Raw genomic sequence first — 115,343 nt, 5'->3', positions numbered from 1 at the left:
CCCCTACCTGGCCGACCACCGGGTCGGCGGCGGCGCCGTCCTGCCCGCCGCGTTGGTGCTGGAGGCGGCGCTGGCCGCGGCCCGCCTCCACCTCGGTGGCGGCGCCGCGCTCACCGACGTGGACCTCACCCGGCTGACCGTCGTACCGGAGGAGGCCGACGACGCCACGCTGCAACTGGTGCTCGTCCCCGAGACCGAGGGCACCGGCTCGGTACGGGTCCACACCCGGGCCGGCGCCGACGGCGAATGGACCGAGGCCGCCCGGGGCGCCTTCCGCCGCGCCCCGCGCGCCCCCGACGTCGAGCCGCTGTCCGTGGCACGCGACCGGTGCACGACCGCCGTCGCGGCCGACGACCACTACGCCGGGCTGCACCGGGCCGGGCTGGAGTACGGGCCCGCGTTCCAGGGTGTCGAAGAGCTGTGGCGCGGGCACGGCGAGGCGGTCGGCCGGCTTCGCGACCTGGCCGCCCTGACCGCCGACCGCGGCGAACACCTGGTCCACCCGGCCGTGCTCGACAGCGCCGTGCAGGTGCTCTCCGCCGCGCTCGGCACCCCGGAGGAGCCGCCGGCGACCTATCTGCCGGTGCGGGTGGGCGGCTTCACCCTCTTCACCGATCGGGCCGAACCCCGCTGGGCACGTGCCGCGGCCACCGCACCCGAGCCGGGCGCCGCGGAGATCGCCGGCGCCTCGGTCGTGCTGTACGCCGAGGACGGCACTGCCGTCGGCGAGATGACCGGGATCGCGTTGCGGCGCCTGGAGCGCGGCCAGGACGCCGACCCGGTCACCGGGTCCCTGTACGAGATCACCTGGCTGCCCGCCCCCGCCGAGCAGCCCGCGGCCGAACCGCCGGGCAGTTGGCTGCTGTTCGCCGACGCGGGCGGGACCGGGGCCGCGCTCGGCGCCGTACTGGGCGACGCCGGCGGCAGCTGCGTGACCGTCACCGCCGGCGCCGCCTACCGGCAACTGGACGGCGGCCGTTACGAGCTGGACCCGGCGCGGCGCGAGGACGTCGCCGCCCTGCTGGCTGACCTGGCCGCGGCCGGCACCCGGCTCGCCGGGATCGTGCACGCCTGGGCGCTGGACGTCGAACTCACCGACGGCGGCGGCCCGCAGCAGTTACCAGCCGTGCAGGATGCCGTCACCGGCCCCGTGCTGCACCTGGTGCAGGAGCTCGCCCGGGCCGGGCAGGATCCCGCGCCGCGGCTGGTGCTGCTCACCCGCGGCGCCCAGCGGGCCGCGGCCGGCGACACGTTGGCGGCCGGCCAGTCGCCGCTGTGGGGGCTGGCCCGGGTGATCGGCCTGGAGCACACGGAACTGCGGCCCACCGTCGTGGACCTGGACCCTGTCCGGCCGGCGGGCGAGGCCGAGCTGCTACTGGCCGAACTGCTGCGCCCCGGCGACGACGACCAGGTCGCCCTGCGCGGCACCGAGCGGCTCACCCCGGCGCTCCAGCGCTGGACGCCGCCCGCCGCCGACCCCGAAGCGCGGCCTGTCTGGACCTTCGACGCCGGCCGCGACGGCAACCACCGGCTGCTGGCGGCCCGGCCCGGCAGCCTGGCGAGCCTGACCGCCACCTGGTGGCAGCGCACCCCGCCCGGCCCCGGCCAGGTCGAGATCGAAGTCGCCGCCGCCGGACTCAACTTCAGCGACGTCCTCAAGGCACTGGACAGCTACCCGGGCGCGCAGGGCGTCGTCCCGCTCGGCGCCGAATGCGCGGGCCGGGTCACCGCCGTGGGCGAGGGCGTCACCCGCCACGCGGTCGGCGACCGGGTGATCGCGGTCGGCGGCAGCAGCATGGCAGCCTTCACCACGGTCAGCGAACACCTGGTCGCCCCTGCGCCGGCATCCCTCGGTGACAACGAGGCCGCCGCCGTGCCCGTCGCCTTCCTCACCGCTGTCCACGCCCTGGAACGGCTGGCCCGGCTACGCAAAGGCGAGAGCGTTCTCGTCCACTCCGCGACCGGCGGCGTGGGCCTCGCCGCCCTCCAGATCGCCCGCCGCCGCGGCGCCCGCGTCTACGCCACCGCCGGCACCGAGGAAAAGCGCGAACTGCTGCGCGGCCTCGGCGTGGAAGCCGCCATGGACTCGCGCACCCTCGCCTTCGCGGACGAGATCACCGAACGTACCGGCGGCCGCGGTGTCGACGTCGTCCTCAACTCCACCTCAGGCGAGGCAATGGTCCGCAGCCTGCGGCTGGTGGCGCCCGGCGGCCGCTTCGTGGAGATCGGCAAGCGGGACATCTACGGCGACAGCCACATCGGCCTGGACTTCTTCAAGGACAACCGTGCCTTTCTCGCGGTGGACCTGGAACGCACCATCCGGGAGGCGCCGGCGGACGTCGCGGACCTCTTCGTCGATGTCGTCGCGGGCTTCGAGCGCGGCGACTTCACCGCCCTGCCCGTCACGGTCCACCCCTTCGGCGACGCCCCCGCCGTCTTCGCCGCCATGGCGCAGGCCCGGCACACCGGCAAGCTGGTGCTGCGCCCCGAGGCTGGCGAGCGGATCACCACCGCCCCGGGCGCCCCTCCCGTACGGCCGGGCGCCACGTATCTGATCACCGGCGGCCTCGGCGCCCTCGGCCTTGAGACTGCCCGCTACCTGGCGGACCAGGGTGCCCGGCACCTGGTCCTGGCCGGCCGCAGTGCGCCCTCGGCGGCAGCGGAAGCGGCCCTCGCCGAACTGCGCGGCCGCGCCGAGGTCGCGGTGGTCGCCGCCGACGTGTCCGCACGCGAGGGCGTCGACGCCATCCTGGACCGGATCGATGCGGGCATGCCACCGCTGGCCGGGGTCGTGCACGCCGCAGGCGTCCTGGACGACGGCCTGCTGACCGGCCTGGACCGGGAGCGGTTCCGTACGGTCGCCGGCCCCAAGTCCGCCGCCGCCTGGCACCTGCACCAGGCCACTGCCGAGCGCCCGCTGGACTTCTTCGTCCTGTACTCCTCGGCCGCCGCCGTACTCGGCTCGGCCAGCCAGGGCAGCTACGCCGCCGCCAGCGCCTTCCTCGACACGCTCGCCCACCACCGCCGCTCGCGCGGACTGCCCGCGCTGAGCGTCGGCTGGGGCCCGTGGGCGCAGATCGGTCTGGCCGCCCGTCCCGACCGCGGCGGCGCCCTGGCCGCCCGCGGCATCGGGAGTATCAGCCCGGGCGACGGTATGGCGACCCTCGACCTGCTGCTACGCGCCCCCTCCGCCCATGTGTGCGTGCTGCCGCTGGACCGGGACAAGCTGCGCGGCCACCTCGGCGCCGGCCTGCTGCGCACCCTGCTGGCGGACGCGGACGCGGACGCGGACCGCCGGCCGCTGGACGAGGTACGACGCCGGATGCTCGCGGTCGAGCCGGGCCGCCGCCGCCGGGCGGTCCTGACCGAGCACTGCCGTGCTGCCGCCGCCCGGGTGGTCGGCATCGAGCCGGAGCGGATCGACACCAGTGCCCCCATCACCGGCTTGGGCTTCGACTCGCTGCTGTCCCTCGAACTGCGCAAGTCGCTGGAGTCGTCGCTGCGGGTGCAGCTCCCGTCGACCGTCACCTGGCGCTTCCCGACCATCGACGTCATGGTGCCGTACCTGGCCGAGCGGATGGAGATCGAGCTGGAGCCCGGTCGGGCCGATGGCGCGAAGCCCGCCGAGGAGCCCGTCCACGCACCGGCCGCCGCGGCCCGGGCTGCCCAGGGGCCGGCAGACCCCCCGGACCTGGACTCGATGTCCGCCGCGGAACTCGAAGCGCTGCTACTGGCCAGGACCCAGCAGATCAACGGAGGGGACCAGCGATGACGCCGCCCGGAGCCGGCACGGTATCGGCCGACACGCTCAAGCGCGCCTATCTGACGATGGAACGGCTGCAACGCCAGGTGGAGGAGTACGAGCGGGCCAGGACCGAGCCCGTCGCCGTCGTCGGCGTCGGATGCCGCTTCCCCGGCGGGGTCACCGATGCGGCCTCGTACTGGTCGATGCTGCTCGGCGGCACCGACGGGGTCGGCGAGATCCCCGCCGACCGCTGGGACCACAGGAGGTTCTACGACGAGGAGGCCGGCAGGCCCGGCAAGGTCTACACCCGCTCCGGCGGGTTCATCGACGGCCTGGACCGCTTCGACCACGACTTCTTCGGGATCTCCCGCCGCGAGGCGATGGCCATGGACCCGCACCAGTGGCTCACCCTCCAGGTGGCCTGGGAGGCCCTGGAGGACGCCGGGCAGGCCCCCTCCGGTCTGGCCGGCAGCCGCACCGGCGTGTTCATGGGCGCGGCCAGCTCCGACTACGTCACCTCGCGCATCCGCCGCCCCGAGGAGATCACCGCCTACACCAGCTCCGGGGCCGCCGCCAGCTTCGTGCCGGCCCGCATCGCGTATCTGCTGGACCTTCGCGGCCCCAACATCACCGTCGACACCGCGTGCTCCTCCTCACTGGTGGCCGTCCACCAGGCGTGCCAGAGCCTGCGGTCGGGGGAGAGCGACCTGGCGCTGGCCGGTGGCGTCAACGCGGTGCTGTCACCCGTCCTGATGATCTCCCAGTCGCAGTTCGGCTCGGTGTCCCGGCAGGGCCGCGCGATGACCTTCTCCGACACCGCCGACGGCTACGTACGTGGCGAGGGCTGCGGCGTCGTGGTGCTCAAACGGCTGTCGGACGCGGTACGCGACCGGGACCGCGTGCTGGCCGTCGTCCGCGGCGGCGCCGTCAACCAGGACGGACGCAGCGCCGGCATCACCGCGCCCAACGGCGCCGCGCAGGCGGACGTCTTCCGCCGGGCGCTGGCCGCCGCCGGGGTCCGTCCGGAGCAGGTCGGCTACATCGAGACGCACGGCACCGGCACCCGCCTCGGGGACCCTATCGAGGCCGAGGCGCTGGCCGACGTGTACGGACGCAGCCACGGCTCCGCCGTCTACCTCGGCGCGGTCAAGACCAACATCGGCCACCTGGAGGCCGCGGCCGGCATCGCCGGATTCATCAAGGCCGCGCTGTGCCTGTCGCACGCCGTCATCCCGCCGAACCTGCACTTCACCCGGCTGAACTCCAACATCTCCTTCGACGGCACCACCTTCGCGGTTCCCACCGAGGTCACCCCCTGGCCGCGGACCGACGGCCCCCGGGCGGCCGGGGTGAGCAGCTTCGGGCTCAGCGGCACCAACGCGCACCTGATCCTGGAGCAGGCACCGCCGGTGCCGCCGACGCCGGAACCGGACGAGCGCAGGCCCGCCTGCGTGCTGGCCCTGTCCGCCCGCACCGAGAGCGCGCTGACAGCCCTCGCCGGCCGCTACGCCGACCGGCTCACCGACGGCGACGCCACCCCGCTGGCCGACCTGTGCTACTCGGCCGGCACCGGCCGCTCCCACTTCCGCCACCGCCTCGCCGCGGTCGGCGCCACCCGCAAGGACGTCGCCGGCCTGCTCAACGGCTTTGTGAGGGGCGAGAGCGCGCCCGGCCTGGTCCAGGGCGAGGCCGGCAGCTCCGACGTGGTGTTCCTCTTCACCGGGCAGGGCGCCCAGCGCCCCGGCATGGCCCACGGCCTGTACGACACCCAGCCCACCTTCCGCCGCGCGGTGGACGAGTGCGCCCGCATCCTACGGCCGCTGCTCGACCGGCCCCTGCTGGAGGTGCTGTTCCCGGACGACCCCGCGGACACCCTGATCAACGAGACCGCATACGCCCAGCCCGCCACCTTCGCCGTCGAGTACGCGACGGCCCAGATGTGGCAGTCCTGGGGTATCACCCCCGCGGCCGTCCTCGGCCACAGCTTCGGGGAGTGCGTCGCCGCCTGCGTCGCCGGCGCGATGTCCCTGGAGGACGGGCTGGCCTTCGCGGTGGAACGCGCCCGCGTCATCCAGGAGCACGCGCTGCCCGGCACCATGGCCGCGGTCTTCGCCCCCGAGGCCGAGGTCGCCGCGGAGATCACCGCCCACCGCGACCGGGTGAGCATCGCCGCCGTCAACGGCCCGGCCGCCACTACTATTTCGGGAGACCGGGAGCTGGTGGAAACCGTCTGCGCCGCCTTCGCAGCCCGCGGCGTCAGGGCCAGACCGCTGCGCATCGCCTCCGCCGGGCACTCGCCGCTGATGGAACCGGCCGTCGAACCGCTGCGCCGCGCCGCGGAGAAGATCACCTTCACCGCTCCGCGCATCCCGCTGGTGTCCAACGTCAGCGGCGAACTGTGGCCCTGGGACCAGGCCCCCGGCCCCGACTACTGGGCCCGGCACGTCCGTGCGACCGTGCGGTTCTCCGACGGCGTGCGCACCCTGCGCGGCATGGGTTACCACACCTTCCTGGAAGTGGGCCCGGCGCCGACCCTGCTGGGCGCCATCAGCGACGCCCTGCCGCCCGGCCACGACGACCTGCTGCTGCCCAGCTTGCGGCCAAGGCAGGACGACTGGGACGTGCTGCTGCCGACCGTCGCCGAGCTGTACGCGGCCGGCGCCGGTGTGGACTGGGCCGGCTTCGACGCCGACTACGCCCGCGCCAAGGCGCCGCTGCCCACGTACGCCTTCGACCCGGTCCACTGCTGGCCGGAGCCGCAGCCGGGGGAGGGCTGGATGGGCGCGTCGGCCACCGAAAGCACCGTGTCCGACGGCGCCTCGACGCAGGACGAGGACGCCCCCGTCCGTCAGACGCGCGCCTCGCGCCGCGCCCGCCGCCGGGCGGGCCGTATCCCCTCCGCCCCCGAACTGCTCGCGCTGGCCGAGGCCGAGCGGCTGGACACCCTCGCTCAGCGGCTCCTGCTCGCCGTCAAGGACGTCCTCGGCTCCACCTCGACCGACGTGGGCCTGGACGAGCCGCTGACCGGCTTCGGCCTGGACTCGCTGATGGCCGTCGAACTGCGCAACGAGATCGGGAACACGCTGGGCATCACCCTGCAGATCACCGACTTCCTCGGCGGCGCGACCATCCGCAGCGTCGCCGGGCGCATCGTCGAGGGGCTCGCCGCGACGGGTTCCGCACCGCGCGACGACGCCGGCGCACCCACCGCGATCCGGCGGTTACCCCGCGCCGCGGACGTCAGCGCCGACGTGGCCGCGGGACTCCTCGCCGAACTCACCGGTTCCGCCGCCCACGAGCCCGGCACGGAGGTGCGTCCGTGACCGGCGCCACCGACGACGACTTCGCCGTTCGGCTGGCTGCCCTCACCCCCGAGCAGCGCGCCCGCTTCGAGGCGCTGCTCGCCGAGCGCGCCCCCGCCGAGGACACCTTCCCGCTGGCGGTCCTGCAGCGCGGCACCTGGTTCCTGGAACAGCTCCGCCCCCGCAACCCCGGCTACGTCGTGCCCGGTGCCGTCCGCGTCGAGGGTCCCCTCGACAGCGGCCTGCTGCGCGTAGCGGTCGCCGAGGTCGTCCGGCGCCACGAAGCCCTGCGGACCACGTTCGAGCTGCGCGACGGCGCCCCCGTCCAGGTCGTCCACCGCCATGTGGCCGTCGACGTCCCCGAGACCGACCTCACCGGCCCCGGCCACACCGAGGCCGACCGGCAGAAGTGGATCGACGACGCCCTCGCCGAGCCCTTCGACATCGACACCGCGCCCCTGGTGCGGGTCCGGCTGCTGCGCACCGGCCCCGAGCAGTCGGTGATCGTGATGGGGATGCACCATCTGATCTCCGACCGCTGGTCCTCCGAGGTCTTCCTGGCCGAACTGTCCGAGCTGTACGAGGCGTCCATCGCGGGCCGGCCCGCGGTGCTGCCCGAACTGACCGTCCAGTACGGGGACTTCGCCTCCTGGCAGCACCAGCAGCTGGAAGACGGCGGCTGGCAGCGGGACCTGGCCTACTGGCGCGACCACCTGGCGGGCGCGCCACCCGTCCTCGAACTGCCCGCCGACCGCCCCCGCCCGGCTGTCCAGGGCTTCAACGGCGGCTCCGTGCCCATCGACCTGCCGCCCGCCCTGGTCCGCGAGCTGGCCGCCCTCGCCGCCCGGCACGGCGCCACCCCGTACATGGCGCTGCTGGCCGTCTTCCACATCCTGCTGCACCGCCTCACCGGCCAGGACGACATCGTCGTCGGCGTGCCCACAGCGCTGCGCGGGCGTGCCGAAGTCGAGCCGCTCATCGGCTACTTCGTCAACACCCTGCCGATCAGGGGCGACCTGAGCGGCAATCCCACCGCCGAGACGGTCCTCACCCGGGTGCGCGACGCGTGCCTGGGCGCGTACGAACACCAGGACGTCCCCTTCGAGCTGATCGTCGCCGACCTCAACACCCCCCGCGACCTCAGCCGTCCGCCGGTCTACCAGGTCAGTTTCAGTTACGGCCGCGAGCCCGTGCCCACCCTCGCCATGGCCGGCGCCCACCTGACCCGGCTGCAGGTGCGGAGCGAGGGTGCCCGATTCGAACTGGAACTCCAGGCGTTCGACACCGACGGCGGTCTCACCGGCTGGTTCGAGTTCGACCGCGACCTCTTCGACCGGGCCACGATCGTCCGCCTCGCCACCCGTTTCCGCCGACTGGTCGAGCAGGTCACCGCCGCGCCCCGCACAGCCATCGGCGATCTGGACCTCCTCGACGCCGCCGAGCACCACCGTGTGGTCACCGAATGGAACGCCACTGAGCGGGAATTCACCGGCGGCCTGGTCCATGAGTGCATCGAGGCGCAGGCCCGCCGCACGCCCGGGGCCGAAGCCGTCCGCCTTGAGGGGGCCTGCCTCGGCTACGCGGAGCTGAACGAGCGCGCCAACCGGCTCGCGCACCTGCTGCGCGGTCGCGGTGTCGGCCGGGACGTCCTGGTCGGCGTCGCCATGGAGCGCTCCCTCGACCTGGTCGTCGCGCTGCTCGCCGTCCTCAAGGCCGGCGGCGCGTACGTACCGCTCGACCCGGACCTGCCGCCCGCCCGGCTCGCCGCCATCGCCGAGGACGCCCGGCCGCCCGTGGTGCTCACCCACGGTCCGGCGGCCGGGCGACTGCCCGCGCTGGACTGCCCGGTGCTGCGGACGGAAGACCTCGCCGCCGAACTGGCCGAGCAGTCGCCGCAGAACCCCGGGGTCGCGGTGGACGGCGAGGACCTGGCGTACGTCATCTTCACCTCCGGCTCCACCGGCCGGCCCAAGGGCGTGCTGAACGTCCACGCCGCGCTGCGCAACCGGCTGCTGTGGATGCAGGACGCCCACGGCCTGGACGCGAGCGACCGGGTGCTGCAGAAGACGCCCTTCTCCTTCGACGTGTCGGTGTGGGAGTTCTTCTGGCCGCTGATGGCCGGCGCCACCCTCGTCATGGCCAGGCCCGGCGGCCACCGCGACAGCGGCTACCTCGCGGACACCATCGCCGCCGAGCGGATCACCACCGTCCACTTCGTACCGTCGATGCTGCGGCTCTTCCTCACCGAACCCCCCGAGCGGTCGGCCGGCCTGCGCCGCGTGTTCTGCAGCGGCGAGGAACTGCCCCGCGACCTGCACGACGGATTCCTCGCCCTGCACCGGGCCGAACTGCACAACCTGTACGGCCCCACCGAGGCCGCCATCGACGTCACCGCCTGGCACTGCAGCCCCGGCGGCGAACCCGGCCCGGTTCCCATCGGCCGGCCCATCGCCAACCTCCGGACGTACGTCCTGGACCGCCACGACCGGCCCGTGCCGGTCGGCGTGGCCGGTGAACTGTGCATCGGCGGGCGCGGGTTGGCCCGCGGCTACCTCCGCCGCCCGGATCTGACCGCCGAGTGCTTCGCCGCCGACCCCTTCCTGCCCGGCGCCCGCATCTACCGCACCGGCGACCTCGCCCGCCACCGCGCCGACGGCGCCCTGGAGTTCCTCGGCCGCCTCGACCACCAGGTCAAGCTGCGCGGCCAGCGCCTCGAACTCGGCGAGATCGAGGCCGTCCTGTGCCGGCACGGCACCGTGCGCGAAGCCATCGTGACCGCCCGCGAGCACGCCCCCGGTGACGTCCGCCTTGCCGCGTACGTCACCGCCGCCGGGCCGGACGCGCCCGCTGCCGCGGAGCTGGCCGCGCACCTGCGCGAATACCTGCCCGACTACATGGTCCCTGCGTCCCTGACCGTGCTGGAGGCGCTGCCGCTGACCCCCAGCGGCAAGGCGGACCGCAAGGCACTGCCCGAGCCGGCGTCCGAGCGGCCTGAGTCCGGGACCCGGTTCGTCGCCCCCGAGGACGGCCTGGAGCACATGCTCGCCGACATGTGGCGCGGCCTGCTCGGTGTCGAACGGGTCGGGACGCAGGACAACTTCTTCGACCTCGGCGGTCACTCCCTTCTCATGGCCGAACTGCGGGCCGGACTGGCTTCGCTCGGTCACGAGCTGACCATGGTGGAGCTGTTCCAGCACCCCACCGTCGGGTCGCTGGCCTCGTACCTCGGCGGTGCCCGCACCGGGCGCGAGACCGCCGCGCACGGCGCGAGGCAGCGCGCCGAGAACCGTCGTCAGTCCCGCAACCGGCGGCAGCAGGCAGCCGAACGCCGGGCGTCCTCCCGCGGAGACAGGTGATCGAAGTGCCACAGCCACAGCCGCAGCTCGACGCGCAGCAGGACGGGGACCGGGAGGTGGACCAGGAAGGAGACCGGGACCTCGACCGCATCGCCATCGTCGGCATGGCCGGGCGCTTCCCCGGCGCCGGCGACGTGGACACCTTCTGGACCAACCTCGAACAGGGCAAGGACGGCATCACCTCCTTCACCGACGAGGAACTGGCCGCCGCCGGCACCGACCCGGAACTGCTGGCCCGCGACGGCTACGTCAAGGCCAAGGGCGTACTGGAGGGCGCGGATCTCTTCGACGGAAGCTTCTTCGGCTACAGCCACCGTGAGGCCGAACTCCTCGACCCCCAGCACCGGGTCTTCCTCGAATGCGCCTGGCACGCACTGGAGTCGGCCGGCGTCGACCCGGCCGGCTTCGAAGGCCGGATCGGCGTCTTCGCCGGAGCCGGGCTCAACACGTACCTGCTGTTCAACCTGATGAACAACCAGCGGGTCGTCGAGTCGGCCGGGATGTACCAGGTCGCGCTCGCCTCCGACAAGGACTTCCTCGCCACCCGCGCCGCCTACAAGCTCGGCCTCACCGGCCCGGCCGTCACGGTGCAGAGCGCCTGCTCCACCTCCCTGACCGCCGTGCACCTGGCCTGCCAGAGCCTGGCCAACGGCGAGTGCGACATCGCACTGGCCGGCGGCGTCGCCGTGACGTCCCCGCTGCGCGGCGGCTACCAGTACGAGCCCGGCGGCATCCTCTCCCCGGACGGCACCTGCCGAGCCTTCGACGCCGACGCCGCCGGTACGGTCGCGGGCAACGGCGTCGGCGTGGTCGTGCTGCGCCGCCTGGCCGACGCGCGGGCCGACGGTGACGGCGTCGACGCGGTCATCCTCGCCACCGCCGTCAACAACGACGGCTCCCTGAAAGCCGGTTACACCGCGCCCAGCGTGGACGGGCAGGCCGACGTGATCGCGGAGGCGCTAGCGCTGGCCGACATCGCCCCGGCCACCGTCGGCTACGTCGAGACGCACGGTACCGGTACCCCGCTCGGAGATCCCATCGAGATCGCCGCCCTCACCCGGGCCTTCCGCTCCGGCACCGACGACCAGGGCTTCTGCGCCATCGGGTCGGTCAAGAGCAACGTCGGCCACCTGGACGCCGCTGCCGGCGTCACCGGGCTGATCAAGGCCGCCCTCGCCCTCAAGCACGAGGCCATCCCGCCGACCCTGCACTGCGACCGGCCCAACCCCGGCCTGGAGCTCGACACCAGCCCCTTCTACGTCAACACCGAACTGCGCGCCTGGCCGCGCAAGGACGAACCGCGCCGGGCCGGCGTCAGCTCCTTCGGTATCGGCGGCACCAACGTCCACGTCGTGCTGGAGGAGGCCCCCGCGCAATCCCCGGTGGGCTCCGCGGAAGACCCCGCCGCCGGCCCTGCGGCCCTGCTGCTGCCGCTCTCCGCGAAGTCCGCGCCGGCGCTCGCCGAGGCCGCCGCCCGCCTGGCCGACCATCTGGAGGCCGACCCCGGCACCCCGCTGGAGGCCGTCGCCCACACCCTGGCCCGGCGCCGCGCCCGCTTCCCGCACCGCGGCATCGCGGTCGCCCGTACCGCCGAGGAAGCCGTCACTGCGCTGCGGCGGCTCGCCACCGACGTCCCGGCGGCTCCGGCACCCGACAGCGCCCCGGTGGCCTTCCTCTTCCCCGGCCAGGGCGCGCAGTACCCCGGCATGGCCCGCGGCCTGTACGAGAGCGAGCCCGTCTTCGCCGCCGAATTCGACCGCTGCGCCGGCCTGTTCGCCCCGCACCTGGGCGAGGACCTGCGCCCGCTGGTGCTCGGCCCGCCAGACACCCAGGACACCGAGTCGTCCGCCGACCGGCTGCGGCAGACCCGGATCGCCCAGCCCGCGCTGTTCGCCGTCGAGTACGCACTGGCCAAGCTGTGGCAGTCCTGGGGCGTGCGGCCGCGCGCGATGGCCGGGCACAGCGTGGGGGAGTACACCGCGGCCTGCCTGGCGGGCGTGTTCTCGCTGGAGGACGCGATACGCCTGGTCGCGGTCCGCGGCCGCCTGGTCCAGCAGATGCCGGCCGGCGCGATGCTGAGCGTCTTCCTGCCCGAGCAGGAGACCGCGGCCCTGCTCGGTGACGGCTTGGCCCTGGCCGCCGTGAACTCCACCTCGCTCACCGTGGTCGCGGGCACCGCGGCGGCCGTAGACGCCCTCGAGCAGCGGCTGAAGGGCGACGGCGTAGGGTGCCGACGGCTGCACACCTCGCACGGCTTCCACTCGCCCGCCATGGACGCCGCCGTGGCGCCCTTCACCGACGAGGTCCGCAGCACCGCCCTCAACCCCCCGTCCGTACCGTTCCTTTCCAACGTCACCGGCACCTGGATCACCGCCGAGCAGGCCACCAGCCCCGACTACTGGGGCACCCACCTGCGACAGCCGGTACGGTTCCGCGACGCCCTCGGTGTGCTGCTGGCCGACCCCGGGCTCGTCCCGCTGGAGGTCGGCCCCGGTCGCAACCTCACCGACTTCGCCCGCGCCCACGGCGCGTGGACCCCGGGCCGCGCTGCCGCCGCGTCCCTGCGGCACCCCGGCGACCACACTCCCGACGACGCGCTGCTGCAGGCGGCCCTCGGCACGGTGTGGAGTGCCGGTGCATTCGTCGACTGGGCCGCCGTCCAGGGCACGGACCGGCACCGCGCGGTGCAGCTGCCCGGCTACCCCTTCCAGCGCCGCCGCTACTGGGTGGAACCCGCCGAGGCCCCCCGTACCGCCGCGCGCACCACCGGCCCGGACGGCTGGTTCTACGCCCCCGGCTGGCAGCGGCTCACCCTGCCCGCCCGCCGCGCCGCCGAGGCCACCGGCGACGTGTGGGTCGTCCTCGGCGCCGGACTCGCCCTGGGCGACACCCTCGCCGACCGCCTCGCGGCGACCGGCGACCGCGTCGTACGGGTCACCGCAGGCGCGGAGCCGGCCCGTACCGGTGACGACATATGGACGCTCGACCCGGCTGCCCGGGACGATCTGAGCGCACTGGTCTCCGCGCTGGCCGCGCCGCCCGCCGAGGCGGTGGACGGGTGGCGCCTGCGCTTCGTCCACCTGTGGAGCACCGCCGAGGAGCCTTCGGACGGCCCGCTCACCGGCGAGCGCCTGGACGCCGCCCGCCGCACCGGCTTCGACAGCCTGCTCGCCCTCGCCCAGGCGCTCGGCACCGCCCGGCCGCCCGTCCCGGTCACCCTCGACGTGCTCTGCCGCGGTGTGTACGACGTCACCGGCGATGAACCGCTCGCTCCCGAGCACGCCCTCCTGCTCGGCGCCGCCGCCGTCATCCCGCAGGAGACCGCCGACACTGCCTGCCGGGTGCTGGACATCGCCGGCACCGACCCCCGCGCGCCGCACGACACCGCCGTACACGCCCTGCTGACCGCCCTGACCGGCGCGGGCGACGAGCCCGAACTGGCGTTGCGCGGCCGCCACTGGTGGCGCCGCACCTTCGAGCCCACCCCGCTCGCGGACGGCGGCACCGGTCTGCGCGACGGCGGCGTCTACCTGATCACCGGCGGCCTCGGCGGCCTCGGCCTGGCTATGGCCGAGCACATCGCGGCCGCGGTGGCGCAGCCGGTGCTCGGCCTGCTCGGCCGCTCCGCCTTCCCGCCGCCCGACGAGTGGGATGGATGGCTGGCCGCATACGGCGCCGACGACGCCACGAGTGTCCGCATCCGGCGGCTGCGGCAGATGGCCGACCTCGGCGCACGTGTCGTCCTGCTGCAGGCCGACGTCACCGACGTGCAGCAGATGAGGCAGGCCGTGGGCGACCTGCGCGCCGCGGCGGACGGCCCGGTCAACGGCGTCGTCCACGCCGCCGGTCTGCCCTCCCAGGGCATGATCGTCACCAGGTCCCCGGCCGGCACCGGGACGGTGCTGGCCGCCAAGACGCGCGGTCTGCTCGTCCTTGACCAGGTCTGCGCCGAGGACGACCTGGAGTTCCTGCTGCTGTGCTCCTCGGTCACCGCCGTCCTCGGCGGCCCCGGCCAGAGCGACTACGCCGCCGCCAACGCCTTCCTCGACGCGTGGGCCCAGGCCAAGCGCCGTGAGAGCGGACTGCCCGTCACCGCTGTCGGCTGGGACACATGGCAGGAGACAGGCATGGCCGCCGGCCTCGGCGCCCGCCTCGGAATCGGCACGGGCACCCCGCTGACCGGCCACCCCCTCCTGCAGCGCCTGGTCCGCAGTACACCGGTCTCCCGTACGTACGCCAGCGTCTTCAGCACGGACACCAGCTGGATCGTCGGCGACCACCGCATCCAGGGGCACGGACTCGTCCCCGGCACCGCCTATCTGGAGCTGGTGCGGGCCGCGGTGGCCGAACAGGCCGCCGGGCGCGACATCGAGATCGGCGAGGTGCAGTACACCGTCCCGGTCGTCGTGCCGGACGGGCAGACCCGGGAGGTCTTCACCACCGTCGAGGAGCGCGACGGCCGCTGGCACTTCGCCGTGCAGAGCCGTACCGGGACGCCCGGGGCCGCGGTGTGGACCGATCACGCGCGGGGCACCGTCGCCTTCCCGGAACCTGAGCCCGACACCGTACGCGACCTGGACGCGCTGCTGGCCGGCGTCGGTGTCACGGAGGTCCTGGACACCGGCGAGGCGATCCGTCGTGGGCTGCGCCTCGACCGCTTCGAGAAGGGCGGCCCGATCGAGTTCTCCTTCGGGCCGCGCTGGAAGTGCATGCGCGAGATCCAGGTCGGACCGCGGCGGGTGCTGGCCACCCTGCGGCTCGACGAGGAGTACCACGGCGACCTCGACCACTACCTGCTGCACCCGTCGCTGCTGGACGCGGCCGGCGGCACCGCCCGCGTCCACGTCACCGACACCTACTACCTGCCGTTCAGCTACCGCAGCCTGCGCTTCCGGCATGGCCTGACCAGCACCGTCCACGCCTATGTCGAGCTGAAGGCCCCGGAGGACTCCGCGGGCGAGACCAGCACCTGCGACATCGAGATCCTCGACCCCGGCGGCCGGGTCCTGGTACAGATCGCGGATTTCACCATCAAGCGCATCAACGACACGGAGGGGCTGCGCGACCGGATCGCCCGCGCCGCTGAGCAGCCTGCGCCCGGTCCGGGCGAAGACGGCGGCGCCGGGGCCGTGGCGCTGCGCACCCTCGCGGAGGGGATCACCGAGCAGCAGGGCAAGGACGTCTTCGCCCAGCTGCTGGCCGCCGCGGACCTGCCAGGCCATGTCGTCGTCTCGCACCGGGACTTCGGCGGCGTACGCGCCCTGGCCCGCTCCCTGAACCCGGCGCTGCTCGCCCAGGAGATGGACCAGCTCGCCCCGCCGGGTGCCACCCACCCCCGCCCCGACCTGCCGACCCCCTTCGTGGCGCCGCGCACACCGGGCGAGGAGGCCGTCGCGGAGATCTGGCGGGACATCCTGGGCGTGGACAGGGTCGGCGTCGACGACGACTTCTTCGCCCTGGGCGGCCACTCGCTGGCCGCCGTGCAGATCGGCACCCGCCTCAAGGCATCGCTGGGCGCCGAACTCGACCTGCGGGCCTTCTTCGACCACCCGACCGTCGCCCGCACCGCGGAACTCCTGGATTCCGCGGGCACCGGCGTCCCGCGAGCCGCTTCGGGCGACGCGATCGAGGTGCTGTCCCGCGAAGCGGGTGAGGAGTCCGAGTTCGGCGCCGGTGACTTCGCGGCTGCCGCCGGCGACCCGCTGGCCGAACTGAGCGACGAGGAAGTCGAGGCCCAACTGCTGGAACTGCTGGCCGCCGAGGCCGCGGACGCCGCCGAAGGGGAGAACAAGGCGTGAGCGAGCTGACGAACGGCGGCGCCGCCCCCGTCGCCCTGGTGGCCGGCGGCTCCCGCGGCATCGGCCGGGCGGTCGCCGTACGGCTGGCCCAGGACGGCTACGACGTCGCCGTGTGCTATGCCGCCGACGACTCCGCGGCCCGTTCGGTGGAGAAGGAGGTCGGCGCGCTCGGCCGCCGCGCCCTCGTCCGACGCGCCGACGTCGCGGATCCGGACGCCGTGGACGACCTGGTCGACGCCGTCGAGGACGCGCTGGGCCCGGTTTCCGCCGTCGTCACCTCCGCGGCGGTGCTGCGCGACCAACCGCTGACGCTGATGGAGGACGAGGACTGGACGAAGGTGCTGCGCACCAACCTCGACGGCGTCTTCCACGTCTGCCGGGCCGTCGTCGGCGACATGATCGAACGGCGCCGCGGCGCGATCGTCACCCTGTCCTCGGTGGCCGGCCTGCACGGTAACGCCGGGCAGACCAACTACGCCGCGTCCAAGGCCGGGATCGTCGGCTTCACCAAATCCCTGGCCCGCGAGGTCGGCCGCTACGGCATCCGCGCCAACACCGTAGCGCCGGGCTTCGTCGAGACCGACCCCGTACTCGCCCTGCCGCAGGACATACGGGACCGGTTCGCGCAAGCGATCGCGCTCGGCCGCTTCGGCCGCCCGGAGGAGGTCGCCGACCTCGTGTCGTTCCTGGTGTCGGACCGGGCCCGCTACATCACCGGAGCCACCTTCCAGATCGACGGGGGCATGGCCACCTGATCCCGCCGCCATCCGCCGCAGAGCAACCCGCACACCCACAGAAAGGCACCCGATGAACGACATGGTCTGCCCGATCACCAACGGTCTGCCGAAAGTCCGCGAACGCCCCCTCGACCCGCCGGCGATCTTCGGACAACTGCGGGACGACCGGCCCATCGCGCCGATGACGTTCCCCGATGGCGCCCGCGGCTGGGTGGTGACCAGCTTCGCGCACGCCCGTACGATCCTCACCGACTCCCGGTTCAGCTCCCAGGGCTCGCTCAAGCACCTGGCCTTCGCCTCGGAACTGGCTACCGAGCTGGACATCGAGAAGGACCTGCCGCCCGGGCAGTTCGAGCACATGGACCCGCCGGAGCACACCCGCTTCCGCAAGCTGCTCACCGGCGAGTTCACGCTGCGCCGGATGAAGGCGATGGTGCCGCAGATCGAGCGGATCGCCGCGGGACGGGTGGCGGCGATGCGCGCCAAGGGCCAGTCCGCGGACCTGGTACGTGATTTCTCGGTGCCCATGTCGGCGCAGGTCATCTGCGAACTGCTGGGTGTGCCAGAGGACGCCCGCGGGCGCTTCGAGGAGCTCTCCTTCCGGGCGCTGAGCCTGGACGTGAAGGCGGAGGAGAGCAAGGCCGTCCTTGACGCCATCGTCAACCTCCTGATCGAGGTCGCCATGGGCAAGGTCGCCGAGCCCGGCGACGACCTGCTCACCGGCCTGGTCACCGGAGGCCAGCTGGAGCCGGCCGAACTCATCGGCGTCACCCTGCTGCTGCTCGTGGCCGGCCACGAGACCAGCGCCAACATGCTGTCCCTCGGTACCTACGCGTTGCTGCGTGAACCCGAGCAACTCGCCAAGCTGCGCGCCGACGAGTCCCTCATCGACAACGCGGTCGAGGAACTGCTGCGCTACCTGACCATCGTCCACATCGGCGTGCAGCGCACCCCCACCGAGGACGTCGAACTCGCCGGGGTGACCCTCAGGGCCGGCGAAACCGCGCTGATCCACCTGCCCAGCGTCAACCGCGACCCCGAGCGGTTCCCCGACCCGGACCGGCTCGACATCACCCGCGGCGCCATCGGCCACCTCACCTTCAGCCACGGCATCCACCAGTGCCTGGGCCAGCAGCTCGCCCGGCAGGAGCTGAAGGTCGGCTTCACCACGCTGCTGCGGGAGTTCCCCGACCTGCGGCTGGCCGTTGACCCCGACGAGATCCCGATGCGGGAGAACATGACGATCTACGGCGTGCACGAGCTGCCGGTGGCCTGGTGACGGCCGTGATCCGTCCCTGCCCCCCCGACGCCCGCCGGTGGAAAGGACGGTGCCGCTGATGGTCATCGAGGCCGACCCCGAGCTCTGTGTGGGCTCGGGCATGTGCGCCCTGACCGTGCCCGACCTGTTCGACCAGTCGCAGGACGACGGAACGGTCGTGGTGCTGCGGCCCGTTCCGGCGGACCCGGAGCTCGACGACGTACGCGACGCGGTGCGGCGCTGTCCGTCGGGCGCCCTGAAACTGACGGACTGACCAGCGGCACGCGCCGGAGCACGCGGCGGCCGCGAGGCGAAGGAGGACCGAAGTGCGCAACCCGTGGTTCGGCCGTGGTGAGCCCGAACAGGCAGCCGCGGTGAGGCTGTTCTGCCTGCCCTATGCCGGCGGCAGCGCGTCCGCCTATCGCGGCTGGCACGCCCTGGCGCCGGCCCGGCTGGCGGTCTGCCCGCTGGAACTGCCCGGTCGCGGCGGCCGCATCGGCGAGCCGCCGCTGACCCGGCTGCGGCCGATGGCTGACGCGGTTGCCGGCGCACTCGCGCCGTATGCCGACCGGCCCTACGCGGTGTTCGGCCACAGCATGGGCGGCCTGCTCGCCTTCGAGGTCACCCGGACGCTGCGCCGCCGCGGACTGCCGCTGCCCGTCCACCTGTTCGTCTCGGCTGCCGCCGCCCCGGACGTCCAGCGCACCCGGCCGCCGGTGCACTGGGCGCCCGACGCCGACGTCCTGGAAGAACTGCGGGTGCTCGGCGGCACACCGGAGGAACTCCTGGACGACGAGGAGCTGATGGAGCTCATGCTGCCCACCGTCCGGGCCGACTTCTCGGTCCTGGAGACGTACGAGTACCGCCCTGAGCGGCCGCTGCCGGTGCCGCTGACCGTCTTCGGAGGCACGGACGACCCGCTGGTACCGGTGCGGGACCTGGACGGCTGGCGCGACCAGTCCTCCGCCGGGGCACGGCTGCGCATCGTGTCCGGCGGCCACTTCTACCTCCACCCCGCCGCCGCCGAGCTCATGACCGTGATCGCCGGCGCCGCCGCTGTGCAGCTCGCCGCCGCGAACGACGATCAGGAGATCGGCGCATGACCCACATCGACCTGGCCGGCCTGACCCCGGAGCAGAAGCGCGCGCTGCTGGCGGAGCGGCTGCGGCGCAAGGGCGACCCCCGGCCGCCGGCGCGCAGACGCCGCTTCGCCGCGTCCTTCCCGCAGCAGCGCATGTGGTTCCTCGACCAGCTCAACCCGGGCAGCGCCGCGTACAACATCCCGGCCGCGGTACGCCTGCGGGGTCCCCTCGACGTGGAGCTGTGGCGCCGCAGCCTGGCCGAGATCGTCCGCCGGCACGAGTCGCTGCGCACCACCTTCGACGAGTCGGACGGCGAGCCCGTCCAGGTCGTACACGACTCCGGCGAGCTGGAACTGACCGTCGAGGAGTGCGCCCACCTGCGCGGCCCCGACGGCGAGCCGGCCCTCCAGGAACTGGCCCGCCAGGAGTTCGCCCGGCCCTTCGACCTGCGCACCGGGCCGCTGATGCGGATGAAGTTCCTCCGCCTGGCCGCCGACGAGCACGTGCTGCTGGTCACGATGCACCACATCGTCGCCGACCTGTGGTCCACCTCCGTGCTGTTCGGCGAACTGGTCGCCCTCTACCGGGGCTTCCTCACCGGCACCAAGGCCGACCTGCCCGAACTGCCCGTCCAGTACGCCGACTACGCCGCCTGGCAGCGCAAGAAGCTGGCCGGCCCGGGCTTCGCCGCCGAACTCGGGCACTGGAAGAGGACCCTGCAGGGAGCGGCGCCGATCCTGGAGCTGCCCACCGACCGGCCGCGGCCCGCGGTGCTCGGCACGGCCGGCGGCTCGCGGCCCTTTCACCTGTCCGCCGACGTGATGAACGGGGTCCGCGCGCTGAGCCGGCGCGCCGGCGTCACCCCGTTCATGACCATGCTCGCCGCATATGTCGTCCTGCTGCACCGTTACAGCCGGCAGGAGGACATCGTCGTCGGCGTGCCGGTGGCCAACCGCGGGCAGTCCGAGGTCGAGCGGCTCATCGGCTACTTCGTCAACACCCTCGCGATCCGCAACGACGTGTCCGGCAACCCCGCCTTCACCGAGCTGCTGGGCCGGGTGCGCCGCGCCGCGCTGGACGCCTTCGCGTACCAGGAAGTGCCGTTCGAGCGGCTGGTGGAGGAACTGCACCCGGAGCGCGACCTTTCCAGGTCGCCGGTCTTCCAGGTGTCGTTCGTGTTCCAGAACATCGCCATGCCGGCGTTCGAGGTCGGCGGGCTGCGCCTGGAGATGATGGAAGTGGCCGGCTCCACGGCGCGGTTCGACCTCGAACTGCAGGTGTTCGAGCAGGGCGACGAGCTGGGCGGCTGGTTCGAGTACAACGCCGAGCTGTTCGACGCGGCGACCATCGACCGCATGGGCGGCCATCTGAAGGTGCTGCTGGACAACCTGCTGGCCGACCCGGAGCAGCCGATCCTCGATGTGGCGCTGCTCACCGAGGCCGAGTCCCGCGAGCAGCGCCAGGAGCGGGAGGACACCCGCAGTCAGTGGCCCGACGACCTCCTCACCCACCAGCGCTTCGAGCAGCAGGCCCGGCAGCGGCCCGACGCGGAAGCGGTCCACTGCCAGGGGCGGACCCTCACCTACGCCGAACTCGACGCCGCCGCAAATCGGTTGGCCCGCCGGCTCAGGAGCCTCGGCGTCGGGCGCGACGTCATGGTCGGGGTCTGTCTCGAACGGTCCCTGGACATGGTCACTGCGGTGCTCGCGGTGCTGAAGGCGGGCGGCGCGTACGTACCGATCGACCCCGGACTGCCCGAGGACCGCATGGCGTTCATGATCGAGGACGCCGGGCTGCCGGTGCTGGTCACCCAGCGCTCCGTGGCGCCCGGGCTGCCGAAGTCCGCTGCCGTGACGCTGTGCGTGGACGAGCTGCGCGAGGAGCTCGCCGCCGAGTCCGCCGAAGTCCTCGGCGAGCCGGTCGAGGGCGGCGACCTCGCCTACGTCATCTACACCTCGGGCTCGACCGGCCGTCCCAAGGGTGTCCAACTCCCGCACCGCGCGCTGCGCAACCTCTTCTGGGCGATGAAGCAGTGGCCGGGCATCGACGCCGGCGACAGCCTGCTCGCGGTCACCACGCTGTCGTTCGACATCGCCACGCTGGAGCTGCTGCTGCCGCTGGCCGAGGGCGCCCGCGTGGTGCTCGCCACCCGCGAGACCGCCACCGACGGCCGGTTGCTGGCCGAGGAGATGGCGGCCACCGGTGCGACCGTGATGCAGGCGACCCCCTCCACCTGGCGGATGCTGCTGGACGCCGGTTGGCCGGGCCGCCCCGGGCTGCGCGGCCTGATCTGCGGCGAGGCGCTGCCCCCGGACCTGGCGAGGCGGCTGCTGGCCAAGGGCGTGGAGCTGTGGAACATGTACGGCCCCAGCGAGACCACCATCTACTCGCTGGGCACCCGCATCGTGGACGGCTCCGTCACCATCGGCCGCCCGATCGCCAACACCGAGGTGCACATCCTCGATTCCGAGGGCCGCCCGGTGCCGCCCGGCGTGCCCGGTGAACTGTGCATCGGCGGTACCGGACTGGCCCGCGGCTACCACAACCGGCCGGAGCTGACCGCGGAGCGGTTCATCCCCAACCCTTTCCCGTCCGACCTCGCCGACCGCCTCTACCGCACCGGCGACCTCGTACGCCGCCGGGTCGACGGCGCCGTCGACTATCTCGGCCGGATCGACCACCAGGTCAAGCTCCGCGGCTACCGCATCGAACTGGGCGAGATCGAGTCCGTGCTGATGTGGCAGGATCAGGTCAAGGAGGCGGTCGTCGTGGTCCGCGAGGACCGTCCCGGTGACCGTCGGCTCGTCGCCTACGTCGTCCCGGACCCGCAGGCCGGGCCCGCCGAGGACCTGCTCCGCCGCCTGCGGGCCGCGTTGACCGACAAACTCCCCGGCTACATGGTCCCGTCGGCCTTCGCGTTCCTCGACACGCTGCCGCGCACCCCCAGCGGCAAGACCGACCGCAACGCGCTGCCCGTGCCCGAGCTCGGCCAGGACAGCCGCGCGGCGACCGCGTACACAGGGCCCCGCGACGCCGAGGAGAAAGCCCTGTGCGAGCTGTTCGCCCAAGTCCTCGGCGTGCCCCAGGTCGGCATCGACGACAGCTTCTTCGCCCTCGGCGGGCACTCCCTGCTCGCTACCCGGCTGGTGGCCAGGATCCGCGCCACGCTCGGCGTCGAACTGCCCGTGCGCGGCCTGTTCGAGAAGCCGACCGTCGCCGAACTGGCCGCACTGCTGCGGCAGGGCGGCGGCGCAACGCGGCCCGCGCTGAGCCGGGAGCCCCGCCCGGACCCGCTGCCGATGTCCTTCGCCCAGCGCAGGCTGTGGTTCCTGCACCGGATCGAGGGCCGCTCGGCCACCTACAACCTGCCGGTGGTGCTGCGCCTCACCGGTCCGCTGGACGCCGACAGCCTGCGCGCCGCCCTCGCCGACCTCGTCGCCCGCCACGAGTCGCTGCGGACCGTCTTCCCCGACACCGGTGCCACGGTCGCGTACCAGCACGTCCTCGCCCCCGAGCAGGCGCGGCCCGTGCTGCCGGTGACCCGGGTCGACGCGGGGGGACTGGACGCCGCGGTGGCCGCCGCCGTGCGGCACCCGTTCGACCTGGCCACCGAGATCCCGCTGCACGCCGAGCTGTTCGAGACCGGCCAGGACGTGCACGTGCTGGCCGTCGTCGTCCACCACATCGCCGCCGACGGATGGTCGCTCGCGCCGCTGCGGCACGATCTGACGACGGCCTACCGCGCGCGGCTGGCCGGCCACGCCCCCCGGTGGGCGCCGCTGCCCGTGCAGTACGCGGACTACACCCTCTGGCAGCGCCGCCACCTCGGCGGCCCCGACGACCCCGCGAGTACCTGGTCCCGCCAGCTCGACCACTGGCGCGGTGCGCTGGACGGCCTGCCCGAGCGGATCGCCCTGCCCACCGACCGGCCCTACCCCGCCGAGGCGACCCACGACGGCGACACGGTCACCTTCCGCTGGGACGCCGACCTGCACGAGGGGCTGGCCCGCCTGGCCCGCGCCTGCGACGCCAGCATGTTCATGGTGCTCCACGCGGCCCTGGCAGTGCTGCTCAGCCGCCTCGGCGCCGGCAGCGACATCCCGATCGGCGTGGCGACCGCGGGACGCGACGACCAGGCCACCGAGAACCTGATCGGGTTCTTCACCAACACCCTCGTACTGCGCGCCGAGGTCCGGGACCGGCAGACCTTCCGCGACCTGCTCGCGGCGGTCCGCGAACGCACCCTCGACGCCCTCGCCCACGGCGACATCCCCTTCGAGGCCCTGGTGGAGAGCCTGCGGCCGGCCCGGACGATGTCCCACCACCCGCTGGTCCAGGTCATGCTGTCCTTGCAGACCCTGACCGGCGAGTCTCTTGACCTGCCCGGCATCGAGGTCGCCCCGATGGTCATGGCCACCGGCACGGCCCGCATGGACCTTGTCTTCCTGCTGCACGAGAACCTGTCAGGCGACGGCGCCCCGGGCGGCATCGACGGCGGCATCGAGTACAACGCCGATGTCTTCGACCCCGACACCATCCGCGCGATGTCCCGCCGGCTGCGCCAGGTGCTGCTGGCCGCGATCACCGACCCCGACCGGCCGATCGGCGACACCGACCTCCTCACCCCGGCCGAACGGTACCGCGTCCTGGAGGAGTGGAACGGCACCGGCGGCCGGGCGCCCGCGGCCGGCCTGGCCGGGCTGCTCGACGCGCAGGCGGTCCGCACCCCGGACGCCGTCGCGGTGAGCTGCGGCGACGAGCGCCTGACGTACCGCCAACTCGTCGTCCGGGCCGATCGGTTGGCTGCACGGCTGCGCTCCCTGGGGATCGGCGCCGAGGACGCGGTGTGCCTGCTCATGGAGCGTTCGGTACGGCTGCCGGTCGCGATAGCGGCCGTGGTCAAGGCGGGCGGGGTGTACGTACCGCTGGACCCGCGCTACCCCGAGTCACGAATGCGGCTGATCATGGCAGACACCGCGGCGAGCGTGCTGCTCGTGGACCGGGCGGGGCCGGCGCACCCGGTGGCGGACGGGATGCGGGTGCTGGACGTGTCCGCCGAACTCGCCGCCGCGGACGGGACGTCGGAGGATCCGGGCGATGCGCCCGCCGGTGACCCGGACCGGACCGCCTACATCATGTACACGTCCGGCTCCACCGGGCGGCCGAAGGGCGTCGCCGTCACCCACCGCAACGTGGTGAGCCTGGCCGCCGACCCCGGGTGGCGCGGCGGCAACCACACCCGCGTCCTGATGCACGCGCCGACCGCGTTCGACGCCTCCACCTACGAGCTGTGGGTGCCGCTGCTGTCCGGTGGCGAGGTCGTCGTCGCCCCACCCGGCGAACTCGACCCCGACACGCTGCTGGCCACCGTCCGCGAACGCGGCGTCACCTCGGCGTTCTTCACGGCGGCGCTGTTCAACCTGCTGGTCGAGCGCGATGTGTCCGCGCTGGCCGGGATGAGGGAAGTGCTGGCCGGCGGTGAGGCGCTGTCCCCGCCGGTGGTCGCCAAGGCGCTCGCCGCCTGGCCGGAGACCGTGCTCACCAACGGCTACGGTCCCACCGAGACCACGACCTTCGCCGTACTCCACCGCACCCGCCAGACCCCCGGCGGCACCGTACCCATCGGCACCCCGATGGACGACACCCGCGCGTACGTCCTCGACGAGCGGCTGCGGCCGGTACCGGTCGGCGTCCCCGGCGAGCTCTACCTCGCCGGAGACGGTGTGGCCCGCGGCTACCTCGGCCAGCCCGGCCTGACCGCACAGCGATTCGTCGCCTGCCCGTACGGGCCGCCCGGAGAGCGGATGTACCGCACCGGTGACCTGGCCCGCTGGCGCGCCGACGGCCTCCTGGAGTACCTCGGCCGGACCGACGCGCAGGTCAAGATCCGCGGCTTCCGCATCGAACCCGGTGAGATCGAGACCGCGTTCGGCAGCCACCCGGCGGTGGCGGACGCGGCGGTGGTCGTACGGAACAAGCCCGGCGGCGGCAAGGACCTCGTCGGCTACGCCGTGCTCGCGGACGGCGCGCACGCCGAGCCCGCGGACCTGCGGTCCTTCCTGGCCGAGCGGCTGCCGCAGTACATGGTGCCGGCCGCCGTGGTGGTCATGGACGCGTTTCCGACGACCGGCAACGGCAAGCTCGACCGCCGCGCACTGCCCGCCCCCGACCTGGACGCGACCGCAGGGTCCCGCGCGCCGGCCACCCCCGTCGAGCTGACCCTCGGCGCCGTGTTCGCGGATGTGCTCGGGGTGCCCGCAGTCGGCGCCGAGGTCGGGTTCTTCGACGTGGGCGGCGACAGTATCCAGGCCACCCAGCTCGTCGCCCAGGCCCGTACCGCGGGGCTGGTGTTCACCGTCCGGGACGTGTTCACCCACCAGACGGTGGCAGCACTCGCCCGGGTCGCCCGGCCGGCAGCTGAGAGCACCACGGCGGCCGTCACCGAGCCCGGCACCGGCGAGATCCCGCTGCTGCCCGTCGTGGAACGCCAGCGGCGGATTGGCGGCCCGGTGACCGGCTTCGACCTGTCCGCGACCGTCGGCCTGCCGGCCGGCGCGGACGAGGGCCGGCTGACCGCGGCCCTCCAGGCGCTGGCCGACCACCACGACGCGCTGCGCATGCGGCTGGTGACCGTGCCCGACGGCCGGTGGTCGCTGCACGCCGACGAGCCGGGCGCGCTGCGGATCGCGGACGTCCTGCGCCGCGTCGACACCTCCGGGCTGTCGGCCACGCACGCCCGGGGACTGATCGCTGCGGAGACCGCCGCCGCGAAGGAGCGGCTCGACCCGGCCCGGGGCATGCTCCAGCCGGTGTGGTTCGACGCCGGGCCCGAACGAGCGGGCCGGCTGCTGCTGGCCGTGCACCACTTCGCGGTGGACGGCGTGTCGTGGCGGATCCTGCTGTCCGACCTCGCCGTCGCCTGGGACGCGGTCGCAGCGGGCCGCGAACCCGTCCTCACGCCGGTGGCGACCTCGTTGCGCGGCTGGGCTACCCGGGTGGCCGCCGGCGACGCCGTCGCCCGGCACCGCGCCGAGCTCCCGGTCTGGCAGGACGTGCTGCGAGACGCCGTGCCGCTGGTCGCCGGCCGCTGCGAGGCCACCGGCGGCGAGGGACGGGTGACCGTGACCCTGCCCGCCGAGGACACCGCGCCGCTGGTCGGCCGGGTGCCCGCGGCCTTCCGCAGCGGCATCCAGGACGTGCTGCTGACCGCCTTCGGGCTGGCAGCCGGCCGCTGGCGCGCCCGCCGGTCCGCGGCGGAAGGCCCGGTGGTGCTGGACGTCGAGAGCCACGGCCGGCACGAGCACCTGGTGGACGGCGCCGAACTGTCCCGCACGGTCGGCTGGTTCACCAGCGTCCACCCGGTCAGGCTGGACTGCGCCAGGCTCCCGTGGGAGACGGTCACCGAGGCCGGCGGCGATCTGGCGGCGGCCGTCGTACGCACCGGCCGGCAGCTCCGGGCGATCCCCGAGCGCGGCCTCGGCTACGGCGTGCTGCGCTATCTCGACCCGGAGTCCGGGCCGCGGCTCGCCGAACTGGCGACGCCGCAGGTGCTCTTCAACTACCTCGGCCGTGTCCCCGTCACCGACGCGGAGACGCCGTGGCTGCCGCTGCGGGACGACACCGCGCCCGGCCCCACCGTCGGCCGCCCGCTGCCTTACCCGATCGAGGTCAACGCCGTCACCCAGGACGGCCCGGACGGCCCGCAGCTGGTGGCCAACTGGAGCTGGTCGGGAGTGCTGACCGAGAACGACGTCCGCGACCTCGCCGACGCCTGGTTCGAGGCACTGCGGGCCGTCGCGCGGTGTGCCCGCGCGGTCGAGGACGGTACGGTCCTGCTCGCCGCGGAAGAGGACGGCGCCGAGCGCGCCGCCGCCGCAAGCGCCACCGACCTGCTGCACGCCCCGATCCCGCGGGCCGACCGCGGCGACGGCGCCGGACTGTCCTTCGGACAGCTGGAGTTCCTGCTCCAGCCAGTCGGCCCGGACCACCCGCACCACGGCGTCGTCACCGCATGGCGCCTCCGCGGCGAAGTCGACACAGCAGCCCTGCGCCGCGCCCTGGACGACCTGGTGCAGCGGCACGACATCCTGCGCACCCGCTACGTCCACCGCGGCTCGGCCACCGTGCAGTTCGCCGACGGCAAGCCCGTATGGCCGCTGGCGACCGTCGACCTGAGCGCGTACGAGGGGGAGGCCCAGCACGAGCAGCTGCGCGTGCTGCTGACCGCACAGGCCTCCACGCCGTACCGCATCGAGGACGGAAACCTGGTCCGCGGCCTGCTCGTACGGCTGTCCGACCGGGAGCACGCGCTGGTCCTCGTCGCCCACCACATTCTGGTGGACCACTGGGGCTTCATCGTGCTCGCCCGCGAGCTGTCGGAACTGTACGCGGCCCACAGGGCGGGGCGACGGCCCCGGCTGCCCGAGGTGATGGTCCAGCACCTGGACTACGCGGCATGGGAGCAGGGGCTGCTGGCCGCGGGCGCCCTCGACGAGCACGTCGAGCACTGGCGCCAGGAGCTCGACGGCGCCGCCCGTGAGCTGGACTTCGACGCGCCCGAGCACCAACTGGACGGCTTCGTCGAGGGCTTCACCCACAGCTTCACCGTCGGCGCGGAGGTCATGGCGGCCGTGCGGGAGGCCGCCCGCCGCGAGGGCGTCACGCTGTTCATGATGCTGATGGCCGCCTTCCACGTCCTGCTGCACGCCTACTCGGGTGCCACGGACATCGCGGTGAGCCACCCGCTGGCCGGCCGGGAGCGGCCGGAGACCAAGTGGATGGTCGGCCCGTTCATCAACATCATCCTCAACCGGTCCCGGATGGCGGACGACCCGACCTTCCACGAACTGTCCCAGCGCGTCCTGCGCGGCGAACTGGACGCGTACTCGCACCAGAACGTGCCGTTGCGGGCGCTGATGCACGACGGCGTCGTCGGCGACGGCAACCAGCTGCCGCTACGGGTGATGTTCAACCTGCTCGGCGTGCCCAGCGACGCGATGACCCTGGACGGGCTCGACGTGGCACCGCTGGACGTACGGATCGGCGACGAGACCCCGCTGCCCGAGCTGGTCGCCGCGATCGAGCCGCACAATCTCGACCTCTACCTGGTGGCCCGCGAGATCGAGGGCGAACTGCGCGGCCTGTGGGTTTACCAGCCGGCTTCCGTCGCGCCGCCGGTCATGGGCGCGCTCGTACGCCGCTGGCCGCTGGTGCTGGAGCTGGTGGCGTCCCGGCCGCAGCTCACGGTGTCGCAACTGCGTGACCTCCTGCGGGCCGACGGGGACGACGGCGGCCGTGGAGGCAACCGATGAACCCCGCCCCGGCCGCACCGGACACCGGCGGCAGCGCGAACCGCCGCAACGAGGAGAGCACGATGGCGCATCCGTTCGACGACCCCGAGGCCGCGTACCGCGTGCTGGTCAACGGGCGGCAGCAGCACAGCATGTGGCCGCACGACATCGCCGTGCCGGCCGGCTGGACACCGGTGTTCGGCCCGGACACCCGGGACGCCTGCACCGGCTATGTCGAGGCGGCGTGGACGGACATGCGCCCGCCGTCGGTGCGGGCGGCCCGGTGAAGGGCTCCGTGCAGGGTCCGGCGGACAGTGCGGACAGTCCCGCGCAGGATTGCGTCGCGGACCCCGTTCAGGACCCGGAGACGGTCGCGGTGCAGCCTTCGCCGCTGCGGGGCCCGCAGTTCCGCCGGGTCATCGCCGCGGAGTTCATCTCCTCGGTCGGCACCCAGATGACCACGCTGGCGCTGCCCTGGTTCGTGCTGATGACCAGCGGGTCGACGGCGCGCATGGGGCTGGTGTTCGTCGTCCAGATCCTGCCGGTGCCGCTGCTCGGCATGCCCGCCGGGCTGCTGGTGGCCCGGTGGGGCGCGCGCCGCATCACCATCGTCGGCGACCTGATCGACGCGGTGCTGATGGCGGCCGTGCCCACGCTGTATCTGGCGGGCATGCTGCCGTTCTGGCTGCTGCTGGTGTTCGTCGCACTCATCGGCTGCGTAGCGTCGGGCTACCTTTCCGCGCAGCGCATGCTGCTGACCGACACCATCGGTACAGACGAAGGGGCCGTCACCGCGGGCAACGCCCTGTTCGAGACGGCGACGTCGTCGGCGCGACTGGTCGGCCCGGCGATCGCCGGGTTCCTGATCGCCTGGTTCGGGGCGCTCGACGTGCTGTGGTTCGACGCGGCCACGTTCGCGGTGTCGGCCGCGCTGCTGATCGGGCTGCCGCGGCGCGAGGTCGACCCTGAGCCGCTGTCGGCCGGCAAGATGGCGGAGGGCGCGTCGTATCTCTTCCGTGACAGGGTGCTGCGCACGATGGCGCTCGCCGCCCTCGGCTACGGCACCCTCATGCCCGTGGTGCTGCTCGCACTGCCGGTCCTGGCCAGAGCCCGGTACGACTCCAACCCCCATGTGGCCGGCTGGCTGCTGGCCGCGTGGGGCGGCGGCACCGCCATCGGCACCGTCGTCGTCGCACGGCTCGCGCGCCGCATCCCGCCGACCCGGTTCGCGGCCTGCGGAGGGGTTGGCGCGGCCGTCGTGCTGTGGCTGCTGCCCTGGCACCAACCGGCCGTGCTGGCGGGCCTGACGGTCGCGGCGAGCTGCATGTTCCTGCCCGCGGTGACCGCCCCCGCGGTCGCCCTGCTGATGCTGCGCCCACCGGAGCACCTGCGCCCGCACGTCGTCCCGGTCTTCGGCGCCGCCGTCTTCGTGGCCAGCCCGATCGCCTACGCGGTCGCGGGCATCCTCTTCGAGCACCTCTCCTTGACCACGGTCCTGTCCGCGGTCGCCATGGGAGCCACCCTGTGCGCCCTGGTCCTGCTGAACCTCGCCCGCCACCCGGAATAGCCCGCCGGACGCGATGGCGTCGTCGGGCATCAGCACCGCATCGCCGAGCGGCACCAAGGCAGGACCGCCGGCCTTGTCGCCGGCCTCACCGTCGCGCTTGGCCGGATACGCGACGGGAGGTGTCCTCTGCCGGGATCCGTCGCCGCCGCATGGATACTGGCTGGCATGCGAATCGACTTCGATCCTGCCCAGCTGGACCGCACCACCTTCTACCGGCTGCTCACCGCGACGGTCGTGCCGCCGACGCCGCCCACTGCAACGTCTCGAAGGCTACGGACATAGCGGCCGTGGACCCGACCAGACCACTGCCCGCACCGGCACCAGCCGCCCTCCACAGCCACCCGTGCCCTCAACACCACGGCAGACGGGCCTCGTTCGACCTCGTCGATGACAACCGCGGACAGGTGCGGGAACAACTGCTGCAAGAGATCACGAGAACACGCAGTGCATGATCGCGAACCACCACGGCCTGGCGCTTCGCCGTCCGCATCGCAAGATCGTCGACAGAACCCGGATCTTCACGTGGATCGCGTCGATGAAGACCATCGGGTAGATGCCGTCCAGCGGCCGGCTCTGCCATTCGGCCATGCTGTCCCATGACCTTGTCAGTGATTGTGGAGATCGTCTGACGGGGAGACCTCGGCGCCATAGACCTCCGCCAGATGGGCGGAGATGTCGCCGGTGGTCAAGCCCTTCGCGGACAGGGACAGCGCCATCTCGTCCACGCCCGTCAGACGTCGCTGACGCTTCTTGACGATCTGCGGCTCGAAGCTGCCTTCCCGATCCCGCGGGACGGCTATCTCGACCGGACCGACGTCGGTCAGCACCGTTTTGGAGCGGATACCGTTGCGGCTGTTGCCGCTTCCGGCGCCCGCCGGTCGTGCTTGTCATAGCCCAGGTGGTCGGTGATCTCGCCTTCAAGGGCGGACTCCGGCAGCCGCTTCGTCAGCTGCTGCAGCAGCCCGCCCTCACCGGTCAGTTGCAGGCCTTCGGCTTGGGCACGACCCACCCGTCCTGCTGGGCAGGGAAGCCGGTCTCGACGTGGTCGGCGACGCGGCTGACGCGGCAGGCGTCCTGTCGAGCATGGCAAGGCCTTCACCGGATGTCGTGATCATCGACGGCCAGGACCTCGAGCCGTCTTCTTCCGCGGAGTTACGGCTGCTTGTCGGCGGCGTCGCGGACGTCAATCCGAAAGTGCCCGCCATGGTGCCGCAGATGGACCAGGTCGCGCGGAGTTGGCAGTCGGCGGGTTCGTGGGGCGTGCTCGACAACAGGGCCAGCCCGCAGCGCATTGTCGCGGCGGTCCGTAGGATCAGTGCCGGTTACCGGCTGGTCGTTCCGGATTGCAAGGGCGAGACCGGGGAACCGAGGGCCGAAGAGCCCGTCGACGTCGAGCCGGCCGCTCTATCGGAACTGGACCTGGAGGCCATCGGAATGACCCAGAGGGAGCGCGACGTCCTCGAACTCATCATCCGCGGCTATTCGAACGCGGAGATCTCCGAAGCCCTCTTCCTGAGTGAGAGCACGGTGAAATCCCATGTCCAGCGCATGCTGGACAAGCTCGCGCTGCGCAACCTGGTGCACGCCGTCATCTACGCGTACGAGAAGGGCATCGTGCGGGCCGGCGGCAACGTCGTCCCGGCTCTGTGACCGTCCGTCCGACATCCTCCCGTCCCCCCTCGATGCGGTCTCCCGCTCGGTGAAGCGAGCGTGTGTGTGCCGACGAGGGAGGGGGAGTCGAGCGTCGGCACACACCCGGGAAGGCCCGCCGGGCACACCCGCCCCGGCTCAGGGAGTGAAGTCGACGCGTTCCAGGCGCTGGTAGCCGTTGCCCGGCTGGTAGTGGCTGATGTACTGGGTGAGTCCGTTGCCCTGGGCGAGTTCGGACGTACGGGGCGGTCAGCGTGCGGGCGGCGCACCGGCGGCGGGGCGGGACCGCGGCGAACGTCCGGCGGGGCCGGTCGGCCTGGCCGCCGCGCACAGCGGGTGCGGCTGTCAGGCCCACAACCGTAGGTCAACGCCTGTTGACACGCTACGCCCGGTCCGGCCCCGCGGTGCCGGCGCTGCCTGACAGGGAGGGGGCGTCGGCGAGTTCGGCCGGCGACTCGGGGATGCCGGGCGCCTGGATGCCGATCAGCCGGAGTAGCGGTCCTGCCATCGCCGTGGTGACCAGGGCCATGATGACCATGATCGAGAAGAGCCGGTCGTCGATGACGCCGAGGTCGTGGCCGACGCCCAGGACGACGAGCTCGGTCAGGCCCCGGGTGTTCATCAGGATGCCCAGCGCGCCGGACTCCTGCCAGGAGATGCCGAACGAGCGGGCCGGGACCACCGCGCCGACGAACTTTCCGGCCACCGCAACCAGCACGATCACGCACAGTTCGCCGACGCCCGCCCAGCCGACCGTCTTGAGGTCGACCGACAGGCCCGTGACGATGAAGTACACCGGCAGCAGCAGGGTGCTGGCGCGCGCGAGCGGCACCTCCACTGCCTCGCGGATCCGCGGGCCGACGGTGCGCGGCATCACCACTCCTGCGGCGAACGCGCCCAGGATCGGGTGAATGCCGATCCACGCGGTGGCGCAACCGCACAGCAGCGCGAAGGAGCCGGCGAGCAGGAACGCGCGGTTGCCGGCCGTGTCGACCGCCATGTCCGGCCGCCGCTCGCCCGGTTCTGCCCCCTGCGCCCCCTCCTGCTCGGTCCCGGCCGCCCAGCGCGCCAGCAGCGGTCGCACCAGGCCGAAGAGCAGCGAGCCCAGGACCGCGGCCAGCAGCATGGTGTGCCACACCTGGCCGGCGCCGTCCGACCCGGCCACCGCGACGACCACGATCAGCAGGCACCAGGCGATGCCGTCGCCGAACGCCGCGCAGGTCATCGACAGCACACCCACCGGGGTGCGGTCCAGGCCGGTGTCGCGCAGGATGCGGGCCAGCACAGGGAAGGCGGTGATCGCCATCGTGGTGCCGAAGTAGAGCACGAACGCGGACGTCGACGTGTGGCCGCGGTGGTCGGAGGCGAGGGCGAAGGCCAGCCCGGCGCCCATCAGGAACGGCACCGCCATCGCCGAGACCGCCGTGACGGCCACCGCCGACCGGCCGCTGCGCAGCAGCCGGGGGTTCATCTCCCAGCCGGCCAGGAACATGAAGAAGACCAGCCCCAGCTCGGACATCGCGGTGAGCGTGGGGCGTTGGGCCACCGGGAAGAGGCGGGTGTCCAGATGGCCGGGGAACACCCCCAGCACGCTGGGGCCGAGGACGATCCCGGTGGCGATCTCCCAGATCACCGCGGGCTGGCGGAGCCTGCGGGTGGCCCGGATGAGCGCCGCGCCGGCGATGACCGCGACCGCGACGTCGGCCAGCGCCACGCAGTCGGGCGGGAGGTCTCGGAACCACGTGGACATACGGGACTCCTGCCTTGAGGGGAAGCGGAGGACTGCCGCGGCGACGCAGGTCCGCAGTCCCGCGGCCCGTCGGGGTCGAGTGGGCGGCCGGCGCGGCGTGCCTGCGCGCGCAGACTGAGACTCTGCTTGCTCCGGTGCCCCGCGCGTAACGGCAGTTGGGATGAAATCCAGGCGCGGTGCGCGCGGTGCGCGCGGTGCGCGCGGCGCGTGTGGTCTGTCGGGACGAGTACCGGGCCGAAAGAATGAGCAGGGGGTCCCGCGGCCATTCCTCCTTTTGGGGGTTGTGCCGACCGGGACCGCCACTCCTGGCAACTCATCAGCGTGTCGCCCGCCGTGCGGCATTGCGCCGAAAAGTTTGACAAACCGGCGGTAGCAATTCGAAAAACTCTGGTTGTAGGGCCGGAGTGCCCATGCTAGGGTCGGGTTCCGCTTGTAGGCAGCTGAAGTTCGGGGGCAAGCGATGCAAGAGGAAGCCGCCAAGGTTTTTCTGGTGGATTCGCGGGCTGTTTCGAGGGTAGGGCTGAGTGTGCTGCTTGGCCGGGAGGCCGATCTGGACGTGGTCGGCAGCGCCGCCGATCTGACAAGCGCCCTGCCGAATCTGACGAGACTCTCACCGGACGTCGTGATCATCGACGGGCAGGACCTCGAAACGGCTTCATCCGCGGAGTTACGGCTGCTCATCGGCAGTGTTGCCGATGAGCAGCCGAAAGTGCTGGCCATCGTGTCGCGACTGGACCAGGTCGCGCACGACTGGCAGGCGGCGGGGTTGTGGGGCGTGCTGGACAACCGGGCCAGCCCCCAGCGCATCGCCGCCGCCGTCCGCATGATCAGCGCCGGCTACCGGCTGGTCGTGCCGCACTGCGAGACCGAGGAGCAGAATGCCGCAGAGCCCGCAGAGCCCGCAAAGCCCGCAAAAACCATGCCGGCAGGCTTATCGGAACCGGATCTGGAAGCCGTCGGAATAACCCGGAGAGAGCGCGACGTGCTTGAGCTAATTATCCGTGGGTATTCCAATGCGGAGATTTCGGAAGCGTTATTTCTGAGTGAGAGCACGGTGAAATCCCATGTCCAGCGCATGCTGGACAAGCTTGCCCTGCGAAACCGGGTCCACGCGGTGATCTACGCGTACGAGAAGGGAATCGTCAGAGCCGGCGGCAATGTCCGTTCAGCCTTGTGAGCCGTCCGCCTGCAGCGATTCCATGAGCAGGCGGCGGTTCGTCTTCCCGTTGTCGGTGCGCGGGAGTTCGCTCACCACGCTCATGGAATCCAGCATCATGTAGGACGGAAGCCGCTCCGAGCTCCACCTCTTGAGATCCAGGAGGCCGGGCTCGGAGCCCGCTCCCGGAACCACCACCGCGTGCACCCGGGCGGACAGTCCCTCGCCGACCACCAGCACGGCCACCTCGCGTACTTTCGGATGAAGTCCCAACGCGGCCTCGATCTCGCCGAGTTCGACCCGGTTCCCACGGATCTTCACCATGTGGTCGCGCCGGCCCAGATACTCCAGCAGCCCCTCGCCGTCCGGCTCCACCAGGTCGCCGGTGGCGTACGGGCCCTGCTGCCGCGGCCGGCCCCAGTAGCCGAGCATCACCGTCGGCCCGGACACCAGCAGTTCGCGCCCGCGCCGGTCCGGCTCCGGCTCCGCCTCGCTGAAGTGCAGCGTGTCCCCGGAGCACGCGGTGCCGATGGGCAGCGCGCGCCCGGTCTCCAGGTCCGCGTCGCGGACCTCGTGGGAGGTGCAGACGTTCGTCTCCGTGGGTCCGTACCAGTTGAACAGCCGCACCTTGGGCCAGGCGCCGCGCAGTTGGCGGAGCTGCGGGATCGGGAACGGCTCGCCGGCGAAGACGCAGACCCTGAGTGACGGCGGAACCGGCCGCTCCAGCAGCCCGCCGCGGGTCATCATCAAGATGAGCGCGGACGGCACCGAGTACCAGACCGTCAGCTCGTGGTCCGCGATGAACCGCAGCAACTGCGGCGGCGCATAGGCGAGATGCTCCGGCACCAGATGGACGCTCGCCCCGGTCAGGAAGGCCGCGTACAGATCGAACACCGACAGGTCGAAGTTGAACGGCGCGTGGTTGGACAGCCTGTCCTGCGGGCCGATGCCCAACTCGTCGACCGCCCAGCGCACGAAGGCCAGCGCATTGCGGTGGCTCAGGCACACCCCCTTCGGATCGCCGGTGGAGCCGGAGGTGAACAGGATGTACGCCGCGTCGTCCGGCGACCCCGCCACCGGCGCGGGCACCGGCGCGCCCTCGGCGCCGGCGAGCAGTTCCTCGAAGGTCGTGCACGCCGGGGCCTCGCCGCCGCAGTCCGCCGCCGTCTCGGCACCGTCCTTGTCGGTGACCACCAGCGCGGCCGTGCAGGCCGCCGCGATCCGGGCCAGCCGAGAGGGCGGGTTGGTGGCCGACACCGGCACGTATAGCGCGCCGGCCCGCAGGCAGCCCTGCATCAGCGCCACCAGGTGCAGGCTCTTGGCGGACCACAGCACCACCCGGTCACCGGAACGTACCCCCCGGGCGGTGAGCGCGGCGGCGTAGCGGCCGGCGAGCGCGTCCAGGGCCGCGTAGTCCAGCCGCCCGTCGGGCGCGTCCACGGCCAGGGCGTGCGGCGTCCTGCGGGCCGCCTCGACGACGGGTTCGTACAGCCTCACAGCCCCAGCTCCTTCGCCGCGATCTCCTTCTGCATCTCCGAGGTGCCCGAAAACAGCACCGCGGGCACCGAGTCGCGCAGCGCCGCCTCGATGCCGTGGTCGGCGAGGTAGCCGCGACCGCCGAACACCCGCACCGCGTCCACCGCGCTCGCCACGGCCGCCTCGGAGACGGCCAGCTTCGCCAGCGCCACCGGCAGCACCGCGCGGCTGCCGGAGTCCATCTCGGCGCAGGCCCGGTACAGCAGCAGCCGGGCGCTCTCCAGCCGCAGTTTCATGTCCACGATGCGGTGCGAGACCGCCTGGAACGAGCCGATCGGACGGCCCGACTGGCGGCGCTCGCGGGCGAACGCGGTGCACCGGTCGACGAGCCGGTCCAGCAGCCCGACGTATCCGGCGAACAGGCAGGCCCGCTCCCAGCCCATGGACGCCTGGAAGATCGCCGCGCCCGCTCCGGGCTGCCCCAGCACATGGTCGTCGGGCACGAAGCAGTTCTCGAAGTCGACCGTGCCGGCCCGGCAGGACCACAGGCCCATCTTGTCGAAGGGTTCGCTCCTGCGGACGCCGGGCGCCTGCGCGTCCACCACGAACGCGGTCTGGCCGAGGTGGCCCATGTCCGGGTCGGTGGTGGCGTAGGTAACCAGGGCGTCGCAGACCGGGCCGTTGCTCACGAAGCTCTTCGTGCCGTCGAGCCGCCAGCCCCCGTCGACCTGACGTGCCGTCACCTTGAGCCGGGAGACGTCGGACCCGGACTCCGGCTCGGTCATGGCGTTGCCCGCGATGGCCGCCCCCGAGGCCAGGTCCGGCAGCCAGCGCAGGCGGACCGCCTTGGAGCCGAACTCGGCGATCGGCACCGCGCAGGCGAACTGGTGCGCGCTGGCGGCGAAGACCAGGCCGGTGTCGGTGCACGCGCGCCCGAACGCCTCGATCACCAGCGCGGTGTCCAGCGCGCCGAGCCCGCCGCCGCCGAACTCCGCAGGCAGGCAGGTGCCCAGCAGGCCGAGCGCGCCCATGGTGTGCCAGTCCTCGCGGTCGAAGGCGCCCGGCTGCCGCCCGGGCGGGAACGCCTCGGCGGCCTGCCGCAGGGTGTTCTGACGGCGCGCCGACTGCGCCGCGCTCAAGTGGAAGTCCACGATGCCTCCTGGGAGTTCGGGGATGGCGGTCGGGTCCGGTGCCGTCTCAGCGGGCGACGAGCGCGAACAGGTCGTCCAGGCAGAGGTGCAGGGCGGGGGAGTCGAGCATCATGTGGCCGCCGCGGACCCGCTCCACCCGGCACGGCCCCACCGTCTCCTGCTGCCAGCCGGCCAGCCCGGCGTCGTCCACCAGGGGGTCCAGGTCGCCGGCCACCACCTGCACGGGGCAGGACAGCGGCGGCAGTTCCGGCCGCCGGTAGGTCTCGGCCATCCGCAGGTCGGCGCGCAGCGGCGGCAGGAAGATATCCAGCAGCTCCGGGCTGCGGTCCACCGCGGGCAGGGTGCCCTGAAGGGTTCGCAGGCCGCGCAGCAGCTCGTCGGTGGGCGCGTCGTGCAGCGCCGCCCGCGGGTGCGGGATCGAGGGGGCGTTGCGGCCGGAGACCACCAGCGCCAGCGGCGCGCCGGCCGCCGACCCGGCCAGCCGGTGGGCCAGCTCGAAGGCGACCAGCGCGCCGAAGCTGTGCCCGTACAGCACGTAGGGGCCGTCCGCGGTGGCGGTCAGCTCGTCGGCCAGCCGTGCGACGAGCTCGCCGGTGTCCCGGACCAGGGGTTCGGTACGGCGGCCGCCGTGTCCCGGCAGCTCGACCGGTATCACCGTGGCGCGGTCGGCGAAGCGGCTCCGCCACGGGGAGAACATCACCGCGCTGCCGCCCGCGTGCGGCAGGCACAGCAGCCGGGGAAGGGACCGGGCGCTCAGCACTGCGTCGACCTCCAGGAATCGCCGGGGTAACTCGGGTAACTCGGGTAACTCGGGGGAGACATGCGGGGTGCATGAGCGGGAGCCAGGCGCCGCACCGGCCGTCCCGCCGCCGTCCGGCCACCACCCGGCGCCGTCCGCCGCCACGCGCGGCGCCGGCCGCGGGCGAGCGGACAGCCGCGTCGATCCTGACCGCTCGGGAGGGTCCGCGGCGACGGCCGCGGGTACTCATCCTTTCGGCCCGCTCGCACCTGCGGCCGTGCCCCGCCCTCCCCCTTTGGGACGGAAACCGGCCGGCACGGCCCCGTTGGTAATTCATCACGTCTGCTGAAGCCGGGGCCGCGGCCCTCTGCATACGGTGGCGCACAGCCGGTCGCCGGAACCCGCGGCCGGCCCGCCATGAACGGCCTGCGGGGAAACCGTCGAGCGCCAGCAGCCGACGGGCCCCGGCCCCAGCGTCCGCGGCGGGCACCCCGCACAGCTGGGGACCCGCCACGGCGCATCCGGCCGTCACGCCGTTACCCGCCCGGACCCCGGAGGCCGCAGGCATGCCAGAAGAGACCGTCGCGCAGGACGAGATCCTCGCTGAACTCACCTCGTTCGTCGAAAGGCGCTTCCTTCCGGAAGGGACCGCGAGCCTCAAGTCCGACGCCCCGCTGCTCCAGCTCGGCATCCTCACCTCGCTGAACACCACCGAGCTGATCGCCCACATACAGGAGCAGTACCGGCTCTACATCCCGCCTGAGCACATCGTCGGCCGCAACTTCAAGACGCTGGACGCGATCAGCTCCTTCGTCTTCCGGCTGCAGGGCGACCCCGCGGCGATGGCCTGATCCACCCACACCGATCGTTTGAGGAGCAGCCTTGTCCGCAGTCGACTACGACATTGGCATCATCGGCGGGGGCCCCGCGGGCTCGACCGCAGCCAGCTACCTGGCCCGCGCCGGTCTGTCCGTGGCGGTCTTCGAGGGTGAAACCTTTCCGCGGCCGCACGTCGGGGAGTCCCTGGTGCCCGCCACCACTCCGGTACTGCGCGACATCGGCGCCCTGGACCTGGTCGAGAAGGCCGGCTTCCCCAAGAAGTTCGGTGCGGCCTGGACCTCGGCCGCACCCAAGGGCATCCCCACGCTCGGGTTCTCCGGCCTGTCCCACGGACTGGGCGCCGCCGAGATCGAGTTCGACGAGCGCGACCAGCCGGGCGTCGAGCAGGCCCACACCTACCACGTGGACCGCGGCAAGTTCGACCAGCTCCTCCTCCAGCACGCCAACTCCTGCGGCGCGAAGGTCCTCGAGGACACCCGCATCGGCAGCGTCGACTTCTCCGGCGAGAACCCGGTGCTGCGCCCGGTGCGCGGCAAGGACTCCGGCTACACCGTGCGGATGGTGGTCGACGCCAGCGGACGCGGCACCATGCTGGGCCGCCAGATGAAGCTGAAGGTGCCCGACCCGGTCTTCAACCAGTACGCCGTGCACGCCTGGTTCGAGGGCCTGGACCGCACCGCGCTGTCGCACGACAAGAAGAAGGCCGACTACATCTTCATCCACTTCCTGCCGATCACCGACACCTGGGTGTGGCAGATCCCGATCACCGACACGATCACCAGCATCGGCGTCGTGACGCAGAAGAAGCACTTCACCGCCTCCAAGGACGACCTGGAGGGCTTCTTCTGGGACTGCGTCGGCAGCCGGCCGGAGCTGCGCAGCGCGCTGGAGGCGTCCGAGCGGGTCCGCCCGTTCAAGGCCGAGGGCGACTACAGCTACGGCATGAAGGAGATCACCGGCGACAAGTGGGTGCTGATCGGCGACGCCGCCCGCTTCGTCGACCCGATCTTCTCCAGCGGCGTGAGCGTCGCGCTCAACAGCGCCCGCATCGCCACCAAGGACATCATCGCCGCCGCCGAGGCCGGCGACTTCAGCAAGCCGCGGTTCGCCGAGTACGAGCGCACGCTGCGCCGCGGGGTCGGCAACTGGTACGAGTTCATCAGCATCTACTACCGCCTCAACATCCTGTTCACGGCCTTCGTGCAGGACCCGCGGTACCGGCTCGACGTGCTGAAGATGCTCCAGGGCGACGTCTACGACGACGACGAGCCGCGGGCGCTGGAGGCGATGCGCAAGATCGTCGCCGCGGTCGAGAGCGACCCCGACCATCTGTGGCACCAGCACCTCGGCAGCCTGACCACCCCCTCAGGGGCGGCACTGCTGAAATGACCGGGACAGCAGCCGATGCGGTGGCGATCGTCGGGGCGGGCTGCCGCTTCCCCGGCGGGGTGACGGGCCCGGACTCCTTCTGGCGCCTGCTGCGGGACGGGACCGACGTCATCACCGAGGTCCCCCCCTCCCGCTGGGACCTGGCCCGCGTCTACGACCCCGACCCGGACGCACCCGGGCGGACGTACGCGCGCTGGGGCGGCTTCCTGCCGGACGCGGACCGTTTCGACGCGGCCTTCTTCGGCATCGCGCCGCGCGAGGCCCGGCAGATCGACCCACAGCAGCGGCTGCTGATCGAGGTTGCCTGGGAGGCGCTCGAGGACGCCGGCATCGTGCCCGGCACCCTGGCCGGGACGCGCACCTCGGTGTGGTCCGGCGGACTCGGCGCCGACTACTTCCTGCGCCACGCGCAGGAGGCCGGCCGCGCCGGCATCGACCCCTGGTATGCGTCGGGCAAGGAGGCGAGCTTCGGGCCCGGCCGGCTGTCGTACCTGCTGGGCCTGAACGGGCCGAGTGTCGCCCTGACCACGGCCTGCTCCTCCTCCCTGGTGGCCGCCCACCTCGCCCGGCGCAGCCTGCTCGCCGGCGAGTCGGACACCGCGCTGGTCGCCGGGGTGAACGTGCTGCTCGCCCCGGAGCTGACCATCTTCATGTCCAAGGTCGGCGCCATGGCCAAGGACGGCCGGTGCAAGGTGTTCGACGCCGCGGCCGACGGCATCGTCCGCGGCGACGGGTGCGTGGTGCTCGTACTCAAGCGGCTGGGTGACGCGCTCGCCGACGGTGACCGGGTGCTCGCAGTGATCCGCGGTTCCGCGGTCAACCACGACGGGCGCAGCGCCGGCCTGACCGTGCCCAGCGCCGCCGCGCAGCAACGCCTGCTGAACGACGTGCTGGCCGACGCCGGCGCCGCGGCCGGCGAGGTCGGCTTCGTGGAGGCCCACGGCACCGGCACGCCGCTCGGAGATCCGCTGGAGATGAGCGCCCTGGCCCAGGTGCTGGGCGCAGGACGCGACCCGGCGGCCCCGCTGCTGGTCGGCTCGCTCAAGACCAACTTCGGCCACACCGACGGCGCGGCCGGCGTCGCCGGGCTGCTCAAGGCCGCCCTCGCGGTCCGCCACGGCCAGATCCCGCCGCACCTGCACCTGCACCGCCCGAACCCGGCGATCCGCTGGGACCGCTGGCCGGTGCGCGTGCCCGTGGAACTGACCGACTGGCCGCAGGACACGCCCCGCCTCGCCGGCGTGAGCGCCTTCGGCCTGAGCGGCACCAACGCCCATGTGCTCGTCGAGGCGCCCCCGCGGCAGGCGCTTGCTGCCGGCGCGGGCGTCCCCTCCGGCGCGGCCACCCGGGTGCTCGCCCTGTCCGCGCGCTCCGGCGAGGCGCTGCGCGAACTCGCCCGCGCCCACCGCGACCGCCTGCTGGCCGGACCCGCCGGCGGCCTCGCCGCCTGGACCGCGGGAGCCGCGAGGCTCCGCACCCACCACGGCGAGCACCGGCTCGCCGTCACCGGTGCCACCACCGCCGAACTCGTCGCGGAGATCGACGAGTTCCTCGCCGCCCCGGCGCCCGCCGACGACGCCGGGGCGGCGCTGCCCGACGACGACGGCGAACGCCTGCCGGTCTGCTTCGTCTTCTCGGGGCAGGGCGGCCAGTGGGCCGGCATGGGCCGCGAACTGCTGGACACCGAGCCCGTGTTCGCCGCGGCGCTGGCCGAGGTCGACACGCTCGTGCGGGAGGCCGCGGGATGGTCGCCCGCCGACGAGCTGCGGGCCGGCGCCGCGGAGTCCAGGCTCGCCGACACCGAGATCGCCCAGCCCGTCGTCTTCGCCCTGCAGGTCGCCACCGCCGCGCTGTGGCGGTCCTGGGGCGTCGAGCCGGCCGCCGTCATCGGCCACAGCATGGGCGAGATCGCCGCCGCCCACGTGGCGGGGGCGCTGACCCTGCCCGACGCGGTCCGGGTCGCAGTCCACCGCGGACGGCTCCTGCAACGCTCCGCCGGCCAGGGCCGGATGGCCACCGTTGCACTGCCCGAAGCCGAACTGCTGCCGCTGCTGGTTCCGTTCGGCGACGACCTCGCTCTCGCTGCCGTCAACAGCCCGTCCTCGTGCGTGGTGTCCGGCACCGAGGCCGCCGTGTCCGCACTCACCGGCGAGCTGTCCGCGCGTGGCGTCACCTGCCGCGACGTGCCCGGCGGATACGCCTTCCACAGTCCCCAGATGGCCCCGCACCAGGCGGAGTTGACCAGCCTGCTGACCGACCTGGAACCCGCGGCGCCCGGTGTGCCGCTGCTGCGGACCAGCGGCACCCTCGGCGCTGCGGACGACCCGGAGCCCGCCCTCGACGGCGCATGGTGGGGGCGCAACGTCCGCGAGCCGGTGCGGTTCGCCGACGCGATGGGCCGCGCGCTGGACGCCGGCCACCGTGTCTTCCTGGAGATCGGGCCGCACCCGGTGCTGGCCCAGCCCATCGTGCAGGCCATGGCCGCCGCGGGCGCCGACGGCGCGGTGGTGGCGACGCTGCGCCGCGACACCGACGCCGTGCGCACCTCCCGTGCCGCGCTCGCCGAGCTGTACGCCGCGGGCACCGGCATCCGCTGGCAGCACGTCGAGCCGGACCCGGCTCCGGCACGCGACCTGCCCCGCTACCCCTGGCAGGGCGAGCCGCTGTGGTTCGAGGTGCCCGAGGGCGCCAGAGGCGAGGGCATGGCGGCCGTCGACGCGGATCCCGCAGGCGCGGCGCTGCCGGCTGAACTCCGCGGTGAGCTGCGGCTGTTCGACGCCGAAGGGCGGCTTGTCGCCGAGACGGACGGGCTGCGGTTGCGGACCGGGGCACACCCCGGCAAAGGCGCGGCAGCCGGGCATGCGGCAGCCGGGCTCGCGCCGTACGGGCACGCGACGGAAGGGGACGCGCAGGGCGTTCCGGCCGTGCGAGTGACCGCGGACGCCGGCGCGCAGCCGGCCCCCGCGCGCCCCGACCAGGCCGCGCTGGCCGACCTCGTCGCCTCGGCCGCGGCCCGGGTGCTGGGCCTCGCCTCCGCGGCGGCAGTCGGTCGTGCCCGTGGTTTCACCGACCTCGGTATGGACAGCCTCGGGGCCGTCGAGCTGTGCAAGGCGCTGGAGCGTTCGCTGGGGGTGCGGCTGCCCAAGACGGCGGCCTTCGACTACCCCACCGTCCAGCGCCTGGCCGCCCACCTCGGCGACCTGCTCGACCGGCAGGCGCCGGCTGTGCCTGCCGGTCGTCCCGCCGCCGTGGCCGCCGCCCCCGAGCCGATCGCCGTGGTCGGCGTCGGCTGCCGCTTCCCGGGCGGTGCCGACGGCCCCGACGCCTACTGGCGGCTGCTCACCGACGGCGTGGACGCCGTACGGCGGGCACCCGAGGGCCGCTTCGACGACGCCCGGCTGTGGTGGGGCGGCTTCCTCGACGAAGCCGCCGGCTTCGACGCCCCCTTCTTCCGGATCCCGCCGCGTGAGGCCAAGGTCATGGACCCGCAGCAGCGGATGTTCCTCGAGGTCGCCTGGGAGGCGCTGGAGCACGCAGGTATCCCGCCCGCCGGGCTCGACGGCTCCCGCACCGGGGTGTTCGTCGGCATGAACTCCACCGACTACGCCCAGCGCGTGGCCGCCCGCAGCGTCGACGCCTTCTACGGCACCGGCACCTCGTTCAGCGCCGCCGCCGGCCGCCTGTCGTACCTGCTCGGCCTGCGCGGCCCGAGCCTCGCCGTGGACACGGCCTGCTCCTCGTCCCTCGTCGCGATCCACCTGGCCGCGGCCAGCCTGCGCGTGGGGGAGAGCGACCTGGCCGTGGCCGCCGGCGTCAATCTCATCCTCGACACCACCATCCACCGCGCGAGCGGCGCCGCCGGGGCACTGGCCGCCGACGGCCGCTGCAAGACCTTCGACGCCGCGGCCGACGGCTACACCCGCGGGGAGGGCTGCGGCGTCGTCGTCCTCAAGCCGCTGTCCGCCGCCCGGCGCGACGGCGACCGGGTGCTGGCGCTCGTACTGGGCTCCGCGGTGAACCAGGACGGGGCCAGCAGCGGATTCACCGCGCCCAACGGCCCCGCCCAGGAGGACCTGCTGCGCACGGCCTTCGCCGACGCCCGAGTGACCCCCGCGGACCTGGACTACGTCGAGGCCCACGGCACCGGCACGCCGCTCGGCGACCCGATCGAACTGAACGCCCTCGGTGCCGCGCTGCGCGAGCGGCCCGCCGACCTGGACCCGTGCCTGGTCGGCTCGGTGAAGACCAACATCGGCCACCTGGAAGCCGCTTCGGGCATCGCCGGGTTGATCAAGACCGTCCTGGCACTGCACCACGAGACGCTTCCCGCGCACCTGCACTTCCACGAGCCGAGCGCCGCAGTGCCCTGGGACGAACTGCCGCTGCGGGTGCCCACCGCGGCGCGGCCCTGGCCGCGGGGTGGCCGCCGCCGGGTCGCGGGCGTCAGCGCTTTCGGGTTCAGCGGCACCAACGCCCATATCGTGCTCGCCGAGGCACCGGCCGCCGACCTGGCCGCAGTCGGGGCGCCCGGGGGCGTGACGGCCGGGCCGGGAGCGCCTTCCGCCGGGATGCGCGCCGCCGAAGAGCCTTCCCGGGCCAGGCAGTCCGCCGTGGCGGGGCTGCCCGCCGTCGGTGTGCGGGAAACGTCCGCCACCGCCGGGACGCCCGTCGAGGCGTCGCGCCCGGCAGCCGGAGCGGCGACCGGCGACGACCGCGCACCGCAGGTCCTCGCCCTCTCCGCCGCGTCCGTGCGCGCCCTGCGGGTGCGGGCCGCCACCCACCGCGACCTGCTGTCCGGCCCCGGCGCACCGGACGTCGCGGACCTCGCGTCCACCCTCGCGCTGCGCCGCTCCCACCTGGAGCACCGCCTGGTCGTCGTCGGCCGTGACCGCGCCGAACTCGCCGAGCGGCTCGACGCGTTCACCGAGGGCCGCGACGCTCCCGGCACCGCCTTCGCCCGTGCCGCCGACCGCGACCGCGGGCCGGTGTTCGTCTTCTCCGGGCACGGCTCGTACTGGCCCGGCATGGCGCGGCCGCTCGCCCTCCGCAACCCGGTGTTCCGCGCCGCCCTCGACGACGCCGACGGCGCGCTGTCGGCGTTCCTCACCTGGTCGCCGGCCGGGGTGATCGCCGCCGGCGCCGAGCCCGCCGACGAACTCGACCGCCAGATCCTGCTGTTCGCCGTGCAGCACGCCCTCGTCGCCGCCTGGCGCGACCTCGGCGTGGAGCCCGCGGCCGTCGTCGGGCACAGCATGGGCGAGGTCTCCGCTGCGATGTGCGCCGGCGCCCTGCAACTGCCCCAGGCCGCCGAGGTGATGGTCCGCCGCACCCGGCTGCTGCGCGCCCTGGTCGGCCAGGGCGGCATGGCTGTGGTCGGCCTCGACGCCGACGACACCGCACGCGAGATCGCCCGCTACGGCGAGCGGCTGTGCGTCGCCATCGTCAACAGCCGCCGCTCGACGGTCGTCTCCGGCGAGAGCGCCGCCCTCGCGGAACTGGGCGGCCGGCTCAAGGAGCGCAACGTCTTCTTCCGCGCGGTGGACGCCGGAGGTCCCGCGCACAGCCCGTGGGTCGAGCCACTGCGCGCCGAGCTCGTCGAGGCGCTGACCGGCCGGCTCGACCCGGTGCCGCCGCGCCTCCCGATGTACTCCTCGGTGGACGGCGGCGCGGTCGCGGACCGGCCGCTCGACGCCGGCTACTGGGGCGACAACCTGCGCATGCCCGTCAGGTTCGCCGACGCCGTGCGCGCCGCCGCCCGCGACGGCCACGACACGTTCCTCGAACTGTCCGCGCACCCGATCCAACTCACCCCGATCGAGCACGAACTGCGGGCCGACGGCACCGACGGGCTGCTCGTCCCCACGCTGCTGCGCGACGTGGACGGCGAACTCGCCCTGCTCACCGCCTTCGGCGCGCTGCACGCCGGTGGCGCCCGGGTCGGCTGGCGACGACTGCACCCCCGCCCGGCGCGGCCGGTCGCCACGCCCGGCTACCCGTGGGAGCACCGCCGCTACTGGGTGGACGACCGCCCGGCAGCGGCCGGCACCGGCCACCCGCTGACCTCCCGCACCGTGCGCACGCACGGCGCCACCGTGGTGGAGGCCGACCTCGACGCGGCGATCGTCACCGCGCTCGGTGCCGACCCCGCCGCCGTCGCCCCGCGCGTACCGGCCGCCGCCTGGCTGGAGTTGGCGGTGGCCGCCGCCGGATCCGCGCTCGGCCCTGACCGCATCGTCCGGCTGACCGGCGTCACCTTCGACGCGGCGCTGCCCGCGCCCGCCGACGGCACGCGCACCGTCGCCCTTTCCCTGACCCGCTCGCCGGACGCGCCCGGCGCCCACCGCTTCGAGGTCACCGCGCCCGGCGGCGCCAGCCTGCTCCGGCTCGCCGCCGGCACCGCGCGCCCGGCGGGCCTGCGCGGACCGGCCCCCGCCCCCGCGCGGACCGAGGCCGACGCCGGGCTGCTCGCACGCGCCGCCGCGCTCACCGGAGCGACCGCCGAGGTGGTCGCGGTCCGCACCGACGGCGACCGCCTCACCCTGGAACTGCGCTGCCGCCCGGCCGCCATGCGGTGGCACCTGGCGCCTGGCCTGGTCGAACTCGCCCTGTCCGCAGCGACGTTGCTCGCCCCGGAGCCCGTGGCCCCGCTGCCGCTGCCCGCGTCGATCGCGTCCGTCACCGCCCACGACGTCCCCGGCGAGCGCGTCGTCCTGCACGTCTCACCCACTGCGGACCGTCCCACGTCGGACGGCGAGTCCACGGCCGGCGACGGGATGCCGCCTGTGGCCGACGTGCTGATCGCCACCCCCGAAGGCCGCCCCCTGATCGAACTCATCGGCATCCACCTCTCCACTCCCACCGCCCACCCCCTCCCCCCGGAGGCCGCCCGCCGCCACACCACCCACGTCCACACCCTCACCTGGCACGAACTGCCCTCGCGGCCGGCCGAGATGCCCCCTGCGGCGAGCGGAGCGCGTGCTCTGTCCGCTGCCGCGTCGCCCGGTGTCGCCGGGTCCGCGTCCGCGGTGGGCGCCTCGGCACGCCCGTCGGGCGCTCACGCCAACTCCGCTCAGCTCGGTGGCGGGGTGGTCGACGGTGGTCGGGCTGGGGCCGCCGGTGGGGCGGTTCTGCTGGTGGGGGATGGGTCCGGTGTTGGCGAGGCGATTGCTGCGGGGTTGGAGCGGCGGGGAACGCCGGTGCGGGTGGTGGCCGGGGTCGGGACGGGGGTGCGGGAGCGGATCGGGGGCGCGCTGAAGGAGCTGGCCGCGGGGGACGGTTGTGCGGCCGTGGTGCACCTGGCGGGGCTCGATCTGCCTGCGGGCGGGGCGCCCGACGCAGGGGTCGTCGCCGGGGCGTGCGCGGCGGCCGCCGAAGTGACCGCCGCGGTGGCGGCGGCGGGGGCGGGTGCCCGCGTGTGGTGGGTGACCCGCGGCGCCGTGGCCGTGGACGACCTGGAGGAGCCGGCCCCCGCGCAGGCCGCGCTGCGGCAGGCGGCCGTCGTCGCCGGGCTGGAACAGCCCAACGCCTGGGGCGGGGTGCTCGACCTGGACCCGCTGTCCGCGGACCCCGCGGCCGACGCCGACGCCGTCCTCGCCGAACTCGACGGGCGCCTGACCGGGGGCGACGAACCCGCGGAGGACCGGCTCGCGCTGCGCTCCGGGCGGCGGCTGGCCGCACGGCTGCTGCCCGCCCCCGCCGCGCCCGCGCTGTTCGCACCGGTGCGGCTGGACCCCGGGCGCGCCTATCTCGTCGCGGGCTGCGGCGGGCCGCTCGCCGAGGAGGTGGCCGGGTGGCTGGCCGAACGCGGCGCCGGTGAGGTGCTGAGCGTCCCGCTGGTCGAGGGGGCCGCGCACGCACGGCAGTTGATGGAGAACCAGGCGGCCGCGGGCTGCCCGGTCGGCGGCATCGTATGGCTGGGGGCCGACTGGAACCTGCCGGCCGGCGGCCCGCCAGGCGCCCGCGAGCTGGAGGCGGCGCTCACCGAGCGCGCGAGCGGCGCGTGGCTCCTGCACGACGCGTGCCTGCGGACCGGCACGGAGCTCGACCTGTTCCAGGTGTGGAGCACCGTGGCGGGAAGCTGGGGCGCGATCGGCGCCGGAGCGCAGGCCCCGGTGGACGCCGTGTTGACCGCGCTCGCCGCCCACCGCAGGTCCCGCGGGCTGCCCGCCACCTCCGTGGCCTGGGCGCCGTGGGGCGAGGTCGGCCTGCTCGACCGGGACAGCGCCCAGCGGCTCACCCGCAGCGGCATGACCCCGCTCCCCACCGCCGCGGCCCGCGAACTCCTCGACCAGATAACCGCGTTCGGCCCCGCCGAGGTCGAGATCGCCGACGTCGACTGGGGGTTGCTGCTGCCGCTCTACCGGCAGGCGCGTCCCTTCCCGCTGTTCGACGTGCTGGCAGAGCGCGAGAAGTCCGCGCCCGGCGACGCCGACGCGCTGCTGGACAAGCTGCGCACGCTGCCCGCGGACGCCCGCGCCGACCTGGTGCTCGACTGCGTGCTGGAGGAGGTCGCGGTGGTGCTCGGCCTGGACGCCTCGGACGAACTGGAGCCGAGGCGCGGCTTCTTCGAACTGGGGCTGAACTCCATCACGGCCCTGGAGATGAAGGTCAGGCTGGAGCGCCGGTTCGGCTGCCCGCTGCCGGCCACGCTCGCCTTCGAGTACCCCAACGGGCAGGCGCTCGCCGCCTTCCTGGCCGCCGAGGTGGTGGGCGCCGACGCCCCGCCCTCGAACGGCGGCCCCCACGACGGCGCTGCCGGAGGAATCCAGACAGGCGGCTCACCCTCCGGCAGCGCGACCGATCCCTCCGCGGCCATCCCCGCCGCCCGCGCGGCCGGCGCCCCGCCCGACGCCGGCCCCGGGTCCGCATCCGGCACCGGTCGGGCAGCCGGCGAAGGTTCCGACCCCGACAGCGATCCCGACGCCGCCCCCGACACCGGCGACATCGCTGAGCTGGCCGCCGGGCTGGCCGCCGAGCTGGCCGCCGTCACCGAACTGTTCGAGCAGGAGAAGCGATGAACCAGCCCACCGCGGCCGCCGACGGCGAGCTGCGAGCCCTGCTAGCCCAGGCCGGCCGGACCATCTCCAAGCTGCGCACGATGGTCGAGAAGCAGCAGGGCGCCCTCCGCGCCCCGATCGCGGTCGTGGGCATCGGCTGCCGCTTCCCCGGCGGCGCGGACTCTCCCGAGGCCATGTGGCGGATGCTGAGCGCCGGCGTGGACGCCATCGGCCCGTTCCCCGAGGATCGTTGGGACACCGCGCCCTACTTCGACCCGGACCCGGAGACACCCGCCACCGCCTACGTTCTGGATGGCGGCTTCCTCGACCGCGTCGACACCTTCGACGCCCAGCTCTTCGGTATCGCGCCCGCCGAGGCCACCGGCATGGACCCGCAGCAGCGCATCGCGCTCGAGGTCGCCTGGCAGGCCCTGGAGGACGCGGGGCTGCCGCCTGACGGCCTGGACGGGTCGCGCACCGGGGTGTTCATGGGTGCCAGCACCGGCGACTACGTGCGCATGCGCCAGCAGTTCGGCGCGCCCGAGGGCATCGACGGCTACCAGATCCTCGGCGAGAACAGCTTCATCGCCGGCCGCATCGCCCACACCTTCGGGCTGCGCGGCCCGGCGCAGGTCGTCGACACCGCCTGCTCGTCCTCGCTGCTCGCGGTCCGCCAGGCGTGCCAGTCGCTGCGGCTCGGCGAGACCGACCTCGCCCTCGCCGGCGGCGTGAACGTCATCCTGTCGCCCTACGGCTTCGTGCTGGTCAGCAAGGCCGGGGCGGTCGCCCGCGACGGGCGCTGCAAGGCGTTCGACGCCGCCGCGGACGGCTACGGCCGCGGCGAGGGCTGCGGCATCGTGGTGCTCAAGCGGCTGTCCGACGCGCTTGCCGACGGCGACCGGGTGCTGGCCGTGATCCGCGGCGGCGCCGTCAACCACGACGGGCGCGCCAGCGGCATCTCCGTACCCAGCGCCCAGGCCCAGCAGGACGTGATCAGGTCCGCCCTGGAGGACGCCGGGCTGACGGCCGACCGGGTCGGCTACGTGGAGGCCCACGGCACCGGGACCGTCCTCGGCGACCCCATCGAACTGCGCAGTCTGGAGCAGGTCCTGGGTGCGGGGCGGCCGGACGGGCGGCCGCTGCTCGTCGGCTCGGTGAAGACCAACATCGGCCACCTGGAGGCCGCGGCCGGCATCGCCGGGCTGATCAAGGCGGTGCTCGCGGTCCAGCGCGGAGAGATCCCGGCCAGCCTGCACTTCCGGACCCCCAACCCCAACGTCGCGTGGGACCGGCTCCACCTCGCGGTCGCTGCCGAGTACACCGCCTGGCCGTCCGACGGGCAGCCGCGGGTGGCCGGGCTGAGCTCCTTCGGGGCCAGCGGCACCAACGTCCACCTGCTGGTCGAGGAACCGCCCGCCGCCGTGGCCGAGGCCCCGAACGTCCCGGCCCGCCCGGCCGAACTCGTCGTCGCCTCCGCCCGGGGCGAGGACGCGCTGCGGGCGCTGGCCGGCAAGTGGGCCGACCACCTCGACTCCCACCCGGACACGCCGCTGCCCGCCGTCGCCCGCACCGCCGCCACCGGACGGGCCGCCCAGCAGTTCCGTATCGCGTTTGCCGCCGCGGACCTCCCCGAACTCGGCGCACGCCTTCGGGCGTTCTCCGACGGCGAGGGCGGCCCGGCGCCGCGGCGCGCGCTCAGCGCGCACCGCGCCAGGACCGCGTTCCTCTTCCCCGGCCAGGGCGCGCAGTTCGCGGGCATGGGCCGGCAACTGTACGACGCCGAGCCGGTCTTCCGCGACGCGCTCGACACCTGCGGCGCCCTGCTCGCGGACGGCGGTGAACGGCCGCTGCTGGACGTGGTGTTCGACCCGGACGGCAGCGACCTCCGACGCACCGCGTGGACGCAGCCTGCGCTGTTCGCGGTGGAGTACGCCCTGGCCGAGCTGTGGCGCTCCTGGGGCGTGCGGCCGGCCGCCCTGATCGGGCACAGCGTGGGGGAGTACACGGCGGTGTGCGTCGCCGGCGCCGTCGAACTCCCCGACGCGCTGCGGCTGATCGCGTTGCGTGGACGGCTGATGGACGGTGTCTCGACCCCCGGCGCGATGCTCGCCGTGCCGCTCGGCGAGCAGGCCGCGCTGCGCGCCGTCGGCGCACGCACCGACCGGGTGTCGCTCGCTGCCGTCAACGGCCCCCAGGACACGGTGCTGTCAGGTGCGGCCGACGCCATCGAGGAGATCGCCGCCGAACTCGCCGCCGGCGGCGTCAAGGGCCGCCGTCTCGCCGTCTCGCACGCCTTCCACTCGCCGCTGCTCGACCCGGTGCTGCGCCCGCTCGAAGAGGCCGCCGCGGCCGTGGAGTTCCGCGAGCCGCGGATCCCGGTGTACTCCAACCTCACCGGCGAGAAGCTGGACCGCACCACCCTCGCCGACCCCGGCTACTGGGTCCGGCACGCCCGGCAGCCGGTCCGCTTCCACCAGGGCATGCTCGCGCTCGCCGGGTCCACAGGGGCCGGCGCGTTCGTCGAGGTCGGACCCGGCCGCACCCTGCTGGGACTCGGCGGCCGCATCCTGCCCGACCAGGACCTTCTGTGGCTGCCCTCGCTGCGCCGCAGCCGGCAGGAGAGCGTGCAGGTCCTCGACAGCCTCGGCCAACTGTTCGCCTGGGGCGCACCCGTCGACCTCGCGGCCCTGCACGGCACGGGAACCCCGCGCCACGTCCCCCTGCCCACCTACGCCTTCCAGCGCCGCGCGCTGGCCTTCCCGCTCGCCGCGGCCGGTGCCACCGGACTCGCGGGGCCGGGCACCCGCGCCGCCGCCGGGGACCCGGCCGAGGACACCCTGCGCTACACCGTCAGGTGGGAGCAGGCCCCGACCGCCGCGGCAGGTGCCGAGGTACCGGCCGGCCGCACCCTGCTGCTCGCCGACTCCGGCGGCGTCGCGGAGGACCTGGCCGCCGGCCTCAGGGCGCGCGGCGGCACCGTCTTCACCGCCCGGCTCGTCCCCGCGGGAGGGCGGGCGGACAGTTCCGGGGCCGTGCCCGCCGGCGACCCCGCGCGGCTGCGCGCCCTGCTCGCCGCCCACGCGCCGCTGGACCGCGTGGTGCACCTGGCCTCGCTCGACGTGCCCGTGGGCGACGCCACCACCACCGCCGACCTCGCGGATGCCCGCGTCACCGGCCCGGAGACCGCGATCCACCTGCTGCAGGCGCTCGCCGACGGCGCTGGCGGCAGCCCCGAAGGCCCGCCGCGGCTGTGGCTGGTCACCCGAGGCGCCCAGGCCGCGGGCGAGAAGGACGAGACCGGCGGCCTGGCCGGCGGCATGCTCGTCGGCCTCGGCAAGGTGGCCGCGCTGGAGCAGCCCGCGCTGTGGGGAGGCAGCATCGACCTCGACCCGGCCGGCGGCGGAATCGACGCCCTGGCCGACGAGTTGCTGCGGCCCGGCGATGAGGACGAGGTCGCACTGCGCGCCGGCGAACGCCTGGTGCCCCGGCTCGTACCCGAGCCGGCCGGAGCCGCCGCGCCGCCCGTGCTCCGCCCCGACGCCTCGTACCTGATCACCGGCGGCCTCGGCGGCCTGGGCCTGACCCTTGCGGGCTGGCTCGCCGACCGCGGCGCCCGCCACGTCGTCCTCACCGGGCGCTCCGGCCTGCCACCGCGCGAGGAGTGGGACGTGTCGGGCGGCACCGGTTCCGGCGCCGACGGGCCGTCCGCCGCGACCGCCGCCCGCGTGCGGGCCGTGCGCGACCTGGAAGGCCGCGGCGTGCAGGTCACCGTCGCCCGCGCCGACGTCACCGACGAGGCCGCGATGCGCGAGGTGTTCAGGGTCGCAGCCGTGGCCGGCCGTCCCGTGCGGGGCGTCGTGCACGCCGCAGGACTCGCCGGAGCGCAGAACATCGACGAGGCCGACCCCGCAGAACTGCACGCCGTGCTGCGGCCGAAGGTCGAGGGCGCCTGGACGCTGCACCGGCTGCTGGCCGACGCAGAACCGGACTTCCTGGTCCTGATGTCGTCCATCGCGTCGGTGTGGGGCTCGGCCCACCTGGCCGCCTACGCCGCCGCCAACCGCTTCCTCGACGGCCTGGCCGCCCACCGCAGGGCCACCGGCCGCCCCGCACTGAGCATCAGCTGGGGCCCGTGGAACGTCGCCAGCGGCCTCGGCGGCGACGACCTGCTGGCCCGGCTGGAGGCCCTCGGGCTGCGCGCCCTGGACGCCCGCGCCGGGCTGGACCAGCTCGGCGGGCTGCTGGCCGGCGACCACGTCCACGCGGTGGTGTCCGGCGCCGACTGGGACACCCTCAAGCCCCTGCTGGAGTCGCGCCGCGCCCGCCCGCTGCTCGCCGGCATCGCGGCCGCCGCACCCGGCGGCGACGGCGCCGCGCCCTCCGCGCTGCTGGCCGGCGTGCTCGCCGCTCCCGCCGGCCGGCGCGAGGGCCTGCTCGACGCCTACGTGCGCGACGCGCTCGCCGACCAGCTCGGCGTGCCCCGCGCCGAGATCACCGACGGTATCGACCTGCTGCAGATGGGCCTCGACTCCCTCGGCGTCAGCCAGCTCATCACCCGCTACCGCAAGGACCTGGCGCTGCGCCTGGAACCGCGGCCCTTCTTCGAGGTGCCGGCGGAGGGCTGGGGGCGGCTGCTCGGCGACGAGGTGGCCCGGCAGCACCCGGCGCCGCAGGAGCCCTGAACCCGCCGGGCCGCGACGCCGCCGGCCCGGCACCACCAGCGACCCGCCGGCACCACACCGGCGGCTCAGCACACGACCGGCAGCACAAGGACGAGAGAGGCATCAGATGACCGAACGCCATGACGTCGCCATCCTGGGGGCCGGCATCGCCGGCTCGATCCTGGCGTCGGTGCTCGCGCGCAACGGGGCCAAGGTGCTGCTGCTGGACGCCGGCAGCCACCCGCGGTTCGCGATCGGCGAGTCCACCATCCCCTACACCTCCGTCCTGCTGAAGGTCGTGGCCGCCCGCTACGGCGTGCCCGAGATCGCGCACCTGTCCAGCTTCAGCTCGGTGCGCAGGAACGTCACCGGCGCGTGCGGGGTCAAGCGCAACTTCGGCTTCGTCTACCAGCGCGAGGGCCAGGCCCAACGACCCGACGAGGTCAACCAGTTCGTCATCCCGAAGATGCTGCACACGGAGAACCACTTCTTCCGGCAGGACATCGACGCCTACATGACGTACACCGCCGTCCGCTACGGCGCGGTCCTGCGGCAGAACACCCGCGTCGAGGAGATCGACATCGACGGCTCCGGGGTCACCCTGAACGCCGCCGGCGGCCAGAAATTCCTCGCCCGCTACGTCGTGGACGCCAGCGGCCACCGCTCCCCGGTCGCCGAGCGGTTCGGGCTGCGCGAGACCCCCACCCGCTTCCGCCACCACTCCCGCTCGCTGTTCACGCACATGGTGAACGTCACCCCCTACGACGAGGTGATGCGCAACCCTGAGGCGTACGGCAACCCCAGCCCCTGGCACCAGGGCACCCTGCACCACGTCTTCGACGGCGGCTGGCTGTGGGTCATCCCCTTCGACAACACCAAGGACGGCACCAACCCACTGGTGAGCGTGGGGCTCACGCTGGACCCGCGGCGCCACCCGCGCCCGGACGGTCCGCCGCAGCAGGAGTTCGACGACTTCCTGCGCCGGTTCCCCGACATCGCCCCGCAGTTCCGCGACGCCCGCCCGGTACGCGAGTGGGTGTCCACCGGGCGGCTGCAGTACTCGGCGACCGGGACGGTCGGCGACCGGTACTGCGTCACCGCGCACGCCGCGGGGTTCATCGACGCGCTCTACTCGCGCGGGATGACCAACACCCTGGAGGTCGTCAACGTGCTCGCGCACCGGCTGCTGGACGCCATCCGCGACGACGACTTCTCCCGCGAACGCTTCGCCCTGGTCGAGCAGTTGGAGCAGCGCCTGCTGGACGCCAACGACGACCTGGTGCACAGCTCGTTCACCGCCTTCCGCGACTACGACCTGTGGAACGCGGTCTTCCGGGTCTGGGCGATCTCCACCGTGCTCGGCACCTTCGGCCTGCAGACCGCGTACGACCGGCTGCGGCGCACCGGCGACGTGCAGCCGCTGCTGGAACTGGAGAACGCCAAGTACCTCGGCTCGCCGTTCCCGACGCACGACGCGACCAACGAGCTGCTGCGCGCCTCCACGTCCCTCAGCGACCAGGTCGAGGACGGCACCTTGGACCCGCAGGAGGCGTCCCGGCGCATCTTCGGCCTGCTCGGGGAGGCCGACTTCCTGCCGCCGCCGCTGCAACTGGCGCGTCCGGAAAACCACTTCTTCCACGCGACCCCGCCGCGCATGGCCCGCACCGCGGTCTGGGCCAGGACCAAGGCGCCCGCGCACATCGCCGGCACGATCACGGGCGCGATGAGCTCCTTCGCCCGCGAGCACGTGCCCGGCCGCGACTGACCCGCAGGTGCGCGCGGCCGCGGCCGCCGCGCGGCAGCACCCGACCGGCACACCGAACCGTGCCCGATCCGAGCAGGTGATGGGGAAGATGACCAGCCAACCCGACAACCACGGAGACCGCGCGGCGCACGACGCGGACGTGACGATCCTCGGCACCGGAATCACCGGCACCTTGCTGGCCACCGCGCTCGCCCGAGGCGGCCTGGCGGTGCAACTGCTCGGCGAGGACCAGGTGCCGCGCGTCGTCGGGGGCGAGGCGACCCTGCCGTGCACCTCGTTCCTCTACGAGCTGATCGCCGCCCGCTTCGGGCTTCCGGAGGCCGCCCTGCTCGCCGACGCAGGCCGGGTGCGAACGGAGGTCTCGCACAGCTCCGGCGTCCACCGCACCTGGGGCTTCGCCCACCACGAGCCCGGCCAAGAGCACCGGGCCGGCCGCAGCCTCCAGTTCAACGTCCCCTCCGAGCACGGCGAGAGCCACTTCCACCGGCCCGACCTGGACGCCTGGCTGCTGGCCAGGGCCGTGCAGCGCGGCGTGCGGGTGCGGCAGCGCGCCCGGGTGGAGAAGGCGGTCGTCGAGGACGGCTGCGTGCGGCTCTCCCTGAAGTCCGGGCAGGAGCTGCGCACCGGCATGGTCGTCGACACCGAGGGCCCCGACTCGGCGGTGGCCCGCGCCATCGGCGCCGAGCGGGTGAGCGTCCTGGCGACCCGCAGCTACGGCTTCCACGCCGTCGGCGTGCAGCCCTACGAGCGGCTGGCGCCGCCGCGGGCCGGCTCCCACCCGTGGTCGCACGGCGTCCTCACCCACGTCTTCGACGGCGGCTGGCTGCAGGTCGGCCACTTCCGCAACGGCGACGGCACCCCGGCGCCGAACGTGCCGGCGGTCGTCACCCTGTCCCTCGACCCCGGCCGCCATCCCGCGGCGGCCGGGCACCGCACCGAGGAACTGTGGCGGGAGGTGCTGCGGCATGCCGAGCGCCACCCGGCGATGGCCGCCCAGCTCGCCGGCGCCCAGCCGACCGCCTCGTGGAGCGACGAGGCGACGCACTGGCGGGCCTCGCGTACCGCGGGCGAGCGGATGCTGCTGCTCGACCGGGCCGCGCTCGGCGGCGATCCGCTGCTCGGCCGCGACCTGTACGCCTCCGCCCAACTGGTTCTGGTGGCCGCCGGGGACGTGCTGGCCGCCGCCCGCGACGGCGACTTCTCCGCGGGCCGCTTCCGCTACCTGGAACGGCTCCAGCACGGTATGGCCGACCGGCACGACGCCCTGGTGGGCGCCGCGCTCACGGCCAGCGGCTCGTTCGAGCTGTGGAGCGCGCTGGCGCGGGTGTGGCTGCTGGGTACGATGTTCGACGCGCTGTCCCTCAAGCGCAGCTCCAAGGAACTGGCCGCGGGCGCTTCGGAGTCCGCGCTGGCCGGGCTGCGCGCCGACCCGGCGCTCGGCGCCTGCCACTACACCGTCCCGGAGTACGTCGAGCTGCTGGACCTCACCCTCGCGCTGTGCCGGGGCGTGGCCGAGGGTGAGACCGGACCTCGGCAGGCCGCCGACCGCATCATGCTGCGGCTGCGGCAGGACCGGATCGTCCCGCCGATCTACGGATTCGGCGACCCGGACGACCTGGAGTACGTGCTGAGCCTGCGGGGCCGGCTGCGCACCCTGCGCTGGGTGCGCGGCGAGGCGCAGCCCTCGGTGCAGCGCCTGGTGCGCCCCTACGGGCTGCGCGGCGGCGGCAAGGACCTCGGCCATGGCGAGTGACCCCGGTGCGCGAACCCTGCTCCCGCCGCCCCTCGCCCAGGCCCGGAACGGCCAGACCCTGAACGCCCCGTCGCCGAACGGCCCCGGTGCGAACGCCCAGGACCCGGCGGACGGCGGCGAGTTCGCCGACGGCGGTACCGAACCGCCTTTCGGCGGCGAGGCGATGAGCCCAGACCCTGCTGCCATGCGCCGGGTGTGCGGCCACTTCACGACCGGCGTCACCGTCGTCACCGCCGTCGCCGACGAGGGCTGGATCGGCGCGACGGTGAACTCCTTCACCTCCGTCTCCCTCGACCCTCCCTGGGTGCTGTTCTGCCTTCGGCACGACTCGCGGCTGCTGACCGCGATCCGTGCCGGCGGGCAGTTCGCGGTGAGCATCCTCGCCGCCGGACAGAGCGGTGTGGCCATGGACTTCGCCGCGAAGGGCCTGCCGTCCTTCGACGGTCTGGACTGCCTGACCGGCGCCACCGGCGCCCCCGTGCTGCGCGGCAGCGTCGGCTACCTGGAGTGCAGGCTCGCCGAGGAGTACCCCGGCGGCGACCACCGGATCGTCGTCGGCGCCGTGACCGCCCTGGGCGTCCTCGGCGAGCGCGCCGCGGCCGACCGCGACGGCCCCCTCACCTTCTACCGCGGGCGGCTCGCCCGGCTCGACAAGGAGTGCGAACGATGACCGCCGAGCTCACCGAGCGCGTCACCCACGGGGTGTACACGCTCATCGACGCCCTCGCCGCCCGCGGCGAGAAGCAGCCCAACGACACCGCCTACGTCTTCCTGCGCGACGGCGAACATCCCGAACCGCCCCTCACCTACGGGGCGCTGGCGGACGCGGCCGCCTCCCGCGCCGCCGCGTTCGTCGCCTTCGGGCTCGCCGGACGCCCCGCCCTGCTGCTCTACCCCTCGGGCCTGGAGTTCGTGCGGACCCTGCTCGGCTGCATGAGGGCCGGCGTGATCGCCGCGCCCCTGCAGGTGCCCACCCGGGCTCGCTCGCTGGACCGGGTGCGGCGCGTCGCCCGGGACGCCGGCACCCGCACCGTGCTGACCACCGCCGCCGTGCGCGCCGACCTGCTGGAGCGCTTCGGCGACGGCCCCGAGCTCGCCGGCTTGGACCTGGTCGCCACCGACACCCTGCCGGTGGCCTCGGGCATCGACACCGCGATGCTGCTGCCGCCGCCGGAACAGGACGCCCCGGCGCTGCTGCAGTACACCTCGGGCTCCACCGGCGACCCCAAGGGCGTCGTCGTCTCCCACGCCAACTTCCTCCACAACGCGGTGGAAACCCAAGAGACGTGGCCGTGCGGCTCCGACGGGGTCGTGGTCTCCTGGCTGCCGCTCTTCCACGACATGGGCATGCTCTTCGGGGTGGTGCTGCCGCTGCTCGCCGGGGTGCCCGCCCACCTGATGGCGCCCGACGCGTTCATCCGCCGCCCGGCGCGCTGGCTGGAGGCGATCTCGCGGTTCCGCGGCACCCACGCCGCCGCGCCCAGCTTCGCCTACGAACTGTGCGTGAAGGCCGCGGACGCCGGGGCGGTGCCCGAAGGGCTCGACCTGTCCTGCTGGCGGGTGGCGGCCAACGGTGCCGAGCCGGTGCGCTGGCGCGCCATCGAGGCGTTCACCGCCGCCTTCGCCCCGCACGGCTTCGACGCGCGCGCGATGTGCCCAGGCTACGGCCTGGCCGAGAACACCCTGAAGGCCACCGGCGACCGCTGTGACAAGCCGCCGACCGTCCTGTGGCTGTCCGACGACGCCCGGCGCGACGGCCGGGTCACGCCCCGGCCCGCCGGAACTCCCGGCGCCAGCCCGCTGGTGGGCTGCGGCAGGCCGGTCGGCGAGACCCGGGTGCTGATCGTGGACCCGGACAGCCTGGTGCCGGCCGGCGAGGACACGATCGGGGAGATCTGGGTGAGCGGCCCCTGCGTGGCCGGCGGCTACCACGGCCGGCCCGAGCTGACCGAGCAGGTCTTCCGCGCCCGCCCCGCCGCCCGCCCCGCCGCCCGCCCCGCCGACGGCCGCACCTACCTGCGCACCGGCGACCTCGGCTTCCTGCACGACGGCGTGCTGTTCGTCAACGGCAGGCTCAAGGACGTCATCGTGCGCACCGGCCGCAACTACTACCCGCAGGACATCGAACTGTCCGCCGAATCCAGCGCGCCGGGGCTGCACCCCAACTGCGCCGCCGCCTTCTCCGTCGACGACGGCGCCACCGAGCGCCTGGTCGTGGTGGTCGAGGTGGACGGGCGCACCGCCCGCGCGGTCGAGCCGGCGCTGCTGCGCCGACTGGTGCGCGACGCGGTGTGGGACAACCACCGGCTGGAGACCGCTGAGGTGCTGCTGGTGCGGCGCGGCAGCCTGCCCAAGACCACCAGCGGCAAGGTGCAGCGCCGCGCCGCCCGCGGCCTGTACGAGGACGGCACGCTCGCGGCGGCGGCCGTCGGCGCCCGCTGATCCGCCGCTCTTCCCGCCGCCCGCGTACCCAGGGAGGTACCCCGCCCGTGTCGGACACACCCGCAGCCCCCCGCCCGACCCCGCAGGAACGGTCAGGCACCGCGGCCCGGCTGGCCGAACTGGAGCGCCGCCGTGAGCAGTTGCGCGCGGCGGCCGAGGACGCGCCGAGCGTCCGCAAGCAGCACGAGAAGGGCAAGCTGACCGCCCGCGAGCGCATCGAGGCGCTGGTCGACCCGGACAGCTTCGTCGAGCTGGACGCGATGGCCCGGCACCGCAGCCACGACTTCGGCATGGAGCGCCAACGCCCCTTCGGCGACGGTGTGGTGACCGGCCACGCCACCGTCGACGGGCGCCGGGTGTGCCTGTTCGCCCAGGACTTCACCGTCTTCGGCGGCGCGCTGGGCGAGGTCTACGGCGAGAAGATCATCAAGGTCATGGACCTGGCGCTGCGCACCGGCTGCCCGGTCATCGGCATCAACGACTCCGGCGGCGCCCGCATCCAGGAGGGCGTCGTCGCGCTCGCCTATTACGCCGAGCTGGTCAAGCGCCAGGTCCAGGGCTCCGGGGTGATCCCGCAGATCTCGCTGATGACCGGGCCCTGCGCCGGCGGCGCCGTCTACGCACCGGCCATCACCGACTTCGTGGTGATGGTCGACGGCATCTCGCACATGTTCGTCACCGGCCCCGAGGTTCTGCACGCCGTCACCGGCCAGCGCATCGACCGCGAGGAACTCGGCGGCGCCACCGTGCACAGCACCGTCTCCGGCAACGCCCACTACATGGCCCGCGACGAGAAGGACGCCTTCGAGTACGTCCGGCTGCTCCTCGGCCACCTGCCGAGCAACAACATGTCCGAGGCGCCGGTGGACGCGTACGCCCCCGCGGTGGACCTCGACGGCTTCAGCGCGGCGGACCTGGCACTCGACACCCTCGTCCCCGACGAGCAGAACCGCCCTTACGACATGCACCAGGTGCTGATGGCTGTCCTCGACGACGGCGAACTCCTTGAAGTGCAGCCGCTCTTCGCCCGCAATGTGATCTGCGGCTTCGGCCGGGTCGAGGGCCGCAGCGTCGGCGTGGTCGCCAACCAGCCGCTGGTCATGGCTGGCGCGCTCGACATCGACGCCAGCGAGAAGGCCGCCCGCTTCATCCGCACCTGCGACGCCTTCCACGTCCCCGTCCTGTCCTTCGTGGACGTCCCCGGGTTCCTGCCCGGCCTGGACCAGGAGCGCGGCGGCATCATCCGCCGGGGCGCGAAACTCATCTACGCCTACGCCGAGGCCACCGTCCCCACCGTCACCGTGGTCACCCGCAAGGCGTACGGCGGCGGTTACGGCGTGATGGGCTCCAAGCACCTGGGCATCGACGTCAACCTCGCCTGGCCCACGGCCGAGATCGCCGTGATGGGCGGGCAGAGCGCGGTCACCGTGCTGCACCGCAAGGCCGTCGAGCAGGCGGACGATCCCGAGGCGACACGCGAGCGGCTGCGCGCCGAGTACGAGGAGGCGCTGTGCAACCCCTACCGGGCCGCCGAGCGGGGCTACGTGGACGTGGTGATCATGCCGCGGGAGACCCGCCGCCAGGTGGCACTGGCGCTGCGCGCCCTGGCCGACAAGCGGATCACCCGGCTGCCCCGCAAGCACGGGAACATCCCGCTGTGAGCGCCGCACACGAAGCCGCCGGTGCGCGGTGGACGGCGACACCCGCGCGGGTGCGCCGAGCGGGCGGAGAAGCGAACGGAGAGCTGCTTCGCGGCGTGGACGTGCGCGTGGTGCGCGGCGCGCCGGCCGCCGAGGAGCTCGCGGCCGTGCTGGTGGTCTGGGCAGGGCTGACCGCGGCCGCGGAGCGCGTGGTGGTGGCCGCTCGCGTCGGCGGGCGGGGGGCTGCCGCCCACCCGCCCGCCCGGCCCTTCGTGATGACCGGTGTTCCCGCCCCCGGCGCGGACGCCTGGCGCCGCAGCGCCTGGACGCCCTGAACGGGGGGACGTCCACAGGTTCGTCGAGCCGTCGGGGCGGAAGACCTTGCGCTTGTTGAACGCCGAGGTGTCGTTCTCCACGTAGGTCTTCGCGAGCGCCCCCACCCCAGCCGGCCTCGGGTGTCCTCGGCGTCGTCGTTCTGCCGGTCGACCCCTGCCTCCAGTCCGAAGCGGTCCGAGGAGATACGCACGTACGCCCCGGGCCGCTGGGGAACATAGGCGGACAGCAGGTCGAACGGGTGACGCCGCGGGCTCGGGCCACGTGCCGGGAGCGTGAGGTCGTGCCGCGGTGGGGCGGCACCATTCGCGTGGGTTCGGGCCGGCGGCCGCGGCGGCGGAGCACCGGGCTCGCCGCCCCCGCGATGCGCCGTCGGGATCCGACGGCCCCGCATGGATACTGGCTGGCATGCGAATCGACTTCGATCCTGCCCAGCTGGACCGCACCACCTTCTACCGGCTGCTCACCGCGACGGTCGTGCCGCGGCCGATCGCCTGGGTGTCCACGACGTCGGCGGCGGGCACGGACAATCTCGCGCCGCACAGCTTTTTCTCGATCTCCTGCGTGAGCCCTCCCGTGGTGCAGTTCACCTCGGTGGGGCGCAAGGACTCGGTGCGCAACGTCGAGGAGACCGGGCAGTTCGTGGTCAACCTGGCGCCCGAGCACCTCTTCGAGGAGATCAACGCCACCGGCACCGAATTCCCGCACGGGGTCAGCGAGTTCGACGAGGTCGGGATCGCCAGGGAGCCGAGCCTGCGTGTGAAGCCGCCGCGGGTCGCCGCCTCGCCGGTGGCCCTGGAGTGCGAGCTGCACAGCACGGTCAGGCTGGGGGACTCCACCGTGGTCTTCGGGCGGGTCGTGCACGCGGCGGTGTCCGAGGCGATGATGACCGACGGGCACCCGGACGTGCACAAGCTGCGCCCACTGGCCCGGCTGGGCAAGGACGAGTGGAGCACCCTCGGCGAGGTGCTGGAGATCAAGCGGATCTCCGTGCAGGAGTGGCACGAGGGCCGGCGTCGCTGACCGCCGGGTCCTGCGGGGGTACGCCGGCCGGTGGGTCGACGACCAGCGCCTCGGCCGCTGCGCGGGAGCGGGTGTGCGCGCCGCGGGCGATGACCGTGGCGGCCACACCCGTGACGCCCAGGAAGCCCAGCGCCAGCAGGAAGACCGGTGAGGTCGGGGAGGCCGCGCGGCTGCCGGCCACCACGTAGGCGGCGGTGTTCGCGGCGCTGCCCGCGGCCGTCGCGGTGAGGAAGGGCAGCAGCCGGACCCGCGAGACGGCGGCGGCGTAGTTCGCGGCGGCGAAGGGCACTCCGGGGAAGAGCCGCAGCGCCAGGGTGCTGCGGAAGCCGTGCTTGCTGAGCTGCCGGTCGAGGGACAGCGCGACCCGGCCGCGCAGCAGCGGGCGTACCGCGTCCCTGCCGAGGAAGCGCCCGAGCAGGAAGGCCAGGCCCGCGCCGAGCACCGTGCCGCCGATCGCCGCGGGCAGCCCGGCGTGGATGCCGTAGAGCGCCCCGGCTGCGGCGTTGAGCAGGGGGCGGGGTACGAAGGCGACGGTGGCCAGGCCGTACGCGACGGCGAAGAGCAGCACCGCGGTACCGCCCGAGGTGTGCGGCTGCCAGCCGTGCGCGGTCAGCAGCCGTTGCGGGTGCCAGGCGATGACCACGGCGCCGGCCGCCGCGAGCAGCAGCACGAGCACCGCGAACCTGGCCCACGGCGACAGCAGGGCGCGTGAGCAGCGGACGGCGAGACCTACGGGGTGCGGCACTCCGGGAGCGTAACCGCTCCTGGCGCCGTTCGGCTGACGAACGAACCGGCCATCCGCGTCCCTACGCCCCCTCCGCCGCCGACTCCCGCTGCTCGACCGGCACGGCGGCGGCCACCGGGGTCGAGGGCGTACCGCGGTCCAGGACGCCCGCGGTGACCGCGACGGCCAGGCCCACCACGGTCAGCGCGGCCCCGACGAGCGCGGGCGAGGTCCAGCCCCAGCCGGCGGAGATGGCGACGCCGCCGAGCCAGGCGCCCCCGGCGTTCGCGAGGTTGAAGGCGGAGTGGTTGGAGGCGGAGGCGAGGGTGGGGGCGCGGCGGGCCTTGTTCATCACCAGCATCTGCAGCGGTGTGGTCGTCATGAAGCCGACCGCGCCCAGCACCAGGACGGCGATCGGGGCGGTCGCCTTGGACTGGGCGGCGTAGTGGAAGCCGACCAGGACGACGGCGAGCGCGGCCAGCGAGCCGTACAGCGTCGGGCGCAGGGCGCGGTCGGTGAGCGGGCCCGCGGCGAGCGCGCCGAGCGTCATGCCGATGCCGAAGAGGGCGAGCAGGATCGTCACGGTGCCGTCGGCGTAACCGGTGACCTCGGTCATCATCGAGGCGAGGTAGCTGTAGACGGCGAAGACCCCGGCGAAGCCGAAGACCGCGGTGAGCAGCCCGAGCAGCACCTGCGGTTCGCGCAGCGCCCGCAGCTCCTGGCCGACGCCGCCGCGCTCCTCGCCCGGCTCCTGCGGCACCAGCAGCGCCAGCGCGGCCAGCGAGAGCAGCCCGATCGCGCTGACCACCAGGAAGGTGGCCCGCCAGCCGAGGTGCTGGCCGAGCAGGGTGGCGGCGGGCACGCCGACGATGTTCGCGATCGTCAGGCCGAGGAACATCGAGGCGACCGCCCTGGCCCTGCGGTCCTCGGCGACCATCCGGGCCGCCACGACCGCCCCGACGCCGAAGAAGGCGCCGTGCGGCAGGCCTGCGAGGAAGCGCCCGGCCAGCAGCGTGCCGTAGCCGGGGGCCACCGCGGAGGCGGCGTTGCCGACGGTGAACAGCGCCATCAGCAGCAACAGCATCCGCCGCCGCGGGATGCGCGCGCCGAGCCCGGTGAGCAGCGGGGCGCCCACGACGACGCCCAGCGCGTAGGCCGAGACCAGATACCCCGCGGTGGGCACCGAGGTGCCCAGGTCGCCGGCGACGTCGGGCAGCAGGCCCATCATCATGAATTCCGTGGTGCCGATACCGAAGGCGCTCACCGCGAGGGCGAGGATGGCCAGGGGCATGGAGCTTCCTTCGTGCTGGTGGGGACGGCGGGCCGCCGGGTCGGCAAGTCTAAGTTCAACAGCGAAACAAATTCTCTCACCCGACTGGTTCCGCCACGTCACCGGCGGCCGACGACCCGGTGACGGCTGCAAGGCGGGGCGCGGAAAACCCTTCGACGCGCGGCTGTTGCGCCCGGCATGATCAGTGCCATGTTCCGGCTCGCCTTCCTCGCAGACGCCACCGCAGCAGCGGTCGCGTCGAAGGCTGCCTGCGCTGCCCCGGCCGCATCCGCCGCCCCGGCACTCCGGAACGCATCCTTCGACGGCGCCCGACGCTGACCCTCCCCGGACCGACGTCCGGTAGGACCCCGCACGGGGAGGGTCGGCCAGGCCCAGGGGTCCACGACCGATCGGCGTCCCAGGAGGAGACACCGTCATGTCCAAGCAGGCGTACGTCCGCACCAAGCCGCACCTGAACATCGGCACCATGGGTCATGTCGACCACGGCAAGACCACCCTCACCGCGGCCATCACCAAGGTCCTCGCCGACCGCGGCAGCGGCACCTTCGTGCCGTTCGACCGGATCGACCGGGCGCCGGAGGAGGCGGCCCGCGGCATCACCATCAGCATCGCCCACGTCGAGTACGAGACCGCGACCCGGCACTACGCCCACGTGGACATGCCCGGACATGCCGACTACGTCAAGAACATGATCACCGGCGCGGCCCAGCTGGACGGCGCGATCCTGGTCGTCTCGGCGCTCGACGGCGTGATGCCGCAGACCGCCGAGCACGTGCTGCTGGCCCGGCAGATCGGGGTACGGCACATCGTCGTCGCGCTGAACAAGGCGGACGCCGGCGACCCCGAGCTGACCGACCTGGTGGAGCTGGAGGTGCGCGAACTGCTCACCGCCCACGGCTACCCGGGCGACGAGCTGCCGGTCGTACGGGTCTCCGGACTGCGCGCGCTGGACGGCGACCCGCGGTGGACCGCCGCGGTCGGCGAGCTGCTGGACGCGGTCGACGCGTACGTCCCGGTGCCGGTGCGCTACACCGACGCGCCCTTCCTGGTGTCGGTGGAGAACGTGCTCACCATCACCGGGCGCGGCACGGTGGTGACCGGGGCGGTCGAGCGCGGGACGGTGGCGCCCGGCGCCCGGGTGCAGGTGCACACGGCCGCGGGGGAGGTGCTGACCAGCGTGGTCACCGGTCTTGAGACCTTCGGGCGGCCGATGGACTCGGCGCAGGCCGGCGACAACGTGGCGCTGCTGCTGCGCGGTGTGCAGCGCGGCCAGGTGCGGCGCGGCGACATCGTCGCGGCGCCGGACAGCGTCACACCGCACCGCCGCTTCACCGCGCGCGTCTACATCGTGCCGGCGGCGGAGGGCGGCCGGCACACCCCGGTCACCACCGGCTACCGGCCGCAGTTCTACATCCGCACCGCGGACGTCGTCGGCGACGTCGACCTCGGCGCGGCCGCGATGGCGCTGCCCGGTGACACCGCCGACGTCACCGTCGACCTCGGCCGGGCGCTGCCGCTGGAGCCGGGGCTCGGCTTCGCGATCCGCGAGGGCGGGCGCACGGTCGGCGCGGGCACGGTGACCGCGCTGATCTGAGCCCCGCCGCTGCCCGGTACGTCGTCACGTACCGGGCAGCGGCGGGCGGCGCGCGCGGGACACGCGACAATGGGCGGGTGGATCAGGACAACGACCGGCCGGAGCCGGTGCCGGTGGTGCGGACGGTCGACTTCGGGACCGCCAGGCTGCTGCCCGACATCGACCGGGACCGCGCCTGGCTGCTCACCGTGGACGAGGCGCCGCAGTCGTACGTGGACCTGGAAGACCCCGCGCACCTGGAGTTCGAGTACGTGCGGCGCATCGCGTACGCCGTGCAGGCCGCCTTCGCCGCCGGCCGGCCGCTGGACGCGGTGCACCTGGGCGGCGGGGCGATGACGCTGGCGCGCTGGCTCGGCGTCGAGCGGCCGGGCTCGCGCCAGCAGGTGGTCGAGGCGGACCGGCGGCTGGCCGCGCTGGTCGCCGAGGTGCTGCCGCTGCCCGACCCGGCGGTGACCGTGCACACCGCGGACGCGCGCGGCTGGCTCGCGGGCGCGGACCCGGCGTCCGCGGACCTCGTGGTGGCCGACGTCTTCGGCGGCTCCCGGGTGCCCGCCGCGCTGACGTCGGTGGAGTTCGTCCGTGACGCGCTGCGCGTGCTGCGCCCCGACGGCCTCTATCTGGCCAACGTCGCCGACGCGGCGCCCTTCGCCTTCCTGCGCTCGCAACTGGCGACCGTACGGGCCGCGCTGGGGGACGGCGACCTGTGCCTGCTGGCGGAGCCCGGGGTGCTGCGCGGCCGCCGGTTCGGCAACGCCGTGCTCGTGGCGAGCCGGCGTCCGCTGCCGGTCGGGGCGCTGTCCCGGCTGTGCGCCGCCGACGCCTTCCCCGCCCGCGTCGTCCACGGCGCGGACCTCTCCCGGCTGACCGGTCGCGCCCGGGCGGTGACCGACGCCTCGGCGACGGCCTCGCCGCCGCCCCCGGAGGGCGCCTTCACCGTGGGCTGACGCCCGTGCCGCCGTTCACAGCGCCGGGCCGGCCACCGCGTCGGCGGGTACGGGTGGCGTGTCGGCCGGGCGCGGCCGGCGTTCCATCCGGCGGACGTCGGGGAGCAGCAGGACGGCGAGGGTCAGCAGGACGATCAGCCCGGCAGAACCCCACAGCGCACCCGGCCGCCCGAAGGCCGAGGCCGCGGGTCCTGCCAGCGCCAGTGCGAGCGGGGACAGCGCGACCGAGCCGAGCCAGTCGAAGCCGGCCACCCGGGACATCAGGTCCTCGGGGATCTCCTGGTGCAGGGCGAGCATCCAGTTGACCGCGAAGACCTCGATCGCCACGCCCCCGACGAACATCACCGCGGCCAGCGCCCACGCCGGCACCACCAGGGCCAGGGCGACCGCGGGCAGCGCCATCGGCAGCACGCCGAGCGTGCCCACCAGCAGCATCCTGCGCGGCCGCCAGCGCATCATCAGCGCGGCCCCGCACGCGGTGCCGACGCCCGCCGCGGCCAGCGCGAGCCCCCACGGGCCTGCGCCGCCCAGCCGCTCCCTGGACACCAGCGGACCGTAGACCGCCTCGACCGCGCCGAACATGCCGTTGACCACGGAGAACTGCAGCACGATGCCCCACAGCCAGGACGTGGCCGCCACCACCCGCCAGCCCGCGCGCAGTTCGTCGAGCATGCCGCCGGACGCCGAGCCCCTGGCGGAGTGCGGGACGTCGATGGCGGCCCGCATGGCCGCGGCCACCGCGAAGCCGGCCGCGTCGATGGCGAGCACCCAGCCGGCCCCGAAGGCGGCGACCAGCGCGCCGCCCAGCGCCGCGCCGCCGACCGTCGCCGCGTTGGTGGCCAGCCGGTAGAGGGAGAAGGCCGGCCCGGCGTTCGACGAGTCGACGGTGGAGAGCACCAGGCCCTGCGCGGCGGGGGAGAAGAACGCCAGCGCGCCGCCGCCGACCGCGGTCAGCGCGGCCATCTCCCACAGCGTGGCGTGCCGGGTCAGCACCAGGACCGCGAACAGCGCCTGCGAGCTGGCGTTGGCCAGGTTCGCGACCGCCATCACCCGCTGCCGCGGCAGCCGGTCCGCGACCGCGCCGCCGACCAGCAGCAGCACCACCATCGCCAGGGTGCGTGCGGCCGCCACCAGGCCGACGTCGGTGGCGCTGCCGCCGGACTCGATGACCGCGAAGGCCGCCGCGATGGTGGCACCCGAATTGCCGATGCCGGTGACGAACGACGCTCCCACCAGCAGCCGGAAGTTCCGCCCGGCCCATGCCGGGAGCCGCAGCCGGTGGACGTCGCCGTGTTGTTTCACCTGGGGACTATCGCCGACACCCCGCCCACTGCCAACCGATTAACGGACGGCGGCGGCCGACACCGTACGGCCGCCGCCGCGGCTCACTTCTTCATCGGCCGGATGGAGCTCTTGATCTTGTCGATGACGGACTGCGTGATCTGGTCGGGCACGCCCTGCCGCGCCCACAGCACCCACACCACCGGCGTCGGCTTGGCCTGGGCCGGGTCGAGCCAGGCGACGGTGTAGGCGATGCCGTTCGAGGAGCACTTGTTGGCCTTGGGGACCGAGGTCATGGTGGCCTGCGCCTGCCAGCCGGTGATCCCGTAGGAGTTGTGGAAGGCCTTGCTGTTCAGCGGCTTGGAGACGGTGCCCTTGCCGCCCTCCTGGAAGGCCCACTTCGCCCAGGCCGTGGCCTCGTTCTCGGCGGCGGCCCGGATGCTCGACGCGCCCGCCCCGCCCTTGGTGCCCGCGGTCGCGCTGGCGACGCTGTTCTTGCCGTTGACGCAGACGTCCTTCTTGAAGTACGCCGGTGCGCCGACCGCGATCTGCGGCTTGCCGGAGTCGTCGGCGTAGCCGATGCTCATCGACTCGCTGTCCAGCGTCCAGTCGGCCGGCACGTCGAAGACCGAGTTGCGCGCCTCGCGCTTGACCGGCTGCCAGCCCGCTATGACCGGCTTGACGTCGGTCGAGCCGGCCGGGCCGCGCGGGTCGTCCTCGGCGTCGCTGGAGTCGGGGTCCTGCGTCGCGGTCGGCGTGGGCGTCGGGGAGGGCGGTGTGGTGGCCGTCACGCTCGGCGAGGTGGTGTCGTGCGCGTCGGCCTTCTTCTTGTCGCCGGAGACCAGGACCACGGTGACCACCACCGCGGCTATCACCGCGAGGGCCGCGCCGACGGCGACCGCGACCGTGGCCTTGCTGCGGCCGCCGGGCGGCGGGCCGCCGTCGGGTCCGCCGGGCACCGGCGGACCCCAGGCCTGCGGGGTGGGGTAGCCGCCGGGCTGCTGGTAGCCGGGCTGGGAGTACGGGTTGGGCGGCTGCCCGTACGGCCCCTGCGGCGGGTACGGCTGCTGCTGCGGGGGCGGTCCAGGCTGCGCGGGCGGCTGCTGTCCTGACGGGGGGTAGCCGGGCTGCTGGTAGCCGGGCTGGGAGTACGGGTCGGGCGGCTGCCCGTACGGCCCCTGCGGTTGCTGAGGCGTATTGCCCGATGGGTACTGCTGTCCGCCGGATTGTCCCCCGGGCTGCTGCTCTCCTGGCCACATGGCTGGAAACACTAGGGGAGCGGCTGCGACGGTTCCACGCCGGATCGGCCTACTGACTGGTAACATGCGGGCATGTCCGAGACCTTGCCCTCGATCGGCGAACTCCTGACGGCCACCGTGCCGATGGTCCGCACCCTGCGCCTGGAGTACCTGGAGACCACGGCGGAGCGCGCGGTCCTCGCGCTGCCCGACGACCCCGATTACCACAACCACGTCGCCGGGCCGCATGCCGGCGCGATGTTCACCCTCGCCGAGTCCGCCAGCGGCGCCGTCGTGCTCGCCGCGTTCGGCGACCAGCTCGGCCGGGCCGTGCCGCTGCCGGTCCGCGCGGAGATCGGCTGGACCAAGCTTGCCAGGGGGCCGCTCACCGCCACCGCCGTGCTCGGCCGCCCGGCCGGCGAGGTCGTCGCGGAGCTGGACGCGGGCACCCGGCCGGAATTCCCCGTCGAGGTGTCGGTGCAGCGCGCCGACGGCGCGGAGACCTCCCACATGACGATCGTGTGGACGCTGCGCCCCAACAGCTGACCGCCCGCAGCGGCAGGCCGGAGGGCCGCCGACCGGCCGGAATGCTTTGTCCGGCGGGTCGGTTAGGCTTCCTGAGGGTTCGCCCCGTGCGGACCCGTCCGACCGTCGTCGTGGGGAGGGACCGGCTGTGCACGTCCAGGAATGGCTCAACGACGTCCCACCGGTCGCCGTCTACCTGATGGTGGGTCTGGTGGTCGGCCTGGAGAGCCTGGGCATCCCGCTGCCCGGCGAGATCGTGCTGATGACGGCGGCCCTGATGTCCTCGCAGGGACACGCCAACCCCTGGCTGGTCGCCGCCTGCGCGATCGTCGGCGCGATCGGCGGCGACTCCATCGGCTATGCCATCGGTCACAAGGGCGGCAAGCCCCTGCTGGTGCGGCTCGGGAAGAGATTCCCCTCGCACTTCTCGCCCGGCCACGTGGCCACCGCCGAGCGCTCCTTCCAGCGCTGGGGCATGTGGGCGGTCTTCTTCGGCCGCTTCGTGGCGCTCCTGCGGATCTTCGCGGGGCCGCTGGCCGGCGTGCTGAAGATGCCCTACGGCAGGTTCCTCATCGCCAACGCGCTCGGCGGCATCGTCTGGGCCGGCGGCATCACCGCCGTCATCTACTACGTCGGCCAGGTCGCCGAGCCGTGGCTGAAGCGGTTCGGCTACGTCGGGCTCGGCATCGCGGTGCTCTTTGGCATCGGCTCGCTGGTCCTCGTCAAGCGCCGCGCCGCCAAGGTGCAGGCCGAGATGGCGGAGCCCGCGCCCGACGTCGAGGTGGCGGCGGCGCAGCCCGGCGAGTGAGCCCGGCCCGGGCAACCGGGGGCGCCGCTGCTCGGGCTCAGCCCCGCCCGTCGCCGACCGCGTCGCGGTGCACCTCGGCCAGCGCCACATAGTGCTCCGCGTTGAGCCGGACCACCGCCCGCTCCTCCTCGGTCAGCTCCCGCCGCACCCGGGCCGGGACACCCGCGACCAGCGAACCCGGCGGCACCTGCATGCCCTGCGGCACCAGCGCCTGCGCGGCCACCAGGGAACCGGCGCCGATCCGGGCGCCGTTCAGCACGGTGGCGCCCATCCCGACCAGCACACCGTCCTCGATCACGCAGCCGTGCAGCACCGCGTTGTGCCCGACGGAGACGCCCTCCCCGACGACCACGGGGAAGCCCAGGTCGGCGTGCACCGAGCAGTTGTCCTGGATGTTGGAGCCCGCCCCGACCGTGATCGACTCGCAGTCGCCGCGCAGCACCGCGTGGTACCAGGTGCTCGCCCCCGCGCCCAGCGACACCCGGCCCAGCACCACCGAGGTGGGCGCGACATACGCGGTCGGGTCGATCTGCGGGCGCGCGCCGAGGAGGCCGGCGACCAGCGCGCCCGGCGCCGTGGACGGCTCGCCGGCCCGCTCACCCGTACGGTCTGTCATCGCTGCACGCCTCCATGCCGGTCCGCCGCTGTCCTCCGGCACCGTATACGGTGAATCCGTGCCCAGGAATGAGAACGTGTTCCTTTCCGCGACCGCGGCTGTGACCTCGGCCGCGGGCGCCGCCACCTCCTGGCGGCGGCGCGCCGCGTCACGTCTGGTGCACCGGGCCAGGCGCTGGGTGCAGAACGCCGGCGCGGTCACCGCCGAGCGGCCCGGGCTGCTGCACTTCGGCCGGATCGGCCCCGGCACCCGGCTCGCCCACCCGCTCGGCACGGTCTTCGGCGAGCGCTGGATCCACCTCGGCGACCACTGCATCATCGGCGAGCAGGTCACCCTCACCGTCGGCCTGATGCCCACCGACGCCCTGCCCGGCGACGACCCCGGCTTCGGCCCCGACCCGGTCCTGCGGCTCGGCCACGGCGTGGTGCTCGGCCGCGGGAGCCACGTGGTGGCGCTCGCCCCGATCACCCTGGGCGAGAAGGTCTACTGCGGCCCGTATGTCTACCTGACCAGCATCAACCACTCCTACGACGACATCGCCCGGCCGATCGGCGAGCAGTGGCCGCGGACCGCACCGGTCGAGATCGGCGCGGGCAGCTGGCTGGGCGCGGGCTGCGTGATCCTGCCCGGCGCCCGGCTCGGCAGGAACGTGGTGGTCGCGGCCGGCGCCGTCGTACGCGGTGACGTCCCGGACTTCGCGGTGGTCGCGGGCGCCCCCGCCAGGATCGTACGCCGCTGGGACGAGGGCACCGCGAACTGGCAGCCGCCGCTGCGCACCCCGGCGCCCGTGCCGTTCCCGGCCGAGGCCTCTCCCGAACAGCTGCTGGACACCGGGGAGTTCGAGCAGCAGGCCTGAGGGCGACGGCCTGACCTGCTCGCGCGGTTTGTTAGATTCTGGCTATGCGCGCACCGATCGGACACTTCGACGACGCCCTGCCCGCCACCGAACGCCGCGACCTGCTGCCGCCGCCGGTGGCCGCCGCGGTCACCGCCGAGATGGTCCACGTGGACACCGACCCGGCCAAGGCCGACACGGCGGTCTTCGTGCAGACCTACGGCGAGGACCTGCTGGGGCAGTCCGCGAACTGCGTGGTCGTGGCGGGCAAGCGCGGCGGGGACGTCACGCTCGCGGCCTGCCTGGTGCTGTCCACCACCCGGGTCGACGTCAACGGCGCGGTGCGCCGCCACCTCGGCGCCCGCAAGGCGTCCTTCGCGTCGATGGACGCGGCCGTCGACGGCAGCGGCATGGAGTACGGCGGCATCACCCCGGTCGGCCTGCCCGCCGACTGGCCGCTGCTGGTGGACGCCGCCGTGGCGGACCTGCCATGGGTGCTCGTCGGCAGCGGCGCCCGCCGCGGCAAGCTCATCATTCCCGGCAAGGTCCTCGCGGGGCTGCCCGGCGCGGTGGTCCTGGAGGGCCTCGGCATCTGAGCCGGCGGCCCGCCGGTACGGCCGGGGTCAGCCCAGCCGGGGGATCTCGATGGCGGGGCAGCGGTCCATGACCATGTCCAGGCCGGCCGCCCTGGTCCGCTCGTACGCAGCCTCGTCGACCACGCCGAGCTGGAACCACACCGCCTTCGCGCCGGCCGCGACCGCCTCGTCGGCGACAGGACCGGCGAGGGCGGAGTTGACGAAGACGTCCACCACGTCCACCGGGAAGGGGATGTCGGCCAGCGAGGCGTAGCCCTGCTCGCCGTGCACCGTCTCCGCCTTCGGGTGGACCGGCACCACGCGCTTGCCGAACTGCTGGAGCACCGCGGCGACGCCGTACGCCGCCCGCGAGGCGTTGTTCGACAGGCCGACCACCGCCCAGGTGTCGCCCGTCTCGACCAGGATCTTCCGCACCGTCGCCGCGTCGCCGTACACGCCGTCCTCCGCCCTCTCGTCCTTCCTGGTCAAACCGGAGAACGCCCGCCGTCATTCCCCCTGCCGCACGCCCTACTCTGGACCGATGGTCGACCGGTATCTGGCGGTGGCGCGAGCAGGCGTCCACGAGAGCGAGATCAAGCGCTCCCGCTTCCTGTGCACCCTCGCCCCGGCCGCCGACGAGGAGGCCGCGCAGGCCGTCATCCGTGACGTACGCCGGGCGCACCCGACCGCCTCGCACAACTGCTTCGCGTACGTCATCGGCCCCGACGGGCGGCTGCACCGGGCGAGTGACGACGGCGAGCCGGGCGGCACCGCGGGCACCCCGATGCTGCAGGTGCTGCTCGGCCGGGAGGTCCGCGACACCGTCGCGGTCGTCACCCGTTACTACGGCGGCGTCCAACTCGGCGCGGGCGGCCTGGCCCGCGCCTACGGCGGTGCGGTGTCGGCCGCGCTGGACGAGATCGGCACCGTCGAGCGGCGCCGGCTGACGCTGCTGGCCGTCACCGTCGACCACGCCAGGGCCGGCCGGCTGGAGAACGACCTGCGCTCGGCGGGCCACGTCCTGCGGGACGTCCGCTACGGCGCCGAGGTGACCCTCGCCCTCGGCGTACCCGAGGGCGAGGTCGCCGCCTTCACATCCTGGCTGGCCGACGTGACCTCGGGCGCGGCCGGCTGCCAGGCCCAGGGCAGCGCCTACGTCGACGTGTGACCTGCGGGACGCCCCGTCACCAGCGCGGCGACTTCCGCTCGTACGACGGGTCGATCCGCTGCATGTAGCCGGTGTCGTCCCGCTCGCGCAGCCCGCAGCGCACGTACTGCTCGTGCAGCCGCGCCAGCGCGTCGCGGTCCAGTTCGACGCCGAGCCCGGGGGTGGTGGGCACCCGTACCGCCCCGTCGGCGAACTCCAGCGCGCCGGGCACCACGACCTCCTCCGACTTCCACGGCCAGTGGGTGTCGCAGGCGTAGGTCAGGTTCGGCGTGGCCGCGGCCAGGTGCGTCATCGCGGCCAGGCTGATGCCCAGATGGGAGTTGGAGTGCATGGAAAGGCCCAGGTCGAACGTCCGGCAGATGCCGGCGAGCAGCAGCGAGCGCTGCAGGCCGCCCCAGTAGTGGTGGTCGGAGAGCACCACCTGCACCGAGTCGCGGGCCACCGCCGAGGACAGCTCGTCGAAGGCGACCACGCACATGTTGGTGGCCAGCGGCATCGGCGCCCGCCGTGCCACCTCCGCCATCGCCTGCTGGCCGGGGGTCGGGTCCTCCAGGTACTCCAGGACGCCGTCCAGCTCGCCGGCCACCCGGACCGAGGTCTCCACCGTCCAGGCCGCGTTGGGGTCGAGCCGCAGCGGGACCCCGGGGAAGGCCTTGTGCAGCGCCCGCACCGCCTCGACCTCCTCCTCGGGCGGCATCACACCGCCCTTGAGCTTGATCGCCCCGAAGCCGTACTCCGCGGTCATCCGCCGCGCCTGCGCCACGATGCCGTCCGGGTCGAGCGCCTCGCCCCACCCGTCGGGCTCGGCGCCGGGGTGGCCGGCCCACTTGTAGAACAGGTACGCGCTGAAGGGCACCCGGTCGCGCACCGCGCCGCCGAGCAGGTCGCTGACCGGCAGCCCCGCCGCCTTGCCCTGGATGTCGAGGCAGGCGACCTCGAAGGGGGCGAAGACCCGGTCGGCGGTGCTGCTGCTGGTGATCATCCCGGTCAGGCCGTGGCCGTCGGAGCCGGTGTCGCCGCCCAGCGCCTCGGAGATCCTGCGGTGCATGCCGCCCAGCGTGTGGACGTCCATGCCGGTGATCACCTCGACGGCCGCGCGCAGCCGGCGCAGGTGCCCGTCGTCGGCGTAGGTCTCGCCGAGCCCGGTGATGCCCTGGTCGGTGTGGACCTCGACGATCGCCCGCAGCGCGTACGGCTCGTGGACGCCGACCGCGTTCAGCAGCGCCGGGTCGTGGAAGGCGACCGGGGTGATGTCGACCCCGGTGATACGGATGCCGCCGCTCATCGGGTGGCCTCCGCGGCGCAGATCGCCCGGCCGGCCTCGACGATCCTGGCCAGCTCGGCCAGATCCTCCGGCGTCGGGTCGGTCAGCGGCGGCCTGACGCCGCCGACGTCCAGACCGCTCTGCCGCACCGCCGCCTTGACCAGGGCGACCGCGTAGCCCGGTGTGCGCTCGCGCAGCGCGATCAGCGGGTGGAAGAAGCCGGCCAGCAGCCGCTGCACCGCCTTGTCGTCGCCCCCGGTCACGGCCCGGTGGAAGGCCAGTGAGATCTCCGGGGCGAAGCAGAAGACCGCGGAGGAGTAGAGGTCCACGCCGATGCCGCGGTAGGCGGGGACCGTGCCCTCCGCGGTGGGCATGCCGTTGAAGAACTGGAAGTCCTTGCCGCTCGCCTCGGTCTCGGCCCGGACCGCGGTCACGATCCGGGACAGCTGGTCGAGGTCGCCCAGGCCGTCCTTGAAGCCGACGACCCGCGGCAGCCGCGCCACGTCGAGGGCGGAGGCCACGTCGAAGCGGGCGCCGCCGCGCTGGTAGACGATCACCGGCAGGTCGGTGGCCGCGGCCACCTGCGTCACGTACGCCACCAGGCCGGCCGGCGGGGCCTGCACCAGGTACGGCGGCATGAGCAGCAGCCCGTCGGCGCCGGCCTCCGCGGCGGCCCTGGCGAACTGCCGGGCCAGCGGCAGCGCTCCGCCGGCCCCGGCGTACACCGGCACCCTGCCGCCGGCCGTGGCGACCGCGGTGCGCACCACGTCGGCGTACTCCCGCGGCTCCAGCGCGTGGAACTCACCGGTGCCGCACGCGACGAAGACGCCGCCGGCTCCGGCGGTCACTCCTCGCCGTACGTGTTCCGAAAGAATCGGAAGATCAACCGAATCTTCTGAGGTGAACGGGGTCACCGGGAAGAAGAGCACGCCGTCGAGCACTGAAGCCTCACATTGTCCATGTATATGAACGCTCATCATGAATGCGAATACTGAGGGACTCTAGGCCGCCCCTGCTGACCGGTCAATGGCCAGGTCGTATCGGTGCCGGTGGGCCACGGGCTGTCAGGAGGTGAACGGCGGGCGCCGCGACGACGCAGTCGGCGGGAGATCGGAGCGAAGGCCGTCGAAGGCGTCGTCGAATCAACCGATTTGCCAGGAATGTACGGCGAGTTGGCGGCGATGGGGAGCGGTAGTTTTCGATACCTCCGACGAAAGGTTCGATACCGTCCGTGTCCCGGGGTGCGGCCCGCGGGGGCAGCGCAACCGCCTAGAATCCGGATCACCGCGGACATCGAGGAACGGCGAGGACCAGCGTGCACGTCGGGGCGGCCGAGTGAGACTGCTGCACACATCGGACTGGCACCTGGGCCGGTCCCTGCACCGGGTGAGCCTGCTCGACGCCCAACGGGCCTTCCTCGACCACCTCGTTGCCACCGTCCGCACCGAGCACGTCGACGCGGTGCTCGTCGCGGGCGACGTCTACGACCGCGCCGTGCCGCCGCTGGCCGCCGTCGAGCTGTACGACAGCGCGCTGCACGCGCTCGCCGAACTGGGCGTCCCCACCGTGATGATCTCCGGCAACCACGACTCCGCCCGCCGGCTCGGCGTCGGCGCGGGCCTGATGGGCCGGGCCGGCATCCACCTGCGCACCGACCCGGCGACCTGCCACCTGCCCGTCGTGCTGCAGGACACGTACGGCGACGTCGCCGTCTACGGCCTGCCGTACCTCGAACCCGCCCTGGTGCGCGACGAGATGGGCGCAGACCGGGCCGACCACACGGCGGTGCTCGGCGCCGCGGCCGACCGGGTACGCGCCGACCTCGCGGCCCGGCCCGCCGGCACCCGCAGCGTCGTGCTGGCCCACGCCTTCGTCACCGGCGGCGCACCCTGCGACAGCGAGCGCGACATCACCGCCGGTGGCGTCGCCTCGGTGCCCGCCACCCTCTTCGACGGCATCGACTACACCGCGCTCGGCCACCTGCACGGCTGCCAGACCGTCACCGAGCGCATCCGCTACTCGGGCTCACCGCTGGCCTACTCCTTCTCCGAGGAGCACCACCGCAAGAGCATGTGGCTGGTCGACCTCGGAGCGCACGGCGAGATCACCGCGGAACGCGTCGACACCCCCGTGCCGCGCCGGCTCGCCCGGCTCCGCGGCCGGCTCGACGACCTGCTCGCCGACCCCGCGCACGAACCGCACACCGGCGCCTGGGTCGAGGCCGTCCTCACCGACCCCGTACGCCCCTACGAGCCGATGGCCGCGCTCGCCAAGCGCTTCCCGCACATCCTCAGCCTCGGCTTCGAGCCCGAGGGCGGGGACCAGGACCCCGCCGCCTCCTACGCCCGCCGGCTCGCCGGCCGCAGCGACCAGCAGGTCGCCGAGGACTTCGTCGCCCACGTGCGCGGCAGCGCGCCGGACCCGCACGAGCGGCTGGTGCTGCGCGAGGCCCTCGACGCGGTCCGCGCCGCCGCTGCCACGGCGGAGCGCGACTGATGCGGCTGCACCGGCTCCGGCTCGCCGCCTTCGGCCCGTTCGCCGCGGAGCAGAGCGTCGACTTCGACGAGCTGTCCGCCGCCGGCCTGTTCCTGCTGCACGGCCCCACCGGCGGCGGCAAGACCTCCGTCCTGGACGCGGTGTGCTTCGCCCTCTACGGCCAGGTGCCCGGCACCCGGCCCGCGACCCGGCTGCGCAGCGACCACGCCGACCCCGGCACGCCGACCGAGGTGGTGCTCGAACTCACCCTCGCCGGGCGGCGGCTGGAGATCACCCGGCGGCCCGAGCAGCCGCGGGCCAAGAAGCGCGGCAGCGGGGTGACCACGGAGAAGGCCGTCACCCTGCTGCGGGAGCAGCGCGACGGGCAGTGGCGGGCAAGCTCCCGGTCCCACCAGGAGATCGGCGAGGAGATCAAGCAGCTGGTCGGGATGAGCTGCGAGCAGTTCTGCCAGGTGGTGCTGCTGCCGCAGGGCGAGTTCGCCACCTTCCTGCGGGCGACCGCCACCGAACGGGCCGCGCTGCTCGGCCGGCTCTTCGATACCCGCCGCTTCAGGTCGGTCGAGCACCGGCTGCGGGACGGCAAGCAGGACGCCGCGCAGCGGCTCGTCCACGGCGACCGGGAGATCGCCCGGCTCGCCGCCCGGATGCGGCAGGCGGCCGGCGACACCGGCTCCGGCTCCGACGCCGAACCGGGTCCGCCCGCCGAGTTCCTCGCCCATGCCGCGGTGCTGCGCTGTACCGCCCGCGAGCAGCACGACATCGCCCGCACGGCCCTGGAGCGCGCCGAGCTGACCCACGCGGCCGCACAGGCCGCCGCGACGCAGGCCCGCGAGGTGTCCGCGCTCCAGCAGCGCCACGCCGAGGCCGTCCGCCGCGCCGCCGCCCTGGCCGAGCAGCAGCCGGCCCGCACCGCGGCCCGCGCCACCCTGGACCGCGCCCGGCGCGCCACCACGATCGACCCGGCGCTGACCCACCGCGACAAGCTCGCCGCCCGCCATGCCGAGGCCCTGGCCCTCGAACACGAGGCCACCTCGGCCCTGTTGTCGGCACCCGACATCGTGCGGGGCGCGATCCTGGCTCCCGGGACCTCGGGCGCCGTGCCGCCGCAGGCGGCCGGGGGCTCGCCCGAACGGGCAGCTGGGGACCCGGCGTCGGAGCACCGCGGGTCCGGCGAGGTCCCCGCGACCGGGGACAGGGTGCCCGGGCCGGCGGGCGGGTCCGGCGGATCGGCGGTGGTTCCCGCGGCCGGGAGAGTACCCGGGCAGGCGTCCGGGTCCCGCGGGGCATCCCCCGGGCAGGCCGCCGGGGACGCCGAGGGCCGCCGGGACCCGGGCGGCTCGGCGCCCGGCGTATCGGCGCAGCCGGAATCCGGCGGTCGCCCCGCGCTCAAGGCCGCGGGTCCGGCCGTGGCGCAGCTCGCGGGCGGGCGCGCGGCCGGGCTCGGCGCCGATGAACTGGTGCGGCGGGCGGGGGAGTTGCGGGAGGTCGTGGGCGGGCTCGTCTCCGCAGGGGAGGTCGAGGCGCGGATGGCGGAGGTCACCGCGCGCCGGGAGCGGCTGGAGCACGAGGAGCGGTCCGACGAGGAGGCCGTGCGGGACGCGGACGGCTGGCTCGCCGAATGGCCGCGGGTGCGCGACGGGTTGCAGGCGCGGCTCGACAGCGCGCTGGAGGCCGCGGCCCGCGCAGGTGACCTGGCAGGCGAGCTGGCGCAGGCCCGGCAGCGGCGCGACGCGGCCGCGGAACGGGACGTACTGGCCCAGCAGTTGGCGCGGGCCGAGCAGGCGGCAAGGGACGCGCGGGACCGCGCGGGGGACGCCCGCGAAGCGTGGCAGGACCTCAGGGAGAGCCGGATCGCCGGAATCGCCGCCGAATTGGCCGCCGCGCTGACCGACGGCGAGCCCTGCCGGGTGTGCGGGTCGGCCGCGCACCCCGCACCGGCCCGCCCCGCCGAGGACCGCGTCACCCGCGCCGACGAGGACGCCGCCTATGCCGGCTTCCAGCGCAGGTCCGCCGACCACGACGCGGCCCGCGATACGGTCACCCGGCTGCGTACCGGACTCGACGCGGCCACCGCCACCGCGGGCGAGAACCCGCAGCCCGAACTCGCCGCCGCCCACACCGCGGCGCAGGCGGCCCACGACGCGGCGGCCCGCGCGGCGGCCACCGTGCCCGAGGCCAGGGCCGCACTCGCCCGTGCGGAGGAGGAGCGCGACCGGCGCACCGCACAGCAGCAGGACGCCCTGCACCGCACCGCCGCCCGCACCTCGCGCCGCGAGGAACTCGACGAGCAGCACGAGCGGCTGAGCGACGAGCTGGCCCGCGCGCGTGACGGGCACCCGAGCGTCGCCGCCCGCAGGGGCCGGCTGACCGCGGCCATCGGGCTGCTGGACCGCGCGGCGCACACGGTCAGGGAGCGCGCCGACAGCGGGCTGCGGCTCGCGGAAGCCGAGACGGCCCTCGCCGAGGCCGCCGCCCGCGCGGGCTTCGGCTCCGCCGCCGAGGCCGTCGCGGCCCTGCTACCGCCGCCCCGGCTGTGGGAGGCGGAACGCCAACTGGCGGCCTGGGCCAAGGAGGAGGCCGCCGCCGAGGCCGACCTCTGCGCACCGCAGCCGGCCGCGGCCGCGGAACTGCCGCCCGCGGACCCGGTCGCCGCACAGGCCGCGCTCGACGCCGCCAACCTGCGGCTGCGCCAGGCGTCCGCCGCCGAGTCCGCGGCCGCCACCCGCAGCGCGGAACTCGACCGGCTCGGCGCCAAGTCGACGGCCGTCGTCCGCGAACTCGCCCCGGCCCGCGCCGCGTACGACCGTATCGCCCGGCTGTCCGACCTCGCCTCCGCCACCTCCGCGGAGAACCGCTACCGCATGGAGCTGGAGACCTACGTCCTGGCCGCCCGCCTCGAACAGGTCGCCGCGGCGGCCGGCGTACGGCTGCAGCGGATGTCGAGCGGACGCTACACCCTCGTCCACAGCGACGCCCGCGGCGGCGGCAGGACCAAGTCGGGCCTCGGCCTGAGGGTGGTCGACGCCTGGACCGGAACCGAGCGCGACACCGCCACCCTCTCCGGCGGCGAGACCTTCTTCGCCTCGCTCGCCCTCGCCCTGGGCCTCGCCGACGTGGTCACCGACGAGGCGGGCGGCATGCGCCTGGACACCCTCTTCATCGACGAGGGCTTCGGCAGCCTCGACGAGCAGACCCTGGACGAGGTCCTCGACGTCCTCGACGGGCTGCGCGACCGCGACCGCGCGGTCGGCATCGTCAGCCACGTGGCCGACCTGCGGGACCGCATCCCCGCCCAGCTCCAGGTCACCAAAGGCCGCGACGGCTCCGCCGTACGGCAGCGCAGCCGCTGACCGCCCTCACAGCACCAGCGGGCGGCGCTCCAGCGGCGAGGAGTAGACGATGCTCGTGGTGACCGCGCCGAGTCCGGAGATCCGGCCGGTCGTCTCCTCCAGATGCCGCATCGAGCGCGCGGCCACCTTCATCACGAAGCAGTCGTCCCCGGTGACGTGATGTGCTTCGAGCACCTCCGGCGTGCTCGCCAGCAGGTCGTTGAAGGGCTTGTAGTTGCCGGTCGGGTAGCGCAGCCTGACCATCGCCAGGATCGGCAGGCCCACGCGCTCGTGGTCGATCACCGCCGAATAACCGGTGATCACCCCCGCCTCCTCCAGCCGCCGCACCCGCTCGGTGACGGCGCTCGGCGACATCGCCACGGCACGGGCGAGCTCGGCGTAACTGGCGCGGCCGTCACGTTGCAGGGCCTCCAGCAGCTGCCAGTCGGTGGAGTCCAGGGAATAAGCGGTCATCCCCGAGGGATACCAGGGGAAAGCCCGGCGGATCAAGCCGCATTCCGGGGAATCCCACTTCTCGGCCGGGGTCGCCGACCGTAGATTTTCCTGCATGACAACGCACCTCGCCACCGCCGCCACCGCCGCACCCGTTGTGACCAGCGTCAACGCCGTCCTGCGGGTACCGCCGGCGACCCCCGCCGACGCTGCCGCCTACTTCACGGCGAGCCTGGCCTTCCACACGGACGTCTCCGACGTCGCCGCGGCGCTCGAAGCCGCGCAGGCCGGTACCGACCCCGGGTTCGTCCTGGTCGACACCCGCAGCACCGAAGCGTGGGACCAGGGCCACATACCCGGCGCCGTCCACCTGCCCACGGCGCAGATACCGCAGCTCGCGGGCACCTTTCTCGACCGGTCCGTGCCCGTCGTCGTCCACTGCTGGGGCCCCGGCTGCAACGGCGCGGTGCGCGCGGCGGCCGCGCTGGCCGGACTCGGCTACCAGGTCAAGGAGATGCTCGGCGGCATCGAGTACTGGATCCGCGAGGGCTTCGGCTACGAGACGGCCGAAGGCCCCGGCCGCCGCGACACCGACGGCCTGACCGCCCCGCTCGGCGCCGCCGCCTGCGGCTGCTGAGCGCCGCCCGCGGCCACCCGGCGGCTGCCGGGCGAGGCGGTCAGGCCGGCAGGCCGCGCAGCTCGTACGCCCACAACTCGCCACGGTCGGCCACCCGCTGGAAGCCGACCCGGGTGAGTACCGCCTGGGACGCGGCGTTCGCCGGCTCCGTGGTGGCCAGGACGAGGTCGACCTCGGGCTGGCCCAGCGCCCACTGGCACAGCGCGCGCGCCGCGTCCGTGGCCCATCCGGCGCCGCGGCCCGACGTGGAGAGGTCGTAGCCGATCTCCACCGCACCGGCGTCCGGCGGCCCGTGGAAGCCGGCGCCGCCCAGCGCGGTGCCGTCCAGCGTCCGCTGGATCGCGAAGACGCCCCAGCCGGGCCGGTAGACCCCGGCCGCGGCCGCGGCGACCGTCATCGAGGCCGCACCGATCGTGCCCTCGCCGGGCACCTCGTCGATCCACGTCAGCCCGGCCGGCTTGCCGTCCGCCAACTGCGCTGCGTCGGGCGGCAGTTGCTCGCGCAACGTCAACCGGCCCTGGGTCAGGACCAGTCGTCCGCCGTCGAGGGAAGCGTGCAGGGTCATCCAGCCGTACCGCCTTGTCGGGGAGTGGAGTTCACGGGTGTGCGGGAGGGGGACGGGCCGCGCCGCGCCCGGGTGGGGCGCGGCGCGGCGCGGGCTACAGCGCGGAGATCTCCGCTACCAGGTCGTCCAGGCCGAGCGAGCCGAGCGACAGCGCCGCCATGTGCCACGCCTTCGCGTCGAAGGCGTCGCCGTGCGCGGTGCGCGCGGCCTCGCGGCCCAGCAGCCAGGCGCGCTCGCCGAGCTTGTAGCCGATCGCCTGGGCGGGAATGCCGAGGTAGCGGATGATCTCGCTGTCGATGAACTCCGGCTGCCTGCCGCTGTGCCGGCCGAAGAACTCCCGCGCCAGCTCAGGGGTCCAGACCTCACCGGGGTGGAAGGGCGAGTCCGCGGGGATCGCCAGTTCCGCGTGCATGCCGATGTCGATGATCACCCGCACCGCGCGCATCATCTGCGCGTCCAGGTAGCCCAGCCGCCGCTCCGGGTCGGAGAGGAAGCCCAGCTCGTCCATCAGCCGCTCGGCGTACAGCGCCCAGCCCTCGGCGTTCGCGCTGACCATGCCGACGCTGGCCTGGTAGCGGGACAGGTCGCCCGCCACGTGCACCCACTGGGCGAGCTGCAGGTGATGCCCGGGCACGCCCTCGTGGTACCAGGTCGAGACCAGGTCGAAGACCGGGAAGCGGGTCCTGCCCATCGTCGGCAGCCACGTGCGGCCCGGCCGGGAGAAGTCCTCGGAGGGCGCGGTGTAGTACGGCGCCGCCGCGCCCCCCGGCGGGGCGATCCGCGCCTCGACCTGCTTGACCCGGTCGGCCAGTTCGAAGTGCGTGCCGTCCAGCGCCTCGATCGCCTCGTCCATCAGCGCCTGGAGCCAGTCCCTGACCTCGTCCACGCCCTCGACGGCCTGGCCGTGCTCGTCGAGGTGCGCCAGCACCTCCCAGGGGTCCTTGCCCGGCAGGATCTTCGCCGCCTCCGCGACCATCTCGCCGTGCAGCCGGTGGTACTCGGACCAGCCGTACGCGTAGGCCTCGTCCAGGTCCAGGTCGGTGCCGTTCCACATCCGCGACCAGGTCGCGTACCGCTCGCGGCCGACGGTCTCCGGGGCGCCCTCGATCCCCGGGGCGTAGGTGTCGCGCAGCCACTCGCGCAGCTCGGTGAAGGCCGCGGTGGCCTCCTCGGCCGCCGTGTCCAGCTCGGCGCGCAGTTCCTCGGGGCCGTCCGCGACCAGCCCGGTGAACCAGCTCGCAGAGCCGTCCGCGCCGGTCCACTCGCCCAGCTGCTGCACCATCGTTGCGGCCTGCCGCGGCCCGCCGGGCAGCTTGCGCGCCAGGCCCTCGGCCAGCGAGGCCCGGAAGCCGGCCAGCGCGGCCGGCGCGGCGCGCAGCCGTCCGGCGATGTCCGCGAAGTGCTCGGGGGTCTCGGTCGGCATCAGCGCGAAGATCTCGCGGATCTGGTGCGCGGGGGAGAAGATGTTGCTCACCGAGCGCAGGTGCTCGTTCGCCGCGTGCACCGCCAGTTCGGCCGTCAGCCGCTCACGCAGCAGCCGCCCGCAGCGCCGCTCCGCGTCGCTGTCCGCGCCCGGCACGGACTCGGACTCGGCGAGCCGGTCCAGGGTGCTGCGGGCCAGCGCGGCCCGCGCGTCGGCTCCGGCCGGCGAGAAGTCGGGCAGCAGCCGGGCCGAGCCGGGAACCCCGAGGTAGGTGCCGAGCAGCGGGTCGAGTGCGATCAGGTCGTCGACGTAGGCGTCGGCGACCTGGCGCGGGAGCGAGGAACTGGTGAGAGTGGACATACAGCCATCCTCGTACGAGATCGGGCCCCGCGTCACCATCACTGTGACGTTGGGACCTGACACCGGCGTGTCGCAGGTCCGCGGTGCTCAGCCCGGCGGGAGCAGCGGGCCGCAGTCCCACTGCTGGAAGATCAGCCGGGTCTCGACCCTGGCCACCTCGGGCCGCGCGGTGAACTCGTCCACCACCAGCCGCTGCAGGTCGCCGGTCCCGGTCACCGCGACCTGCACCAGGAAGTCGTCGGGGCCGGTCAGATGGAACAGCGCGCGGGTCTCCGGCAGCCCGCGGACGCGCTCCACGAAGGGGTCGATGAGGTCCCTGCGGTGCGGCCGCACCTGTACCAGCAGCAGGGCCTCCAGGCCGCGGCCCAGCTTGGCCGGGTCGAGCCGCAGCTGCTGCCCGAGGATGACCCCGCTGCGGCGGAGCCTGGCCACCCGGTCCAGGCACGTCGACGGCGCCACGCCCACCGCCGCGGCCAGGTCGCGGTACGTGGTCCGGGCGTCGTTCTGCAGCAGGCGGAGTATGTGCAGATCGACCGGATCGAGTACGACGGAATCGGACATCGGCCGAACGTAGCACGGGGGTTCGCCTCCAGCGGACGGCCTCCGTTCAGTCTTGACCGTATGGAGACCACACAGCGCAGGGCGCTGGCCACCGAAGCGGTGCACGCCGGCCGCGACGACCTCGCGGCGCTCGGAGTGCACGCCGCACCGCTCGACCTGTCCACCACCTACCCCTCCTACGACAGCAGGGGCGAGGCCCGGCGCATCGACGCCTTCGCCGCCACCGGCGCCCGGCTGGAGGGACCGCCGGTCTACGCCCGGGTCGACAACCCGACCACCGCCCGCTTCGAGACCGCGCTGGCCCGCCTCGAAGGCACCCAGGCAGCGGTCGCCTTCGCCAGCGGCATGGCCGCGCTCAGCGCCTGCCTGCTGGCCAGGTCGGCGCTCGGGCTGCGGCACGTGGTCGCGGTACGCCCGCTGTACGGCTCCAGCGACCACCTGCTCAGCAGCGGGCTGCTCGGCACCGAGGTGACCTGGACCGACCCGGCGGGCATCGCGGACGCGATCCGGCCGGACACCGGCCTGGTCGTGGTCGAGACCCCGGCCAACCCGACGCTGGCCGAGATCGACCTGCGGGCGGTCGCCCACGACTGCGGTTCTGTGCCGCTGCTGGCCGACAACACCTTCGCCACCCCGGTGCTGCAGCGCCCCGCGGAGTCCGGCGCCAGGATCGTGCTGCACAGCGCCACGAAGTACCTGGGCGGCCACGGGGACGTCCTCGGCGGGGCCGTGGCCTGCGACGAGGAGTTCGCCGGTGCGCTGCGCCAGGTGCGCTTCGCCACCGGCGCGGTGCTGCACCCGCTGGCCGGATACCTGCTGCTGCGGGGCCTGGCCACGCTGCCGGTACGGATACGGGCCGCGTCCGCGACCGCCGCGCTGCTCGCCGCCCGGCTGGCCGCCGACCCCCGGGTGAGCGCGGTGCACTACCCGCGGATCGGCGGCGCGATGGTGTCCTTCGAGGTGCGCGGCGATCCGCACGCGGTGATCGCCGGGGTACGCCTGATCACCCCTGCGGTCAGCCTCGGCAGCGTCGACACGCTGATCCAGCACCCCGCCTCGATCAGCCACCGCGTCGTACCCGCGGACGCGCGGGCCGGCGGCGGTGTCAACGAGCAGCTGCTCCGCATGTCGGTGGGCCTTGAGGACGAGGCCGACCTCTGGTCCGACCTGGACGCGGCGCTGGCTTCGGCGTAGCCCCTGGGGTACCCACGCCCCCTCCCGGGACCTTCCCCCGGTGGCGGGTCGCGCAGTTCCTCGCGCCCCTGATGCCTTGCCCTCTTCCGTAGAGGGTGAGCGTTTTCAGGGGTGCGGGGAAGTACGCGCCAAGCCCGGACGCCGGGAAAGAAGCACCGCCATAGCAAAGTGGTACCCACCCCACCGGCGCGGCCCGCGCGGGCTAGTGGCGCTCGGCCACCCACGGAAGGCTCGCCGCCGACGGCGACGCCGCCGTCGGGAGGCTCGCCGTGATGACGAGCGTCCCGTCCTCGACCTGGTAGTCGAGCGGGAGCCCCAGCTCCCGCATCGTCGCCACCATCCCGGTGTTCGTCGCGCGGGTCACCGCGTACACGCTGTCGCGCCCGGCCTCCGCCGCCAGCTCGACCAGCTTGCGCAGCAGCACCGCTCCGATGCCTCGGCGCTGCCACCCGTCCTCGACAAGCAGCGAGACCTCGTTCTCGTCGCCGTCCCACAGCAGGTGGCCGAGCGCCACCAACCGGCCGGAGGCGGTCTCGACGGCCAGCGACTGGCCGAAGCGCGGGCTGAGCAGGTGGCCGAGGTAGCGGTCGGCGTCCTCGACAGGACCGTGGTACCGCAGCGCCAGCGTGTCGGCCGAGCACCGCTCGTGCATCGCCAGCGCCGCCGCACTGTCCTCGGGTCCTGCCCTGCGCACCGTCAGCTCGTTGCCCTCGGGCAGCGTCACGACGTGGCGGCTCCCCGGCATCCGAACCCCGAGCCTGGCGTCCAGCTCCACCAGGGCGCGCGCCCTGGCGAACTCGGTCGGCGTGAAGGGCAGATGGTCGCGCTGCACGGTGATCGTGCCGCCCGACGGGTCACGCAGCCGCATCACCGTGTCCAGCAGCGCGTCCTGCGCAGGGCCGCCTTCCCCGTCGGCGGGTGCGGGGGTGGACCTGATGGTGCAGCGGCCGAACAACTCCCGCAGCGCCAGGGGGAGTTCCGCCGCGTCCAGCGCGGTGCGGGTGGCCAGGGTGAGCATCCGGGTCGGGGTGTCGACCAGGTCGTGCGCGTCGGCCCGCTCCAGCCAGGTGTCGGTGCCGCCCGCGTCGGCGACGGTCATCACCAGCGCCGCGGCCGGCAGTGCCGCCGGCGCCCGCAGCAGGAACTCGTCGACGGTGCCCTCGGCCAGCGGGTGCGTCTGCAGCGTGACGATGTCCACGCGGCTGCCGGCCAGTGCCGTGCACACCGCCCCGAGGCTTCCCGGGGCGTCCCGCACGGTGGTGCGCAGCCGCCACAGGGCCGGCTCGGTGTCCGGACCGGTGTCCCCGGCGGCTACGGCCGGGGCGGCGGCGGCCGCGGCCGCCGCCCGCCCGGAGCGGCGCGTCCACCACAGGTGCACCGCGGCAGCGGCGAGCAGCGCCGCGGCCGACGTCATGAGCAGTAACCCGCCGTCGGGTCCGTCGTTCACCAGGTCGGCGATGAGGTCGGCAGTGGCCATCGCGGTGAAGAGCGCGGCCACTTCGGTGAGGTCGCGGCCCCAGTGTCGGCGCCGGGTTGCGGCCCGAACAGGGGCCACGGGAGTCGTATGAGGCATACGTCTAGAATGGCGAAGCCGTGTTGCGTGATCACGAACATGCCGTGACCAGACGGTAAAGGACGCATCTTCTCGGTTAACTTACCTTTTCACCGTCTTAACCGTCCGTTGCCGGTACGAAACCGACCACCGCACGCCCGCCGCCCGCACCGGGGCGCGGAACCGTGGTCAACTACGGCCCACGCCCCCTACGATGGCCCGACCTCGCCCCTCCCGCGGACCAGTGCCGCCCTACCCGCGCCGCACCACCCCCACCGGCGCTGCGACGATGACTGCCGAACAGACACCGCACACTTTCCAGGTCGACCTCCGCGGCCTGGTGGACCTGCTGTCCCACCACCTCTACTCCAGCCCACGGGTCTATCTGCGCGAACTGCTGCAGAACGGTGTCGACGCCGTCACCGCGCGCCGCGCCGAGGACCCGGCGGCGCCGCCCGGCCAGGTCCTGCTGCACACCGAGCCCGGCGGACTGAGGGTGGAGGACTCTGGCATCGGCCTGACCGAGTCCGACGTGCACAGCCTGCTCGCCACCATCGGCCGCAGCTCCAAGCGCGACGGGCTGGAGTCGGCCAGGGCCGACTTCCTGGGCCAGTTCGGCATCGGGCTGCTGGCCTGCTTCGTGGTCGCCGACACCATCAGGGTGGTCAGCCGCTCCGCCCGTACGCCCGAGGCGCCGCCGGTCGAGTGGACCGCGCGCGACGACGGCTCGTACACCGTGCGCACCCTGCCCGACGACGCCCGCCCTGAGCCCGGCACCACCGTCCACCTCCGTGCGCGGCCCGGCTCCGACGAGTGGTTCGGCTCCGCCCGGGTCACCGAACTGGCCAGGGACTTCGGCGCGTTGCTGCCCTATGATGTGCAGGTCGACGGCACCGCCGTCACCGAGCGCCCGCCGGTGTGGGACCGCGCCCACTCCGGTCCCGGTGCCCGCCGGGTGGAGCTCTCCCGGTACTGCCAGCGGCAGTTCGGCTTCCTGCCGCTCGACTGCATCGACCTCGACGTGCCGGTCGCCGGCGTCCGCGGTGTCGCGTACGTGCTGCCGTCCGCGGTCAGCCCCGCCCAGCGGGCCGGCCACCGGGTGCACCTCAAGGGCATGCTGCTCACCGACCAGGCCACCGAACTCCTGCCGGAATGGGCGTTCTTCGTCCGCTGCGTCATCGACACCGACAGCCTGCGCCCCACCGCGTCCCGCGAGCACCTCTACGCCGACGAGACGCTGGCCGCCGTCCGCGACGCCCTCGGCGACCGGATCAAGGAGTGGATGACGGCACTCGCCGCCGCCGAGCCGGAACGCCTCGGCCATTTCCTGTCGGTGCACCACCTCGGCGTCAAGACCCTCGCCCGGCACGACCCGGCGCTGCTGCGGGTGATGCTGCCCTGGCTGCCGTTCGAGACCACGCAGGGGCAGCTGCCGCTCGACGAGTTCGCCGACCGGCACCCCGTCGTGCACTTCACCCGCACCGTCGAGGAGTTCCGCCAGGTCGCCGGGATCGCCGCGGCCCAGGGCATCGGCGTGGTCAACGGCGGCTACACCTACGACGCCGACCTGGTCGAGATGCTGCCGCTGGTCAAGGCCGGCGCGCAGGTCGCCGAACTCGACGCCGACACCGTCACCGCGCACCTCGACACCGTAGACCCGGCACAGGAACTGGCGCTGGCCGGCTTCCTCGCCGCCGCCCGCGCCGCCCTCGACCCGCTCGGCTGCGACGTCGTCCTGCGGTCCTTCCACCCGATGACGGTGCCCGCACTGCACCTCGACGACCGCGCCGCCCGGCACGAACGCGCCCGCGAGGAGGCCCAGGAGCAGGCCGACGACCTGTGGGCAGGCATCCTCGGCTCGCTGCGCGGCAACGCCCCCCGCGCCCGCCTGGTGCTCAACCAGCTCAACCCGCTGGTCCGCAGGATCGGCTCCCTCGCCTCGGGCGAGCTGGCCGGCACCGCCGTCGAGGCGCTCTACGGCCAGGCCCTGCTGATGTCCCAGCGCCCGCTGCGCCCGGCCGACACCGCCCTGCTCAACCGGGCGTTCCTCGACCTGCTGCGATGGGCCGCGGACCACACCGCCGCCGACACCCCCGGCCGCACCGCGGACCAGGACGGCGACCGCGACGGCCGGCGGGAGGACGGACGGTGACCGACGGGACCCCGCGCGGCGTCGACGAGATACGCCGGGCGATCGACGAGAACCGGGCCGAGCCCGAGGGCGCCGCACGCAACGCCCGCGCCGAACGCCTCACCGAGGAGGCGGAACGCGCCGGCGACCGCCCGCTGCTCATCGACGCGCTGTTCAACCTGCTGGTCGCGTACAACTACAGCTCGGAGTCCGACAAGAAGTTCGTGCCCTTCGCCAGGGCACTGACGATGTGGGACCAGGACCCCGCCGACTTCGACGAGTTCGCCGCCCACAGCCTGCACTGGTACTTCAAGTGGGTCTCCAGCGGCATGCTCGATCAGCCGCACATCCCGCTCGCCGCCATCGAGAAGTGGCAGGGCGAGATGGCGCACCGCTACCGGCTCGCCGGCTACTCCGAACGGGCCGTGCGGCAGGGCGAGTTCCGTATCGCCCGGCACATCGGCGACCAGCCGCGGGCCGAACAGGCCTACGCGGCCTGGCAGTCCGCCGACCGCGACCGGATGAGCGACTGCCACGCCTGCGAACTCCACCTCCAGGGCGCCTGGCAGGCGCACCTCGGCCAGGACGCGGAGGCGCTGGAGAGCTGGCGGCCGGTGCTGGGCGGCGAGTTGACCTGCGCCCACGAGCCGCACGCGGTGCTCGCCAGCTCGCTGCTGCCGCTGCTGCGGCTCGGCAGGACAGACGAGGCCCGCGCCCACCACCTGCGCGGCTACCGCATGGTGCGCACCATGGAGAGCATGCGCGCCTCGGTCGCCCAGCACATCGAGTTCTGCGCGCTCACCGGCAACGAGGCCCGCGGCCTGGAGATCCTCGCCCAGCACGCCGCGTACTTCACCGCCACTGGCGACCCCGACAGCCTGATGGACTACCTCTCCGCCACCGCGCTGCTCACCGCCCGGCTGCGCGCACTCGGCCACGCCGAGCAGCAACTCCCCGGCCCTGACGGCACCTTGTGGACCGCGGCCGCACTGCACGAGCACGCGGCGGCCCAGGCGCTGGACCTGGCAGGCCGGTTCGACCGGCGCAACGGCACCGGCACGGTCTCCGCGGCCGTCCGCGAGCGGATGGCCCGCGGCCCGCTCCTCGCCGCGCTCCCGCTGGGCGTCCGCGCCCCCCGGCTGACGGCGACGGCCACCACCGACCCCGAGACGGCACCCGCGGCCGGGTCGCCCGAGCCCGACGTGGCCGCGCTCGTCGCGGAGGCGCGGCGGCTCACCGAGAGCGGCAGCCCGCACGCCCAGGCCGCCTGGGCCGCCGTGGACGGTGCCGCCGACGCCACCGGCACCCCGCTCGACGCCGGGACCCGCGCCGAGGTCGCCGACCACGCGGGCATGGCCGCCGTCGAGGAACCCGAGCGGTCCGCCGCGCTGTTCGCCCGCGCCGCCGAGCTGTTCGAGGAGGCGGACGCGCCGGGCGAGGCCGCCGCCTGCCGGGCGCGCGGCGGTCACGCCCGCGTGCTGGCCGGCGACACCGCGGGCGGCCTGGCCGCCGTCGAGGAGCAGTGCGCCCTGCTGCGTATCCTCCAGGCCGAAGGCCACGCGTCCGTACGGCAGTTGACCGGAGCCCTGCTGCTGCGCAGCCGCGCCCTGGTGCAGTGCGCGAGGGACGCCGACGTCAGGGACCAGGCGCTGGCCGCGGCTGCGGAGCAGGCGGCGGAGGCCGCCGAGCTGTGCGAACGGCACCCGGGTGACCCCAGGTTGGCCGCCAGGCAGGCCGACGCCACCGCCATGCTCGGCCGGTTCGCCGCGGGCCGCGGCGACCACGACGCGGCGATCGGACTGCTCACCCGGGCCGCCGGGCTCTACCACCTGGCCGAGCGCCCCTGGTACGCCGCCGACCCCGAGAGCGTGCTGGCCGAGCTGTCGCTGCGGCACGGCGAGCCGGCGGACACCGTACGCCACGGGCTCGCCGCCCTCGACCACGGTGGCGACCTGCTGGAACCCCCGCACCGCGCCCACCTGCACCTGCTGGTCGCCCAGGCGTCCAGCACCCTCGGCGACCACGAGGCGGCGGCGGACCACGCCCTCGACGCGAGCCAGTGGGCCGACCAGGCGGGCGACAGTGACGGCAGCGGGGCCACCGCCCGGCTGGTCTTCGGCGGCGCCCTGCGCCACCTGGGCCGCACCGCGGAGGCCGTCGCCGTCCTCGAATCGGTCCTGCCCGACCTCGTCCGCGGCCACGGCGAGGGCGACGTCGTCCAGGCCAGGTGGTGGCTCGCCGAGTGCCAACTCGACCTCGGCGAAGCCCGCGAGGCCGCCGAGCAGTTCCTGCTGGCCGCCGGGATCGCCGAGGGCTGGGAGGACCCGCACGACCACGCGATGCTCGCCCACCTCGCGGCCGACGCCCTCAGCAGGGCCCCCGGGCTCACCGGCGAGGCGGTCAGCGCGTACGCGCGCGCCGAGGAGCTGTGGCGGGGGATCGGCGACCCGCACGCGGTCATCCGTACGCAACGCGCCCGCGGCTGGCTCGAACTGCGGTCCGGCCGCGGCGGACCGGCCGCCGCACGGCCGCTGATGGACGCCGCCGTCGAGACCGCGAGCAGCGCGCTGGCCGCGGCGCCCGCCGGCAGCGACGCCGCCGTCGGGCTGCGTGTGGACCTCGCCGACAGCTACCGGCAGACCGCGGAGTTGCTCGTCCACGCCTGCGACGGCCCCCCGGCGGAGGACCCGTCGGCCGTCCCCGCCTACGACGAGGCCGTGGTGCTCGCCGACCTGGCGGCCGCGGCCCTCGAACCCCTGGGCGGCACCGGCCGCGACCGGCGCACCGCCGCGACACTGCTGGCCGGCTGGCTCGAACTCGACCTGGCCCGCACCGAGTCCGCCGCGGCCCGCGCCCGGTCGGTCACCGCGGAGTACGCCGACGTGGCGGGCCGGGTGCCCGAGCAGCGCCGGGACGAGGCGGCCTCCCTGCTGGAGTCCGCCCGCGGGTCCTGACGGCGCGGCGCTCAGGACCCGGCGAGGTCGGTGCAGTAGGCGACGGTGGCGTCGTCCGGTGCCACCGAGTGCAGCGCTTCCGCCTGCCGGACCCGCTCGATGAGCGCGCCGGGGCCGTCCGACTCCAGGCCGGCCAGCACCGCCGGCCAGGCCGCGAGCCGGAAGCGGTCCTCGACGCGGCTGGCCCCGTTGCTGAGCAGCGCGGCGGCGGTCAGCGCGGCCACCGGGCAGCTGCCGGTGACCGCCTCGTCCGCCGCCCGCGGGTCGTCCTTGGCCACCCAGAAGCCGCCAGGGCCGTTGCGGTGGGAGCGCAACTCGCCCAGGACGCGGCGGTATTCATCGCTGCCCTCGCCCGCGGCACGCAGCGCCGGCTCGTAGGACCCGCTGATGACAACTTCGCGGAGGTCGCGGACGACCAGCGGTTCCGCGCCGGCTCTGCCGAGCACCAGGACGCAGTCGCCGAGCACCAGGTACTCGGCGAGGCCGTCCGCGATCCGCAGCACGGCCACCGTCGCGGACGGGCTGATGGGGTCGGCGACGTCGCAGGTGTCCCGGTGCAGGTCGGTCACGTGCGTGACGGCCTCGGCGAGCAGCGCGGTCAGGCCGCGGTCGGGCGCGAGCGCCAGCAGGCCGAGCAGGCTGCCTCCGAGGTGGCCGGCGTACCAGGCCACGCCGTGCCGGCAGGTCGACTCGGAGCCGGGGATGCCCGCGCCGTCGACCAGCACCGCGGCGCCCGGCACGGCGCCGGTGAAGTCCTCGTTACGGCGGCCGGCCCGTTTCGCCGCCGTCGCCATCGCCACCCGCATGTGCCGCTCCCGGCCCTCCGCCCGTCAGGCGCCGGGCTCGCGGACGTGGACGTGGCCCGCCTCGGGGAACTTCGGCGGGTGCGGCGCGAGCTCCTCCCGCAGCGGGAAGCCGCACTTCGCCGCCACCCGGCAGGAGGCCGCGTTGCCGACCGCGTGCAGCAGCTCCAGCCGGGCCAGCGCAGGACCGCCTGTGCCGCCGTCCAGCGCCCACCGGGCCACCGCGTCCACCGCCAGGGGTGCGACGCCCCGGCCGCGTACTGCCGCCGCCGTCCAGTAGCCGATCTCCGCCGAGGCCGCCTCCGCGGTCTTTCGCTTGACCGTCACGTGCGCCACGGGCCGCGTGCCGCCCTGCTCGACGACCGCGAAGCTGTAGCGCAGCCCGGCCTGCCAGGACTCGGCCTGCCACGTGATCCACCGGCCGGCCGCCTCCGTGCCGTCCAGGGTGGTCATCAGCCAGCGCCGCATGCCGGCGTCCCGGTGCTCGTCCGCCAGCACCGCCGCGTCGTCCGCCGCCCACGGGCGCAGCAGCAGCCCCGGCCTGCCGTCCCGCGCGGGGACGGCGAGTTCGACGGTCATCTGCCGGCCTCCCTTGCCTCGCAGGACAATCTACGGGCCGTGCGTACCGGCTGCGGCACCAGGAGGCGTATCGCGCGGGTGATCGCCTCCGGGGGCAGATGCGCGTAGCCCACCACCAGCCTGACCCGGTCGTCGGCGGCGGTGTGCGGCCCCGCGGAGGTGCGGTAGTGCGACAGCGGCCGGACGGTGACGCCCGCCGCGGCCGCGGCGGCCAGGAAGCGCGGCTCGGGACCGTAGCGCTCGGGGAGGGTGACGATCGCGTGCAGCCCGGCCGCGATGCCGCTCACCTCGGCGCCGGGCGCGTACCGCGCGAGCGCGGCGACCAGCGCGTCCCTGCGCGCCCGGTACAGCCGCTGGCAGCGCCGCAGCTGGCGGTCGTACGCGCCGCAGGCCAGGAAGTCGGCGAGCACCGCCTGCTCGACCACCGAGTGCCCCAGGTCCATCGTCCGCTTGCGCTCCGCCGCCTCGGCGACCAGGTCGGGCGGCCCGACCAGCCACCCCAGTCGCAGCCCGGGCGCCAGCGACTTGCTCGCGGATCCGGTGTAGACGAGGTGCCCGGGCGCCAGGCCCTGCAGGGCGCCCACCGGCTGCCGGTCGTAGCGGAAGTCGCCGTCGTAGTCGTCCTCGACGACCACACCGCCGCTGTCCCGCGCCCAGCCGGCCAGTGCGGACCGCCGGGCGGCGGAGTAGGCCACCCCTGAGGGGAACTGGTGGCAGGGCGTGACGACCGCGGACCGTACGCCGCTCGCGGCCAGCGCCGCCACCGACAGCCCCTCAGCGTCCACCGGGACGGGTACGGCGGTCAGACCGGTCGCCGCGAGCAGCCGGATGTGCTCGGGGCTGCCGGGGTCCTCGACGGCGGTCGTCCGCTGTCCGCGGGCGTGCAGCACCATCCCGACCAGGGTGTGCGCCTGGGCCACCCCCGAGGTGACCATCACCTGGTCGGGCTCGGCGGCCACCCCGCGCCGCCGGGCGAGCAGCGCGGCGAGCGCCGCCCGCAGCTCCGGCAGGCCGCGCGGGTCGGGGTAGCCGAGGGCGCGGTGCGGCAGCGCGGTCATCGCCCGGCGGTACGCGGCCGACCAGGCCGCCCGCGGGAAGAGGGCGAGGTCCGGCAGGCCGGGGCGCAGGTCGTCGGGGCCGCCGCGGTCGTCGGCGGCGAAGGTGGCCGCGGCCCGCGGCGGCTCCTGCCGCCCGTCGGCCACCCAGGTGCCCGCGCCCTGCCGGCTGATCAGGTAGCCCTCGGCGGTGAGTTGCGCGTAGGCGTCGGTCACCAGCCCCCGGGACACCCCGAGATCGGCGGCCAGCTCCCGGCTCGACGGCAGCTGCGTCCCGGCTCCCAGCCGCCCGGCCCGCACGGCCTCCCGCAGCCCCGCCTCCAGCCCCCGCCCTTTGCCCCGTCCCTGCCCCACACCCCCGTCCACCAGCACTTCCCACGCCACTTCGGCCCCCGGCTGAGGGGCCGGCCGGGGGAGGGGCGTTCCACTGGTCCGGTTTTCTGCCATGGGATTGGACCTTAAACCGGACCACTCCCGCTCCCTAGCGTGGCCGCATGATCTCCTCCTCACACCGTGCCGGGATGCTCTTCGCCGCCCTCGCCTGCGTCCTGGTCGGGGCGTCCTTCACCGCGGGAGGCGCGCTGGTCGGGTACCCGCACGCCGGCGGGCAGGCCGTCCGCTACGGCGTCGCCTGCCTGCTGCTGGCGTGGCCCGCGCGGCGGGCCGGGGGGTGGGCGCGGCTGCGGGCGCTGAGGGTCCGGCAGTGGGCGCTGGCGGCGGGGGTCGCCGGCGTCGGGATGGTCGGGTTCAACCTCTCCGTGCTGGCCGCCGAGCGCACCGCGCAACCCGCCGTGCCGGGAGTCCTGGTCGGCTGCGCGCCGGTCGTGGTGGCGGTCCTGGTGCCGCTCGTGGCGGGGCGGCGGCCGACCCGGGCCGGAACGGCGGGCGCGGTCGTGGTCGCGGCCGGCGCCTTCGTCGTCCAGGGGTGGGGCGGTACGGACGCGTCCGGGCTGCTGTGGTCGGTGGCGGCGCTCGGCGGCGAGGTGGGCTTCGCGCTGCTCGCCGCGCCCCTGGTGGCCCCGCTGGGGCCGCTGACGCTGTCCGCCTGCGTGTGCGGGCTGGCCGCCGCGGAGGCCGCCGTCCTCGGCGCGGTCCAGGACGGCCGGGCGGCGCTGCGCGTACCGGACGGGGCGGAGGCGGCGGCCCTGGGCTGGCAGGCGGTCGTGGCCACCGTCATCGGCTTCGTGTGCTGGTACGCCGGCATGCAGCGGCTCGGCGCGGAACGCGCCACCCTCTTCTCCGGACTGATCCCGGTGTCGGCCGCGCTGACCGCGCCGCTGGTCGCGCTCGGCACCTTCGGCGCCGCCCAACTCACCGGCAGCGCCCTGGTCGCCGCGGGCGTCGCGGTCGGCGCGAGCCGCCGCCCGGCGCGTACGGGGCGGCAGCCCGAGCCGGTCGCGGAGCCGGCCGGGCCGCCGGTCCGGCCGGCCCCCGTACGCCAGTGAGAACGACTCGGGGGAATTGTCCGGCGGCGGGAACTCCGGTGGGTTGGGGGGAGTTGTGTCAGTACGGGCCGGTGCGCGGCATCGGTCCGGCCAACTGCCCCGACCGGGCGCCCCCGTCTCGGTCGGGGCGCCGCGGCCGCACCACGTCTGCCCGCCCCTCCTCGGGCGGGCGCGGCGCGGGAGCGGCCACGGGCTCCCGCACCCCCCCGCCCGCCGCTGCTACTTCACGCCCAGCACCTGCTGCAGCGGGTCGATGGCGAAGTAGGCCAGGAAGCAGACCGACACACCCCACACCAGCGGGTGGATCTCCCGGACCTTGCCCAGCGCCAGCTTGATGGCGACGAAGGACAGGAAGCCCGCCCCGATGCCGTTGGTGATGCTGTAGGTGAAGGGCATCGTGGCGATGGTCAGGAAGGCCGGGATCGCGATGTCGTACTGCGTCCAGTCGATGTTGCGGACCTGCGCCATCAGCAGGAAGCCGACCGCGACCAGCGCCGGCGCCGCCGCCTGCGAGGGCACGACCGCCGCCAGCGGCGACAGGAAGAGCGCCACCGCGAAGAGCGCGCCGGTCACGACGCTGGCGAGCCCGGTGCGCGCGCCCTCGCCGACGCCCGCGGCGGACTCGACGTAGGCGGTGTTGGACGACGCGGACGCCGCACCGCCCGCGACGGCGGCGGCGCCGTCGATGAAGAGCACCCGCCCGATGTTCGGTACGCGGCCCTGCTCGTCGAGCAGCCCCGCCTCGCTGGAGATGCCGACGATCGTGCCCATGGCGTCGAAGAAGTCGGACAGCACGAGCGTGAAGACGAACAGCGAGGCCGTCACCACCCCCGCCTCGGAGAAGCCGCCGAAGAGGCTGAAGTGGCCGATCAGCCCGAAGTCCGGGCTGGCGACGATGTCGTCGGGCACCTTGGGCGCGGTCAGGCCCCACGCGCCGGCCGGCAGGTCGGCGATCTCGTTGACGATGATCGCCACCACCGTCATCACCACGATGCTGATCAGGATCGCGCCCTTGACCCGGCGGGCCACCAGCGCCACCGTCAGCAGCACCCCGAGGCAGAACACCAGCACCGGCCAGCCGGTCAGGGTGCCGGTGCCGCCGAGCTGCACCGGCACTGTCGTCTTGGCCGCGTCGGGGATGCGGCTGGCGAAACCGGCGTCGATGAAGCCGATGAAGGCGATGAACAGGCCGATGCCGACGCTGATCGCCTGCTTGATCGGCAGCGGGATGGCGTTCATGATCGCCTCGCGCAGCCCGGTGGCGACCAGGACGCAGATCAGCAGCCCTTCGAGGACGACCAGCCCCATCGCGTCCGGCCAGCTCATCTTGGGTGCGAGCTGGAAGGCGACCACGGCGTTCAGTCCGAGCCCGGCCGCCACCGCCAGCGGCAGGTTGCCGCCGACGCCCATGATCGCGGTCATCACCGCGGCCACCAGCGCGGTGGCGGTGACCAGTTGGGTGGTCGACAGGTGGTGCCCGAACTTGTCCGTCGCACCGGAGAGGATGATCGGGTTGAGCACGAGGATGTACGCCATCGTGAAGAAGGTGGCGAAACCTCCGCGTATCTCCCGTCCCGGTGTCGAACCGCGTTCCGATATACGGAAGTAGCGGTCCAGCGCGTTGCCTCCGGGCGGCGGTGCGGACACCGGCTTCTCGGTGTCCACGACGGGTCCTGGCATGGTGCTCCTCTGGTTGTGCGAACCGGTGCTGCGGCCTCGCCGCGTACGTGCTCCGCGGGCGGAGCACACGGATTGTCCTCGCCTGCGGGTCCTGGCGGGTTTCCGCGGCGTTACCCGGTATCACCGTCGGGTTTCGGCCATGGTCAGGTCAACACTTGCGACGGCGGCGGTACGGACACGAACTGCCGCGCACGGCACCCCGCAGGCGCGGCGGCCGCGCCCGCCCGGCGGCTGGACAGCGCCCCCCGCCCTCCGCTGGGATGGGCAGGTGAGCGACGAGATCCGCACCGGGCCGCGATCGGCCGCCGCCGAGACCTTCGAACGGCACCGGCCGGTGATGACGGGCGTCGCCTACCGGATGCTCGGCCGCTTCGCCGACGCCGAGGACGTCGTCCAGGAGGCGTGGCTGCGCTGGGCGGACACCGACCGCAGCCAGGTGCGCGAACCGCGGGCCTTCCTGGTCCGCACCACCACCCGGCTGGCCATCGACCGGCTGCGGCACGTCCAGTCCCGCCGCGAGGCCTACGTCGGCGAGTGGCTGCCGGAACCGCTCACCACCGACGCCGGGGCCGGCGCCGAGGAGCACGTCCTGCTGGCCGAGACGGTCTCGCTCGCCATGCTCGTCCTGCTCGAATCCCTCTCCCCGCTGGAACGCGCGGTGTTCGTCCTGCGCGAGGCCTTCGGCTACCGCTACGCCGAGATCGCCGCGATCCTGGACCGGGCCGAGCCCGCCGTCCGGCAGCTCGCCGGCCGCGCCCGACGGCATGTGGAGGCCCGCGAGCAGCGCTTCGACGCCGACCCGGAAGTCAGCGCCCGGCTCACCGAGCGCTTCCTGGCCGCCTGCACCGGCGGCGACCTGGACGGCCTGCTGGCGCTGCTCGCCCCCGACGTCCGGCTCATCGGCGACGGCGGCGGAGTGCAGAAGGCGCCGCGCCGCATCCTGGCGTCCGCCGCCGACGTCGGCCGCTTCCTGCACGCCATCTCCGACGACGTCCCGCCGGCCATGGGCGTCGCCTTCCGCGAGGTCAACGGGGCGCCGGCGGTCGTCATCACCTCGTACGGCAGGCCGCACACCGTGGTGTCCCTGGAGACCAGGGACGGCCGGATCGCCTGCGTCTACCTGCTGACCAACCCCGGCAAGCTCACCGGCATCCGATGACCCGTCGGGACGGCGGGGACGGCGGGGACTAGAGGCCGCCGGCGATCCGCAGCACCGCGCCGGTGGTGTACGACGCCTCGGGCGACAGCAGCCAGGCCACCGCGCCCGCGATCTCCTCGGGCTGGCCGGGGCGCCGCATCGGCACCCGCTCGGGGTTGCGCCACGGCCGCTGCGGGTCGCCCATCGCGGCGTGGATGTCGGTGACCACCATCCCCGGCTGCACCGAGTTGACCCGCACCCCGTCGGGACCCAGCTCCTTGGACAGCCCCACGGTCAGCGCGTCCACCGCGGACTTGCTCGCCGCGTAGTGCACGTACTCGCCGGGGCTGCCCAACGTGGCGCCGCCCGAGGAGATGTTCACGATCGCGCCGCCGTCGCCGCCGTAGCGGGTGGACATCTCCAGCGCCGCGCGCCGGGCGCACAGCAGGGCGCCCATCAGGTTGACGTCCACCACCCGGCGCATCACCTCGACCGGCGTCTCGGTGAAGCGGCCGAGCGGACCGGTGATCCCGGCGTTGTTCACCAGCCCGGTGACCGGCCCCAGGTCCTCCTTGACCGCGTCGAAGAACGCGTCGACCTGGCCCGCGTCGCTGGTGTCGACCTGGAAGAGCAGGCACTCGCCGCCCTCTTCGCGGATGCGCCGGGCGACGTCCTCGGCCGCGTCCTTGGCGCGCTCGTAGCCGATGCCGACGCGGTGCCCCGCGGCCGCCAGGCGTACGGCCACCGCCGCCCCGATACCGCGGCTCCCGCCGGTGACCAGCGTGACCTCGCCCATCGACCTTCCGCCTTTCGTGCACTGGCTGCCGCCGTCCCCGTGCGCGGCAGCTCGATGATCACGCACGCTACCGCATTGGTCTTGACCAAGCTCGGCGCCCGGCTCTATCGTCCCTAGTAGTGCAAGGACCTTTAATAAAGACTGGTTAGGAAACAAGGCTGAACAAGCCTTGAGCTGATTGCGAGGACAGGGTGGGGACCACGCAGCTCGAATCGGTGCCTGAGCCGAAGTACTGGCACCTCAAGACCGTGCTGAACGACGCCCTCGACTCGGAGTTCGAGGTCGGTGAGATCCTGCCGAACGAGCGGGACCTCGCCGCCCGCTTCGGTGTCGCGCGGGCGACGCTCCGCCAGGCGCTCGAACAGCTGGAGCTCGAAGGCCGGCTGCAGCGCCGCCGCGGTGTCGGCACCACGGTGGCCCCGCCGCGCATGGGCGTGTCGGTCGGCCCGTCGGCCAACGCCTGGCCCGGTGCCGGCCGCGACTCCTGGGAGACCGTCGGCTGCGTCGAGGCCGTCGCGCCCGCCGCGATCGCCGCCCTGCTCGGCACCGGCCGCGACCAGGCCGTGCACACCATCCGCCGGGTGCGGGTGATGCGCGGCCAGCCGGTCGCCGCCGAGCTGCTGTACGTACCGCCGGCGTCCGTACCCGGCCTGCCGGGCGACCTGTCGCCCGCCGCCCACGCGCCCGCCGTGCTGCGCGAGCTGCACGCCCTGGAGCTGGAGGGCGAGGACCGCGCCGTCGAGCTGGGCTCGGCCCGCGCCGACGACGCCAAGCAGCTGGACCGGCTGCCCGGGGCGCCCGTGCTGGTCGTCACCTCGCGCTACTACACCGGCGGGCGGGTGGCCGCCGCGTCGGTCTCCACCTACCGCGCCGACACCTGCCGGCTGACCTTCGGCGACGCCGGCGCGTTCGAGGTCACCCACCACCAGCAGGACACCCGCCAGGCCTCCTGACCCGGCAGCCCGCTCACGCGGCAAGGCCCGCCCCGGCGACCGGGGCGGGCCTTGTCCGCAGCGCCGTCAGCGCCGCTGCATCGACGTCTGCTCCACCGCGAAGAGCTGCTCCTCGACATGGTCCAGCGCCAGCCGCAGCGCCCCGGTGGCGATGGCCTCCTGGCCCAGCGCGGACAGCGTCACCTTCGGCGCCCGCAGGCAGTAGCGGGCCAGCTCGGCCTGCAGCGGCTCCAGCACACCGTCGAGGCCCGCGGCCCAGCCGCCGATCACCACCAGCTCGGGATCGATCGCCAGCACCAGCGCGGCCACGTCGTGCACCAGCCGCCGCAGGAAGCGCTCCACGGCGTCCTTGGCCTGCACGTCACCCTGCTTGGCCAGCGCGAAGACCCGCTCCACGGCGGGCTCGTCCAGCGGGTGCAGCGGCTCGCCCGTGGTGGACAGCAGATGTTCGGGGGTGACGTCGCGGCCCAGCAGGTGCAGCGCGCCGATCTCGCCTGCGGCGCCGCCGAAGCCGCGGTGCAGCCGCCCGCCGATCAGCGAGCCGGCCCCCGGGCTGAGCCCGGCCAGGACGAAGACCACGTCGTCGGTGCCGACCGCGACGCCCTTCCAGTGCTCGGCGACCGCGGCGACGTTCGCGTCGTTCTCCACCAGCACCGGACATCGGAAGGAACGCTGAAGCCGCTCGCCCAGCGGCAGCCCGGTCCAGCCGGGCAGCGCCGTGCTCAGCCGCACCTCGCCGTGCGCCTCCACGATGCCGGGGCTGCCCACACCGACCGCCCACAGCGTGCTGCGCGCCACCCCGGCCTTGCGCAGCAGCTCCGCGACCGTGCCGCGGACCCGTTCGAGCCGGTCGTCCGCGGAGGCCGCCTCGTCCACGTCGCGGCCGTGCGAGCCCAGTACCTGGCCGCTGAGGTCGGACAGCACCACCCGCACCTGGTGCGCGCCGATCTCGATTCCGAGCAGGTGCCCGGCCTCCGCGTGGAAGCGGAACCGCCGGGCGGGCCTGCCCTGCTTGCGCGCGTCGCCGGCCTCGGGGCCGACCTCCACCACCAGGTCGGACTCGGTCAGCCCCTCGATGACGCCCTCGACGGTGGGCCGGGACAGGCCGGTGCTGTGGACCAGCTCGGTGAGGGTGGGGGTCTGCGCCCCGCGCAGGGCATCCAGGACGACCGCGGAGTTGATCCGCCTGAGCAGGGACGGGTCCCCGCCGGTGAGTCGCCCCACGTATGTCCTCCCAGACTGTGCCTGTGTGTGGCGGATCGTACCCGGCCAGGGGCCTCGCGGCGAGTGCGGTCCCGTTACGTTTGTGCGGCATCGCCGCCGGTCCCGCCGGCCGGCCCGCACGGCCCGTGCTGACGGCCCGTCAGCCAGCCTGTTCCGGCAGGTCGAAGGCGGCCGTACGCAGCCGGGCGAACTCCTCGGCCAGCGCCGCGGGCGTCCAGTGCGCGTTCAGCCCGCTGGGGCTGGGCAGCGCCCAGATCCTGGTCGCGCCGAGGGCGCGCGGCTGCGGGCCGACCTGCGCGTGCCGGTCGGCGAAGGCGACCCGATAGGCGGTCACGCCGAGCACAGCGAGCCACGCGGGACGGTGCTCGGCGACCTTCGCCGCCAGCAGCCTGCCGCCCTCGACCAGCTCCTCGGTGCTCAGCTCGTCGGCCCTGGCGGTGGCCCGCGCCGCCACGTTCGTCACCCCGAGCCCAAGCCCCAGCAGCTGCGCCTGCTCGGCCGGCGCGAAGCGCCGCGGGGTGAAGCCCGAGGCGTGCAGCGCCGGCCAGAACCGGTTGCCGGGACGCGCGAAGTGGTGGCCGGTCCAGGCCGACATGAGCCCGGGGTTGATCCCGCAGAACAGCACCCGCAGCCCGCCCGCGAGCAGGTCGTCGAGCGTACGGTCGCGGGCCGCGGCGAGCTGCTCCGGTGTCAGAGGATCGCCCCGGGGCGGTACGCGGCCGCCTGCGGGTGCGCCTTGACGACGTCCTCGATCCGCCGCACCACCTCGGCCACCTGGCCGGCCGCGGCACCGGTGAAGGACAGCCGGTCGGCCATCAGCGCGTCCAGCTGCGCACGGTCCAGCGGGATGCGCTCGTCGGCCGCGAGCCGGTCGAGCAGCTCGTTGCGCTCGGTGCCCTGCTCGCGCATCGCCAGCGCGGACGCCACCGCGTTCTCCTTGATCGCCTCGTGGGCGATCTCCCGGCCGACCCCGGCGCGCACCGCGCCCATCAGCACCTTCGTCGTCGCCAGGAACGGCAGGTAGCGGTCCAGCTCGCGGGCGACGACCGCGGGGAAGGCGCCGAACTCGTCCAGCACCGTCAGGAACGTCTCAAGCAGCCCGTCGAAGGCGAAGAAGGCGTCGGGCAGCGCGACCCTGCGCACCACCGAGCACGACACGTCGCCCTCGTTCCACTGGTCGCCGGACAGCTCGCCGGTCATCGAGGCGTAGCCGCGCAGGATCACCATCAGCCCGTTGACCCGCTCGCAGGACCGGGTGTTCATCTTGTGCGGCATCGCGGACGAGCCGACCTGGCCCGGCTTGAAGCCCTCGGTGACCAGCTCGTGCCCGGCCATCAGCCGGATGGTCTTCGCCAGCGACGACGGCGCCGCCGCCAGCTGCACCAGCGCGGTCACCACGTCGTAGTCCAGCGAGCGCGGATAGACCTGGCCGACCGAGGTGAAGGCCCGCGAGAAGCCCAGGTGCGCGGCGATCCGCTGCTCCAGCTCCGCGAGCTTGGCGCTGTCGCCGCCCAGCAGGTCCAGCATGTCCTGCGCGGTGCCGACCGGGCCCTTGATGCCGCGCAGCGGGTAGCGGCCCAGCAGGTCCTCGACCCGCTCGTAGGCGACCAGCAGCTCGTCCGCCGCGGTCGCGAACCGCTTGCCCAAGGTGGTGGCCTGCGCCGCGACGTTGTGCGAGCGCCCCGCCATCACCAGCTCGGCGTACTGCCCCGCCAGCTGCCCGAGCCGGGCCAGCACCGCCACCGTGCGGTCCCGCACGTGGTCGAGGGACAGCCGGATCTGCAGCTGCTCGACGTTCTCGGTCAGGTCGCGGGACGTCATGCCCTTGTGGATCTGCTCGTGCCCGGCGAGGGCGTTGAACTCCTCGATCCTGGCCTTCACGTCGTGCCGGGTGACCTTCTCGCGCTCGGCGATCGAAGCCAGGTCGACCTGTTCGAGCACCCGCTCGTAGTCGGCCACGGCCTGCTCCGGCACCTCGATCCCGAGGTCCTTCTGCGCCCGCAGCACCGCCAGCCACAGCCGGCGTTCCAGCACCACCTTCTGCTCGGGGGACCACAGGGCGGCCAGCTCCGTGGAGGCATAGCGGCCGGCGAGGACGTTCGGGATACGCGGCTTGGCTGTCACGTGTGCAGATTCTACTGGTCGCGGCGGTGCGGCCGGTCCCGCGGCGGGCCGCCGGGCGGCGGCCCCGTCAGCCGCGGGCCTCGTCGGGCACCGGCTCGGGCGCGTACGGCAGCAGCTGCGGGCGCTTGGCGGGGCGGCCGTCGCCCGAGGAATGACCAGAAAGGGGAGGCGCTCACTCCCGCTGGCCGCGCTGTGCATGGTCGGCGCCCAGCGGCGCTTTCGCCTGCGCCCTCACACGTCAGTCAGGCCGTCCACGATGGCTCCAAGCCGCTGCCGGTCGAACGCGCTGAGGAAGGGGTACAAGGCCCCGCAGTCGAGGCAGGCACGCGCGATGTCGGCTTCAACTGTCTGCCGACGCCTGAAGATGCCCGGACGGGCGAACCTGAGCCGCAGCCGGTCCTTCACCTGCACCCCGGAGACCAGCTTCCCGACGGGGCTCAAACGCTCGGAACCGCATATCCCACATCGCATGCTGGAACGATAGCTCTCCGGCTCTTGGGCTTTCAGCACCATGCGGCGGGCAATCAGCCCGCGCATCGGCGGCCGGTGAGTCACCGTGGGATCACTCCAGATACGGCTCCAGTGCCGGACGTTTGGGTGCGCGGCCGTCGCCCGAGGAGCGGCCGGTCAGCCGGCGGCCGATCCACGGCAGCAGGTGGCGGCGGGTGAAGCGCAGGTCGGCGCCGCGCCGGGTGGCCCAGCCCGGGCGTACCGCGGGCGGCAGCGAGAGCGTCCAGTCGGCCTGCGCGGGCAGGCCGAGCGCCTGCCAGACGGCCTCGGCGACCCGCTCGTGCCCCTCCGCGGTCAGGTGCAGCCGGTCGTCGGCCCACATCCGCTGGTCGCCGAGCACCTCGGCGCCGTAGAGGTCGACGACGACCGCGCCGTGCCGGGCCGCCAGGTCGTCGACGAACGCGAACAGCTGCTCCATGCGCGGCAGGAACCGGGTGGCGACCGGGCCGCGGCGGGCCGGGCTGCGCATCAGCACCAGCTGCCGGCAGGACGGCGCGAGCCGCTCCACCGCGCTCTCCAGGTGCCCGCACACCACGTCCACGTCGCAGCCGGGCCGCAGCACGTCGTTGAGCCCGCCGACCAGCGTGACCAGGTCCGCGCCCATGGCGGCCGCGGTGTCCACCTGGTCGTCGGCGATCTGCCGGATCAGCTTGCCGCGCACGGCGAGGTTCGCGTACCGGAAGCCCTCGTCCGCGGGGCGCGGCAGGGCGGCCAGCCGTGCGGCGAGCAGGTCGGCCCATCCGCGGTAGCTGCCGTCGGGCAGCAGGTCCGACATGCCTTCGGTGAAGGAGTCGCCGACGGCGACGAAACTGGTGTAGGTGAGATCGTTCTCCATCGCCAGAAGATCCTAGCCGCAGCCCCGCGCCCGCCGGGCGCGCACCGGTCAGCCGATCGTCTGGGTGCCGAGCACGCCGAGCAGCGCGAGGCGTTCGGCGTCCTCGGTGCCGGGCTCCGCGGTGTAGACCATGATCCGCAGATCGCTGCCCGCGACGCTGAGCAGGTCGCAGTCCAGGGTCAGCAGGCCCAGCTGGGGGTGGTCGATGGTCTTGTGCGACCCGTCGTGCTCGTCCACCGCGCGGGACTCCCACAGCTGCGCGAAGTGCTCGCTGCCGGCCCGCAGCTCCGCGATCAGCCGGCGCAGCCGCTGGTCGGCCGGATAGCGGGCGGCGGTCGCCCGCAGCCCGGCGACCTGCGAGACGTGCAGCGAGGCCAGCGACTCGGGTGTGTGCACCGTACGTGCGGTCGAGCCGAGGAAGGTGCGCCACACCGCGTTGCGCTCCTTGCCGTGGAGCTCGCCCATCAGCGCCGTCCACAGCGGGTTGGCCAGCAGCAGCGTCCAGGACGCGTCGGAGACCGCGACCGGCGTCCCCGACAGCCGGTCGAGCAGCCGCTGCACGCTCGCCGGGATGAACGCCGGCACCGTGCCGCGGCCCGGCGGCACGAGCCCGGCGGCGTGGAAGAGCTGCTCGCGCTCGCCTCCCGACAGCCGCAGCGCCCGCCCCAGCGCCTCCACGACCTGCTCGGAGGGGTTCGCGGACCGGCCCTGTTCCAGCCGGGTGATGTAGTCGACCGAGATCCCGGCGAGCAGCGCCAGTTCCTCGCGTCGCAGCCCCGCCGCGCGCCGGTGGCCGCCGACCGTCAGCCCGGCCGTCTCGGGGGACACCCGGTCGCGCCAGCGCCGCAGCAGATGCCCGAATTCCGTGGTCGCCATGACACCCACTCTCGCACCGCGGCAGCACGGACGTCCTGGTACTGCCGGTCCCAGGAAGCCCAGGGGCATGGCCGCCAGGGCACCGCCGCCGCACCCTGGAGGCATGACAACGACACTGATCACCGGAGCGAACAAGGGCCTCGGGTACGAGACCGCCCGCCGGCTCGTCGCCGCGGGCCACACCGTCTGGATCGGCAGCAGGGACGCCGAACGCGGCAGGCTGGCCGCCGAGCGGCTGGGCGCGCGGGCCGTCCGGCTCGACGTCACCGATGACGCGTCCGTCGCGGCCGCGGTGAAGGCGGTCGAGGCGGACGGCGGCCTGGACGTCCTGGTGAACAACGCCGGCGTCCAGCACGAGATGGACCGGGACGGCACCGTCGTCGGAGCCGCCGACCTGACCGCCGACATCATGCGCGCCACGTTCGAGACGAACGTCTTCGGCACGGTCCGCGTGACGCACGCCTTCCTGCCGCTGCTGCGGCGCTCCGCCGCGCCCGTGGTGGTCAACGTCAGCAGCGGCCTGGCCTCCCTCGCGACGCTCTCCGCGCCCGGCACCCACGCGTACGACTACCCGGGCGTGGCCTACCCGGCGTCCAAGACCGCGGTCAACATGCTCACCGTGCAGTACGCCAAGGCCTTCCCCGGCTTCCGGGTCAACGCGGTCGAGCCCGGCTTCACCAGGACCGACCTGAACGGCAACACCGGCGTCCAGACCGTCGAGCAGGGCGCCGAGATCATCGTGCGGATGGCCCGGCTCGGTCCCGACGGACCCACCGGCGGCTACGTCACCGCCGAGGGCACCCTGCCCTGGTGACCGCGGACAGGCCCTAGATGCCGGGGCCGACCAGCTGCTTGAGCACGTCCTCCATCGTGACCAGGCCGACCCCGCGGCCCTCCTCGTCCACCACCGCCGCCAGGTGCGCGCTCGCGGCGCGCATCGCGGTCAGGACGTCGTCGAGCGGGGTCGCGGCGCCGACCCGGGTGATGGGGCGCAGCGCGGCCCGGGGGAAGGCGGCCTCCCGCGGCTCGGCGTCCAGCGCGTCCTTCACGTGCAGGTAGCCCAGCACCCGGCCGTCGCCGTCGGCCACCGGGAAGCGCGAGAAGCCCGAGCGCGCCGCCAGCGCCTCCAGCCCCTCGGGGGTGATGCCGAGCGGGGCGCGCACCACCCGGTCGGCCGGCAGCACGATCTCGCCGACCGGGCGGCGGCCCAGCTCCAGCGCGTCCCGCAGCCGCTCGGTGGCCCGCTCGTCCAGCAGCCCCGCCGCCCCCGCGTCCCCCACCATCCGGGCCAGCTCGTCGTCGGAGAAGACCGCCGCCACCTCGGTGCGCGGCTCCACGTGCAGCAGCCGCAGCAGCCCGTTGGCCAGCGCGTTGATCCCGAAGATCACCGGCCGCAACGCCCGGGTGAAGGCCACCAGCGGCGGCCCGAGCAGCAGCGCGGAGCGCACCGGGTCGGCCAGCGCGATGTTCTTCGGCACCATCTCGCCGAACAGCATGTGCAGATACGTCGCCAGCGCCAGCGACACCACGAAGGCGATCACGTGGATCGCGCCGTCCGGCACCCCCGCGCCGTGCAGCACCGGCTCCAGCAGATGCGCGATGGCCGGCTCGGCGACGATGCCGAGCACCAGGGTGCATGCGGTGATGCCCAGCTGGGCGGCGGCCAGCAGCGGCGCCAGGTGCTCCAGGCCCCACAGCACCCTGCCCGCCCGCTTGTCGCCCGCCTCGGCGCCCGACTCGACCTGGCCGCGCCGCACCGAGATCATCGCGAACTCGGCGCCGACGAAGAAGGCGTTCACCACCAGGGTGAGCAGCCCGACGACCAGCTGGACCACGGTCATACGTACGGCCCCTGCCGCCCGTCCGGCGGCGACACCAGCCGCACCCGTGCCGCCCGGTGCCCCGCGTCGTCCACGACCTCGATCAGCCAGCCCGCGAGCCGTACGGCGTCTCCGCGTACCGGGATGCGGCCGAGCCGCGCCGCGACCAGGCCGGCCAGCGTCTCGTACGGCCCGTCCGGCACCTGCAGGCCGATCCGCCGCAGCTGGTCCTCGGTACGGGTCGCGCCGTCCGCGTCGTAGACCCGCCGGCCGTCCGCCTCCTCGCGGACGAAGAGCAGGTCGGGCAGCTGCTGCGGGTCGTGCTCGTCGGTGACCTCGCCGACCACCTCCTCGACGATGTCCTCCACCGTCGCCACACCGGCCGTACCGCCGTACTCGTCGATGACCACCGCCATCGAACGGGACTCCGACAACCGGTCCAGCAGCCGGTCCACGGTCAGCGACTCGGGCACCAGCAGGGCGTCCCGCAGCAGCTCGGTGACCTGCGTGCGCGGCCTGCGGCCGGCCGGCACCGCCAGGACGTCCTTGATGTGCACCGTGCCGATCACCGCGTCGAGGGTGCCGCGGTAGACAGGGAAGCGGGACAGGCCGGTCGCCCGGGTGGCGTTCGCGACGTCCGCGGCGGTCGCCTGTGCCTCCAGCGCGGTGACCTGGACCCGCGGCGTCATCACGTTCTCCGCGGTCAGGTCGGCCAGGCTCAGCGTCCTGACGAACAGCTCCGCGGTGTCCGGCTCCAGCGCCCCGGCCTTCGCCGAGTGCCGGGCCAGCGCCCCCAGCTCCTGCGGGCCGCGGGCCGACGCCAGCTCCTCGGCCGGTTCGAGGCCCATCCGGCGCAGCACCCGGTTGGCGGTGTTGTTCAGATGGTGGATCAGCGGCCCGAACGCCGTGGTGAAGGCGCGCTGCGGCGCCGCGACGGCCTTGACGACCGGCAGCGGCCGGGAGATCGCCCAGTTCTTCGGCACCAGCTCGCCCACCACCATCAGCACGACCGTGGACAGCGCCGTGCCCAGCACCAGTGCCAGCGACGACGCCGTGGAGCCCGGTACCCCGGCCGAGCGCAGCGGCCCGCGCAGCAGCTCGGCGATCGAACCGCGGGCCAGCATGCCGATGACCAGCCCGGTCACCGTGATGCCCAGCTGCGCCCCCGACAGCTGCACCATCAGCGACCGCACCCCTGCCAGTGCCGCGGCCGCGCCCCGCTCACCGCGCTGCACCGCCCGCTCCAGCTCGCCGCGCTCGATGGTGGTCAGCGAGAACTCCGCCGCGACGAAGACACCGCAGGCGAGACTCAGGAGCAGGGCCACGAGCAGGAGCAGCGCTTCGGTCATCGGACACCTCGGTCCCATGATCGGTCAGCCGCCGCCCGCCCGCACCCCGCCTGCAGCGCGCGACGCCCCGTCAGGCGCGGCGCAGCGGCTTCGTCCAGCGCCGCCAGTGCGGCTCGGGGGCGTAGCCCGCGGCCCGCCAGGCGTGGTGGGCGCTCTCGTTGCGCTCCAGCACCATCGCGTCGCCGCGTCGCCCGCCCAGCGCGGCGAACCGCTCCTCCGCCGCGTCCAGCAGCACCCGCGCGACGCCCTGGCGGCGGGCGTCGGGATGCACGGCCAGCCGGTACAGGTGGCACCGCCAGCCGTCGAAACCGGCGATCACCGTGCCCACCAGCACGCCGTCCCGCTCGGCGAGCAGCAGCGCGCCCGAGTCGGTGCCGACCAACCGGGCGAAGCCGGCCTCGTCGTCGCTGATGCTGGTGCCCTCGGCGGCCACCCGCCAGAAGGCCAGGACGGTCGCGGCGTCGGCGGCGCCCGCGGCCCTGATACGTGGAGCGGTCATGCCCGCCATCCCACCACCGGCCCGCTGCCCGGAGCCCGTAATTCCGCGATACGAGACGGCCGGCCGCCGTACGTCCGACCGGCACCCTTGCCGCTACTAGCGGATCAGCGCTAGCTTGGTTTCATGGCCAAGACCCAGTTGAACGTGCGGGTGGACGAAGCCACCGCCGAGACCGCGCGGGAACGCGCCTCGCAGCGCGGCATCAGTGTGAACCGCTACATCGAGGAACTGGTCCAGCGGGACGAGGGCGAGAACGGCCGGGCCTTCGTGCAGGCAGCCGCCGACTTCATGCGCCAGTACGAGGAGGTCTTCGCCGAGGAATTCGGCACCCGCGAGGAAAACCGGGGTGAAGGCACCCGTTGAGCCTGCGCATCGACCTGGCCTGGCTGCTCATGGTCGCCGAGCACAACACCCCCGGCGACCCCCAGGTCACCGACTGGGGTGCGCTGGTGGCCGCGGTCGGCCGGCACGACGCCGAGATATTCGGCCTGCCCGTCTACCCCGACGACCACACCCGGGCCGCGGCCCTGCTCCAGCTGCTGCTGCACATCCCCGCCCTGGAACGCTCCAACGCGCTCTTCGCCGCCGCCGTCGCCTACGCCTACCTGGTCGCCGGCGGGCTGCACGTCACCACCACACCGGAACAGGTCCGCGACCTGGCCCGGCTGGTGAAGGACGGTTCGGTGAGCGTCCACCGCATCGCAGACGAGCTGCGCGCCTGGACCGTCACCGTCTGACCCGCGGCCCCCGCCGACCCGCGCGGTCCGGCTCTAGTGCTTGTACGCCGGCGGTGCGTACGCCTGCGTGAAGGCCTCCGCGTCCCAGGTGCCGCCCAGTTGCGGCGCCAGCCAGTCCGGCGCCGCGGTCCGGAAGGCGGTGGGGGACAGGCCCGCCACCGACTGGGGCAGCGCGCCCAGCAGCGGCGCTCCCACGACCGCGGGCAGGTCGGTGACGTTGCAGCACTCGGCCAGGTCCGGGTCGCCGCGCCAGCTGCCGAAGATCACCCCGGCGCAGCTGAGTTTCCGGCTGCTCAGCGCCTCGGCGGTCAGCGCCGACGCGTTGAGCGTGCCGAGCCCCGGCTGCGCCACCAGCAGCACCCTGGCCCGCAGCATCGCGGCCGCGTCCGCCAGCGTCGAGCCCTGCGCGTCGTAGCGCACCAGCAGCCCGCCCGCGCCCTCCACCAGCACCACGTCGTGGACCGCGGCGAGCTTCGCGGCGGCCTCGGCGATCTCGTCGGGACCCACGGCGGGCAGCCCGGACCGCGCGGCCGCGGTGGCCGGCGCCAGCGGCTCGGGGTAGCGGGCCAGCTCCACCGCCGTCACCGCACCCGCCAGCCGCGCCACCTCGGCCGCGTCCCCCGGCTCGCCCTCGGCGACCCCGGTCTGCGCGGGCTTGAGCACCGCCACGCTCAGCCCCTGCGCCAGGGACGCGGCAGCCACCGCGGCGGTCGCCATCGTCTTGCCGACCTCGGTGCCCGTACCGGTGATGACCACGATGGCCATGGGTGTCGCTCCGTTCCTCGTCGTCGTGCCTGCCCCCCTGCCCTGGCCGCCGCGCACGGCGCCCCGGGAACCCTGCCCAACCGTGCCGCGCTCACGCCGCCAGCGCGGCATCCCTGACGCCCGCGCAGATCCGCGCCACGTCCTCGTCCGCGGTCACATACGGCGGCATCGTGTAGACCAGGTCGCGGAAGGGCCGCAGCCACACCCCGGCCCGTACCGCGGCCGCGGTCGCCGCCGCCATGTCCACCGGGTGGTCGAGCTGGACCACCCCGATCGCGCCCAGCACCCGCACGTCGCGCACCCCCGGCAGCCCGGCGACCTCCGCCAGGCCGTCCCGCAGGCCCGCCTCGATCCGCTTGACCTGCTGCGCCCAGTCCTGGCCGAGCAGCACGTCGAGCGAGGCGTTGGCGACGGCCGCGGCCAGCGGGTTGCCCATGAACGTCGGGCCGTGCGCCAGCACCGGCACCTCGCCGCGGGAGATCCCCTCGGCGACCCGGCCGGTGCACAGCGCCGCCGCCATCGTCAGATACCCGCCCGTCAGCGCCTTGCCCACGCACATCACATCCGGGCTGACCCCGGCGTGCCCGGCCGCGAACAGCTCGCCGGTACGCCCGAAGCCGGTGGCGATCTCGTCGAAGACCAGCAGCACGTCGTGCTCGTCGCAGGCCTCCCGCAGCACCCGCAGGTAGCCGGGGGAGTGGAAGGCCATCCCGCCCGCGCCCTGCACCACCGGCTCCACGATCACCGCCGCCAGCTCGGCGGCGTGGCGGCCGATCAGCTCCCGCAGATGCTCCGCGTACCCCGGGTCCGGCTCGGCGTCGAAGCCGGGCGGCGGCGCGTCGGCGAAGACCTGCTCGGGCAGCACCCCCGACCACAGCTGGTGCATGCCGCCCTCGGGGTCGCACACCGACATCGGCTGCCAGGTGTCGCCGTGGTAGCCGCCGCGCCAGGTCAGCAGCCGCCGCTTGGCCGGCCGGCCCAGCGAACGCCAGTACTGCAGGCACATCTTGACCGCGACCTCGACCGACACCGAACCGGAGTCCGCGAGGAAGACGTGCTGCAGCGGCTCCGGCGTGATCTCCACCAGCCGCGCCGCCAGCCGTACCGCCGGCTCGTGCGTCAGCCCGCCGAACATCACATGGCTCATCCGGCCCAGCTGGTCGCGCACCGCCGCGTCCAGCACCGGGTGGCGGTAGCCGTGGATCGCCGACCACCACGACGACATCCCGTCGACCAGCTCGCTGCGCCCGTGTGCGGGCGCGGCCAGCCGCAGCCGCACGCCCGACGCCGAGGCGACGACCAGCGGCTCCTGGCGACCGGGCATCGGGCCGTAGGGATGCCAGACGTGCTGCCGGTCGAGGTTGAGCAGCGCCTCGGGCGGCAGCGGGGAAAGCGCCGGGTAGTGCTCAGGCATTGGGCGGCAGATCCGTCCCCGCGCCGCGGCGGCGTACCGCCACCAGATCCGTCCGCGCGGCCGGCACGGCGGGCTCCGCGGCGGTGTCGTGGCAGCCGCCCGCGTCGCCCTCGCCGCAGCCGCCGCTCCCGCAACCGGCCTCGTGCGTACCGCACACACCGGCCGAACGGTGCTCGGGCAGCGTCACGGTGTCCGCGCCCTCCACCTCGAAGCCCGCGTCCGCGATCATGTCGAGGTCGGCCTGGCCCGCCTGGCCCTCGCTGGTCAGGTAGTCGCCCAGGAAGATCGAGTTGGCCAGGTGCAGTGCCAGCGGCTGCATCGTGCGCAGGTGCACCTCGCGCCCGCCGGCCAGCCGCACCTCCACGTCCGGGCAGACGAACCTGACCATCGCCAGGATGCGCAGGCACCGCTGCGGGGTCAGGTTCCACTGCTCGGCCAGCGGGGTGCCCTCGAAGGGGATCAGGAAGTTCACCGGCACCGAGTCCGGGTCCAGCTCGCGCAGCCCGAACACCACGTCGACCAGGTCCTCGTCGCTCTCGCCCATGCCCGCGATCAGCCCCGAGCACGCCGAGAGCCCGGCCGCCTGGGCCTGCTGCACGGTATCCACCCGATCGGCGTACGTGTGGGTGGTCGTGATGGACCCGTAGGTCCCCTCCGAGGTGTTCAGGTTGTGGTTGTACGCGTCCGCGCCCGCGGCCCGCAGCCGGTCGGCCTGGCCGCCGGACAGCAGGCCCAGGCAGGCGCACACCTCGACGTCCTCGTTCTGGTCCTTGATCGCCGCGATGGTCTGCGAGACCCGGTCCACGTCCCGGTCGGTCGGGCCGCGCCCGCTGGCCACCAGGCAGACCCGCTTGGCACCGCCGGCCACCCCCGCGCTCGCCGCGGCGGCGGCCTCCTCGGGCTTGAGCCAGGTGTACTTCAGAATCCCGGCCTGCGAGCCGAGCCGCTGCGAGCAGTACGAGCAGTCCTCGGGACACAGCCCGGACTTGAGGTTGACCAGGTAGTTCAGCTTCACCCTGTGGCCGAACCACTGGCGGCGCACGCGCCCCGCAGCGGCCACCACATCCAGCAGGTCATCGTCGGAGGTCGCCAGCACGGCCAGCGCCTCTTCACGGCTGGGCAGCTCGCGTCGCAGCCCCTTGTCCACCAGTGCGGTCAGCAGATCCATGGGGGGATCCTCGCGTATCGGACGGCCCGCGGCCAATGACGGACCGCACAACAGCGGTGGCCCGTGGTGTGTGCATCACCACACCCTGTGCACGGTTGAGGGCCAGTACGTTGCAGGTGGACGCGGTCGGCCAAGGCCAGCCGACCGCCACGACCC

77 protein-coding genes and 1 pseudogene (1 of these 78 cut by a window edge) are annotated in these 115,343 nt (G+C 74.2%); 43 read left to right on the top strand and 35 right to left on the bottom strand.

Annotated elements, in window-relative coordinates; translation table 11 throughout:
- The 11 genes from NFU81_RS29775 to NFU81_RS29725 form a co-directional block, all read left to right on the top strand.
- Nucleotides 1–3,772, top strand: partial view of a type I polyketide synthase gene (locus NFU81_RS29775; protein ID WP_274037741.1) — the end only. 4,928 nt of this gene lie to the left of the window's left edge; only the last 3,772 of its 8,700 coding nucleotides appear in the window; the start codon falls outside the window, past its left edge; it ends in the stop codon at nt 3,770–3,772.
- Complete coding sequence (locus tag NFU81_RS29770) at nt 3,769–7,068, top strand: type I polyketide synthase (protein WP_251496593.1); 3,300 nt, start codon at nt 3,769–3,771, stop codon at nt 7,066–7,068. The genes NFU81_RS29775 and NFU81_RS29770 overlap by 4 nt, the downstream gene beginning before the upstream one ends.
- Nucleotides 7,065–10,403, top strand: coding sequence for a non-ribosomal peptide synthetase (locus tag NFU81_RS29765; RefSeq protein WP_251496590.1), 3,339 nt, complete (start codon nt 7,065–7,067; stop codon nt 10,401–10,403). Before NFU81_RS29770 ends, NFU81_RS29765 begins: the two co-directional genes overlap by 4 nt.
- A 5-nt stretch (nt 10,404–10,408) precedes the next feature.
- Nucleotides 10,409–16,201, top strand: a complete 5,793-nt coding sequence (locus tag NFU81_RS29760) for a type I polyketide synthase (protein ID WP_251496587.1) — start codon at nt 10,409–10,411, stop codon at nt 16,199–16,201.
- Nucleotides 16,198–16,956 carry a 3-oxoacyl-ACP reductase FabG gene (gene fabG / locus NFU81_RS29755; RefSeq protein ID WP_251496584.1) on the top strand — a complete coding sequence of 253 codons (759 nt, stop codon included), beginning with the start codon at nt 16,198–16,200 and terminating at the stop codon, nt 16,954–16,956. Before NFU81_RS29760 ends, fabG begins: the two co-directional genes overlap by 4 nt.
- 52 nt (nt 16,957–17,008) lie before the next feature.
- Nucleotides 17,009–18,217: a cytochrome P450 gene (locus tag NFU81_RS29750; RefSeq protein WP_251496581.1), complete on the top strand. Its 1,209-nt coding sequence runs from the start codon at nt 17,009–17,011 to the stop codon at nt 18,215–18,217.
- Nucleotides 18,218–18,275: 58 nt separating this feature from the next.
- Nucleotides 18,276–18,470, top strand: a complete 195-nt coding sequence (locus NFU81_RS29745; protein ID WP_251496827.1) for a ferredoxin — start codon at nt 18,276–18,278, stop codon at nt 18,468–18,470.
- 52 nt (nt 18,471–18,522) lie between these two features.
- The gene (locus NFU81_RS29740) at nt 18,523–19,299 is read left to right on the top strand and encodes a thioesterase II family protein (RefSeq protein WP_251496565.1); all 777 of its coding nucleotides are present in this window, start codon (nt 18,523–18,525) and stop codon (nt 19,297–19,299) included.
- Complete coding sequence (locus tag NFU81_RS29735) at nt 19,296–28,589, top strand: non-ribosomal peptide synthetase (RefSeq protein WP_251496562.1); 9,294 nt, start codon at nt 19,296–19,298, stop codon at nt 28,587–28,589. The genes NFU81_RS29740 and NFU81_RS29735 overlap by 4 nt, the downstream gene beginning before the upstream one ends.
- The gene (locus NFU81_RS29730) at nt 28,586–28,855 is read left to right on the top strand and encodes an MbtH family protein (protein ID WP_308208334.1); all 270 of its coding nucleotides are present in this window, start codon (nt 28,586–28,588) and stop codon (nt 28,853–28,855) included. The genes NFU81_RS29735 and NFU81_RS29730 overlap by 4 nt, the downstream gene beginning before the upstream one ends.
- A gap of 89 nt (nt 28,856–28,944) precedes the next feature.
- Nucleotides 28,945–30,135, top strand: coding sequence for an MFS transporter (locus NFU81_RS29725; RefSeq protein ID WP_251496560.1), 1,191 nt, complete (start codon nt 28,945–28,947; stop codon nt 30,133–30,135).
- Between the two features lie 510 nt (nt 30,136–30,645).
- Here the strand turns inward: NFU81_RS29725 and NFU81_RS29720 are convergent.
- Nucleotides 30,646–31,144: pseudogene (locus NFU81_RS29720) on the bottom strand (transposase); the annotation flags it as partial.
- A gap of 32 nt (nt 31,145–31,176) precedes the next feature.
- Here NFU81_RS29720 and NFU81_RS29715 point away from each other — a divergent pair.
- Nucleotides 31,177–31,785, top strand: a complete 609-nt coding sequence (locus NFU81_RS29715; RefSeq protein ID WP_251496557.1) for a response regulator transcription factor — start codon at nt 31,177–31,179, stop codon at nt 31,783–31,785.
- Nucleotides 31,786–32,167: 382 nt separating this feature from the next.
- On the opposite strand, the gene NFU81_RS29710 is transcribed toward NFU81_RS29715, so the two are convergent.
- On the bottom strand, nt 32,168–33,535 hold the full coding sequence (locus NFU81_RS29710; protein ID WP_251496554.1) for a cation:proton antiporter: 1,368 nt from the start codon (nt 33,533–33,535) through the stop codon (nt 32,168–32,170).
- A 460-nt stretch (nt 33,536–33,995) separates the two neighbouring features.
- On the opposite strand from NFU81_RS29710, the gene NFU81_RS29705 reads away from it, so the two are divergent.
- Nucleotides 33,996–34,712: a response regulator transcription factor gene (locus NFU81_RS29705; protein WP_251496551.1), complete on the top strand. Its 717-nt coding sequence runs from the start codon at nt 33,996–33,998 to the stop codon at nt 34,710–34,712.
- On the opposite strand, the gene NFU81_RS29700 is transcribed toward NFU81_RS29705, so the two are convergent.
- Genes NFU81_RS29700 through NFU81_RS29690 form a run of 3 tightly spaced genes read right to left on the bottom strand, consistent with a single transcriptional unit; the run spans nt 34,701 to nt 38,078 of the window.
- Nucleotides 34,701–36,188 (bottom strand): AMP-binding protein, encoded by a 1,488-nt coding sequence (locus tag NFU81_RS29700; RefSeq protein ID WP_251496548.1) that lies wholly within the window; start codon nt 36,186–36,188, stop codon nt 34,701–34,703. The genes NFU81_RS29705 and NFU81_RS29700 overlap by 12 nt on opposite strands.
- On the bottom strand, nt 36,185–37,318 hold the full coding sequence (locus NFU81_RS29695; protein ID WP_251496545.1) for an acyl-CoA dehydrogenase family protein: 1,134 nt from the start codon (nt 37,316–37,318) through the stop codon (nt 36,185–36,187). Before NFU81_RS29695 ends, NFU81_RS29700 begins: the two co-directional genes overlap by 4 nt.
- A 46-nt stretch (nt 37,319–37,364) precedes the next feature.
- Nucleotides 37,365–38,078: a thioesterase II family protein gene (locus NFU81_RS29690; protein ID WP_251496543.1), complete on the bottom strand. Its 714-nt coding sequence runs from the start codon at nt 38,076–38,078 to the stop codon at nt 37,365–37,367.
- Between the two features lie 545 nt (nt 38,079–38,623).
- On the opposite strand from NFU81_RS29690, the gene NFU81_RS29685 reads away from it, so the two are divergent.
- The 11 genes from NFU81_RS29685 to NFU81_RS29635 all read left to right on the top strand — a co-directional run bounded on the left by NFU81_RS29685 (nt 38,624) and on the right by NFU81_RS29635 (nt 62,899).
- Entirely contained in the window at nt 38,624–38,908 is a 285-nt protein-coding gene (locus NFU81_RS29685; RefSeq protein WP_033175343.1) for a phosphopantetheine-binding protein, read from the top strand.
- 31 nt (nt 38,909–38,939) lie between these two features.
- Nucleotides 38,940–40,286, top strand: coding sequence for an NAD(P)/FAD-dependent oxidoreductase (locus tag NFU81_RS29680; RefSeq protein ID WP_251496540.1), 1,347 nt, complete (start codon nt 38,940–38,942; stop codon nt 40,284–40,286).
- A complete protein-coding gene (locus NFU81_RS29675; RefSeq protein ID WP_251496538.1) occupies nt 40,283–49,303 on the top strand; it encodes a type I polyketide synthase in 9,021 nt (3,006 codons plus the stop codon). The genes NFU81_RS29680 and NFU81_RS29675 overlap by 4 nt, the downstream gene beginning before the upstream one ends.
- Complete coding sequence (locus tag NFU81_RS29670; RefSeq protein WP_251496535.1) at nt 49,300–53,964, top strand: SDR family NAD(P)-dependent oxidoreductase; 4,665 nt, start codon at nt 49,300–49,302, stop codon at nt 53,962–53,964. The genes NFU81_RS29675 and NFU81_RS29670 overlap by 4 nt, the downstream gene beginning before the upstream one ends.
- A 106-nt stretch (nt 53,965–54,070) precedes the next feature.
- A complete protein-coding gene (locus NFU81_RS29665; protein ID WP_251496532.1) occupies nt 54,071–55,708 on the top strand; it encodes an NAD(P)/FAD-dependent oxidoreductase in 1,638 nt (545 codons plus the stop codon).
- A gap of 88 nt (nt 55,709–55,796) precedes the next feature.
- On the top strand, nt 55,797–57,461 hold the full coding sequence (locus tag NFU81_RS29660; protein WP_251496529.1) for an NAD(P)/FAD-dependent oxidoreductase: 1,665 nt from the start codon (nt 55,797–55,799) through the stop codon (nt 57,459–57,461).
- Nucleotides 57,451–58,131: a flavin reductase family protein gene (locus NFU81_RS29655; RefSeq protein ID WP_251496525.1), complete on the top strand. Its 681-nt coding sequence runs from the start codon at nt 57,451–57,453 to the stop codon at nt 58,129–58,131. Before NFU81_RS29660 ends, NFU81_RS29655 begins: the two co-directional genes overlap by 11 nt.
- Nucleotides 58,128–59,903, top strand: a complete 1,776-nt coding sequence (locus tag NFU81_RS29650) for a fatty acyl-AMP ligase (RefSeq protein WP_251496523.1) — start codon at nt 58,128–58,130, stop codon at nt 59,901–59,903. Before NFU81_RS29655 ends, NFU81_RS29650 begins: the two co-directional genes overlap by 4 nt.
- A 47-nt stretch (nt 59,904–59,950) precedes the next feature.
- Nucleotides 59,951–61,564 (top strand): acyl-CoA carboxylase subunit beta, encoded by a 1,614-nt coding sequence (locus tag NFU81_RS29645; RefSeq protein ID WP_251496521.1) that lies wholly within the window; start codon nt 59,951–59,953, stop codon nt 61,562–61,564.
- Nucleotides 61,565–61,659: 95 nt separating this feature from the next.
- Entirely contained in the window at nt 61,660–61,878 is a 219-nt protein-coding gene (locus NFU81_RS29640) for an acyl-CoA carboxylase subunit epsilon (protein ID WP_251496519.1), read from the top strand.
- 406 nt (nt 61,879–62,284) lie between these two features.
- Nucleotides 62,285–62,899: a flavin reductase family protein gene (locus NFU81_RS29635; RefSeq protein WP_251496517.1), complete on the top strand. Its 615-nt coding sequence runs from the start codon at nt 62,285–62,287 to the stop codon at nt 62,897–62,899.
- On the opposite strand, the gene NFU81_RS29630 is transcribed toward NFU81_RS29635, so the two are convergent.
- Both NFU81_RS29630 and NFU81_RS29625 read right to left on the bottom strand, forming a co-directional pair.
- Nucleotides 62,853–63,644 (bottom strand): TVP38/TMEM64 family protein, encoded by a 792-nt coding sequence (locus tag NFU81_RS29630; RefSeq protein ID WP_251496515.1) that lies wholly within the window; start codon nt 63,642–63,644, stop codon nt 62,853–62,855. The two genes, NFU81_RS29635 and NFU81_RS29630, sit on opposite strands and share 47 nt — an antisense overlap.
- A gap of 61 nt (nt 63,645–63,705) precedes the next feature.
- Complete coding sequence (locus NFU81_RS29625) at nt 63,706–64,914, bottom strand: MFS transporter (protein WP_251496513.1); 1,209 nt, start codon at nt 64,912–64,914, stop codon at nt 63,706–63,708.
- Nucleotides 64,915–65,329: 415 nt separating this feature from the next.
- Here NFU81_RS29625 and tuf point away from each other — a divergent pair, with 415 nt between their 5' ends.
- Nucleotides 65,330–66,508 carry an elongation factor Tu gene (gene tuf, locus NFU81_RS29620; protein WP_251496511.1) on the top strand — a complete coding sequence of 393 codons (1,179 nt, stop codon included), beginning with the start codon at nt 65,330–65,332 and terminating at the stop codon, nt 66,506–66,508.
- 77 nt (nt 66,509–66,585) lie between these two features.
- Nucleotides 66,586–67,452: a spermidine synthase gene (locus tag NFU81_RS29615; RefSeq protein WP_251496509.1), complete on the top strand. Its 867-nt coding sequence runs from the start codon at nt 66,586–66,588 to the stop codon at nt 67,450–67,452.
- Between the two features lie 15 nt (nt 67,453–67,467).
- Here the strand turns inward: NFU81_RS29615 and NFU81_RS29610 are convergent, their stop codons facing one another.
- Complete coding sequence (locus NFU81_RS29610; RefSeq protein WP_251496506.1) at nt 67,468–68,754, bottom strand: MFS transporter; 1,287 nt, start codon at nt 68,752–68,754, stop codon at nt 67,468–67,470.
- An 83-nt stretch (nt 68,755–68,837) separates the two neighbouring features.
- Nucleotides 68,838–69,992 (bottom strand): DUF8017 domain-containing protein, encoded by a 1,155-nt coding sequence (locus NFU81_RS29605; RefSeq protein ID WP_251496502.1) that lies wholly within the window; start codon nt 69,990–69,992, stop codon nt 68,838–68,840.
- Between the two features lie 72 nt (nt 69,993–70,064).
- Between NFU81_RS29605 and NFU81_RS29600 the strand changes: the two genes are divergently transcribed.
- On the top strand, nt 70,065–70,517 hold the full coding sequence (locus NFU81_RS29600) for a DUF4442 domain-containing protein (RefSeq protein WP_251496499.1): 453 nt from the start codon (nt 70,065–70,067) through the stop codon (nt 70,515–70,517).
- 127 nt (nt 70,518–70,644) lie between these two features.
- Nucleotides 70,645–71,304, top strand: coding sequence for a DedA family protein (locus NFU81_RS29595; RefSeq protein WP_251496496.1), 660 nt, complete (start codon nt 70,645–70,647; stop codon nt 71,302–71,304).
- Nucleotides 71,305–71,341: 37 nt separating this feature from the next.
- Here the strand turns inward: NFU81_RS29595 and NFU81_RS29590 are convergent, their stop codons facing one another.
- Nucleotides 71,342–71,920: a gamma carbonic anhydrase family protein gene (locus tag NFU81_RS29590; protein WP_251496492.1), complete on the bottom strand. Its 579-nt coding sequence runs from the start codon at nt 71,918–71,920 to the stop codon at nt 71,342–71,344.
- A 58-nt stretch (nt 71,921–71,978) separates the two neighbouring features.
- Between NFU81_RS29590 and NFU81_RS29585 the strand changes: the two genes are divergently transcribed.
- Complete coding sequence (locus NFU81_RS29585) at nt 71,979–72,776, top strand: acyltransferase (RefSeq protein WP_422665321.1); 798 nt, start codon at nt 71,979–71,981, stop codon at nt 72,774–72,776.
- Between the two features lie 44 nt (nt 72,777–72,820).
- Nucleotides 72,821–73,351, top strand: a complete 531-nt coding sequence (locus NFU81_RS29580; protein ID WP_251496489.1) for a YbaK/EbsC family protein — start codon at nt 72,821–72,823, stop codon at nt 73,349–73,351.
- Nucleotides 73,352–73,378: 27 nt separating this feature from the next.
- Here the strand turns inward: NFU81_RS29580 and NFU81_RS29575 are convergent, their stop codons facing one another.
- A complete protein-coding gene (locus NFU81_RS29575) occupies nt 73,379–73,786 on the bottom strand; it encodes a CoA-binding protein (protein ID WP_251496818.1) in 408 nt (135 codons plus the stop codon).
- Nucleotides 73,787–73,871: 85 nt separating this feature from the next.
- On the opposite strand from NFU81_RS29575, the gene NFU81_RS29570 reads away from it, so the two are divergent.
- Nucleotides 73,872–74,498 (top strand): YigZ family protein, encoded by a 627-nt coding sequence (locus NFU81_RS29570; protein WP_251496426.1) that lies wholly within the window; start codon nt 73,872–73,874, stop codon nt 74,496–74,498.
- Between the two features lie 16 nt (nt 74,499–74,514).
- Here the strand turns inward: NFU81_RS29570 and NFU81_RS29565 are convergent, their stop codons facing one another.
- Together NFU81_RS29565 and NFU81_RS29560 are read right to left on the bottom strand one after the other, a co-directional pair.
- Complete coding sequence (locus tag NFU81_RS29565; protein ID WP_251496423.1) at nt 74,515–75,783, bottom strand: glucarate dehydratase family protein; 1,269 nt, start codon at nt 75,781–75,783, stop codon at nt 74,515–74,517.
- The gene (locus NFU81_RS29560; RefSeq protein WP_251496816.1) at nt 75,780–76,739 is read right to left on the bottom strand and encodes a 5-dehydro-4-deoxyglucarate dehydratase; all 960 of its coding nucleotides are present in this window, start codon (nt 76,737–76,739) and stop codon (nt 75,780–75,782) included. The genes NFU81_RS29565 and NFU81_RS29560 overlap by 4 nt, the downstream gene beginning before the upstream one ends.
- Before the next feature lie 358 nt (nt 76,740–77,097).
- Between NFU81_RS29560 and NFU81_RS29555 the strand changes: the two genes are divergently transcribed.
- Together NFU81_RS29555 and NFU81_RS29550 are read left to right on the top strand one after the other, a co-directional pair.
- Complete coding sequence (locus NFU81_RS29555) at nt 77,098–78,258, top strand: exonuclease SbcCD subunit D (protein WP_251496421.1); 1,161 nt, start codon at nt 77,098–77,100, stop codon at nt 78,256–78,258.
- Complete coding sequence (locus NFU81_RS29550) at nt 78,258–81,608, top strand: AAA family ATPase (protein WP_251496418.1); 3,351 nt, start codon at nt 78,258–78,260, stop codon at nt 81,606–81,608. The genes NFU81_RS29555 and NFU81_RS29550 overlap by 1 nt, the downstream gene beginning before the upstream one ends.
- A gap of 6 nt (nt 81,609–81,614) precedes the next feature.
- Here the strand turns inward: NFU81_RS29550 and NFU81_RS29545 are convergent, their stop codons facing one another.
- A complete protein-coding gene (locus NFU81_RS29545) occupies nt 81,615–82,061 on the bottom strand; it encodes an Lrp/AsnC family transcriptional regulator (RefSeq protein ID WP_251496415.1) in 447 nt (148 codons plus the stop codon).
- 94 nt (nt 82,062–82,155) lie between these two features.
- Here NFU81_RS29545 and NFU81_RS29540 point away from each other — a divergent pair, with 94 nt between their 5' ends.
- Entirely contained in the window at nt 82,156–82,677 is a 522-nt protein-coding gene (locus tag NFU81_RS29540) for a rhodanese-like domain-containing protein (RefSeq protein WP_251496412.1), read from the top strand.
- A 40-nt stretch (nt 82,678–82,717) separates the two neighbouring features.
- Here the strand turns inward: NFU81_RS29540 and NFU81_RS29535 are convergent, their stop codons facing one another.
- From NFU81_RS29535 to NFU81_RS29525, 3 genes are all read right to left on the bottom strand, one after another.
- Nucleotides 82,718–83,242, bottom strand: coding sequence for a GNAT family N-acetyltransferase (locus tag NFU81_RS29535; protein WP_251496409.1), 525 nt, complete (start codon nt 83,240–83,242; stop codon nt 82,718–82,720).
- Between the two features lie 94 nt (nt 83,243–83,336).
- Entirely contained in the window at nt 83,337–85,025 is a 1,689-nt protein-coding gene (locus NFU81_RS29530) for a DUF885 domain-containing protein (protein ID WP_251496394.1), read from the bottom strand.
- Nucleotides 85,026–85,112: 87 nt separating this feature from the next.
- Nucleotides 85,113–85,586, bottom strand: coding sequence for an Lrp/AsnC family transcriptional regulator (locus NFU81_RS29525; protein ID WP_251496392.1), 474 nt, complete (start codon nt 85,584–85,586; stop codon nt 85,113–85,115).
- 60 nt (nt 85,587–85,646) lie between these two features.
- Here NFU81_RS29525 and NFU81_RS29520 point away from each other — a divergent pair, with 60 nt between their 5' ends.
- Entirely contained in the window at nt 85,647–86,780 is a 1,134-nt protein-coding gene (locus NFU81_RS29520; RefSeq protein WP_251496389.1) for a trans-sulfuration enzyme family protein, read from the top strand.
- A 202-nt stretch (nt 86,781–86,982) separates the two neighbouring features.
- Here NFU81_RS29520 and NFU81_RS29515 read toward each other — a convergent pair whose 3' ends face one another.
- A complete protein-coding gene (locus NFU81_RS29515) occupies nt 86,983–88,353 on the bottom strand; it encodes a GNAT family N-acetyltransferase (RefSeq protein WP_422665320.1) in 1,371 nt (456 codons plus the stop codon).
- A gap of 268 nt (nt 88,354–88,621) precedes the next feature.
- Here NFU81_RS29515 and NFU81_RS29510 point away from each other — a divergent pair, with 268 nt between their 5' ends.
- On the top strand, nt 88,622–90,484 hold the full coding sequence (locus NFU81_RS29510) for an HSP90 family protein (protein ID WP_251496383.1): 1,863 nt from the start codon (nt 88,622–88,624) through the stop codon (nt 90,482–90,484).
- Nucleotides 90,481–93,417 (top strand): tetratricopeptide repeat protein, encoded by a 2,937-nt coding sequence (locus NFU81_RS29505; RefSeq protein WP_251496380.1) that lies wholly within the window; start codon nt 90,481–90,483, stop codon nt 93,415–93,417. Before NFU81_RS29510 ends, NFU81_RS29505 begins: the two co-directional genes overlap by 4 nt.
- A gap of 11 nt (nt 93,418–93,428) precedes the next feature.
- Here NFU81_RS29505 and NFU81_RS29500 read toward each other — a convergent pair whose 3' ends face one another.
- From NFU81_RS29500 to pdxR, 3 genes are read right to left on the bottom strand one after another with little or no spacing between them, the layout of a single operon-like run.
- On the bottom strand, nt 93,429–94,223 hold the full coding sequence (locus NFU81_RS29500) for an integrase (protein WP_251496377.1): 795 nt from the start codon (nt 94,221–94,223) through the stop codon (nt 93,429–93,431).
- A 24-nt stretch (nt 94,224–94,247) separates the two neighbouring features.
- Entirely contained in the window at nt 94,248–94,799 is a 552-nt protein-coding gene (locus NFU81_RS29495) for a GNAT family N-acetyltransferase (RefSeq protein WP_251496374.1), read from the bottom strand.
- Nucleotides 94,796–96,301: a MocR-like pyridoxine biosynthesis transcription factor PdxR gene (pdxR, locus tag NFU81_RS29490; RefSeq protein WP_251496371.1), complete on the bottom strand. Its 1,506-nt coding sequence runs from the start codon at nt 96,299–96,301 to the stop codon at nt 94,796–94,798. Before pdxR ends, NFU81_RS29495 begins: the two co-directional genes overlap by 4 nt.
- 47 nt (nt 96,302–96,348) lie before the next feature.
- Between pdxR and NFU81_RS29485 the strand changes: the two genes are divergently transcribed.
- On the top strand, nt 96,349–97,299 hold the full coding sequence (locus tag NFU81_RS29485; protein ID WP_308208333.1) for a DMT family transporter: 951 nt from the start codon (nt 96,349–96,351) through the stop codon (nt 97,297–97,299).
- Between the two features lie 219 nt (nt 97,300–97,518).
- On the opposite strand, the gene NFU81_RS29480 is transcribed toward NFU81_RS29485, so the two are convergent.
- Nucleotides 97,519–98,979: an NCS2 family permease gene (locus NFU81_RS29480; RefSeq protein ID WP_251496368.1), complete on the bottom strand. Its 1,461-nt coding sequence runs from the start codon at nt 98,977–98,979 to the stop codon at nt 97,519–97,521.
- A 268-nt stretch (nt 98,980–99,247) separates the two neighbouring features.
- Between NFU81_RS29480 and NFU81_RS29475 the strand changes: the two genes are divergently transcribed.
- Entirely contained in the window at nt 99,248–100,138 is an 891-nt protein-coding gene (locus tag NFU81_RS29475) for an RNA polymerase sigma-70 factor (RefSeq protein WP_274037738.1), read from the top strand.
- A 28-nt stretch (nt 100,139–100,166) separates the two neighbouring features.
- Here NFU81_RS29475 and NFU81_RS29470 read toward each other — a convergent pair whose 3' ends face one another.
- A complete protein-coding gene (locus NFU81_RS29470; protein WP_251496365.1) occupies nt 100,167–100,913 on the bottom strand; it encodes an SDR family oxidoreductase in 747 nt (248 codons plus the stop codon).
- A gap of 191 nt (nt 100,914–101,104) precedes the next feature.
- On the opposite strand from NFU81_RS29470, the gene NFU81_RS29465 reads away from it, so the two are divergent.
- On the top strand, nt 101,105–101,866 hold the full coding sequence (locus NFU81_RS29465) for a GntR family transcriptional regulator (RefSeq protein ID WP_251496362.1): 762 nt from the start codon (nt 101,105–101,107) through the stop codon (nt 101,864–101,866).
- A gap of 66 nt (nt 101,867–101,932) precedes the next feature.
- On the opposite strand, the gene NFU81_RS29460 is transcribed toward NFU81_RS29465, so the two are convergent.
- The 6 genes from NFU81_RS29460 to NFU81_RS29435 form a co-directional block, all read right to left on the bottom strand.
- A complete protein-coding gene (locus tag NFU81_RS29460; RefSeq protein ID WP_251496359.1) occupies nt 101,933–103,090 on the bottom strand; it encodes an ROK family protein in 1,158 nt (385 codons plus the stop codon).
- Between the two features lie 139 nt (nt 103,091–103,229).
- Nucleotides 103,230–103,784: a G/U mismatch-specific DNA glycosylase gene (mug, locus tag NFU81_RS29455; RefSeq protein WP_251496809.1), complete on the bottom strand. Its 555-nt coding sequence runs from the start codon at nt 103,782–103,784 to the stop codon at nt 103,230–103,232.
- Nucleotides 103,781–105,214, bottom strand: a complete 1,434-nt coding sequence (gene purB, locus NFU81_RS29450; protein WP_251496357.1) for an adenylosuccinate lyase — start codon at nt 105,212–105,214, stop codon at nt 103,781–103,783. The genes mug and purB overlap by 4 nt, the downstream gene beginning before the upstream one ends.
- 231 nt (nt 105,215–105,445) lie before the next feature.
- Nucleotides 105,446–105,751 carry a hypothetical protein gene (locus NFU81_RS29445; protein WP_251496354.1) on the bottom strand — a complete coding sequence of 102 codons (306 nt, stop codon included), beginning with the start codon at nt 105,749–105,751 and terminating at the stop codon, nt 105,446–105,448.
- A 25-nt stretch (nt 105,752–105,776) separates the two neighbouring features.
- Complete coding sequence (locus tag NFU81_RS29440) at nt 105,777–106,559, bottom strand: SGNH/GDSL hydrolase family protein (protein WP_251496352.1); 783 nt, start codon at nt 106,557–106,559, stop codon at nt 105,777–105,779.
- Between the two features lie 48 nt (nt 106,560–106,607).
- Nucleotides 106,608–107,435, bottom strand: coding sequence for a helix-turn-helix transcriptional regulator (locus tag NFU81_RS29435; RefSeq protein ID WP_251496349.1), 828 nt, complete (start codon nt 107,433–107,435; stop codon nt 106,608–106,610).
- Between the two features lie 103 nt (nt 107,436–107,538).
- On the opposite strand from NFU81_RS29435, the gene NFU81_RS29430 reads away from it, so the two are divergent.
- Nucleotides 107,539–108,249, top strand: coding sequence for an SDR family NAD(P)-dependent oxidoreductase (locus NFU81_RS29430; RefSeq protein ID WP_251496346.1), 711 nt, complete (start codon nt 107,539–107,541; stop codon nt 108,247–108,249).
- Between the two features lie 13 nt (nt 108,250–108,262).
- Here NFU81_RS29430 and NFU81_RS29425 read toward each other — a convergent pair whose 3' ends face one another.
- The 3 genes from NFU81_RS29425 to NFU81_RS29415 form a co-directional block, all read right to left on the bottom strand.
- Nucleotides 108,263–109,276 (bottom strand): hemolysin family protein, encoded by a 1,014-nt coding sequence (locus NFU81_RS29425; RefSeq protein WP_251496343.1) that lies wholly within the window; start codon nt 109,274–109,276, stop codon nt 108,263–108,265.
- Nucleotides 109,273–110,604 (bottom strand): hemolysin family protein, encoded by a 1,332-nt coding sequence (locus NFU81_RS29420; protein WP_251496340.1) that lies wholly within the window; start codon nt 110,602–110,604, stop codon nt 109,273–109,275. Before NFU81_RS29420 ends, NFU81_RS29425 begins: the two co-directional genes overlap by 4 nt.
- Nucleotides 110,605–110,674: 70 nt before the next feature.
- Complete coding sequence (locus NFU81_RS29415; RefSeq protein ID WP_251496337.1) at nt 110,675–111,103, bottom strand: GNAT family N-acetyltransferase; 429 nt, start codon at nt 111,101–111,103, stop codon at nt 110,675–110,677.
- A gap of 123 nt (nt 111,104–111,226) precedes the next feature.
- Here NFU81_RS29415 and NFU81_RS29410 point away from each other — a divergent pair, with 123 nt between their 5' ends.
- Complete coding sequence (locus tag NFU81_RS29410; RefSeq protein WP_205048814.1) at nt 111,227–111,466, top strand: antitoxin; 240 nt, start codon at nt 111,227–111,229, stop codon at nt 111,464–111,466.
- On the top strand, nt 111,463–111,840 hold the full coding sequence (locus NFU81_RS29405; protein WP_251496334.1) for a fic family toxin-antitoxin system, toxin component: 378 nt from the start codon (nt 111,463–111,465) through the stop codon (nt 111,838–111,840). Before NFU81_RS29410 ends, NFU81_RS29405 begins: the two co-directional genes overlap by 4 nt.
- A gap of 33 nt (nt 111,841–111,873) precedes the next feature.
- Here the strand turns inward: NFU81_RS29405 and bioD are convergent, their stop codons facing one another.
- From bioD to bioB, 3 genes are all read right to left on the bottom strand, one after another.
- The gene (bioD, locus tag NFU81_RS29400; RefSeq protein WP_251496331.1) at nt 111,874–112,605 is read right to left on the bottom strand and encodes a dethiobiotin synthase; all 732 of its coding nucleotides are present in this window, start codon (nt 112,603–112,605) and stop codon (nt 111,874–111,876) included.
- 91 nt (nt 112,606–112,696) lie between these two features.
- Nucleotides 112,697–114,019 carry an adenosylmethionine--8-amino-7-oxononanoate transaminase gene (locus NFU81_RS29395; RefSeq protein WP_251496328.1) on the bottom strand — a complete coding sequence of 441 codons (1,323 nt, stop codon included), beginning with the start codon at nt 114,017–114,019 and terminating at the stop codon, nt 112,697–112,699.
- Nucleotides 114,012–115,187 carry a biotin synthase BioB gene (bioB, locus tag NFU81_RS29390; protein WP_251496326.1) on the bottom strand — a complete coding sequence of 392 codons (1,176 nt, stop codon included), beginning with the start codon at nt 115,185–115,187 and terminating at the stop codon, nt 114,012–114,014. Before bioB ends, NFU81_RS29395 begins: the two co-directional genes overlap by 8 nt.
- Between the last annotated feature and the right edge of the window lie 156 nt (nt 115,188–115,343).

The organism is Actinacidiphila cocklensis (genome assembly GCF_907177275.1).
GTDB lineage: Bacteria > Actinomycetota > Actinomycetes > Streptomycetales > Streptomycetaceae > Actinacidiphila > Actinacidiphila cocklensis.
Note: the sequence above shows the minus strand (reverse complement) of the source record. Positions and strands in the feature narration are given on the sequence as shown.

Bases quoted from the DNA above. Each gene is read 5' to 3' on its own strand.
- NFU81_RS29625 (WP_251496513.1), bottom strand. From the start codon at position 64,914: ATGCCCCTGGCCATCCTCGCCCTCGCGGTGAGCGCCTTCGGTATCGGC.
- NFU81_RS29510 (WP_251496383.1), top strand. From the start codon at position 88,622: ATGACTGCCGAACAGACACCGCACACTTTCCAGGTCGACCTCCGCGGC.
- NFU81_RS29710 (WP_251496554.1), bottom strand. From the start codon at position 33,535: ATGTCCACGTGGTTCCGAGACCTCCCGCCCGACTGCGTGGCGCTGGCC.
- NFU81_RS29685 (WP_033175343.1), top strand. From the start codon at position 38,624: ATGCCAGAAGAGACCGTCGCGCAGGACGAGATCCTCGCTGAACTCACC.
- bioB (WP_251496326.1), bottom strand. From the start codon at position 115,187: ATGGATCTGCTGACCGCACTGGTGGACAAGGGGCTGCGACGCGAGCTG.
- NFU81_RS29675 (WP_251496538.1), top strand. From the start codon at position 40,283: ATGACCGGGACAGCAGCCGATGCGGTGGCGATCGTCGGGGCGGGCTGC.
- NFU81_RS29605 (WP_251496502.1), bottom strand. From the start codon at position 69,992: ATGTGGCCAGGAGAGCAGCAGCCCGGGGGACAATCCGGCGGACAGCAG.
- NFU81_RS29395 (WP_251496328.1), bottom strand. From the start codon at position 114,019: ATGCCTGAGCACTACCCGGCGCTTTCCCCGCTGCCGCCCGAGGCGCTG.
- NFU81_RS29660 (WP_251496529.1), top strand. From the start codon at position 55,797: ATGACCAGCCAACCCGACAACCACGGAGACCGCGCGGCGCACGACGCG.
- NFU81_RS29435 (WP_251496349.1), bottom strand. From the start codon at position 107,435: ATGGCGACCACGGAATTCGGGCATCTGCTGCGGCGCTGGCGCGACCGG.
- NFU81_RS29500 (WP_251496377.1), bottom strand. From the start codon at position 94,223: ATGCGGGTGGCGATGGCGACGGCGGCGAAACGGGCCGGCCGCCGTAAC.
- NFU81_RS29565 (WP_251496423.1), bottom strand. From the start codon at position 75,783: ATGAGCGGCGGCATCCGTATCACCGGGGTCGACATCACCCCGGTCGCC.
- NFU81_RS29515 (WP_422665320.1), bottom strand. From the start codon at position 88,353: ATGCCTCATACGACTCCCGTGGCCCCTGTTCGGGCCGCAACCCGGCGC.
- NFU81_RS29655 (WP_251496525.1), top strand. From the start codon at position 57,451: ATGGCGAGTGACCCCGGTGCGCGAACCCTGCTCCCGCCGCCCCTCGCC.
- NFU81_RS29430 (WP_251496346.1), top strand. From the start codon at position 107,539: ATGACAACGACACTGATCACCGGAGCGAACAAGGGCCTCGGGTACGAG.
- NFU81_RS29770 (WP_251496593.1), top strand. From the start codon at position 3,769: ATGACGCCGCCCGGAGCCGGCACGGTATCGGCCGACACGCTCAAGCGC.
- NFU81_RS29445 (WP_251496354.1), bottom strand. From the start codon at position 105,751: ATGCGCGGGCTGATTGCCCGCCGCATGGTGCTGAAAGCCCAAGAGCCG.
- NFU81_RS29590 (WP_251496492.1), bottom strand. From the start codon at position 71,920: ATGACAGACCGTACGGGTGAGCGGGCCGGCGAGCCGTCCACGGCGCCG.
- NFU81_RS29535 (WP_251496409.1), bottom strand. From the start codon at position 83,242: ATGACCCTGCACGCTTCCCTCGACGGCGGACGACTGGTCCTGACCCAG.
- NFU81_RS29420 (WP_251496340.1), bottom strand. From the start codon at position 110,604: ATGACCGAAGCGCTGCTCCTGCTCGTGGCCCTGCTCCTGAGTCTCGCC.
- NFU81_RS29520 (WP_251496389.1), top strand. From the start codon at position 85,647: ATGGAGACCACACAGCGCAGGGCGCTGGCCACCGAAGCGGTGCACGCC.
- NFU81_RS29560 (WP_251496816.1), bottom strand. From the start codon at position 76,739: ATGAGCGTTCATATACATGGACAATGTGAGGCTTCAGTGCTCGACGGC.
- NFU81_RS29635 (WP_251496517.1), top strand. From the start codon at position 62,285: ATGCGAATCGACTTCGATCCTGCCCAGCTGGACCGCACCACCTTCTAC.
- NFU81_RS29470 (WP_251496365.1), bottom strand. From the start codon at position 100,913: ATGGGCGAGGTCACGCTGGTCACCGGCGGGAGCCGCGGTATCGGGGCG.
- NFU81_RS29540 (WP_251496412.1), top strand. From the start codon at position 82,156: ATGACAACGCACCTCGCCACCGCCGCCACCGCCGCACCCGTTGTGACC.
- NFU81_RS29745 (WP_251496827.1), top strand. From the start codon at position 18,276: ATGGTCATCGAGGCCGACCCCGAGCTCTGTGTGGGCTCGGGCATGTGC.
- NFU81_RS29670 (WP_251496535.1), top strand. From the start codon at position 49,300: ATGAACCAGCCCACCGCGGCCGCCGACGGCGAGCTGCGAGCCCTGCTA.
- NFU81_RS29440 (WP_251496352.1), bottom strand. From the start codon at position 106,559: ATGGAGAACGATCTCACCTACACCAGTTTCGTCGCCGTCGGCGACTCC.
- NFU81_RS29735 (WP_251496562.1), top strand. From the start codon at position 19,296: ATGACCCACATCGACCTGGCCGGCCTGACCCCGGAGCAGAAGCGCGCG.
- NFU81_RS29425 (WP_251496343.1), bottom strand. From the start codon at position 109,276: ATGACCGTGGTCCAGCTGGTCGTCGGGCTGCTCACCCTGGTGGTGAAC.
- NFU81_RS29580 (WP_251496489.1), top strand. From the start codon at position 72,821: ATGCGCGCACCGATCGGACACTTCGACGACGCCCTGCCCGCCACCGAA.
- NFU81_RS29480 (WP_251496368.1), bottom strand. From the start codon at position 98,979: ATGCCAGGACCCGTCGTGGACACCGAGAAGCCGGTGTCCGCACCGCCG.
- NFU81_RS29545 (WP_251496415.1), bottom strand. From the start codon at position 82,061: ATGACCGCTTATTCCCTGGACTCCACCGACTGGCAGCTGCTGGAGGCC.
- NFU81_RS29750 (WP_251496581.1), top strand. From the start codon at position 17,009: ATGAACGACATGGTCTGCCCGATCACCAACGGTCTGCCGAAAGTCCGC.
- NFU81_RS29705 (WP_251496551.1), top strand. From the start codon at position 33,996: ATGCAAGAGGAAGCCGCCAAGGTTTTTCTGGTGGATTCGCGGGCTGTT.
- tuf (WP_251496511.1), top strand. From the start codon at position 65,330: ATGTCCAAGCAGGCGTACGTCCGCACCAAGCCGCACCTGAACATCGGC.
- bioD (WP_251496331.1), bottom strand. From the start codon at position 112,605: ATGGCCATCGTGGTCATCACCGGTACGGGCACCGAGGTCGGCAAGACG.
- NFU81_RS29730 (WP_308208334.1), top strand. From the start codon at position 28,586: ATGAACCCCGCCCCGGCCGCACCGGACACCGGCGGCAGCGCGAACCGC.
- NFU81_RS29485 (WP_308208333.1), top strand. From the start codon at position 96,349: ATGATCTCCTCCTCACACCGTGCCGGGATGCTCTTCGCCGCCCTCGCC.
- NFU81_RS29665 (WP_251496532.1), top strand. From the start codon at position 54,071: ATGACCGAACGCCATGACGTCGCCATCCTGGGGGCCGGCATCGCCGGC.
- NFU81_RS29495 (WP_251496374.1), bottom strand. From the start codon at position 94,799: ATGACCGTCGAACTCGCCGTCCCCGCGCGGGACGGCAGGCCGGGGCTG.
- NFU81_RS29600 (WP_251496499.1), top strand. From the start codon at position 70,065: ATGTCCGAGACCTTGCCCTCGATCGGCGAACTCCTGACGGCCACCGTG.
- NFU81_RS29415 (WP_251496337.1), bottom strand. From the start codon at position 111,103: ATGACCGCTCCACGTATCAGGGCCGCGGGCGCCGCCGACGCCGCGACC.
- NFU81_RS29570 (WP_251496426.1), top strand. From the start codon at position 73,872: ATGGTCGACCGGTATCTGGCGGTGGCGCGAGCAGGCGTCCACGAGAGC.
- NFU81_RS29650 (WP_251496523.1), top strand. From the start codon at position 58,128: ATGACCGCCGAGCTCACCGAGCGCGTCACCCACGGGGTGTACACGCTC.
- NFU81_RS29525 (WP_251496392.1), bottom strand. From the start codon at position 85,586: ATGTCCGATTCCGTCGTACTCGATCCGGTCGATCTGCACATACTCCGC.
- NFU81_RS29550 (WP_251496418.1), top strand. From the start codon at position 78,258: ATGCGGCTGCACCGGCTCCGGCTCGCCGCCTTCGGCCCGTTCGCCGCG.
- NFU81_RS29410 (WP_205048814.1), top strand. From the start codon at position 111,227: ATGGCCAAGACCCAGTTGAACGTGCGGGTGGACGAAGCCACCGCCGAG.
- NFU81_RS29530 (WP_251496394.1), bottom strand. From the start codon at position 85,025: ATGTCCACTCTCACCAGTTCCTCGCTCCCGCGCCAGGTCGCCGACGCC.
- pdxR (WP_251496371.1), bottom strand. From the start codon at position 96,301: ATGGCAGAAAACCGGACCAGTGGAACGCCCCTCCCCCGGCCGGCCCCT.